This is a genomic window from Massilia sp. IC2-476, from assembly GCF_020707295.1.
Taxonomy (GTDB): Bacteria; Pseudomonadota; Gammaproteobacteria; order Burkholderiales; family Burkholderiaceae_D; genus Telluria.
Genome location: NZ_JAJFER010000004.1, coordinates 1 through 113277, shown reverse-complemented (window position 1 = coordinate 113277; position 113277 = coordinate 1). Strand labels below are relative to the sequence as shown.

The window sequence follows — 113277 nt, the reverse complement described above, 5'->3', positions numbered from 1 at the left end:
GCGCGCAGGGCCTGCTCCAGCGCGCCTTCGTCCACCAGTTCGGCCCGGCTTGTATTCACGAACAGCGCATCCGGCTTCATGCGCGCAAAATCGTCCGCCTTCACGATGCCGCGCGTCTCTTCCGCCAGGCGCAGGTGCAGCGTGAGCACGTCCGCCTGCGCGAACAGCGCTTCGCGCGAGGCCGCCGCCTCGAAGCCATCGGCGATTGCAGCCTGGCGGCTGCCTTCGCTGCCCCATACCAGCACACGCATGCCGAAGGCCCGCGCATAGCCGGCCACCAGGCGCCCGATCTTGCCGTAGCCCCAGATCGCCAGCGTGCGTCCGCGCAGCGAACGGCCGAGGCCGTTGAGCACTGGATTAGACGAAGCGGTCTGCCACAAGCCATCCTTCAGGTTGTTCGCATACGGCACGATCTTGCGGCTGGCGGCCATGATCAGGGCCCAGGTCAGTTCCGAGGGCGCCACCGGCGAACCGATGCCTTCGGCGATGGCGATGCCGTGTTCGGTGGCCGCCTCGACATCGATGTGGCCGCTGACCTTGCCGGTCTGCGAAATCAGCTTCAGGTTGGGCAGGCGCGCGAGCAGGGCGGCGGGGAAGGCGGTGCGTTCGCGGATCAGCACCAGCGCGTCGAACGGCGCCAGCCGCGCAGCCAGCTGGCCCATCCCACGTGCGGAATGGGTAAACACCTTGACTTCGTGACCGTCGAGCAAACGGAAGCAGGAAAGGCCGCGTACGGCGTCCTGGTAATCGTCCAAAACAGCTATTCGCATAAGAGTTTCTACCAATAAACGTTGATCGCGTAGCGAAATAACAGGTTCCAAAAAGACGCCGAATAGCCTACTACATTACTCGGGCATTTTCTGCTACTTTTTTGTAGTAGCTGAGCACGAATCACGGTTTTCCGGGTGTACAATCGGCCAATTATTAAGGGTTTGACACGCTTCTATCGGACCCAGCAGCACCGTTCCAGGTCTCTCCTAAGAGACTGTCGACATGATCGCCGTAAACGCCGCGCCTCGCTGAGGCGACACGCCATTCTAAGGCACGGCCAGACGGACGGATCCTGCCGTGCCGGGACAGACAGTATTCTTAATTGGCATTGGAGGTATCTATGAACCAGCCCGTGATGGGCGGCGTCGCCGCACTGAACGTTCCAGCTCACGTCAAACACCAGAAGCTCATCAATTGGGTCGCGGAGATCGCCGCCCTGACGAAGCCTGACAGCATCTATTGGTGCGACGGTTCCGAAGAAGAGTACGACCGCCTGTGCGCGCAGATGGTCGAAGCCGGTACGATGAAGAAGCTGAACCCGGCAAAACGTCCGAATTCCTATCTGGCCTGGTCCGATCCGTCGGACGTCGCCCGTGTCGAAGACCGCACCTACATCTGCTCGGAAACCAAGGAGCAGGCCGGCCCCACCAACAACTGGATGGACCCGGCCGAAATGCGCCGCACCCTGAACGGCCTGTTCGACGGCTGCATGGCCGGCCGCGTCCTGTACGTGGTGCCGTTCTCGATGGGTCCGCTGGGCTCGCCGATCGCCCACATCGGCGTCGAGCTCTCCGACTCGCCCTACGTCGCCGTCAACATGCGCATCATGACGCGCATGGGCAAGGCCGTGTTCGACGTGCTCGGTACCGACGGCGACTTCGTACCCTGCGTGCACACCGTCGGCATGCCGCTGTCCTCGGGCCAGAAGGACGTGCCGTGGCCGTGCAACGCCACCAAGTACATCGTCCACTACCCGGAAACCCGCGAGATCTGGTCCTTCGGTTCGGGCTACGGCGGCAACGCGCTGCTGGGCAAGAAGTGCTTCGCGCTGCGCATCGCCTCCAACATGGGCTACCAGGAAGCGCAGCAGGGCGGCACTGGCTGGCTGGCCGAACACATGCTGATCCTGGGCGTCGAATCGCCCAAGGGTGACAAGAAATACGTGGCCGCCGCTTTCCCGTCGGCCTGCGGCAAGACCAACTTCGCGATGCTGATCCCGCCGAAGGCCTTCGACGGCTGGAAAGTGACCACCATCGGCGACGACATCGCCTGGATCAAGCCGGGCGCCGACGGCAAGCTGTACGCCATCAACCCGGAAGCCGGCTACTTCGGCGTGGCCCCGGGCACCAACGACAAGACCAACCCGAACTGCATGGCTTCGCTGCGCGAGAACGTCATCTTCACCAACGTGGCGCTGACCGACGATGGCGACGTGTGGTGGGAAGGCATGACCAAGCAGGCGCCTGATCACCTGATCGACTGGCAGGGCAAGGACTGGACCCCGGCATCGGGCACCAAGGCGGCCCACCCGAACGCGCGCTTCACCGTCGCCGCGACCCAGAACCCGGTGATCGACGCCGCCTGGGACGATCCCGCCGGCGTGCCGATCTCGGCCTTCATCTTCGGCGGCCGCCGTTCGACCACCGTGCCGCTGGTCACCGAAGCCAACAACTGGGTGGAAGGCGTGTACATGGCCGCCACCATGGGCTCGGAAACCACCGCCGCCGCCGCCGGCCAGATGGGCATCGTGCGCCGCGACCCGTTCGCGATGTTGCCCTTCATCGGCTACAACATGAGCGACTACTTCCAGCACTGGCTGAACCTGGGCAAGAAAGTGGAAGCCCAGGGCACCGCGCCGAAAATCTTCTGCGTCAACTGGTTCCGTACCGGCGAAGACGGCGGCTTCGTGTGGCCGGGCTACGGCGACAACATGCGCGTGCTGAAGTGGGTGCTGGACCGCGCCGACGGCAGCGCGCCGGCAGGCCAGCAGCACATGTTCGGCACCTCGCCGAACTACGGCGACCTGAACTGGGAAGGCGTGGACTTTACCGAGCAGCAGTTCACCCAGATCACCTCGATCGACAAGGATGCCTGGAACGAGGAACTGAAGCTGCACAGCGAACTGTTCGACAAGCTAGCCTACCGCCTGCCGCAAGAGCTGGTGGACACCAAGCAGAAGCTCGAGCAGCGCCTGGGCGCGTAAGGAAGACGATGGCGGCGCAGGCCGCCTCACAAAAGGAGGGACAGGTCATCGGCTTGTCCCTTTTTTGATTATTCGAACCATGCGGTGGAGCCGCCCACCTACGGTCGGCTAGTAGCCGATGCCGCGCGCCATGGCCGCCGCAAGGATCGGGATCAGCGCGAACACGTGGATCTCGAGCAGCAGGATGCGGCGCAGCCCGTTGATGTCTTCCAGCGGCGGCACGAAAGCGGCATCGGCCTTGAGCAGCTTCTGCCAGGCCGCGATGCGCAGAGTCGGGCGGATCGACAGGATGCCCACCACGCCGAAAGCGGCGATCTTGGCCCAGAACATCGGATTGTCCATATAAAAATCCGCGCCCTTGGCGCCGTGCCAGACGCGGCCGAAGCCGACGACCAGGATGGCAATCGCCAGCAGGCCATAGGCGGCATCGAAGCGGCCCAGCAGCCGCACCGTGTGCGGCGACATCGCCGCGGGACGCATCAGCGCCAGTTCGGCGGCCAGCACGGCCGCGATGCCGAACACGATCAGGTGGTGGACGCTGGCGACGAAGAAATCGATCATGGCTGCGCAATGGACGAGTTGCGGGTCTCCAATGTGTCGCGTCCGCGCCGCGCTGTCAAGACAACGCTCACTGCCAGTTCATCAGGCAGGGCGGCACCAGGAGCAGCAGGGACAGCACCAGGTAGATCAGCTGCAGCAGGATCATCCATTTGGCCCAGGTCAGCCAGGGAATGCGCGCCAGCGCCAGCACGCCCACCGTGATGCCGGACGTCGGGATCATCGGCGTCGACAGCTCGCCCAGCTGGAAGGCGAGGATGGCGGTCTGGCGCGACACGCCCACCAGGTCGGCCAGCGGCGCCATGATCGGCATCGTCAGCGCGGCCTGGCCGCTGCCCGAGTGGATGAAGAAGTTGATCACCGACTGGATCAGGTACATCTTCTGGGCCGCGAACACCGGATGGCTGGACTGCACCAGCGGCATCAGTTCGTGCAGCATGGTGTCGATGATGTGGGCGTCGCGTGCGATCACCATGGTGGCGCGCGCGATTGCGATCACCAGCGCCGTCGGCGCCAGGTCTTTGACGCCCTGCATGAAGGAAGCCACCCAGTCGTCGGCGCCCAGGCGCCCGACCAGGCCGACCACGATCGCCATCGCCAGGAACAGGGCCGCGATCTCGTCGATGAACCAGCCGTACTGCACCACGCCCACCACCATCGCGCCCAGCGTCAGCGCGAAGATCGCCAGCACCGCCCCGTGGCGGCCCGTCATGCGCTCGTGCTCGTGGGCGGACAGGTCCGGCAGTTCCTGGCGCCTGGTCTGGTCCAGCACATAGGTCGGGCTGAGCGCCGGATTGCGCTTGACCCGCGCCGCGTACCACATCAGGAACAGCACCGTCACCAGGGTGGCCGAGGCCCACACTACCAGGCGGTAACCCATCCCCGAGAACACCGGCACGCCCGCGATGCCCTGGGCGATGCCGACATTGAAGGGATTCAGGAAGGCCGCGCCGAAACCGACCTGCGAGCCGAGGAAAGGGATCGAGACGCCGGTCACGGTGTCGTAGCCCAGCGCCAGCGCCAGCGGCACGAAGATCAGGATGAAGGGAATCACCTCCTCGTTCATGCCGAAGGTGGCGCCGCCCAGCGAGAACAGGGTGACGAACACGGGGATCAGGAGCGTGCGCACCAGCTGCGAGCGCGTATGGGCGCGCGCGATCGAGCGGATCGCGGTATCGATCGCCTCGGTCCGCTGCAGCACCGCGAAAGCGCCGCCGACGAACAGCACGAAGCCGATGATCTGGGCCGATTCCACGAAGCCGCGAATCGGCGCTTTCAGCAGCGCCACCAGGCCCTGTGGATTGCTGTCGACGTAGTGGAAGGAAGCCGGATCGACCAGCTGGCGGCCGTCGACCAGGTGGGTGTCGTACTTCCCGCCGGGGACGAACCAGGTCGCCAGCGCGATCAGCGCCAGGATGGCGAACAGCAGCACGAAGGTGTTGGGCATTCGAAGGCGCATGCTCATTGATTCCTCATTGACTCAGGAGAGAACCGGAACGAAAGGGCGTGGCGCCCGCGATTTTGCAGACCTGCATGCCGCGCATCAGGTGCCGGTGGGCGGTACTCGCGAACAGCAGCCCGTCCTGGCCGGCGCGCAGGGTAGCAGTGGCGCCGCTGACCGGATTGACGATGTCGGCCACCGCCTCGCCCGCCGCTACCCGGTCCCCCAGCGCTTTCAGGAACACAAGCACGCCCGATTGCGGCGCGTGCAGCGGCTCGACGCCGGCCAGTGGGGTGGGATCGCACTGCGGCGCCGGCAGCTCGCACAAGGGAATGTCGAGCAGGCCTTCGCGCGCCAGGAACTGCAGCAGCGCCTGGGCGTCCTGTTCGGCCAGGTCGTAGCGCACGTCCATCTCGCCACGCAGTTCGACCGTCACCGCGGCGCAGGCGGGCGGGATCGGGGTATCGGGACCGAAGTGCTCGGCCAGCTCCCACCACAGGCGGCTGCAGGCTTCGTCAAAGGGCGCGCCGCCCGAATCATTCGAGAGCAGCAGGGCGCGCGCGCCGAGCAAGGCAGCCAGCTGCGCGGCCTGGTCCGCCAGCGGCGTGCCGGCATACACGTGCAGCAGACCCTGGTTGTCGCAGTGCAGGTCGAGCACGATGTCGGCGTCGATCGCCATCGACAGGAGGGTTTTCTTGAGCGTCTCGGTGTGGTCTTGCGGCTCCCAGCGCGCCACCGCGGTGCGTGCGCCGGCGCGGACCAGGGCGACGTTGGCGGCGGCATCCGCACCCAGGCGGCCGGCCAGCCTCTCCTTCAGTTCTTCCGCGACGTGGCAAAAGGCGCGGTTGAAGTTGACGCCGGTGCCGAGGTCGTAGCGCCCGAAGGGCGTGCCCTGCACCAGCTGCGACAGGCCGACCGGATTGGCGGCCGGTACCAGCACGATCTCTCCCTGCACGCGTCCTTCGGCCTCGAGCCGGTCAAGCTGGCGGCGCACGAACTGCGCGACCAGCATCGCCGGCACTTCGTCCGCATGCAGGGAAGCCTGGATATACGCCTTCCTGCCGCTGCCGGGCCTGCCGTAATGGCAGGACGTGAGCTGGTAACTGGCCAGGCCGGGCTCGCTGGCGATCGGGTGAGTCTGTATATGCATGCGCAAGTCTCCATCCGCCGTCATGCGGGCTGCATGAGGGGTCGGCGGGTATGTCGGTTTTTTTACACAGCGCGAATCGGTGAAAGAATATTTTCAGATTCCTGTTGAGTTTGCCATAGAACCTGCATTACATTTGGAAAATATTTCGAAATTTGCATGTCATAAAGAAAAGCATCCACCTCTCATAAAACGCTTTGATGAGCCCTTCGACGCCGCGCAACGCCTCTCCCGACATCGGTTTCGCCGAGTCTTCGCTCGGCCAGTCGCTGCTGCGCATGCTGGCCGAGGGCTCGGCCTCCAACCGCGCGATCGCCGACTACCTGCTGCGCAACCAGGTGCGCGTGACCGCCCTCGGGATCGAGGAGCTGGCCGATGCCTGCGAGGTGTCGACGGCGACCATCAGCCGCTTCGCGCGCGACCTCGGCTTCAGGAACTACGCGGCCATGAAGAGCGCGGTGGCCGAGACCCTGCAGTCGGTGCTGCAGCCGGTCGAGAAGCTGCGCAGCACCATCGCGCGCCGCAGCGCTTCGCCGGCGCTCGAGAGCCTGGGCTATGCCGAGGCCAGCATCACCGCCACCAGCCGCGCCCTGTCCGGCACGGAGCTCGACCGCATCGGCACCATGCTCACCCGCGCGCGCACCGTCTACGTGCTCGGCTTCGGCCTGTCCACCTTCCTGGCCGGTACGCTGGCGATGCACCTGCAGCCCTTTTGCCGCCACGTGGTCGAGGTCGCGGCGGCCGGCGGCACCGAGGTCGCGGCCAGCCAGCTGGCGACCATCACCGACAAGGACGTGCTGGTGGTGATCTCGCTGCCGCGCTATACGCTGGCGGCGGTCTCGCTCACCCGCTTCGCGCGCGACAGCGGCGCCACCGTGGTCTCGATCACCGATTCTCCCGCTTCGCCGCTGGCCGAACTGGGGCACCAGGTGCTGTACGCGCACGGCACCCATCCGGTGCTGCCCAGCAGCGCGAGCGCGGCGCTGGCCATCATCGAAGCGCTGGCCGTGTCCCTGATGACCTCCAACAAGGCCAACGTCGCCAAGGCGGCGCGCCACACAGAGGCGATTGCCGCCTACCTGTATGGCGAACACCAGATCCGATCCAGCAGCACGCAGAAAAAAGAGGGCGCATCCAGGCGCCGCAACGTGAAGCAATCCTGAATCATCTTCGAGAGGAGCATTGCATGAGGAAGCACATGTCGATTGGTTTGCGGCCGACCATCCTGGCCTCGAGTATCGTGGCGGCGCTGGGACTGATGGCGCAGCAGGCCTGGGCCCAGGCCACGCCGCAGCCTGAGGCGCCCAAGGTCCACCGTGTGGAAATCACGGGCTCGTCGATCAAGCGTCTCGATACCGAAGCGGCACTGCCGGTGGAGGTGATCTCGCGCGAGACCATCGACAAGATGGGCGTGACCACCGCCGCCGAGCTGGTGAAGAACATCAGCGCCAACACGGCGCCCCTCACGGATGGCCCCAGCATCTCGGACTCGACCTCGGGCCAGCGCGGCTTCAACGGCGCCAACATGCGCGGCATCGGCGTGTCGTCCACCCTGATCCTGCTGAACGGCCGGCGCCTGGCCAACTTCGCGTCTCCCGGCGACAACGCCGGCGTCGACCTGAACAACATCCCGGCCGGCGCCATCCAGCGCGTCGAGGTGCTCAAGGACGGCGCCTCGGCGATCTACGGCACCGACGCGATCGGCGGCGTGATCAACTTCATCACGCGCAAGGACTACACCGGCATCGACCTGGCGGCGTCGGCTGCCGGCACCCAGCACGGCGGCGCCGGCAAGCGCACCGCCAGCATCAGCGGCGGCTACGGCGACCTGCAAACCGACCGCTTCAATGTCTGGGGCGTGCTCGACGTGCAGCAGCTCGACGCCCTGCGTTCCGGACAGCGCAGCTTCATCCACGACCGCCAGCTGGCCACCACGCTGCCGGCCCAGATGTCGAGCAATACCTTCCCGGCCAACGTCGACATCTCGGCTGCACAGCGCAGCGCCCTGATCGCCGCCGGCCTGCTGCCTGCGAACAGCCGGGTGAGCCGGGTCAACCCGAGCGCGCCCAACTGCAATCCTCCTGCCACCGTGTATGCGGCCCAGGGCCCGGGCGGCGTGGCCGGCTGCAGCTACGACTACATGGAAGACACCGAGATCTATCCGGATTCGCGCAAGCTCGGTTTCATCGGCCGCGCCACTTTCCAGCTTGATGCGAACAATCAGCTCTTCGTCGAACTGGTGCAGACCGAGGCCAAGACCAAGTACGTGCTGTCGCCGAACCCGGTCCGCATCCGCAACCTGCCGGTGAACATCCTGCCCGAGGCCTATCGCCGGGCGCTTACCGGCCCCGGCCTGCCCGATACCTTCAGCGGCATCCGCTACCGCATGAAGGAAGCGGGCAACCGCAGCAACGAGGTGACCAGCGAAGGCCAGCGCCTGGTGCTGGGCGCCACCGGCAACCTGGCCGGCTGGGATTACGACCTGGCCGTGGCGCGCGCCGAGAACCGCGCGGTGGACCGCTACTTCGACGGCTACGTCCTGTTCGACCAGTTCGATGCCGCCGTGCGGAGCGGCACCGTCAACCCGTTCGCGCCTTCGTCCCAGGCCGGCCTGGACCTGATCAACTCGATCAAGATCGACGACGAGGCGCGCAAGGCCAAGGGCGTGTCGACCTCGATCGACGGCAAGATGTCGCGCGCCCTGGCCACGCTGGGCGGTGGCGACCTGGCCATCGCCGTGGGCGGCGAATTCCGGCGCGAGCACCAGATGTTCACGCCGTCCGAGCTGCTCAAGTCGAACAACATCGCCGGCGACCGTGACAGCACCGTGCCGGCCGGCGAACTGCTCGAAGTCGAAACCGCCGACAACACGCGCAAGGTGGGTTCGGTGTTCACCGAGATCAGCGCGCCGTTCACCAAAGAGCTGGAGATGCAGTTCGCGCTGCGCTACGACCACTATAGCCAAGTCGGCTCCACCACCAATCCGAAGATCGGCCTGCGCTGGCAGCCGAATGCGGCCGTGCTGCTGCGTGCCTCGGCCGGCACGGGTTTCCGCGCGCCGTCGCTGTCGGACCTGAAGCGCCCCACCATCTTCGGCACCTCGGCCGGCATCCTGACCGACCCGCAGTGCGTGGCGCAGGAAGGCAGTATCGACCTGTGTACCGACCAGTGGAACGTCGAGCGCCGTTCGAACCCCGACCTCAAGCCGGAAAAGTCGCGCCAGTTCACGCTCGGCGCCGTGTTCGAGATGAACAAGCGCGCCAACTTCTCGGTCGACTACTGGAACATCGAGAAGAAGGACGTGATCAGCACCCTGGGCGAGCAGGTCATCATCGAGAACCCGGCCGCCTACAACGGCAGCTACATCGAGCGCGACGAGGACGGCTTCATCTCGAACATCCTCCTGATGAAGGAAAACCAGGGGCGCCTGAAGACCTCGGGCATCGACATCGCAGCCGACTGGCGCAGCGAACGTGGCGCGTGGGGCCGGTTCGGCGTGAACCTGTCCGGCACCCGCATCCTGAAGTACGACCGCCAGTTCGGCCCGTCCGAGCCCTTCCGCAGCAACCTGGGCGTGTTCCTGAACGACCAGGCGATCCAGAAGTGGCGCCACCGGATCAACTTCGAGTGGGACAACGGGCCGGTCACCCTGACGCTGGCGAACCAGTATTCGTCCAGCTACACGGACCAGAACACGACCTACGATCCGTTTACCGACACCCTGCTGGCGCCGAACCACGTGAAGGCCTATTCGCTGTGGGACCTGACCGGCAGCTGGGCCATCACGAAGCAGCTCAAGCTGCGCGCCGGCGTGCTGAACCTGCTCGACAAGGATCCACCGTTCTCGAACCAGGCCTGGTTCTTCCTGGCCGGGTACGACCCGAGCTACACGGACCCGCGCGGCCGCAACGCCTTCGTCAGCGTGAATTACTCGTTCCGCTAGGAGAAGGCATATGCTGAAGAGCCTGTGCCTGGCACTGGCGATGGCCGGCGCCGGCATCACCGGCGCCGCGGCCGCGGAGGTGCCGAAGGGGTCGCTGGTCATCATCGGCGGCGGCCTGCGCGCCGAGAACGCCGCGGTATGGGAGAAGATCGTGGCCCTGGCCGGCGGCAAGGGCGCACGCATCGCGGTATTCGCCACGGCCGCCGAGAACCCCACGCGCGAAGGCGGCATGGCGGTGGCCAACCTGAACCGCCACGGCGCCCAGGCCTTCCTGGTGCCGCTGGCGCCGCGCCTGGCGGGTAGCGACGTGCGCAAGGCGGCCGACGATCCGGCGATCGTGGACGCGGTGCGCGGCGCCGGTGGCGCCTTCTTCACGGGTGGCGACCAGGCCCGTATCACGGGCTCCCTGCGCCGGCCGGACGGCAGCAACAGCGCGGTGCTGGACGCCCTGTGGGCCATGTACCGGCGCGGCGGCGTGATCGCCGGCACCAGCGCCGGCGCCGCCATCATGAGCAGCACCATGTTCTACGACCCGCCGCTGGACGTGATCCCGATCCTCAAGCACGGCGTGGTGGACGGCAAGGACATCGCGCCGGGCCTCGGTTTCATCGGCGACGACGTGTTCATCGACCAGCATCTGCTGGTGCGCGGCCGCTTCGCACGCATGCTGCCGGCCATGCTGAGCAAAGGCTACAAGCTGGGGCTGGGAATCGACGAGAACACGGCCGCCGTGGTGAGTCCGAACCGCGAAGTGACGGTGATCGGTTACACCGGGGCGCTGGTGCTGGACCTGTTCGAAGCGACGACCAACAAGACCCAGCCGGTCTTCAACCTGTCGAACGCCCGCATCAGCTACGTAGATAATGGCGACCGCTTCCATCTGGTAAACCGGACCCACGTGCCGGGGCCGGTCAAGGAGCCGGTCGACCGCAACATGCGCGAGTACCGCGAGGCGCTGTTCTACACCGACATCCTGGGGAATACCTCAGTGGTCAACCTGCTCGAGAAGCTTGTCGACAGCAACCTGGAACGCGCCACCGGACTGGCCTTCGAAGGGCCGACCAGCCGCGCGCCGGAGCGCGGGTTCGAGTTCACCTTCTCCCGTGCACCGGACAGCAGGGAGTTTGTGACCAACCGCGAGGATGCGTGGTCGATCTACCGGATCAGGATGGATGTGCGGCCGGTGAAGATGCAGCAGCCGCTTTATACGGTGGAATGAAAAAGGCCGCCCCGGGAAGGGCGGCCTTTCTGTTTTTACGGACGGAAGAATCAGGCCTTCAGCAGGGGCTTGAGATACTTGCCCGTGACGCTCGCCTTGTTCTTCGCCACCTCTTCCGGCGTACCGCTCGCAACGATGGTACCGCCGCCCGCGCCGCCTTCCGGCCCCAGGTCGACGATCCAGTCCGCGGTCTTGATCACATCCAGGTTGTGCTCGATGATCGCCAGGGTGTTGCCCTGGTCGCGCAGGCGGTGGATCACCTTCAGCAGCAGGTCGATGTCGGCGAAGTGCAGGCCGGTGGTCGGTTCGTCCAGGATGTACAGGGTACGCCCGGTATCGCGCTTGGACAGTTCCAGCGACAGCTTCACGCGCTGCGCCTCGCCACCCGACAGCGTGGTCGCGCTCTGGCCCAGCTTGATGTAGCCGAGGCCGACATCCAGCAGGGTCTGGAGCTTGCGCGCGATGACCGGCACCGGCTTGAAGAACTCGTGCGCGTCCTCGACCGTCATCTCCAGTACTTCGGTGATGTTCTTGCCCTTGTACTGCACCTCGAGCGTCTCGCGGTTGTAGCGCTTGCCGTGGCAGACGTCGCAAGGCACGTACACGTCCGGCAGGAAGTGCATCTCGACCTTGATCACGCCGTCGCCCTGGCAGGCTTCGCAGCGTCCGCCCTTGACGTTGAACGAGAAGCGGCCCGCCGAGTAGCCGCGTTCCTTCGCGGTCGGCACGGTCGCGAACAGGTCGCGGATCGGGGTGAACACGCCGGTATAGGTCGCCGGGTTCGAACGCGGGGTGCGGCCGATCGGCGCCTGGTCGACCGAGATCACCTTGTCGAAGTGCTCCAGGCCGTGGATCGCATCGTGGTCGGCCGGCTCGGTCTGCGAACCGTACAGGTGGCGCGACAGGGCCGGGTACAGGGTGTCGTTGATCAGCGTCGACTTGCCGGAGCCCGAGACGCCGGTGACGCAGGTCAGCAGGCCCACCGGCAGCGTGAGCGACACGTTCTTCAGGTTGTTGCCGCGCGCGCCGGTGATTACCAGCTGGCGCGCAGGATCGGCCTTGGTGCGCTTTTTCGGCACCTGGATCTTGCGGCGGCCGTCCAGGTACTGGGCGGTCAGCGAATGCTCGCTCTGCATGATCTCCGGCAGCGAGCCGGCCGCGATCACCGCGCCGCCGTGCACGCCGGCGCCCGGACCCATGTCGACGATGTAGTCGGCGGTGCGGATCGCATCCTCGTCGTGCTCCACCACCAGCACGGAGTTACCGATGTCGCGCAAATGTTTGAGCGTCGCGATCAGGCGGTCGTTGTCGCGCTGGTGCAGGCCGATCGAGGGCTCATCCAGTACGTACATCACGCCGGTCAGGCCCGAACCGATCTGCGAGGCCAGGCGGATGCGCTGGGCTTCGCCGCCGGACAGGGTATCGGCGCTGCGGTCGAGCGACAGGTAGTCCAGGCCGACGTTGTTCAGGAACTTCAGGCGCGCCGTGATCTCCTTGATCACGCGCTCGGCGATGTCGCGCTTGGCGCCCGTCAGTTCCAGCGTCTCGAAGAAGGCCAGGGTGTCGCGCAGGGGCTTGTCCGAGACTTCATAGATGGCGCGCTGCTGGGCGCCTTGCCCGATCTTGACGAAGCGTGCTTCCGTGCGCAGGCGCGCGCCGTCGCACACCGGGCACTTTTTCTCGTTGATGAACTTGGCCAGTTCTTCCTTGACCGCCATCGAGTCGGTCTCGCGGTAGCGCCGCTGCAGGTTGTTCACCACGCCTTCGAAAGTGTGCTCGCGGATCACGGTGCGGCCACGCTCGTTGACGTAGCTGAATGGGATCGCGGTCTTGCCCGAACCGTGCAGCACGGCGTCCTGGGCCGACTTCGGCAGGGTCTCGAAGGGCTTGTCGAGGTCGAAGTCGTAGTAGGCCGCCAGGCTTTGCAGCATCTGGTAGTAGAACTGGTTGCGGCGGTCCCAGCCCTTCACGGCGCCGGAGGCCAGCGACAGGTGCGGGAAGGCGACGATGCGCTTCGGGTCGAAGAACTCGATGTGGCCCAGGCCATCGCATTCCTGGCAGGCGCCCATCGGGTTATTGAAGGAGAACAGGCGCGGCTCGAGCTCCTGCAGCGAGTAGCCGCAGACATTGCAGGCGAACTTGTTCGAGAAGACGGTTTCCTTTTCGGTGTCCATCTCGTAGGCCACGGCGCGGCCGTCGGCCAGGCGCAGCGCGGTCTCGAAGCTTTCGGCCAGGCGCTGCTTGATCTCCGGGTTCACCTTGACGCGGTCGATCACGACGTCGATCGTGTGCTTCTCGGTCTTCTTCAGCTTGGGCAGCTCGTCGATCTCGTGGATCTTGGCCGCATTTACGCCGCTGGCGACGCGGAAGCGCACGAAGCCCTGGGCCTGCATGGCCTGGAACAGGTCGGTGTGCTCGCCCTTGCGGTTGGCCACCACCGGCGCCAGGATCATCAGCTTGGTACCTTCCGGCATGGCGAGGACGGCGTCGACCATCTGCGACACGGTCTGCGCGGCCAGCGGCTCATGCGGGTGCTGCGGGCAGTAGGGCGTGCCGACGCGCGCGTACAGCAGGCGCAGGTAGTCGTGGATCTCGGTGACGGTGCCGACGGTCGAACGCGGGTTGTGCGACGTGGCTTTCTGCTCGATCGAGATCGCCGGCGACAGGCCTTCGATCAGGTCGACGTCCGGCTTTTCCATCAGCTGCAGGAACTGGCGCGCATAGGCCGACAGCGATTCGACGTAGCGGCGCTGGCCTTCGGCGTAGAGGGTATCGAAGGCGAGCGAGGACTTGCCCGAACCCGAGAGGCCCGTGATGACAATCAGCTTGTTGCGCGGAAGGTCGAGGTTGATGTTCTTCAGGTTGTGCGTGCGTGCGCCGCGGATTCGAATTTCTTCCATTAGTCTTTTTGCAGGCTTTCAGTAAAAGTTTGCAGGGCCGGCGCACGAAGGGACTGTCGCGGTGAGCGGGCCAATGGGGGAGAACCTAGTAGTGTAGCTGGTTTTTCGAAGTGCTGTACATGCATCCAGCACTTTTGTGCCGCAAGGACACGTTTCGATAGCAATCTAGAACCGTGTACATGGCAGGAACGCAGCGAGGTGTGCCGTATGTGGGCCGTTTCAGCCGCAGTTCAATGACAAAGCGTTCAGATACCCGGAATTTTTGAAGAACGGCGGGTCAAACCCAGGATTTTCCGGCTCCATCTGGCGCAAACGGACGCGTGCGCAGGAACGCAAAATGTGCTTTTTTTCTCTGCCTTTCGGCCCCATAATAGTTGGCTGCAGCATACGTTCCCTGACGTTGAGTATCTATGCAGAGTCAGGGCTCTACAAAACTCACTGGAGTATCAACATGGCATCAGTCAACAAGGTCATCATCGTCGGCAACCTGGGCCGCGACCCGGAAATCCGCTACATGCCGAGCGGCGACGCGATCGCGAACATCGCGGTGGCTACCTCGTACAAGTCGAAGGACCGCCAGACCGGCGAACAGAAAGAGCTGACCGAATGGCACCGCATTTCGTTCTTCGGCCGCCTGGCCGAGATCGTGGGCCAGTACCTCAAGAAGGGCTCCTCGGTCTACGTCGAAGGCCGCCTGCAGACCCGCAAGTACACCGACAAGGACGGCATCGAGCGCTACGCGACCGACATCATCGCCGAGAACATGCAGATGCTGGGCGGCCGCCAGGGCATGGGTGGTGGCGACAGCATGGGCGGCGGCATGGATGACGGCGGCTACGAGCCGCAGCAGCGCCCGGCCCCGCGCCAGGCTCCGCCTGCACCGGCAGCCCGTCCGCAGCCGCAGCGTCCGGCGCCGAACTTCTCGGACATGGATGACGACATCCCGTTCTGAGGTACTGAGTAGAAATAGGAAAACCCCATTACTCTTTGTAGTCATGGGGTTTTTTCTTTATGTGCCCTGTACTTGCTTAAACAGGCGAAGCGACTGCCTGCCACTATGGAAAGGAGGATCTAATGAGTTTCTTCTCACCCATTTTTAATTGGGCAAAGTCTTTGCTAGGAGGCAGTAAGGCATCGTCCGACACACCGGAGGCCTGGGAATCGCTCCCCTTCCGGTCGAACCCGGAAAGCACCCACCGTGTTCTCAACTACCTTGATGCGCTTGACAAGGGTGCTCCCACTGATGAAGCCTTCGAACAGACGCCACTGTATCCGGACCTCGGCTTTACCTCGCTCAGTTTTGCGGAGATTTTGTTTGCTCGATCAATTGCTCTGAACATCCCTCTCGAGCGCATTGTGCACTTTTTGTCCATTGGAATAGTTGAAGGTGGGGATGAGCGTTTGGCCATTCTTCTTCAACGGGTCAGTGCCTTGTCGACCTTCACCGAGGAAGAACGGGCAAAACTGCTTGAAAGTGGCTTGGTAGGGGACAGGCTAGAAATATTCCCGATTACCCAGCAGTTCAACCGTGTCGAGTTTGTCATCAAATTTTGCCGGACCTTTCCCCGTCTTAAAGAACAACGAGATCACGATGCCATAGAACTTGAATTCACTAAGATTCAAGAGGATCCCCAGTGGAAGAGGTAAGCATTCGATTGGCACGTAAACAGCATCCTCCTAGAGATGCTGAGCTTGTTGCCTCACTTGTTAAGCGCCTGAAGGAAGGACCAGGCGCATGGAATCGATGGCGCGCGAAGAATCCGGAGCAATATATCGATTTCAGAGGCGCCAACCTTAGGGAAACTCGTTTGGACCTGTCTCACTATAATCTGAGTAGGGCAAATTTCAGTGGCGCAGACATTGCTCGATTGAATTTTTGCAGGGCTTCGCTGGCTGCAGCTTATGCCTCCGAAGCGAATCTTGAAGGCGCAGATTTTTCGGCTGCAGATCTGTCTGGTTCATACTTCCATGATTGCCGTTGTTCATTGGCGAACTTCACTGGATGCGACCTGCGAGTAGCGAAGTTTTCCGACTGTTTCTTTATGCTTTCATCGTTCGATGACTCGAACATGAGGCGCGCGGATTTCGCGATGTCCCATTTCTCCGAAGTCAGCTTTAACCGCGCCATTCTGGCAGAGGTGAAGCTGAAAGACGCCATCTTCCGCAGATGCGAGTTTGCCGCAGCTGACCTGCGCAACGCCAATCTCATCGGTGCGAGTTTCGTCGATGTGCGCCTCTCTCACGCAAATCTCAGCGGCGCGCGCGTATATGGCACCTCCGCCTGGTCAGTTGACCTTACAGACGCAAATCAGTCAGGCATTGTCATTACTCCTGACGGCGAATCAGAAATCACGGTAGACAGCCTTCGTATCGCCCAATTTGTGTACGTGCTGCTAACCAACACGGAAGTGCGGGACATCATCGATACAATCGCCTCAAAGGTTGTTTTGATCATTGGACGATTTTCGTCAGAACGCAAACCTGTTCTAGATGCATTGAGGGTCACTCTTCGCAGTCACAATTTCACGCCTATCATTTTTGACTTTACGCGTCCAAATTCCAGAAGCTTCATCGAGACCGTCGCGACACTGGCAGCCATGTCGAAGTTCGTTATTGCCGACTTGACCGATGCGAAAGTGGTACTGCAGGAGTTGCAAATGATCCTCTCAACATTGCCGTCTGTCCCCGTACAGCCGCTCATCGCCGCCGGAACAACACCAAGCGCTACACTGATCGACTTTATTACCTACTCATCGTTTCTTAATATTTATGTCTACGACACTACGCAAACGCTTCTTGATGACATTTACGCTGCCGTCATTGCTCCAGCAGAGCAACGTATTGCTGAGATCGTAGCTCAAAGAGAGCGCGCTGAAAAACTTCTCAAATCGCTGACTATTGAGCGCTCACCGCCCGCAAAGGGGTAGTCAGATGCTCAGGACGAAGGATGCGGAACAAGCGTGCGTGCCGATGCTGTCCAAGCGCCTACACTGCCTGCCGAGCAGTTCCCGTCGACCTCAACCTACGAGAGGACAGCCATGCCACGCATCCAGACCTCCGGCCCCCACGCTACCGAGCTGTACTACTACGAACAGGGCTAGGGTAAGCCCGTCGTGCTGATCCACGGCTGGCCGCTGAGCCACCGTATGTGGGAATCGCAGATCACCGCCCTGGCCGAAGCCGGCTACCGCGCCATCGCCTACGACCGCCCTTCCTGCTCAAGACCGACGACAACCCGGAAGGTGTCGACCAGTCCGTGTTCGACGGCATGATCGAGGCCGTGCGCAAGGACCGCATCGCCTTCCGACGCGACTTCTTCTACAACTTCTACAACCTGACAAGGGCCGCAAGGATGGCCAGGAGCTGGTCGCCTTCAGTGAGTGGATCGCCTGGGAAGCTTCGCCACTGGCGACTCAGGAGTGCATCAAGCCGTTTGGCGGCACGGACTTCAGCGCCGACCTGGCCAGGCTCGACATCGCGACCTTGGTCGCGCACGGCGATGCGGATAAGATCGTGCCGATCGAGGTCTCAGGCCAGCGTTCGCAGGTGATGATCGCCGGCAGCCGCCTGAAAGTCGTGAAGGGCGCGCCGCATGGCTTCGCGGCCATCCACCCCGAGCAGCTGAACCGGCTGATGCTGGACTTCCTGGCGTCCTGAACCGGGAGCTCAGCGCTTCGCCGACGGATCGGCAACCAGTAGCAGGCGCTCCACCTGCGTCGCATTGCCGGCCCGGTCGGTCACCCTGATCTTGAGCGAGGCGTAACCCGGTCGGCAGAAGGTATGGCGCACGCTGACGTCGCCCTGGCCGCGCCGCTCGCGCAGGCTGGGCACTGGTTGCGGACAGCCGTCGCCGACGCTTGCCGAGGCCAGGTGCGACTCGGCGACAGCGCTGTCGACGAACGGGACCGTGAAGTCGACCGTGGCGCCCAGCGCGACCACGCCGTCGGCGGCCCCGCCGGAGATCGGGCCCAGCACCGGCGCGGGCGTTCCTTCCCGCCCCGGGCGCAGCATGACCAGCCCGGCGTTGGAGTCGGCCAGGATGGTGCCGCCGTCGTTGATCGCCCGCGCGGCGTACAGCACCAGACCGGCGGGCGCCCGATAGAGCCGGGTGTTCAGGTCGATCGGGCTGGCGACGCCGTTCCAGTAGGTGGCGCGCCGGCTGCCGCTGTCGCCGTCGTTGGGCGTAGGGTCGATGAGACCGACCATTTCGCGCCGGTTGTTCAGGGCCAGTACTTCGCCGTGCGGCGCGCCGCCCATGGGCAGGGAGCGCACGCCGGCGCGCCACGACCAGATGAAGGGCCGCTGCAGGCTCGGGGCGCTGTCGAGGATTGTCATGTTGCTGCCCGCGACCTCGCCCGCGTCGTTGAGCGCGGTGAAGTTGACGAAGCCGGTGGTCGGGCCGACCGGCACCATGCCGTATCTGCGGCTCCACAGGAAGCCGAACTTGTTGCCGCCCTTGTAGTAGTGGCCGAGCACCTGGCCGCTGGCATTGACCTGCGTGGCGGTCGAGAAGTCGCCGCCGAAGGTGCCCAGGTCGATCGCCGTGCCGTCCGGGTTCCAGACGATGGCGTGGTTGTCGTGCCAGGTGACCTCGGCTTCGCCGACCGCCATGCCGCTGTCGTTGATGGCGACCGCGCGCGCGGTCCGGGCCGTCTGCGGCGCCAGGTGGTCAAGGCTGCCATCGGGATTCCAGCGCGCGGCAAGCGGGTAGATCCCCACCGCCGAGCGGATCCTGCCTACGATCTGGTTGCGGTTGTTGATGGCAAGCGCGGCGCCGCTGGCGGGACCGGACACGGCGTTGTTGCGCGGCAGGACGCGTAGCCCGCGCGCGGATGTCCAGGCGAACGCCCGGTAGTCGCCAGTCGCGGTCTGGAGTTCGCCCACGACGACCCCGTGGTCGTTCAGGGCGTTGACGTAGCTGTACGATCCGCCCGCCAGCCCTACCGCGTGGATGCGCCTGCCATCGAAAAACCCGTGCTGCCGGTCGTCGAGCAGTACGCTGGTGAACGCGGCCTGGCCGCGCCCGTTCAGGACCGCCGAGCCGGCGTCGCGGCCGAGATTGATGACGCTGTATTCGAGTGGACGCGCATAATGCGCCGCCTCTGCCGGCGCGCCCGGGGCGGGAGCGGCGCCGGCGTGGAAGGCGATGGCGGCAGGCACGAACAGGCTGGCCCACCGCAGGCGGGCCTTGATGCTGGGAATGGATGTCATGGGAGCCTTGGTCAGGAGGTTGGAAAGCGCCAGACCTCACTGTAGGCGCGGCTCCCGACGCCGGCATGGGCTCAGCTCAAACCGACAGCGGAACCAAAGTCCCGATCAACATTGATGCATCCCCGGCTGCACGGCGGCAATACTGCCCGCAAGAATCGCTTTGCACATCGAGCAGGACGATGCCGCCGGCAGCGCTACTGACCCGGGATACCCTTGTCGGACTCTTCGGGAATGACATACACATCGCCCGCCGTGGCCCCGGCCTCATGCTTGCGCGCCCGCAGGTCGCGGTACACGGCCGCGCGCATGATCGTCATCGACACCACGGGCGCCGTCATCAGGATGAACACGGCGATGATGATCTCGTGGATGACCGGGCGCGACTGCGCCGCCGTGAAGTAGACCATCGAGGCCAGCAGCAGGCAGCCGGCGCCGAGCGTCACCGTGAGCGCGGGGCCATGGATGCGCTGGTAGAAGGTCGGCAGGCGCAGCAGCCCGAGGGCGCCGACCAGGACGATGCTGGCGCCCAGCACCAGCAGCACGGCCACCGGCAGCGCCGCCCAGGCGGGGATGTGCTCGATGCCGCTCATTCGATGATCTCCCCGCGCATCAGGAACTTCGCCATCGCCACGGTTGACACGAAGCCGACCAGCGCGATCAGGATCGCCACCTCGAAATACACCTGGGTGCCGAAGCGCACGCCCAGCACCAGGGCCAGCAGCATGCCGGACATCCACAGCGTGTCCAGGGCCAGCACACGGTCGTGCGCCGACGGGCCCACCAGCAGCCGCAGCGCGCACAGCCCCATCGCCACCAGCACGCACACCAGGGCGTAGCCGATCGCCAGTTCAAGCAGGGTTTGCATCATTCGTCTCCGATTCAAAGATCTCGATCAGCGGGCGCTCGTAGCGCCCCTTGATGGTGTCGATCCACCACTGCTGGTCGTGCAGGTCGAACACGTGCAGCGACAGTTCGTATGTCTCCGGCAGGATCTCGACCCACACCGTCCCCGGCGTCATGTTGATCAGGCAGGACAGCATCGCCAGGCCGTAGGGGTCGCGGATCGTGAGCGGCACGCGGATGAACTGGGCATTCACGGTCCGGTAGTCGCGCAGCAGGATGATGCGCGACACGTTGAAGCACGAGCGCACGATCTCGACGAAGGCCATGCCCATCAGGCGCAGGAAGGTGAGCGGCGCGCGCAGGCGCGGGTAGCCGAAGGGCTGCAGCCGGCGCGTCAACAGCGGCACGGCGATGCCGAGCAGGGCGCCGAACAGCAGGTTGGCCGGGTCCAGGGTCTGGTTCAGCAGCAGCCACAGCGCGCACAGCGACAGCGACACGATGGGATAGGGCAGCCAGGGCGTCATGGCCTGCCTCCCGCCGGCCCCGGCACCGGCGCCGTGCCGAGCACGCGCTCGATGTACAAGACGGGCTGGTGCAGGTCGGCGCTGGCGCGCGCCAGATACGCGACCACCGGCTGCGCCTGCACCGTCAGCAGCACCGAGACCAGCAGCAGCGCCGCCACCGGCAGCGCCTCTGCGGCATGCAGGCGCGGCGGGCCGATCGTCTCGGCGGCCCAGAAGGTACGCACGCCGAAGCGCATCAGCGACACGATGGCGACCAGGCCGGAAGCGATCACCAGCGCCATCAAGGCCCAGCCGCGGGCACCGATCGGAGGCAGTCCGGGCCCCGGGTTGACCAGCGCATGGAACATCCCGAACTTGGCGACAAAGCCCGACAGCGGCGGCAGGCCGGCGATCATCAGGGCGCAGGTGGCAAAGGCGAGCGACAGGAAGGCCATCGCGGCCGGCACCCCGCGCCCTTTCGGCTCAGCGGGCATGTCTTCGACCGCATAGGCTTCCATGGTCAGCGCCAGCATCGCCGCGCCGGGCGTGCGGATGCGGTCGACCAGCTCGATCAGGAGCACGAAGGCGGCGATCGCGATGGTCGAGGCGAGGAAGTAGTACAGGCCGGCGGCGACCAGCGGCTGCTGGCCATAGCCGATCACGGCCAGCAGCGTGCCCGAGGAGACGATGGCGGCATAGCCGGCCATGCGTCCGACGCCGTCGGTGGCCAGCATGCCCGCCGCGCCGAACACGATGGTCGCCATGCCGCCCCACAGCAGGGCGTCGTAGCCGAAGCGCGCGGCCTCGCCGGCACTGTCCGAGAACACCAACAGCCAGATGCGCAGCACCACGTAGGCGCCGACCTTGGTCATCAGGACCAGCATCGCCGCCACCGGCGGCGAGGCGGCGTCGTAGGTGGTCGGCAGCCAGAAGCCGAGCGGCCACATCGCCCCCTTGGCCAGGAAGGCCAGTGCCAGCACCGCCACCCCGGCCTCCAGCAGGCCCAGGGCCTCCGGCGCCAGGTGCGGGATGCGCCCGGCCAGGTCGGCCATGTTGAGGGTGCCGGTGGTGGCGTAGATCAGCGCCACCCCGATCAGGAACAGCAGGGCCGCGAGCAGGTTCACCGCGATGTACTGCATGCTGGCGCGCAGGCGCGCCACGTTGTAGCCGTGCAGGACCAGGCCGTAGGAGGCCGCCAGCATCACTTCGAAGAACACGAACAGGTTGAACAGGTCGTGGGTCAGGAAGGCGCCGTTGATCCCCATGAGCAGGAACTGGAACAGCGAATGGAAATGCACGCCGATGCGGCTCCAGCGCGGCTGGGCGTAGTGCAGGGCGGCCAGGGCCAGCAGCGCCGTGAGCACCAGCATCAGGCTTGATAAGCGGTCGGCCACCAGCGAGATGCCGAAGGGCGCGGCCCAGTTGGCGGCGAAATAGGGCTGGACGCCGCCGGGCCAGCGATTGTCGGTGAGCAGCACCAGCGCCAGCGCGTTGGCCAGCAGGCCGAGCACGGACAGGTAGCCGGCCGCGAACTTCAGCCGGTGCCGCCCTTCCGTCAGCGGCACCAGCAGCGCCCCGCACAGCAGCGGCAGCAGCACCGGGACGATCACCAGGTGGCCGGTCCAGTCGAGCGTCATGCCTCGGGTTCCTCCCCGTCCACGTGGTCGGTGCCGCTCAGGCCGCGCGCGCCGATCATCACCACCAGGTACAGGGCGGTGGTGGCGAAGCCGATCACGATGGCGGTCAGCACCAGCGCCTGCGGCACCGGGTCGGCGAGAAGCACCGGGTCGGGCACGGTGCCGGGCGGCGTCAGCGGCGGCTGGTCGATGCTCAGGCGTCCCATCGCGAAGATGAAGAGGTTGACGGCATACGACATCAGCATCAGCCCGGTCAGCACCTGGAAGCTGCGCGGGCGCAGCACCAGCCAGATGCCGGAGCCGAACACGATGCCGATGGCGAGCGACAGCACGGTTTCCATTACTGGATCTCCTTGGGCGGGGGCATGGCGGCCAGTGCGGCGGCGCGGGTAGCGGTGGGCGGCGTGCGCCGGCTGCGCAGCGACTGGTGCGCCAGCGCCACCAGGATCAGCATGGTGGTGCCGACCACCACCAGGAACACGCCGAGGTCGAACACGAAGGCCGAGGGCAGGTGCAGCTCGCCCAGCAGCGGCAGCGTGACGTGGGCCGTGTGGCTGGTCAGGAAGGGGTAGCCGAGCAGCCAGGCGCCGATGCCGGTGGCGCAGGCGATGGCCAGGCCCCAGCCGATCCAGCGGTGCGGGCGCAGGCGCAGGTGCGACTCGACCCAGTCGGTGCCGGCCACCATGTACTGCACGATCAGGGCGGTGGCGAAGATCAGGCCGGCCACGAAGCCGCCGCCCGGCAGGTTGTGCCCGCGCATGAAGAAATAGACGGCGATGACGCCCATCACCGGCAGCAGGAAGCGCAGGTAGACCGCCTGCACCATCAGGTAGCCGTTGCGCGCCTGCTGCCCCGGCTTCTGGCCCACCGCCGGGTCGACGTCGCTGGCCTGCTGGACCGGGATCGCGACGCTCTCCGGCGCCGGGCGGAAGCGCCGCAGCAGTGCGTAGACCGTGAGCGCCACCGCCGACAGCACGGTGATTTCGCCCATGGTGTCGAAGCCGCGGAAGTCGACCAGCAGCACGTTGACGACGTTCGCGCCGCCGCCCTCGGGCAGGGCGCGCTGCACGAAGAAGTCGCGCAGGCCGGCACTCGCGCCTTCCTGCGGCGAGGTGAGGACGGCGTAGCTGGCCGCGGCCAGCCCGAGGCCGCCGGCGACGGCGACCAAGGCGTCGCGCGAGCGGCGCAGCCAGGCGCTCGGCGGGATGCGCGGTCCCAGGTTTTTCGGCGGGAAGCGCGGCGGCAGCCAGCGCAGGCCGAGCAGGATCAGCACCGTGGTCACCGTCTCGACCATCAGCTGGGTCAGCGCCAGGTCCGGCGCCGACAGCCACAGGAAGGTGGCGCTGGTGGCCAGGCCGGTGCCGCCGACCAGCGCCAGCGCCGCCAGCCGGTGGTACTTGGCTTTCCAGGCCGCGGCCACGGCGCAGCCTGCGCCGATCAGCCACAGCAGCGCGAACAGGGGATTGGCATTGGCCAGCTGCGGCGCGGCGAAGTCGCGCACCGGCTGCGCCAGCAGCAGCGGCACGGCCACCATCGCCGCCACCAGCACCAGCAGCTGCGGCTGCAGGCGCCGGGTGCCGGTCCAGCGCAGCAGCCAGGCCGCGCCCTGCGCCAGGCCGAGCATGATGTTCTCGTACAGCTGCGCGCCCTTCAGGCGGTGCAGCACCGGCACCCGGTCGCGCTGGGCCAGCTCGAACCAGTTGCGCAGGACCAGGTAGGCGATCACGCCGCCCGCCAGCGCGATCACGCTCATCAGGAGCGGCAGGTTCACGCCGTGCCAGATCGCCAGGCTGTACTCGGGCATGGTGGGGCCGAGCACCGCATGCGCGGCCACCGCCAGCACGTCGCCCACCACGCGCTCGGGCAGCACGCCCACCGCGATGCACAGCAGGACCAGGCACTCGATCGGCACCCGCATCCAGCGCGGCGGCTCGTGCGGGTCTTCCGGCAGGTCGTGCGCCAGCGGCCCGAAGAAGACGCTGATGAAGCGCAGCGAGTAGATCACGCTGAACAGGCCCATCAGCCCAGCCGCCACCGACATCCACCAGTTCTCCGTGCCGCCCACGATCATGGTCTCGGCGAAGAACATCTCCTTGGACAGGAAGCCGTTCATCAGGGGCACGCCGGCCATCGCGGCGCTGGCCACGATCGCCAGGGCCGCCGTATGCGGCATGGCGCGCTTCAGGCCACGCAGCTGGCGCATGTCGCGCGTGCCGCTTTCGTGGTCGACGATGCCGACCGCCATGAACAGCGAGGCCTTGAAGACCGCGTGGTTCATGGTGTGGAAGATCGCCGCCACCACCGACAGCGGCGTGCCGATGCTCAGCAGGACCACGATCAGGCCGAGGTGACTGATGGTGGAATAGGCCAGCAGGCCTTTCATGTCGACCTGGAAGATGGCAAAGAAGGAGCCGAGCAGCAGGGTCGCCACGCCGGCGCTGCCGAGGATCCAGGTCCACTCCTCGGTGCCGGCCAGGGCCGGCCACAGGCGGATCAGGAGGAACACGCCGGCCTTGACCATGGTGGCCGAATGCAGGAAGGCGGAGACCGGGGTCGGGGCCGCCATCGCGTGCGGCAGCCAGAAGTGGAAGGGGAACTGCGCGCTCTTGGTCAGCGCCCCGAGCAGCACCAGCACCAGGGCCGGCAGGTACCAGTCGTGGGCGCGGATGCGGTTGCCGGCGGCCAGCACGGCTTCCAGCTCGTAGCTGCCCGCGATGTGGCCGAGCAGAAGCACTCCCGCCAGCAGGCACAGGCCGCCGATGGTGGTCACGGTAAAGGCCATGCGCGCGCCGCGGCGGGCATCGTTGCGCTCCTGCCAGTAGCCAATTAGGAGGAAGGAGGTGACGCTGGTTAGCTCCCAGAACACCACCAGCTGGATCAGGTTCCCCGACAGGACCACGCCCAGCATCGCGCCCATGAACGCCATCATGTAGGCGTAGAAACGGGCCACCGGGTCACGGCGCGACATGTAATAGCGCGCGTACAGCAGCACCAGCACACCGATGCCGAGCACCATGACGGTAAAGACCCAGGCCAGGCCATCCATGCGCAGGCTGATGTCGAGGCCGTAGGCGGGCAGCCAGCCGTAGCGTTCCTCCGGCACTGTGCCGTCCGCGATCGGGTCGAACTGGCCGATGGCCAGCGCCAGCGCTGCCAGGGTGGCGATGCCGGCGACGGCCGCCGGGCGGTCGCGCGAGCCGACGGGCATGCAGGCTGCGATGAAGGACGCGGCGAACGGAAGCAGGAGCAGTAGCAGCAGCATGGTGCTCAGCTCCGCGCCGGTGAATCAGCCATCGCCACCGCCTTCGTCGCGCGCCGGCAGGGTATCGCAGCGGACTCCCGGGCTGGTCGCCGGCAGCAGGCATCTGGGCGGCAGGGCGCGGCCGGTGCTGTCGTTCACGCAGATCTCCATGTGGCAACGAAGTGGCAAATAGGTCCACTTTAGCGTTTTTACATGGAATGCGGCAACGCGTTTCTTCTGAGTCAACGTACCCGTGCGTGCGCGCCGCCTGTGTTCCTCAGTGCGTCACGACAGGACCGGTTCAGGCCGTGACCGCCACGGCTGGTTCGGCTTCAGCGGCAGATGAATACGCCGCACGGACTTCCTGCGAACGGTCCTGGGTGGGCCCGGCCTGGTGCTTCGACCGTGCCCTGGCCTCAGCCTGCTGCTCGAGCTTCTTCTCGTAGGCGGCGCGTTCCTCGTCGCTGACCTTCTTGTCCGAGTTCGTGTCCGCTTCGGCAATGTAGTCGGCCGATTCGGTCTCGCTCGACGCCGAAGTGCTGCCACCTGCGGGTGCAGCACCCCGTGCGACGCCGGCAGGAGCCGCTGTCGTGCTTTCCGTGGCGCCGTCCGATTCTTCGGTGCCCACCGATTCCTCGGCTGGCGTCGTGGTCTCGTCCACGGCGTGCCGCACGCGCGCTGCGTCCGCTTGCGCCTGTAGCTGGTCGCCGACACGCGCGGTGGCGCTCGAGAGGGTGCTCTGCGTCTCGACGCTGGCCTCCGTTGCGGCGCTGTCAGTGGCGGAAACGGATGTGGCGGCCGGCCCGACCGCAGCTGGAGCTTCTTCGGACCGGGTCTTTCCTGCTTGTGTTACAGAGGTCTGCGCCAGGGCGGCGCTGCCGATACTCGTAAGCATATCAATCCTTGCGTGAATGTCGTCACGTTGTTTACGGCGTCATGGCCGCGGGGCGCAGGGCGGGAAATGTAAAGCGAGGTAAAGTTCAGGCCGTGCGCGCCCCCGCAGGACGAGTTGTTACCATTCCGTCATGCACATCCTCTGGAGCTATCTGCGCCCGCACTGGCGCCTGGCCTTTCTCGCCCTGCTGCTAGCCGGCGCGGCGCAGGTGCTGAACCTGGTCGACCCGATCATCTTCGGCAGGATCATCGACGACTATGCCCTGCATCCCGGGAACAGGAGCGACGACGAACTGGTCTCGGGCGTGCTGCGCCTGCTCGGCCTTGCCGTGCTGGTGGCGCTGCTGGCGCGCCTGGCCAAGGCGCTGCAGGAATACGTGACGCGCCTGACCGTGCAGAAGCTCGGCGTGGCCATCTTCAACGACGGCCTGCGCCACGTGCTGCGGCTGAAGTACCAGGAATTCGAAGACCTGCGCAGCGGCGAGACCCTGTCGCTGCTGCAGAAAGTGCGCGCCGACAGCGAGCGCTTCATCAATACCTTCATCAACACGGTCTTCACCTCGATCGTCGGCGTGAGCTTCCTGGTCTGGTATGCGGTGACCAAGCACTGGCTGCTGGTGCCGGTCTTCCTGGTCGGGGTGCTGGTGCTGGGCGGGCTCACCGGCCTGCTCTCGCGCGAGATCAAGACCCAGCAGCGCTCGATCGTGCGCGAGACCAACCGCAACTCCGGCTTCATCACGGAGTCGCTGCGCAACATCGAGCTGATCAAGAGCCTGGGCCTGACCTTCACCGAGATCCGGCGTCTGCGTGCCCAGACCGACAGCATTTTCGCGCTCGAGATGGAAAAGGTGAAGCGCATCCGGCTGCTCTCCTTCCTGCAGGGCAGCACACTCAGCCTGCTGAAGCTGGCGATCCTGTTCGCGCTGCTGTGGCTGATCTTCCGCGACGTGCTCTCCACCGGTGAACTGATCGCGATGCAGTTCATCTCGGTGGCGATCTTCGCGCCGCTGCAGGAGCTCGGGAACATCATCCTGGCCCACCGCGAAGTCGAGGCCTCGCTGCTGAACTTCCGCGCCCTGATGGACAAGCCGATCGAGCGCCGCCCGCAGGACTTCGTCGAGATCGGGCCGCTCGAGCAGATCCGTTTCGCCGACGTCGGCTTTCGCCACAAGGGCGCGCAGGAAGATTCATTGGTGGACATCTCCTTCGGCGCGGCGCTTGGCCAGACGGTCGCTTTCGTGGGGCCGTCGGGCTCCGGCAAGTCGACCCTGGTCAAGCTGCTGGTCGGGTTGTATACGCCGGCGCGCGGCAAGGTGTACTACAACGAGACCTCGACCGAAGACCTGCGCTACAACGAGGCGCGCCGCCAGATCGGCTTCGTGACCCAGGAGACCCACCTGTTCGCGGGCACCATCCGCGACAACCTGCTGTTCGTGAAACCCGACGCCAGCGACGCCCAGATCATGGCGGCGATGGAACAGGCCTCGTGCCTGAACCTCCTGGCGAAGTCACCGGAAGGGCTGGACACCGTGATCGGCGAGCGCGGCATGAAGCTGTCGGGCGGTGAAAAGCAGCGCCTGTCGATCGCGCGCGCCCTGGTGCGCGAGCCGCGCCTCCTGATCTTCGACGAGGCAACGTCGGCGCTCGATTCGCTCACCGAAGAGCAGATTACCAACACCGTGCGCAGCATCTCGGCGCGCGCCAGCCAGATCACGATCCTGATCGCGCACCGGCTGTCCACCGTCATGCACGCGGACACCATCTACGTGCTGGAGAAGGGACGCATCGTGGAAACCGGTTCGCACGATGCGCTGGTGGCGTTGAAGGGGCTGTACTACGCGATGTGGCGTCAGCAGATCGGCGAGCGGCCAGTGCCGCCCGGCGCGCCTCATGCGTCGGAAGGATAGCGCAGCCCGATCTGGGACCGGATCTGGTCCAGCAGGGTCATGAGCGTGAGCGTGTCCGCATGCGTCATCAGGGGATGCTCGATCAGCCCTTCGCGCAGGCAGCGTCCCGCTTCGATCGCCTCATGGGTATAACCATTGCCGAGATAGGGCGTCGGGATGGTGCGCGAGGAGCCGTCCTGCAGATCGACCGTGATGCGCTCGGCCAGGTGGAACATGCGGTGCATGCGGATGCTGCCGCCGGTGCCGGAGACGACCAGCTCCGAAGCCGAGCGGGCGCGCATCGAGCAGCTGCAGACCGACAGCGTGCCGTTCGCATGCTTCATGGTGAAGGCGGTGCTCGCATCGACACCGGTCTCGCTCATGATGGCCTGGGCCTGCACGGTTTCCACCTTGCCCAGCAGGGCGCAGGCGATCGACAGCGGGTAGATGCCGAGGTCGAGCAGGGCGCCGCCGCCCAGCTCGCGTTTGTTGATGCGGTGCTCGGGGTCGAGCGTGGCCGAGAAGCCGAAGTCGGCGTGCACCTGCGTCACGGTGCCGATCTCGCCGGAAGCCATGATGCGCTTCACTTCGGCCAGGGCCGGCATGAAGCGGGTCCACATCGCTTCCATCAGGAACAAGCCCTTGGCGCGCGCCAGCGCCACCACCTCGGCCGCTTCGCGGCGGTTCATGGTGAAGGGCTTTTCGCACAGGACTGCCTTGCCGCCCTGAAGGGCCAGCAGGGAATTCGCGGCATGCATCGGGTGCGGCGTGCCGATGTAGATGATGTCGACGCCCTCTGCCGCGGCCAGCTCCTCGTAGGAACCGTAGGCCTGCTCGGTGCCGAGTTCGCGTGCGAAGGTCTGCGCGCTGTCCAGCGTACGCGAGCCGACCGCCGCCAGCACCGCGCCCGGCGCGTGCTTCAGCCCGAGCGCGAAGGCGCGCGCGATGCCGCCGGTGCCGAGGATGCCCCACCTTACTGTTTCACCCATCAGATATCCTCCTTCAGCTTGAGGTAGTCCTTCAGCACGTCCACCACCAGCTGGTGGTCGCTTGGCCCCGGCAGGCCGGAGACGGTAATGGTGCCGACCTGGCCGGTCCCCTTCACCACGACCGGGAAGGAACCGCCATGTGCAGCATACTCTTTTACGTCGAAGGTGGGCATCGCGTCGATGTCGCCGCCCCTTTGCACCACCTCGGTGTGGACGTAGAAGGAACTGTGGCCGGTGCGGTTGACGAGATTGCTCTTGCGGCGGATCCAGTCCGCATGGTCGGGCGGCGCGCCGCTCATGCTGTGCGCGAACAGCACCTGGCGGTTGCGCGCGATCTCGACGCTGACCACCTGTTTGTTGGCGCGCGCCTGCTCGACCAGGCGCAAGCCGATGTCCAGTGCCGTGTCGTTGCTGAAGCTGTCGAATTGCAGCAGCTGTTCCTGGCGGCGCAGGATGTCCAGCGCATTGCCCTGTTCACTCATTTGTTTGGTCCTTGGTGGGAGTTCGGACTGCGCAGCCGCCACGCTGCCGGCCGCGAACAGGGCCAGCAGCAGGACAAGGCGCTTCATGCCGGCACCGCCTTCGCCTGCGCATCCGGCGCCGGCGTGCTGCCGTCATCAATGTGGAAGGGTGCGAACCAGGTGGCGAGAAAAGACGGAATGGTAGCGACCATCACGAACACGAAATAGCTGACGTAGCCCAGCATCTCCTGCAGGTGGCCGCTGATCACGCCCGTCACCATGCCGCTCAGGGCCATCAGGCCGGTGCCGAAGGCGTAGTGGGTGGTGGTGTACTTGCCTGGCGCGAGTTGCTGCATCAGATAGATCATGAAGCCGACCGCGCCGAAACCGAAGAAGAACTTCTCGATCACGACGCCCAGCGTGATGGCGAGCAGGCTGCTGGGCAGGTAGATGCTCATCAGGAGGAAGGTCACGTTCGGGATGTTCACCGCGCAGCACAGCACGAACAGGGTCGACTTCAGGCCGCGTTTGGCCACGTACCAGCCGCCCAGCAGGGAGCCGAGCAGCACGGCCGCCAGGCCGTAGGTGCCGTAAATAAGGCCCAGCATTTCATTCGATAGTCCCAGGCCGCCTTTCGAGGCCGGGTCGACCATGAAGAAGGGGCCGATCTTCTCGAGGAAGCCGATACTGAGGCGGAACAGGAAGGCGAAGGCGATCATGCGCCAGATGTCGCGCTTCTGGAACAGGGTGACGAAGGCATCCAGCAGGATGCGGCCGGCATCCCGCACGCTGGAGGGCGTGTCGGCTGCGCGCGCCCCTTGCGGCATGAAGCGCAGGTGCCACAGCGCCATCAGCAGGGTCAGGCCGCCCACCAGGAAGAAGATGATGCGCCAGGCGTCGATCCAGTCCGGCCCGAACAGCTTCGGGTCGTGCCCGAACACGCTGGTGTGCAGGTAGCCGCTCAGGTACACCATGCCGCCCGCGGCGACGATCGGGCCGATGTTCCAGGACAGGCTCTGGATGCCGCAATAGAGCGACTGGGCGCGGCTGTCGAGCGAGGTGACGTAGACACCGTCGCTGGCGATGTCCTGGGTGGCGCCGATGAAGGACAGGGCGAAGAAGACCACCATCAGGAAACCCATGTAGCCGGGCAGTCCCAGGGACAGGCCGACGCCGGCGAAGCCCAGCCCGATCAGGATTTGCGCGCACAGCACGAAGAACTTCTTGGTGCGGTACATCTCCACGAAGGGCGCGAACGGCGGCTTGATCGTGTAGGCCAGGATCAGCAGGCTCGAATACTGCGCCGCGCGGCCGTTGTCCATGCCCAGGTTCTTGAACATGATGGCGGTGACGCTGGTGAGCATCACGTAGCCGAGCGCCATCGTGAAGTAGCCGGTGGGTACCCACAGCAGCGGCGATGCCGCGGGCTTAGCGGGCTGCATGGTCGGCCTCCGCGTGGACAGGCGTCGGCGCCGCACCGGAACGGATGCGCCGGCGCGACGGCGCGACCGGATGGCGCGCCAGGTGATCCGCGAGGATGCCGGCGGCGCCCGTCAGGGCCGGGTAGGGCGCGGTGATGACCCAAGTCGGGATCTGCGCGGTGAAGGCGCTGAAGCGGCCCTTCTTCTCGAAGCGGCTGCGGAAGGGCGAGTCGAGGAAATAGCTGCCCAGGCGCGGCACCACGCCGCCGCCGATGTAGATGCCGCCCTGCGCTCCCAGGGTCACCGCCAGGTTGGCGGCCACGGTGCCGAGCATGCCGCAGAAGCAGTCGAGCGCCTCCCGGCTCAGGGCATCGCCGCCGGCCAGGGCGCGCGTCACGATCTCGGCCGGCGACAGCGCGGCGTCCGCCTCGGCGCCGCGGCTGGCGGCGAGCGCCTCGCGGATCAGGGCGATGCCGGGACCGGAGACGAAGCGCTCGGCCGACACGTGGTCGTAACGCTGCCAGCAGTAGCGCAGCACCTCGACTTCGCGCTCGTCCATGGGCGAAAAGGCGACGTGGCCGCCTTCGCTGTGCAGCGGCACCCAGCGGCCGTCCGTGGGGAGCAATCCGGATACGCCCAGGCCGGTGCCGGCGCCCACCAGGCCGATGGCGCTGCCCGCACGGGCGGCGCCGCCGCCCACCGTCATCAGGTCGGCCGGGCCGAGCGCGGGCAGGGCCATCGCCAGCGCCGTGAAGTCGTTCACCACCAGCAGGGTAGCCAGTTTCAGCTCGGCGCGTGCGGCCTCGATCGAGAAGGCCCAGTGGTGGTTGGTCATGCGGATGGCGTCGCCGTCGACCGGATTGGCGATCGCGATCACCGCGTGGGCCACGGGCGCCCCGCAGTGCGCCAGGTAAGCGTGGACGGCGTCCTCGAAGCGCGGGTAGTCGGCGCAGGCCAGGGTCAGCATGGCCTCGATCCTGCCGGGGCCCGTTTCGAGCGCAAAGCGGGCGTTGGTGCCGCCGATGTCGGCCACCAGGCGTCGCCCATCAATATATTCGTACATGTCTCCTCCTATTTTTATGTGCTGCCGGCGCTGGTGTTCCAGCCTATCGGCGCCGTGCGGCCAGGAACTCGCGGTACCACAGCGCGCTGTCCTTCAAGGTGCGCTGCTGGGTGGCATAGTCGACGTGCACGATGCCGAAACGCTTGCTGTAGCCGGAGTTCCACTCGAAATTATCCAACAGGCTCCACAGGAAGTAGCCCTTGACGTCGACACCCTGCTGCATGGCCTCGCGCAGGGCGTTCAGGTGGCTGCGCACGAAGGCGATGCGTTCCTGGTCGTGCACCTGGCCGCCGACCACCTCGTCCGGGTGCGCCATGCCGTTCTCGGTGATGTAGATCGGGGGCAGGTCGTACTCGGCCTTGAGCTTGAGCAGCAGCTCGGGCAGGCCCTGCGGGTAGATCTCCCAGCCCATGTCGGTGAAGCCGAGCGCGCCCGGCATCGGCTTGGGCGGATTGTCGGTGCTGCACCAGGCGCGGAAGTAGTAGTTACAGCCGAGGAAGTCGATCGGCTGGCGGATGATGTCGAAGTCGCCCTCCTGCACCGTCGGCGCATTGGCGCCGTAGCCGCGCAGTGCCAGTTCCGGGTAGCAGCCCTTGAAGATCGGGTCCATGAACCACTGGGTCGAGCGCGCATATTCGAAGGCGGCGGCGTCGCGGTCGGCCTGCGAATCGGTGGCCGGGTCGGCGGTCCACTGGTTCAGGACGATGCCCAGCCTGGCGCTGGGCTGCAGGGAGCGCATGGCGCGCATCGCCAGGCCGTGCGACAGCAGCAGGTGGTGCGAGACCTGGACCGACTGCTTCAGGTCGCGCACGCCCGGTGCGAACTGGGCGTTGCCGTAGCCGAGGTTGGCCGTGCACCAGGGTTCGTTGTGGGTGGCGATGGTGTCAATGCGCTTGCCGAAGCGGCGCGTCACTTCGTGTGCGTAGTCGGCAAAGCGGTGCGCAGTGTCGCGATTGAGCCAGCCGCCGTCGTCCTGCAGGCCCTGCGGCAGGTCCCAGTGGTAGAGGGTCAGGTGGGCCTTGATGTCCTGTTCGGCCAGCGCGTCGAGCAGGCGGTCGTAGAAATCGAAGCCCTGTTCGTTCCAGGCGCCCTTGCCGTCCGGCTGCACGCGCGACCAGGCCATCGAGAAGCGGTAGGCGTCCACGCCCAGGCCGGCCATCAGGGCCACGTCTTCGCGGTAGCGGTGGTAGTGGTCGCAGGCGACCGTGCCGTCGCTGCCGTCCTTGATGTTGGCCTGGTCCTGGCAGAAGGTGTCCCAGATCGACGGGCCCTTGCCGTCTGCGCTGGAGGCACCCTCGATCTGGAAAGCGCTGGTGGCGACGCCCCAGGTGAAATCGGCAGGGAAATCGTTGACGTTGTCGAATTCGGATTCGAATGAGGATCGCTTGTTCATGAGACGTGTCGTTTGTTCAGAAAAATGGCAGGCTCGCTTGCAGGACTGTGGTCGTAGCGTGCAAGGAAGTTGAGAAACCGGTTTCAACATTGATGAAAACGATTTCATGCTATGGCTGTGTAGGGACAGCTGTCAAACAAAATGTCGATAAAGTTAACGAACGCCTGTTCTGAAGTCGCTGTGAAAGGATATATGAAAGACTTTCATGGCATGTTAAGCTCAGCATGACAACCACCCCACCCCGAATGCACTCATGAGAATCGCCGAGAGCAGTACCACCACCCTGAACCACGTTGCCCAGGCGGCTGGTGTGTCTCCCGCCACGGTCTCGCGTTTCCTGAACGGGACCGCCAAGGTGTCCGACGACAAGCGCCGGACCATCGAACGCGTCATCGAGGAGCTCAACTACAAGCCGAACCGGCTGGCGCAGAGTCTCAAGATGGGCAGTACGCGCACCATCGGCGTGCTGACCCAGTCGCTGGAAAGCGGCTACTTCAACCGCGCCATGGTCGGCATCGAGGATGCGGTCAAGGCCTCCGGCTACGCGCTCCTGATCATGAGCGGTCACTGGCATGCCGACGAGGAGGCCGAGCGGGTCGAACTCTTGATCGCGCGCCGCGTCGACGGCGTGGCCATCCTCACCGGGAACATGAGCGACAGCCAGATCCTCGATTTCTCGCGGCGCGTGCCGATCGTCGCCTTCGGCCGCAAGGTGGCGGGCGAGCGGGTGCTGAGCTTCGGGCTGGACAACTACCGCGGCGCCTGCGAAGCGGTCGAGTTCCTGGTCGAGCAGGGGCACCGCCGGATCGCGATGATCACCGGCCCGGCCGACCACGAGGATGCACGCGCGCGCCTGGCCGGCTATTGCGACACGCTGGCGAAGCACAAGATCGAGGTCGAGCGCGGGCTGATCGTACCGGGCGACTTCCAGGAATCCGGCGGCCTGCTGGCGGTGAACCAGCTACTGGCCTCGAACCAGCGCTTTACCGCGATCTTCGCGGGCAATGACCTGACCGCCTACGGTGCACGGCTGGCGCTATACCGCCGCAGCATCCGGGTGCCGGACGATATCTCGATCGTCGGCTTCGACGATCTGCACAGCTCGATGTATACGACGCCGCCCCTCACCACGGTGCGCCAGCCCCTCTACGAAGTCGGCAACAACATCGGCCGCATGATGCTGGGCATGCTCGGCCACGAACAGCCTCTGTCGGACATGCCGGCGCTGAGCCTGATCGTGCGCGAATCCGTGCGGCGCATCTGAGCCGGCGTGGGGCGGAAGGCGTTCCGCACCGCCGCCTATAAAAATCGCTTGCAATTAAATAGCGCGCTATGTATTATCACTTTCATGGCAACGCTGATCGGGAAATATCCAGGTGCTGCCACAGCAGTATCATGTAGCACCATATAAGTAGCGCGCTATTTAATCGAGCAAAACATAACAGGGTCTCGGCCCGTCAACCAGCAAAGGAGCATCACCATGGCAATCGAAAAAGTCCTCTACCGTGCAAGCGCCAAGGCCACCGGCGGCCGCGACGGCCGCGCCGTCTCGTCCGACAATGCGCTGGACGTCAAGCTGTCGACTCCGAAGGAGCTGGGCGGCGCGGGCGGCGAGGGCACCAATCCCGAGCAGCTGTTCGCGGCCGGCTATTCGGCGTGCTTCCTCGGCGCGATGAAATTCGTGGCTGCCCGCGACAAGCTGAAGATCTCGCCGGATGTGTCGGTGCAGGGCAGTGTCGGCATCGGCCCGATCCCGACCGGTTTCGGCATCGAAGTCACCCTGCAGATCAGCCTGCCGGGCGTGCCGGAAGAAGAAGCGCGCACCCTGGTCGAGCGCGCCCACATCGTGTGCCCGTACTCGAACGCGACGCGCGGCAATATCGACGTGACCCTGCAGCTCGTCTGACGCCGTCCCGATTTCGTGCAGAAAAGCCAGCCTTGCCGGACCAATCCAGGTCCGGCAAGGCTGGCTTTCTGTTTTTCTGACAACGATTTTGTTTATGACTGCTTATAAGTAGCATTTGAAAACCGGGCTCAGCCATTTAACAATTCACCGGCTGAATAACGGAAATAGATAATCAAAATGAAGAAGCAGCGCCTATCTGTTATTCATTAGATCCATTTGCACCAATGATTATTGGATTACGTTGTTTGGCCCTATAAAGTTATCTATCCATCACCTTTTTCGACGCGTTCGGCGTTGACTGTATCGATCACCGCTCAGAAGCATTTGCTTACATTTAGCGGCGTTCTAGCCGTTTCATACTCACTTTTGCAGGCTTTTGTGATGGTTCGTTAATGAAGTTGTCATCCTTTCGTCGACACAAAACAACGTCCTAAAATTTTTTTCCGCACGGCAAACAAAAAATTTTCCTTGGGTATAGAATTGCCTCCCATCAGCTTCCTGACGTAAATAATTCCGCCGATCAGGATTGGCTGCAGTTCTGAAAAATCCCCCGAAAAATTTAACAATCCAAGCCGATGCATACCCCTGTTTCTGTTTCCACTCCGCGCTCCTTTTCTCTCGCGCAAACCCAGCAATACGCACTGCCTGTCCTGTTCGTCCTGTTCGGCCTGATCATGGGGTCGTGGGCCGGCCGCATCCCGGCGCTGGCCGAGCGCGTCCAGGTGTCCCACTCGGCGCTGTCGATGGTCCTGCTGTGCGGCGGCCTGGGCGCTGTCCTGTCCTACCCGATCTCGTCCTTCCTGATGGGCCGTTTCGGCGCACGCAAGTCGCTCCTGCTCTCGGGCATGGCCCTGCTGGCCGTGCTGGTGTCGATCGGCATGGCGCCGACCGTGCCGCGCCTGATGCTGTCGGTCTTGATGCTGGGCATTACCGCTTCCACCTTCGACGTCGCCATCAACTCGGCCGCCACCAAGCGTGAAAAGATGACCGGCAAGTCGGAACTGTCGATGCTGCACGGCCTCGGCTGCGCCGGCGGCCTGGCGGGCGCCACCCTGGGCAGCCTGATGGCCAGCCTGAAGATCGCCCCGGCCACCCACTTCCTGATGCTGGCCGGTCCGCTGGCCCTGGTGCTGTGGGCTGCGTTCAGCATGATGGACGCCGACGACAGCGTCGAGAAGGTCGAGAAGAAGTCGTTCTCGCTGCCGCGCGGTCCGCTGGCGCTGCTGGGCCTGCTGGGCTTCCTGGGCTCGATGTCGGAAGGCAGCATCGCCGACTGGAGCGGCGTGTTCCTGAAAGAGCACTTCGGCGCGTCGGACGGCCTGGCGCCCCTGGCCCTGTCCGCGTTCTCGGTGATGATGCTGCTGTCGCGCATGGTCGGCGACAAGATGAAAGTGCGCTTCGGCGCCCAGCGCCTGGTCACCATCGGCTCGCTGGTGTCGGCGTGCGGCCTGTTCTTCGCCGTGATGGCCCCGAACGCCTACGTCGCCCTGGTGGGCTTCGCCATCGCCGGCCTCGGTCTGTCGCTGCTGTTCCCCTTCGTGTTCAGCGCAGCCGGCGCCCAAGGCCCGATGGCCCTGGCAGCCGTGGCCAGCATGGCTTACAGCGGTAGCCTGATGGGCCCGCCGGTGATCGGCGCCGTCGCCCACTTCGTCGGCATGAAGGCCGCCATCACCTACGTCGGCGTCCTGTCGCTGGGCATCGCCTTCGTTGCAAGCCGTACCAAGCTGCTGAAGTAATTGTTTTCGCCGGCCCCGGCCGGCACCCGATCCTCGCACGGCGCAAGCCGGGCTTCCAACGCAGACCGCGCCACGCGCCGTCTGCGTTTTTTTTCGCCCGGCCATGAGCGCGTTTGCGCCAGCCCAAACCGGCGGCTAGCCTGGCCGAACTTCGCCGGCGGCGATCCCTCCAATCAGTCAACGATACTGACAATGGAGATGCCATGCCGGGTACTGTCGATGCGGCCGCGGTCACGCAATTCCACGATGGCGAGCTCGCCCGCCCTGACTGGCCGGGCCTGCACGGCGCGGTCGAGCCCTCCGGGGCCTGGGCGGCCATTGGCGCCAACCACCGCTTCAACTGTCTGCTGTGGAAAGAAGAAGACCGCGCACGCCGGGTCGACGTGCCCGCCGCCGCGATCGCCACCAGCAAGCGCCTGATCGACCGCTACAACCAGCAGCGCAACGATGCCGTCGAAGCCGTCGACGAAGCCCTGCTGGCCGGCCTGGACGGCGTCGAGCCCGGCGCCGAGGCACGCCTGTCGAGCGAAACGCCCGGCGCCATGATCGACCGGCTGTCGATCCTGTCGCTCAAGATCCACCACATGCGCCTGCAGACCGAACGGGGCGACGCGGGACAGGCCCACGTGCAGGCATGCAGTGCCCGGCTGCAACGCCTGATCACCCAGCGCCACGACCTCGCCGCCTGCCTCGACGCCCTGCTGCGCGATGCCGCCACCGGTCAGGCCTACTTCAAGGTCTACCGCCAGTTCAAGATGTACAACGATCCCGCGCTCAATCCCTACCTGTACGGGCAGGCCGGCAGCGCAGCGCAGCTGGGAGGCTGAATGGAAACGCCGCGCATCGACGTCCTCGTGCCCACCTGCGGCCGGCCGGCGGCACTGGCTGTGACCCTCACCGCGATCGCCGCCCAGGATTATCCCGAGCTGCGCATCGTCGTGTCCGACCAGACCGTCGGGGCGAGCGCCCTGGGAGCACCCGAGGTGGTAGCGGTGCTGCGCTACCTGCGGGCGCGCGGCCGGCAGGTCGAGACCTGGCGCCACCTGCCCCGGCGCGGCATGGCGGAGCAGCGCGCCTTCCTGCTGTCGCAGGCGCATGCGCCCTACTGCCTGTTCGTCGACGACGACGTCATCCTCGAGCCGGATCTCGTCAGCCGCCTTCACGGCCTCCTGGTGCGCCAGGGCTGCGGCTTTGCCGGCAGCGCGGTCCACGGCCTGAGCTACCTGGGACAGGAGCGGCCGGCGCAGGAGCAGGTCAGTTTCTGGGAAGACCGGGTGGAGCCGGAAACCGTTCTGCCGGGTGGGAACGCATGGGCACGCCACCACCTGCATAGCGCCGCCAACCTGTTCCATCTGCAGCGGCGTCTGGGCGTACCGCCCGATCGGCCGCGCGCTTACCGGGTAGCCTGGGTGGGCGGCTGCGTGCTGTTCGATACCGCCAGGCTGCGCGCCGCCGGCGGTTTCGACTTCTGGCCGGCCTTGCCGCCCGAGCACTGCGGCGAAGACGTGCTCGCCCAGTTGCGCGTGATGGCGCGCTTCGGTGGCTGCGGCATGCTGCCGTCCGGCGCCTACCACATGGAACTGCCCACCACGCTCAGGGAGCGCGAGGTCGATGCACCCCGGGTCCTGCCGGTCGATGGCGGCAGTGCGTCGTGCGGCGCGGCGGCGCAGGCATCGTACCCCGACCGGTCGCACACTGGGCAAATCCCTGTGCGGACCGCAGCGACGGAGGTGAGGCCATGAGCGCGCCCCGCCCGCTCGTGCAGGGGGTAAGGAAAATCGCCGTGCTGCGGCCGAACGCCGTGGGCGATTTCGTCTTCGCCGTTCCTGCCCTGCATGCGCTCAGGCACGCCTATCCCGAAGCCGAGCTGGTCTACCTCGGCAAGGCCTGGCATGCCGACTTCCTCGCAGGGCGGCCCGGACCGGTGGACCGGGTGGTGGTCATGCCGCCGGTTCCAGGCGTGGGTACGCCGCCGGACGGTCCGGCCGACGAGGGCGCCGTCGAGCGGTTTACCGCGCGCATGCGGGATGAAGGTTTCGACATATTGGCCCAGATGTATGGCGGCGGGAGCCACTCGAATCCTTTCGCCAGGCGCCTCGGCGCGCGCCTGACAATCGGCGCGCGCGCAGACGGTGCCGCACCGCTGGATCGCTGGGTGCCCCATGTCGAACCGGCGAACCGGCGGCTGGCGCTGCTGGAAATCGCCGCACTGGTTGGCGGCACGCTGCCCTGGCTTCCATGCGAACTGGAGCTTACGCCGGCCGACCGTACAGCCGCGGCGCAGCTGCTGCCGCCGGATAGCGGCCGGCCACTGGTACTGCTCCAGCCAGGCTCGTCCGATCCGCGGCGCTGCTGGGCGCCGGAGCGCTTCGCCACCGTCGGTGATGCGCTCGCTGCCGAGGGCATGCTGGTCGCCGTCAACGGAACGGATGGGGAAGCCGCACTGGTGCGGCAAGTGGCGGCATGCATGCGTCATCCCTGCGTCGAGCTTACGGGCAGGCTTGGCCTCGGTGGCCTGTGCGGCCTCATCGAACGTGCGGCCCTGGTGGTATCCAACGACACCGGGCCGCTGCACCTGGCGCTGGCGATCGGCACCCGGGCAGTCGGCATCTTCTGGCATACCAATTTGGTCGACGGCGCGCCTTTGCGGCCCGGGCTGTTGCGAGCGGCCGTGTCGGCGCAGGTACGCTGCAGGACCTGCGGCCTCGATAACCGCGCGGTGCGCTGTCAGCATCAGCCCAGCTTCGTGGACGAGATTTGTGTCGACGAAGTGCTTCGGCATGCGCGGACGCATCTACGCACCTGAAGCCCAGGTGGGGCCGACTGAATCTTTCGAGGCGGCGTGCGCGCGCATGCGTGGTGCGCCTGGAAACCACCTCGGATATCGGGCAGACTGGTTGTGAGCCGATCCGGTCCCCTTGACCGGATCATGTTGTGCCGACCGCGCGTCGGAGAAAATGCATCCTGATCGAGCCGCATCCGCAGTTTGAACACGCTGCTTGTTCCGGCGTATTTGCGGTCAAGGGCGCCGACATGATTGCTCCCGCCTCTTTGCGATCAAGGTCGCCGACATGATTGTTCCGGCTTCTTTGCGATCAAGGTCGCCAACATGATTGTTCGGCTTTGTTCCGATCAAGGTCGCCGACACTGGACACGGCCCTAAGCAATACGGCCGCGTCTTCATCGCGCGCCGGCTACTGGGCTCGGTCTCCGGGAGCAAGGCGTGTGCGCACGCGAGGACGACAGCGGCACGCTCGACCGCAGGGTCCCGGATGCGGAGATGGCGCGGCCGTCGATCGGCGCGCGATGCCGCCCTTGCCAACACCACCACGCTGTTCTCTTCAAGATCAATGCAGGCGGCACTGGATACTGGGTTCGTCGCAATCAATGCCGCTGGCACCGGATACCGGGCCCTTACCAATAAGGCCACATCCCGGTCGCGCGCTGTCCGCTCGGCTCGGTCCCGGTCAGCAGGGCGCGGGCGTGCTCGAGGACGACAGCGGCGCGTTCGGCGGCGGGGTCCCAGATGCAGCGGTGGCGCAGCCGGTCGGTCGGGGCCCAGCGGGCGATGTCGGCCTTGCTGAACACCACCACGCTGTTCAGCCCCAGGCCGGCGGCGATGTGCGAGACCCCGGTGTCATTGCAGATCAGCAGCCGCGACCTGCTCATCAGCGCGGCCATCGCGCCGATCGAGATGGGGGCCGCCGCTTCGATCGCCGGCGTGCGCATGCGCTCGGCCACGGCGCGCGCCAGCGGGGCTTCGTCGGCGGAACCGGTGAGCACGGTGTCGAAGCCGAATTCATGCCTGAGCTGGTCCGCCACCTCGGCGAAGCAGGCCGGTGGCCAGCATTTGTCGCGCTTGCGCGCGCCCGGGTGGATGCAGATGTAGTTGCCGGGCTCGAGGTCGGGGGCGACCTGGCTGGCTTCGAGTTCCTCGATGTCTTCGCGCCGCAGGGGGAATTCGAGTTTGCTGCCTGCCATCGGGGCGCCCAGCCGGTCCAGCAGGTGCAAGAGCCGTTCGGGTTCGGCGCCCGCCTCCGGGTAAGGCACCAGCAGGGTCCGCTCGCTCTGGCTCGCTTCGCCGTGGGTGAATCCGGCCATGGAGCGGGCGCCGAAGCCGCCGACGATATGGTTGGTCACGTCGCCGCTGCCGTGCAGCTGCAGCGCGAGGTCGAAGCCGCGTTCGCAGATGGAGGCATAGAAGGCGGTGAGTTCCTCGTGGCGCACGGGCTGTTCCGGCAGCAGCGGATGCCCGGGGAAGGACAGGAATTCATCGACGTAGGCATCGAAGCGCTGCGCGAACTGCGCCGCCCACGGCAATCCGGTCAGCACGATGCGCGCGTCCGGCAGGGCCGCGCGCAGGGCGCGCAGGGCCGGCACCGCACACAGCATGTCCCCCAGCTGGAGGGCGCGGAACACGATGACCTTGCGGATCTCGTGACGGTTCAGGAAGGAACGCCGGTTCATGTGCTCTCCAGGAAGTGAAGCAAGGGTTCGAACAGGGAGTTGCGGTGACCGCGCCGGCCGGCTCAGGCCTGGGACAGGCGGTCGAGGACATTGCGGGTGATGCGTTCGACCCTGCGGTCGCGTGCGTCGCCGAGCACCTGCGCCCAGTCGGTGGTCCCGGCGGAAAACACGGTGCCGCCGCGCCGGAAGGTGCCCATCGCGGCCACGTGGATGCCTTCTGCCGCGCCGTGGCGCTCGCGCGGGGGAAGTTCCTGCCAACGCCGGTCGAGCGGGCAGGCGGCCAGCAGCTGGTAGCCGTCGGGCGTGCCTGCCTCGTCGCGCCAGGCCGACAGGGTGGCGATGCCGTCCGGTCCGAGGTGGTCGACCGGCACGCCGTCGCATTCGTATCCCGGCAGCGGCGGCCAGGTGTCGGCGCCGAGCGCATCGCCGCGCGCCAGGCCGGTACCGGCGAAGATCCAGTGCCCGGACTGCTGGACGATGAAGCCGCGGGTCTCGCGCGGCCCGTCCCACCAGCCGCCGCCATGGCGGTAGCTGGCGCCACTGAGGGAGTCTTCCGGCCGTCCGGCGCCGCTGGCGGGCCACCAGTGGTCCCAGGCGCCGTGTTTGCTGCCCTGGTGGCACACCATGGCAGTGGCGTCGTCGACCAGGTGGATGCGCCACCAGCACAGGTTGGCGCCGAACAGGGCCAGGTTGCCGCCGCCGGCCACGAAGTCTTCCACCGCGTCGCGCGTGTCCTCGCTCCAGTATTCGTCGTGGCCGACACTGACCAGGAGGCGGTAGTCCTGCAGCAGCGCCGGCTGCGCGTGGATGTCGAGGTCGGTGCAGAAGTCGGCGCCGTAGCCGCAGCGCGCCAGCCAGCGGATGAAGCGCGCGTCCCAGTGGGCGAAGGTCTGGCGCGGCGAGCGCCAGTCGTAGTGATCGGGCGCACCCCAGGTGGCGCCGCCGATGCCGCCGCCGGGCCGGCGCAGCGAGACGCGGGCGCCGGGAGGCTGCTGCGAGCGGGGCGGGTTGGTGTAGAAGCAGCCGCCGCCGGAACAGTTATAGGCATGCCAGGTGGCGACCGGCAGCTTGTACAGGATCGGCCGGCTGGCCCGGGCGCGCACCACGAACAGTGCGGCGGCGTAGTCGGCGGACAGGCGCAGTTCGCCGCCGCCGGGCAGCTCGAGGTGGGCCAGGTAGACGCCCGAGGGCCAGTCCTCGCCGGTCTGAACCGGGTAAGCGGGCCATTGCCAGTCTTCGTCGGGCTGGCCGTCGGGCAGGTACTCGGCGCCCAGCCAGGCGCTGCGCGATACAGGCACGAGGCCATCCGCCCAGCGGTAGACGGCGATGCGGAAGCGCGGTGCGTCCCCCGAGACGTGCAGGCTCAGGGTGTCCCCTGCCTGCACGCTCGGGCGGCCGGGGTAGGCCCGGATCATACGGGCAGCTCCGGCTCGCTGCGCTTGGTGACGAGGAAGGGCGGCATCACCAGCGCGTGCAGCGGCATCTGGCGGAACGCGGCCACCGCCTCGAAGGGCGTCTCGACGATGGGTTCGTCCTTGCCGTTGAACGAGGTGTTGAGCAGCACCGGCACCCCGGTGCGCACCTCGAAGCCGGCCAGCAGCGCGCGCAGCAGCGGGTCGTCGGCGGGACCGACGGTCTGCAGGCGCGCGGTGCCGTCCACGTGGGTGATGGCCGGCAGCATCGGCGCGACTTCCGGCCGCACCGGCGCGGCGAACTGCATGAAGGGCGAAGCGCCGGCCAGGTCGAAATAGGCGGCGGCGCGTTCTTCGGGCACCACCGGCGCGAGCGGGCGGAACCATTCGCGCTGCTTGACGCGCGCATTGATCCAGTCGCGGATACGGTCGCGGCGCGGATCGGCCAGGATGCTGCGGTGGCCCAGCGCGCGCGGGCCGAATTCGCTGCGCCCCTGGTACAGGCCGATCACCCGGCCCGAGCACAGCAGGTCGAGCATGCGCGCGCACAGGGCGTCGCGTCCGCGCGGGCGCTCGATCACGAGGTCGGTGGCGCCATTCAGGGCCGCTTCGATGTCGGCCAGCTGGGGCGGCGGGCCGAGGTAGTCGGCGCTCCAGCGAAAGTCGCAGGGGCGGCCCGCCAGTTCGGTGAGGCCGTAGATGGCGCAGCCCAGCGCGGTGCCGGCATCGCTCGGCGCCGGCGGCAGGAACACGCGCCGGAACGGGGTCTCGCGCAGCAGCCGTTCGTTGGCCGAGCAGTTGAGGGCGGTGCCGCCGGCGAAGCACAGGTGCTCGGCCCCGGTCTGGCGGTACAGCCAGTGCGCCAGCGCCAGCAGCGCGTCTTCGAAGGCGCGCTGGCCGGCCGCGGCCAGGTTGGCGCAATCGGTGAAGCGGGCTTCCGCGCTGCCGAAGCGGAAGCGGCTGCGCTCGCGCAGCAGCGAGCGCCAGGCCGACGGGATGCCGACCGCCATGCCCTCGACCTCGAGCGCGGGCAGGCCGAGCGCCGCCGGGTCGTCGTAGGGAGCCAGGCCCATCACCTTGCCCTCGTTGCCTTCGCCAGGGAAGATGGCCTGGGTCAGCAGGTAGTAGAACATGCCGAGGCCGACGAGGCGGCCGTCGTCGCGGTCCCAGACCTGCTTGCCGATGCAGCGGATCTCGCTGCGGGTGGCGGTGTAGAAGGACGACACCTCGCGCCAGTCGCCGGGCGTGCCGGCGGCCCCGGGCCAGGCCTCGGTGAAGTCGGACACCGGGCTGCCCTGGCCGTCGATCACCATCACCGCGGCGTTATCGAAAGGGGAAGGGTGGAACACGCTGTACAGGTGGGCCAGGTGGTGCGAGATGCGCGCGCGCCGGTGGCCCTGGGACAGCGTCAGCGCGGCGGCCAGTTCTTCTTCGTACAGGGGCAGGCTGCGGATCTCTTCGTCGGACGAAAAGCATTCGACCACGATGTCGACCGGGCGCTCGAGCCCGGGCAGGCGCGGAGCATAGTGTTCGCGCAGGTCGCCGGGTTTGCCCCAGTGGTGCTTGCGGCGCGTGATGCGTTCTTTCTGGATGGCCCAGGCCAGGTGCGAGCCCTGCATGAGGCAGATGCTGGCGTCCTGGGTCCGGTTAATGCCGAGCACAACTGGGGTGTCGTCCATCGTCTTCTCCTGGTGTCCGGTGCGATTCTGAACAGCCAATCTTTGAGCCTGATGAGCGCTGTTTAGTTCACTCCGTTTTTGAAAAGAAGAAGGCCGCCGCGGCCGGCCGAAGCGGGGCGCCGGTAGCGCGCCGGGAAAGGCGGTATGATCGGCACCTTGTCCCGCTTGCCGATTGCCGACCATGCTCCAGACTCCTACCGGCTTCACGCCGCTGTTCGCGCCCCGTCCCGATCCCTCGCCCCTGAGCTTCCTGTTCCACGGCGGACGCCTGCTGGTGCGCGAGCACGACCTGGCCCTGCCCGACGCCGCCACGCTCGACCGCCTGGAAGTCGACCGCGCGCGCCTGCAGCCGCTCGGCCTGTACGGCGAGCGCTATTGCGAGACCGGCTGGTTCGACAGCGAACCGGCGCTGCCGCCGGGCTATGCCCTGCGCGGCCTGCGCTCGCTGTTCGCCGACATGGACGAGGCGCTGGTGGGGCTGGCGGCGCGTGCGGCCCAGGTGGCGGAATGGGCGCGCACCCACCGCTTTTGCGGCGCCTGCGGCAGCGGCACCGTGCTGGCGGCGGGCGAGCGCTGTTATAAGTGCGTCGAGTGCGGGCACATGGCCTATCCGCGCATCTCGCCGGCGATGATGGTCCTGATCCGCAAGGGCGACAGCGTGCTGCTGGCGATGCACCTGGCCTCGCCGACCAAGCGCTTCGTGCCGCTGGCCGGTTTCCTGGAGGCGGGGGAGTCGGTGGAAGAGGCGATCCACCGCGAGGTGTATGAAGAAGTGGGGCTGCGGGTCCAGAACCTGCGCTACTTCGCCAGCCAGTCCTGGCCTTTCCCGCATTCGCTGATGCTGGCGTTTACCGCCGACTACCTGGACGGCGAGATCCGCATCGACACGACCGAGCTCTCGGAGGCGCGCTGGTTCGGGCCGGATGACGAATGGCCCGAACGGGTGCCGCACACTTCAGTGTCGAGCGTGCTGGTGGACGCGCACCGCCCACCAGGCCGTTAAGATTTCAGGGCTGGACCGGCACGCTCTCCGCGCCGGTACGCACGGCCGGCTGCGGCTGCGGCTTGGCCCCGGTGCTGCGCAGCTGGACCGCGCGCTGCAGCAGGTCGAACCAGAAGGGCGCGCCGAACAGGGTGGTGCCGGCGGTGATCAGCCAGCCCGCCACCTGCAGCGCAAAGGCCGAATCCAAGCGCGGCGGGAAGCTGCTCCAGCCGATCGGCATGGCCCACAGCTGGCGCAGCGCTTCGGCGTCGAGCGCGGTCGGCGCGGCCTTGATCTGCGCGGCCAGCGTCGGGTTCTGCCACAGGGTCTGGAACAGGTGCACGCTGTCGATGTTGAGCAGGATGGTGAGCAGCAGGGCCAGCAGGAAGGAAATCAGCAGCTGGCGCCGCTTATAGACACCGGAGAGGCGCTCCATCGCGCTGTTGAACCAGCCGGCGATGCCTTCCTGGAAGCGCGCCAGGTCGCCGCTCGACTGGCGGTACAGCGCCAGCAGCACGCGCTTGACCTGTTCGTCGGGCAGGGCTTCGATCGCGGCCTGCAGCGGGATCGCGGGATTGCTGCGCAGCGAATCGAGCAGGGCGATCGCGAAGTGCGCCGGTTCGATGTAGGATGGGCGCACTGAAAGCGGACGCCGTCCGGTCGTGCTGCCGTGCGGGTTGACGAGCGGATGGTCGTACAGGCTCTGCGCCAGCGCTTCGCAGCGCGGGTCGTCGAGCATGCGCTTGATGGCGGCGAGCAGCATGTTGGCGCGCAGGCTGAAGGCCGCGGCCAGCGCTTCCTGCAGGGTGCTGACGACCAGCGCCAGGGTGCCGTAGCAAAAGGTCAGACCGATGGCGACTTCGAGGACGGTGCTGCCGAACATGGCGATCTCCCAGGTCAAAAAACCACCTTCCACGCTACCGGCGCTTGGCGTGGGCACATTAACTTTGCTCAATAAACCGGCAGCGCCCGATGCCTTCTGCGCATTTTCTATATACTTGCGGCAATCGATTTTTTAAGGTTCACCATGTCCGACAAAGAAGCTTTCACCGAACACGACTGGCGTCGCCTGTTGACGAGCCTGGGCGAAGATCCCAACCGTCCGGGCCTGCAGGAAACGCCGCACCGCGTGGCGAAGGCCTGGAAACACTGGACCTCGGGCTATGACCAGGATCCCGTCGAAGTGCTCAAGGCCTTCGAGGACGGCGCCGAGGAGTACAACGAACTGATCGTGGTGCGCGGCATCCCGGTCTACAGCCACTGCGAGCATCACCTGGCGCCCTTCTTCGGCAAGGCCACCGTCGGTTACCTGCCGAACGGGAAGATCGTCGGCCTGTCGAAGCTGACCCGCCTGGTCGACATCTTCTCCAAGCGCCTGCAGGTGCAGGAGCGCATGACGATCCAGATCGCCAACGCGCTGATGGAAGTGCTGGAACCGAAGGCGGTCGGCGTGGTCGTCAAGTGCCGCCACATGTGCATGGAAAGCCGCGGCATCCGCGCCATCGGCGAGGAAACGATCACATCGGCCCTGCTGGGCGAATTGCAGCCGAACTTGGCGCTGCGTACTGAATTCCTGGCGCTGGCCAGAGATTAAACAGGTCACATCGATCCTAATGCTGGCCAGTCAAGACATAACGTTCAATCGTAGGGTGGGCGGGTTTCCCGCCCACGCGGTCGAATCGCGGTGCTGCAGCCCGTGCAACTGCTCGTGTCTGAACTATCACCGCGTGGGCGGCAAAGCCGCCCACCCTACAATCCTGTCGCTGGCTCGGGATTAAACAGCTCTCACCGGCCCGGTCGTCAGCAGATGGCCGGGCTTGCCTTGGAACCTGTTCCGGATCGCTACCCTCCAAGTGATTTTACGAGGGGCGCGCCATGGATCGTCCGGCCTTTCCCAGCGATATTTCTCGCGAACAGTTCGAGCCCGTACGCGGCATGCTGGAAGCGGCGCGCCGCAAGACCCGCCCCCGCAAGCACGACCTGTACGACGTCTTCTGCGCCGTCCTGTACTTCCTCCACACCGGCGCCACCTGGCGCAGCATGCCGCCCGGCTTTCCGCCCTGGCGTACGGTGCACGAATACTTCACCCAGTGGACCATGCTGCGCGATGGCGACCGCACCCTGCTGGAAAGCGTATTGGAGAAATCCGGACGCGACGTGGAGCTGACCCAATTGCACCGCCTGCTCAATCGTCATTGAGCTGCCACAGTCGTGCGTTACATTGTGACCACATTGTCACATTCTGTTGCATTTATCGAAATGTGCGCCCGACGTGCTCGGCTAAGCTAAGAAAAAATTATCAATATTTTATCTTGGGCCGGCAATGATCGAGCACCTCAACCTCCTGCTGTTCTCCTTTCTTAACGCCCAGGTCGGCCTCACTGGCTGGCAATTGCTGAGCGCAATTTTCGCCGCCGAGTGGCTGATCTTCGTGATGCCGCTGTCGCTCGTCATGCTGTGGATGGGTGGCACCGGGCCGGCCCGCGAGGTGGCCCTGCGCGCCCTGTTCGCCGCCGTCTGCGCCCTCACGCTGAATGGCTTGATCGGCCATTTCTGGTACAGCCCGCGCCCCTTCGTGCTCGACGTCGGCCATACCTTCCTGCTGCATGACCCGGACAGCTCGTTCCCGAGCGACCATGCCACCAGCATCTTCTCGGTGGCCCTGGTGCTGGCCTTCAGCCGGGTGCAGGAAGCGCGCCGCATCGGCTGGGTGCTGTTGCCGCTGGCGCTGGTGGTGGCCTGGTCGCGCGTCTACCTCGGTGTGCACTGGCCGAAGGACATGGCTGGCGCGCTGGTGGTATCGGCGGCGATGGCATGGCTGGTCAGCACGCCAGGCCTGCGCGCGGCCTGTGCCAAGGTGTTGCCGTTGATGGAAAGTGTGTACCGCCGGGTGCTGGCGGTACCGATCGGACGCGGCTGGCTGCGTCCATGACAAGTCGGTAGGGCAGCGCGGCCGGCAATGTACCGGTCGCCACCTGCGTCGGCGCGAGGGGATCCAAGGCACGCAGGACGCGTGGGCGGGTTTCCGCGCCGGCCGCGCTCTCCTGCCGTTTTCCTGCGACTCCTTATTCCGCGGCAGCCGATCCCGCCGCCTCGAACACCAGCTTGTCGTGCTCGTCGATGTGGAAGCTGCCCAGCGCCTGGCCGGTGACGGCGTTCGCTTCCGGGGCTTCCAGTTCGGTGCAGGCCTGGGCGTCGACCTGCCAGACATCCTCGCCCGCGCGCAACGTGTACACGTTGGGGCCGCTGGCGAACAGTTCGACTTCCAGGCCCGACAGCGATACCTCACCCAGCTCCATCTGGCGCATGCAGTCAGGCATGCGGGTAGCGGTCAGGCGCATGCCCGCATTCTTGCTCCAGAAATATTCCTGCACCACGCGCAGGGTGAGCGAATGGTCCTTGCCCTCGATCTGGTAGCTGGCCGTGTCGTTGACGCAGCCGGCCAGCAGCAGCGGCGCCAGCAGGGCCGCAAAGGTGGGGACGGGCAGGGAGAAGGGCTTGCGCATGGGGGGTCCGTGGTCAAATGATGCGTGAAGGCATTGTCTGACGGAGTATAGAAGCGCCACCCGACAGGCGCAACCGCGCTGCGGAACGTGCGCGCCTCAGAAATCGACGCCCAGGGTCAGCGAGCTGACGATGTGCGGCCGATCCTCCGCCTGTCCGCGGAACTCGGCCGAGCGGCGGATCGCGCGCAGCTGGGCGAACCAGGGACCGTGCGCGCGGCTGCGGGTGCCGGGGAAGTCCAGCCGCAGCCCGGCGCTCAGCTCGCCCACCCAGCGGTGCGGCGCCACGCCCGGATCGTCGCGCCAGGGCCGGCCTTGGAGGAACAGGTTGTAGGCCATGAAACGCCCCTCCGCGCCCAGCACCAGGGTGCACTGCACCCAGTGCAGCCTGCAGGCCGTGTCCAGTGGTCCGACCCGGTTGACGATGCCGGGCGGGGCCGGCGCCACCAGGGGCAGGTGCTTGCCGATCGTGACGCTCAGGCCCAGGGCCGCATAGCTCATGAGGTTGCCGGCCGCCAGGCGCCAATGCCCGGCCGTGTGCAGGCGCAGGTCGCCCGCCAGCGCGCCGGACAGCATTGGCCAGGCCGCGCGCCGCTCCGCCGACACCAGCAGCGCAAGGGTATTGCCGACCTGGTGATCCCAGCCCTGTGGCGTGGGGCGGTCGAACAGGTGGTGGAACATCTTCTGGGCCGGCTCGGCCAGCGACAGCCTGCCGGTCACGCCGGCCTGGGCCGTCAGGGTGGTGAGCGATGCTTCGTCGGGCGCCAGGAACAGCCACTGGCGCTCGGCATACAGCAGCCCGGCCCAGGGGCGGTCGAAGGGTTGATGCGTGCGCAGCGTGATGTCGGCCGGGGTGTACATCAGCTGGCCGATGCTGTGCTGGGTGAACAGGAAGCGCGCGTCGCTGCAGCCGAGCAGGCGGCAGGCACCATTGGTCCAGCGCCGCACCTCCTCGCCGCGCGTGTCCTCACGGCTGCGTGCGGAGAACTGGACGGCATTGGTGTAATAGCGGTCGGTCTTGAACCAGGTGTCGTTTTCCCACGTGGCGAAGTTGGCCGTCTGGGCCTGGCAGCGCATGGCGGGGAGGAGGAGCAGGAGTCCAAGGAGTGTCAGGAGGCTGCCGATGGCGCGCATGGCCGTCCTTTCTTGTTCAAAATATCCTCCAGTCTTGTACCTGCGTTAAAGCGCTCTTTGATCTGCAGCAGGACAGCATGCTTTCCCGATTTGCGCGAAGATAGGTCCATGAAACAGCACCGCACTGAAACAGAGTTCGAACTGCTGTCGCCCGAGGGCGGCAAGCCGGTCAAGATGTGGACGCAGGGCGTCCCGGTCGAGCTTGAGGCGAAGGAGCAGCTGCAAAAGCTGGCGCAACTGCCTTTCGTGTTCCACCACGTCGCCGTGATGCCCGATGTCCACGTCGGCAAGGGCTCGACCATCGGCAGCGTGATCCCGACCCTGGGCGCCGTGATCCCGGCCGCGGTCGGCGTCGACATCGGCTGCGGCATGATGGCGGCCAAGACCACGCTGCGCGCATCCGACCTGCCCGACAACCTGTCCGGCCTGCGCAGCGCCATCGAGCAGGCGGTGCCGCACGGCATGTCGCCCAAGATCCGCAACAACAAGGGCAGCCGCGATGTCGGCTCCTGGAACAACCCGCCGCCGCCCGTCGATGCCGGCTGGGCCAAGCTCAAGGACGAGTTCGATGCCATCTGCCGCAAGTACCCGAAGCTGCGCGGCTCCAACCACTACAAGCACCTGGGAACGCTAGGCAGCGGCAACCACTTCGTCGAGGTCTGCCTGGATGAGGAAGGCGCGGTCTGGGTGATGCTGCATTCCGGCTCGCGCGGCGTCGGCAATGCCATCGGCACCCACTTCATCGAGCTGGCGCGCCAGGACATGCGGCGTCACCAGGTCAACCTGCCGGACCAGGACCTGGCCTACCTGAAGGAAGGCACCCAGCACTACGACGATTACGTGGAAGCGGTGGGCTGGGCGCAAAAGTTCGCGCGCATCAACCGCGAGGTGATGATGCACAACGTGATCCGCGCGATGCGCGAAGTGATCCCCAAACCCTTCGAGACGCACGTAGAGGCAGTCAATTGCCACCACAACTATGTGCAGAAGGAGAAGCACTTCGGCAAGGACGTATTCGTCACGCGCAAGGGCGCGGTGTCGGCCCGCGAAGGCGAGCTCGGCATCATCCCGGGATCGATGGGCGCGAAGAGTTTTATCGTGCGCGGCAAGGGCAACCCGGAAAGTTTCAACAGCTGCAGTCACGGCGCCGGCCGCATCATGAGCCGCACCGAGGCCAAGCGCCGTTTCACCAGGGCGGACATGGAGCGCGCCACGCAAGGTGTGGAATCGCGCAAGGACGAAGGCGTGATCGACGAGATCCCGATGGCCTACAAGGACATCGACGCCGTCATGCGTGCGCAGCGCGACCTGGTGGAGGTGGTGCACACCCTCAAGCAGGTGGTGTGCGTAAAGGGTTGAGGATGTGCAGCAGTTCGGCCGGGCTGCCGAACTCGCGCTCCGGGCCGCTGCGCCGCAGCGCCTCGATCGGGGCATAGCCCCAGCTCACCGCGCCGAAGGCCACGCCGGCCTTGCGCGCAGCCTCGGCGTCCATCGCCTGGTCGCCCACGTACAGGGCGTGGCCGGGCGGGACCGAGGCCCGTTTCACCACCTTGCGGATGCGTCCGGCCTTGCCGAAGATCGACATCCCGCATTCGTAGTGCCCGAACAGGCTGCTGAGCTGCGGGCCCAGCACCAGCCGCACGTTCTGCTCCGAGTTGGATGACACGATGGCCAGCCGCACCCCCTCGCGGTCGAGCTCGCGCAGCGCCTCGCCCACGCCTTCGAACAGCGGGATGTGCGCCGCGTTCTCGCGCATCAGGCCGATGAAGCTGCGCGAGGCCAGCGGCAGCTTCCAGGCCGGCATGCCGACATGGCGCATGATGGCGCGGGTGTCGTGGTGGCGCAGGTGCTGGGCCTCGTCCGCGCCGACACGCCGGAAGCCGTGCTCGTCCGCGATCTGGTTGAACACGCTGATGAAGAAGGGGAAGGAGTCGGCCAGCGTGCCGTCGAAGTCGAAGATGGCGAGGCGGTAGGACATGGGCAGGAGCGTGCGCTTGGATAGGGCCGGTCATTATAAGACCAGCCCTGGCCCTAACCGTTCAGATCGTGCCGCCGTTGGCGCGCAGCACCTGGCCGTTGATCCAGCCCGATTCCTCGCTCACCAGGAAGGACACGATGCGCGCGATGTCGCCCGGCTCGCCCAGGCGCTCGAGCGGCGGCATCTTGGCGAAGCCGTCGATCTGTTCCTGGGTCTTCCCTGAAAAGAACAGCTCGGTCGCCACCGGCCCAGGCGCCACCGTGTTCACGCGGATGCGGCGCCCGCGCAGCTCCTTGGCGAACACGCCCGTCATCGCTTCCACCGCCGCCTTGCTGGCGCTGTAGATGGCATAGCCGGGCAGTTTCATGGCCAGCACCGTGGTCGAGAAGTTGACGATGCGCCCGCCGTCGTTCAGGCGTTGCGCCGCTTCGCGCAGGGTGTTGAAGGTGCCCTGCACGTTGATGGCGAAGGTCTGGGCGAACAGCTCGTCCGAGGTCTCGGCCAGCGGCATGGTCTTCAGCACGCCGGCATTGTTGACGAGCACGTCGACCTTGCCCAGCTCGCGTTCGGCCGTATCGAACATCGCGCGCACTTCGTCGGCATTGGCGACGTCGGCCTTGACCGCGATGGCCGAGTGGCCGGTGGCGTGCAGGGTCGCCACCACGCGCCGGGCCTCGGCTTCGTTGCTGGCGTAGTTGACGACCACCTGGTAGCCGTCTTCTGCCAGGCGCTGGGCAAGGGCGGCGCCGATGCCGCGCGAGGCGCCGGTGACGATCGCAACCGGCCGTTGGTCCTGGTTCATGCTTCCTCCTGTGGGGTGAATGGATGGCTGCATGATGAACCATTATCTGAAAAAGATAATTAGCTGCTGGGCGGCAAGATTATTCATCTTTGTTTAACAATGTTTGTCGCGAATGACAGTGTTTCACCATCCTCCGGCACCAGCAGGCGTTCGCTCACCCCTTCCTGTACCGCTGCAGCGAACAGTTCCCAGCGCGTGACGGGGCAGTGGCTCAGCGCTTCCAGGTGGTTCGCCACCACCGCTCCGCGCGTTGCTTGCAGCAGGCGGATCAGGTCACGAACCCCCATGATGATCTCGTGCCCGAGGTCGAAGCGTGCGCCACCTGCCGGGGCCACGCACACCTCGGGCTGGTGGCGTGCCAGCGCATCGAGTACCTGGCTGGTCAGAATGGTGTCGCCGGTCAGGTAGAGCGTGGGCTCGCCCGGCATCTCGATGACGTAGCCGACGCCATGCTCCATCAGCAGTCCCACCACGCCGCGTCCATGGCGGCAGGGCACCGTCGTCACGCGCCCGTCCAGGAAGGGCTGGGCCACGTGGTCGTCGCGGCTCAAAGGCTGCACGTTCAGGCCGCGCCGGCGCAGGTAGTCCGCATCGTGCGGCGTGCAGATCACCGGGATGTCGCGCTCGCGCAGCCAGCGCGTGGCGGCGCGGTCGAGGTGGTCGAAGTGACCCTTCTGGCAGTGCGTGATCAGGCAGTGCGTGACCGTCTCCAGTAGCGCGTCCGCTCCGACAGGCAGCCCGACCACAGGGTTGTGTTCACAGCCGCCGCCCAGACGCAGTGGCGGCAGGGCCCCCTCGGGCGCCAGCATCGGATCGACCAGGATGCGGTAGGGACCGAGTTCGACGATGACAGTGGCGTTGCGCAGCTGGGTGATTTTCATGGAGATCCCTTGAACAATGATGCGCTATTGTCAACGGCGGCGCGGACTGATTAAATGGCGGGAAATGACAACAACAATCCATTTCTTGCCATGAAACCGCTATCCCTTCGTATCGGCCTGCTGCTCTACCCGGGCTGCATGCCGGCAGGCCTGCTTGCCTTCGCGGACCTGCTGCACGCGGCGAATATCCTCGCCGGCCGCGCCCAGTTCGAGACGCTGTTCGTGGGCGTCGACGCAGGCCATGTGGACTGCGCCCATGGCCTGCGCCTGGAAGCGCAGGCGCCGCTTGCCGCCGCCGGCCTGGACGCGCTACTGGTGCCCGGCTTCTGGGCGGAGTCCGCAGCCCGGGTCGATGCCGCGCTGGCCGACAACCCGGGCCTGGTCGAGGCCATCGCGCGCCTCGGCAAGGCGGTCATGGTCTGGAGTTACTGTACCGGCGTGGTGCTCGCGGCCGCCGCGCGCCGCCTGGACAGGCAGCCCGCGACTGTGACCTGGTGGCTGGGCGACGCCGTGCGCGAACGCTTTCCGCGCGTTGACTGGCAAATCGAACGCGCCAGCGTGTTCAATGCCCGCAGCGCGAGCGCCTCCGGCGTGAACGGCTACCTGCCGATCGCCCAGGCTTTTATCGAGGAGCGCCTGAGCATCGATGCCTACCGCGACCTGACCCGCCTGATGGTGCTGCCGCGCCCCGGACGGACGCACCAGGCGTTTCAGGGCGTGAGCATGATCGGGCAGCAGGGAAGGCTGATGCAGCGCCTGTACCAGGTGGCGGAACGGATGCCGGCGACCGAGGCGACGCTGGCACGACTCGCGGCGGAACTCGGCACCACTGAACGCACGCTGGCGCGCAAGGTGGGCCTGGCGGCCGCGATGCCGGCGGCGAGCTGGGTGCGGCGCATCAAGCTGAACCAGGTCAGCGAGCGCCTGATCCACACGGCGGCGCCGGCCAGCTCCATCAGCGCCGACCTGGGCTTCGCCAGCGATGCCGGCATGCGCCGCATGTTCAAGGAACTCACCGGGATGACGACGGCGCAGTACCGCCAGCGCTTCGGCATGAACTGAGCAGCCGCCACTGAATGCTCAGCACAGACCCGCGGTCCCCATCACGCAGGTGGTGGCCACGCGGCGCCGCTCGACGTAGTCGGGGCGGGTGACGTTCGCCGCAGTCCGGTCGGGGCAGGGGCCGCCGCCGTTGCAGGCGACCGCTTCCAGTTGCACCATGCGCTTCTCCAACCGGTTGCCGGCGCTGTCCTCGCCTTCGTTGAAGCTATTCGAAGTGCAGGTCACGGTGACCCGGAAGCCGCTGTCGGCGACGAAGTCGTTCAGCGTGGTCTCGCCATTGCAGGCGCCGTTGCGCAGCTGGAAGAAGCCCCACTCGATGCCGCCGCGCGCCGCCAGGCCGGCGCGTGCGCCGAGCAGGGCGCTGTTGACGGTGTTCTGCTGGGTGCCCGACAGGCGCAGCAGGGCGACGCACACGAGGGCCACCACGATCAGCAGCACCACCGCGGCAATGTAGGCAAAGCCGGATTGACGGATGCGCATCATGGCACGTTGCTCACGTGGGCGCCCAGCGTCAGCGGCACCGATTCGCCGCCGTCGGCCAGGGTCAGCTGCAGCTGCACGAAGCCGCTCTGCTGGGTCGCGCCCTGGTTGGGCGAATAGATGAATTCGCAGCTGGCTACGTTCGAGGCCAGCAGCGGAGAATCCGCCGGCACGGCGCAGCTCTGGACCGCGGCGATGGGGCGGGTGACCCGGTGCAGCGTGCCCTGGCCGCGGCCGCCCACCAGTCCCGCGCCGGTGCACACATAGCTCACCGCCTGCTCGCCGCCCGGCACCACGACGAAGCGCCCGTCCTCGTAGCCGAAGGGGATGCGGGTTGCCGTCACCCTCAGGCGGTGCACGCCTCTCCAGGTGTCGGCGCCGGTGTGGTCGAGGACCTCGGTGATGGTGGAGACGTTGGTCCTGCCGTACACGTCGCCCGGATTCTGGTTGCCGATCACGACCAGGTCGTTCGGCGCCGGGCGCGTGGTGAACGGCGTCATCACGTCGAACTCGGTCACGGCGCTGTCGTAGTCGAGCGAGGCCTCGCCGCCGGTTTTGGTGACGTCCGGTCCGGCGCGGAAGCGACCGCCGTCGATGGTCGGCACCAGCTCCAGGCATTGGGCATTGGCCAGCCGCAGCGAGTTCGGCACCGCGGCGCGCACTTCGGTAACGATGCGGCGCAGCGCCGTATTGGCCTGGTCGGTCAGCGCGGCGCGCTTGCCCACCGCCAGGTAACCCAGGATCGTCGGGCGCAGCTGCATCGCGAAGATCCCGCCGATGACGCCCACCAGTACGATCACGATGATCAGCTCCACCAGGGTGAAGCCGCGTTGCCGCCTCATGTCCATGGCCTGGTCCTCCATCCGGTCAGCGTCAGCTGCTGCGTCCCGTTGGTGACGGTGACGGTTACGCGCAAGGCGTCGCCGGCGGCCACGCCGGTCAGGGCCACTTCGTTCACGCGCACGCTCACGCTGTAGCGCTCCAGGCCGGCGATGGCGACACCCTCGACGTCGCGGATGCCGGTGCTGGCGTAGCCGGGACTGGCGTCGTCGATGTTGTCGAAGTCGCGCAGGTCGTTGAACTGGGCCCGGGTCGGCGTCGCTACCTCATCGGGGACGTTGTCGTAGGGTTTGAGCAGGACTTCTTCCATCATGCTCTCGCCGATGGCCAGCATCTGCTGCGTGATCACCGGATCGACGCTGGCCCGGTTGGCGCGCGTGAAGGCTGCCACCAGGCCGCCCAGCGCGGCGCTGACGATGACGATCGCAATGATCAGCTCGACCAGGGTGACCCCGGCCATGCGCCTACTGAACATAGCCGGTGCTCCCCTCGAACACGATCGTACGGCGCGCATTGCCGTTCAGGCTGACCACGACATTGCCGCGCACCGGGTTGCGGCCCGCCGTGTCGCTGGTGATCAGGCCGTTCGGCTGGAAGAACAGGGTGTGGGTCGATGCCGCCACGCCGCCGGCGTCCGTGGCGTAGCTGTCGCCGAGCGCGATGGGGCAGGCGCCCTCGTTCGGCTCGCGCGCCTGCGTCAAGGTGATCGCGGTCGCCGCCACGTCCACGCACACCAGGCGGCGGCGCGCGACCGCGGTCTTCTGCGCGGTGCGCAGGGCGCTCACGACCTCGTCGCCGAAGGCGGCAGCGGCAAAGCTGTTCTCGCCCATGAGTTTCGGCACCCCGATCGCGGCGACCACGCCGATCAGCACCATCACCATCACCAGCTCGACCATCGTGAAGCCGCGCGCCGCCTTCAATTGAACACCTCGCGCACGTGGATGATGCGGCGGTTCTCCGGCGTGTAGACGCCGAAGGTGGCGCGCCCGGACGGATCGCGCGCCATGGTGGTGCCGCAGCCGGTGACGACGGGGCGCAGCCAGGGGATGCCGGCGCCCGGGGCCGTATTCAGGCCGGTGCCGATGGTGGTGCCGATGCAGCTGTTGTCCATCATCGAGTTGCCGAGGTTGACCGCGATCTCGACCGGCCCCGGGCCGCCCGCCGTGACGCGCAGATCGAAAGCGGTCGCGCCGTTCGCCAGCTTGAGCTTGCCGGGATGGCCGGGCTCGATGGGATAGGCTGGCAAGATCGTCATGCCCGACACGGTGGGCTTGAGGGCAATGGTGGACTGCGGGATGAGCGTGTACACGTCATCGCTGTTGAGCAGCCAGCTCTTGCCGGTCCAGTACTCGGCGGTCAGGGGAATCGTCAGGCTCGTCTTCAGGCCGCCGAAGCGGCTGCCGATGCGCAGGCGGCCGGTGCGGATCAGGGGGGTCGCGGCTTCGGCCGACGCGGGGACGGAGGAAGATACGTCGGCCCCGTCGGTCTTGCCGTTGCTGGCGCGCAGGCGGATCCGGGTGGGGGCGCTCGGCCAGGCGCTGAAGGTGTATGCCGGCTTGTGCGGGGCGACGCCGTTCTCGAACTTGTCCGCTGCGATCTTCGCATTGGCCAGCCCGCCCGGAGCGGTCGCGAAGGCATTGCCGTCCTTGTCGTTCGCCGTGAGGGTGACTTCTTCGCTCAGCTTCAGCGCCGTCGCATAGTTGGACGTCACCACGCCGGCCTTGTTCATGGCGCTGACCCGCAAGGGGAAGGGCTCGCCCGAATAATAGAAGCTGCGGGCATCGGCCAGCTCGACCTGGAAATAGGCCGGAATGAAGGGGCCTGCCTTGCCGCTGCATTGTCCGACTTCCGCCGTGCTGCTGGCGACGTTCAGCCCGGAGCCGAGGAAATTCGACAGGCTGGCCTTCAGGTCGATGTTGCCGACGTCGGACCACGCCGCGCTGAAGGAGGCGACCCCCTTGGCGAAGGCGGGCGAGGCGGACGCCAGGGTGCCCAGGCTGCCGCCCTGCAGGTGGCAGTCGACGCCGAGCGCCACGACATGATTCTGCGCCCCCGCACCGAGCAGGCCGGCGGTGTCGAAGTTCTGCGTGGTCGCGCCGGCGACGTTGCGCGCCGTGAGCTTCAGGGCAAAGTCGGCGCCGGCGCGGATGATCCCGCCGGCCGGCTCGATCAGGAAGGAGGCGGGGGCGGTGACGAGCGAGCCTGTGCCGTTGACCGTGCCTTTCTCGGTGGTCAGGGTGGCGTTCAGCTGGACTTCTCCGGCATCCAGGTACTTGATTGCCAGCTCCGCGCTGCCGTTAGCCCCGAAGGCCGTGCTGACCGCCTTCGGATCCGCAGTGACGCCGGAGGCCTCGCAGGACAGGGACTTGTCGCCGAGGGCCAGCGCCAGCGTGCCGGTCTTCGGCTTGCTGTAGTTGCAGCGGTACTGCACGTCGTGGGTGGTGTTCTGGAGCGCGGCAACGCACGCGGTCTTCTCGTCGTTCGGCTTGACCGCCTCGATCAGCGCCTTGATGCCGCTCGTGCCCGCCGCATGCGCGGGAACCGTCAGCTTCAGCTTGGTGCCGCCGCTGAAGTTCATGCTGCAGCTGTTCGTATTGTTGTTGGGGCGGTAGCAGGCGGTGGGCAGGGTGGTGTTGCCGACAACAAGGTCCACCGAGCCGGCGACGAAACGGGTGGCGTTGACGACCACCGAGCCGGTATTGGCGCCGATGGTGAAACCGTCGCCGAACAGCGAACCCGTTACAGTGCCGGCGTAATGCGGCGCGGTACAGGTCTCGTTGGCGCAGGCGGTAATCGTGACCTTTTCCGGCACGCAGGTGTCGCCTGCGCCGTCGTGGGTGATCAGGAAGTGGTGCGGCCCCTTGGGCGCAGGGCCCTCGCAGCGCGGCCCGTTCGCGGTGTTCACCGCGTAGCCGCTGTTGTTGGTCACGCAGTCGCACTTGCCCACGGCCGTGCCGTTCTTGCAGTAGATGATGCCGGTGACCCGCCCCTGCGATTCCAGCGTCGCCCAGTTGACCCGCGCGTTGCCGGTGATGATGGCGTTGGAACTCTGCAGCACCAGGTCGCCGGTATCGACGTTGCCCGTGACGCTATTGCCCGAACCGATGCTCATGCTCTTGGTGGCGGTCACCGGGCCCGTCACCTTGATGCCCGAGGCCTGCATGTCGAGGACGGCGGTGTTGATGCTGCCGGTGACGGTGCTGCCCGTCCCCATGGTCAGCGAGGTCGTGGCTGTAATGTCGCCGGTCACCTTGCTGTTCGAGGCCAGCATGTCGAACACCGGCGCGATGACGTGGCCCGTCACCGAGCCGCCGGAGGCCAGCGTGAACTTGCTGGTCGCCTTGACGTCGCCGGTGATCGTCACCGATGAGTCGGTGGTCACGACCGTACCGCTGACGTTGCCGGTAATGCGCGAGGAAGAGCTGATGTTGACCACACCCTTGGACGTCACATTGCCCGCGATGGTGACGCGGTCGGTGCCCAGCTGGACGGCGCCGGCGGAGATGTTGCCGGTGATGGTCTGGGCCAGGGCGCCCATGGAGAAGGTGCCGCCCACCTCGATGTCGCCGCCGGACACCTTCAGGTTGGCCGGATTGACGCCCTTGATGTCCAGGTTGCCCGTCACGATGAGTTTGGCGTTATTGCCCATCGTGAGACCCTGGTTATAGGTGACGGTGACGTTGTTCGTGACCTTCAGGGTGTAGTTGTTGCCGATGATGACCGAATCGTTCCATTCCAGGTAGGCCGGGTACGGACAGGTGTAGACCTTTTCCTTCTCCGCCAGGGTGCAGGTGTAGACATCCTTGCCGGAGAACTCGTAGACCGTTGCCTGCGCCAGACCGGGCCCCAGCAGCCCCACCAGCATGGCCAGCACCGGCAGCCAGCGCCCCAATGCGCGGCGGCGGCGCATAGCGCCGCCGGCGAAGAAGAGGGCGAACAAGGGCGGAAAGGACACGGCTCTGCCTGCGTCAAAGCATCGATGTCCGAAGTGTGCATCAGATAGAGGATTGCAACAACGAATTTTTCGCTAAAGCAACACTTATATTACAACGCTGCAACACTCTCAGGCGGCGATCGCCGTTTCTCCCGTGCCGGCCACCGCCAGGTGGCGGTTCACCGCCGACAGCACCGCGCGGAACGAGGCGGTCAGGATGTTGCTGTCGATGCCCACGCCGAACATGGTCTGGCCACTGCCCACGCGCAGCTCGACGTAGCAGGCGGCGCGCGCATCGGCGCCGCGGCCGATCGCATGCTCGTGGTAGTCCATCACGCGCACGTCCAGGCCGAGCGCATTCACGAATGCGTCGATCGGGCCGTTGCCCTTGCCCTCGAGGGCCTGCTGCACCTGGTGGCGCGCCAGGTTCAGGGAAATCTGCACGCCGTGCGCGCTGTCTTCCGTCATGCGGTGCGCGACGTAGTTGTACGGGCTGTCCTGCTCCAGGTATTCGCGCGAGAACAGGGCGTGGATGTCGGCGGCGGCGATTTCGCGGCCGGTGGCGTCGGCCATCTGCTGCACCGCGCGCGAGAACTCGATCTGCAGGCGGCGCGGCAGCTCCAGGCCATACTCCTGCGCCAGCAGGTAGGCCATGCCGCCCTTGCCGGACTGGCTGTTGACGCGGATGACGGCGTCGTAGCTGCGGCCCAGGTCGGCCGGGTCGATCGGCAGGTAGGGCACTTCCCAGATCGCGTCGGGCTTTTGCACCGCGAAGCCCTTCTTGATGGCGTCCTGGTGCGAGCCGGAGAAGGCGGTGAACACCAGGTCGCCCGCGTACGGATGGCGCGGGTGCACCGGCAGCTGGTTGCATTCCTCCACCAGCTGGCGCACCGCGTCGATGTCCGAGAAATCGAGGCCCGGGTCGATGCCCTGGGTGTAGAGGTTCATCGCCAGGGTCACCAGGTCGACGTTGCCGGTGCGTTCGCCATTGCCGAACAGGCAGCCTTCGACGCGGTCGGCGCCCGCCATCACGGCCAGCTCGGCCGCGGCCACCGCGGTGCCGCGGTCGTTGTGCGGGTGCACGCTGATGACGAGCGCATCACGGCGCTCGAGGTGGCGGCACATCCACTCGATCTGGTCGGCGTAGACATTGGGGGTGCTGGCTTCCACGGTGGAAGGCAGGTTGACGATCATCTTGTTGTCGACGGTCGGCTGCCACACGCTGCTGACCGCATCCACGATCTGCTTCGAGAAATCGAGCTCGGTGGTGGAGAAGGATTCCGGCGAATATTCCAGGCCCCACTGGGTCTGCGGGTGCTGCGCCACCAGTTCCTTGATCAACTGGGTGCCCTTGACCGCGATCTGCACGATCTCTTCGCGCTCCATGCCGAACACCACGCGGCGGAACACCGGCGCCACCGAGTTGTAGACGTGGACGATGGCTTTCTTTGCCCCGGCCGCGGACTCCACCGTGCGGCGGATCAGCTCGTCGCGCGCCTGGGTCAGCACGATGATGGTCACGTCGTCCGGGATGCGTCCTTCGTCAACCAGCATGCGCACGAAGTCGAAGTCGGTCTGCGAGGCCGACGGGAAGCCCACCTCGATTTCCTTGATGCCGATCTTGACCAGCATCTCGAAGAAGCGCAGCTTCTTCTCCGGGCTCATCGGCTCGATCAGGGCTTGGTTACCGTCGCGCAGGTCGGTGCTCATCCAGATCGGCGGGCGGGTGATGCTGCGGCTTGGCCACTGGCGATCGGCGAGCGGGACGGCGGGGAAGGGACGGTATTTGGCGGCGGGGTTCTTCAGCATGATCGTTGGCTCCTGGTTGCATTGAAACGTGACACGAAGGCCCCGAACGGGGGCGCTAGTGCGGCGAGGGTTGCCGGACGGGCCGCGGGAACGCTAGGCCCGGCAACCGATCGCTAGCTTTAGCAGCAGGCGGACAAACGCGCGCGAACCGGACGGCAGGGTAATGCCGGAGGACTTGCTGGATGGTGCTTGGGTGGGAAACTGGAACATCGTGTCACTTCCTGGGCTGCGAGACTGCTTGTGGGAGCCGGCTTGTGGCCGGGTGTACGGCGAGGGTTACGCGCGTAGTAGCAGACCCAGCGCTAGCGCGCCGGTGGCAGGTAGGGAAATCGACAGATGCAGGTGGAAAGACATGCGATCCACTCTAAAAGAAGTGCGGACGGCATGTCAAGCGAAAATTTGTGCGTTGCGCAATGGATGTTCGTAGGGTGGGCGGCTGTGCCGCCCACGCAGTAGGCCCGGTCCGACCGCGTGGGCAGGAAACCTGCCCACCCTACTGCTTCTCGAGCAGCTTCGGCAGCTCCTTGATGAAGGCGTCGCGCACGCGCAACCCGGCGCGTCCGTTCTCGCGCTTGTCGTCCTGCACCAGGCGCGCGAATACCACGGTGCGCGTGCCGTTGGTGGCCCAGCCGACCAGCCAGCCGTGCGGCAGCGCACCCGGTTCCGAGCCGCTGCCGGTCTTGGCGTACAGCTCCCAGCCGTTGCGCAGCATGGGGTAGCGCATGATGGACGCCGTCATCTCGACAGCCTTGCGCGACACCGGCAGCGTACGGTTCACCAGCTTGCGCAGGAATACGGCCTGCTCGTCGGGCGAGATCTTCAGCGAACTGCTCAGCCAGGCCTCGGTCAATCCATCGTGCTTGCCGGGGTTGCCGGACGCATCGCGGTTGCCGTAGTCGAAGCGGTCCAGGTAGGACTGGAAACGCCCGGCGCCAAGGCGGGTCGTCACCTGCTGCGAATACCAGACCACCGACTGTTTCATCCAGGCCGCCGGGTCGGTCGCCGTGCGCCATTCCGGCAGCCAGTCCACGTAACCCTCGCGAAAAGGCAGCAGCGGCGTCTTCTCGTCGACCAGGATGCCGCTGTCGTAGCCCATCAGGCTGATCGCCACCTTGAAGGTGGAGGCGGGCGTGACGCGCTGCTCGCACTGGCCGTCGCGCACCAGCGTCTTGCCGCTGTCGGCATCGACCAGCAGGGTGCAGCGGATCGCGCCCTGGGCGGCTGCGGGAAGCGCGGCGCCGGCCACCAGCGCCAGCATGATCAGGGGTTTCAGGTGCATCGGGCCTCCATCAAAACGTGCAGTATAGCAACCGGCTCAAGGAGCCAAAACCGGCCCCTTTCTGCAGCGCATCGCCAACACTGGTATACTGGAGGCCTGTCGTCGAAGCAGCGCTTCCGACTTTCCCCCGGCCCCGTAGATGCAGAACGCGCTACGCCGCCGCCCAAGCCTCCACACCCGCCTTCCAATGCTGCGGGTTGCGCGCTTCCCTCTCTCCACCTGGTCTCGGTCGGGCCAGCATCAACATCAGCACAACGCCGCCAGGCTTCGCCAGCGGTGCGACCGACGTTTCATTAACGAATTAGGAGAAATGAGCATGGCCAAAGAAGAACTGATCGAAATGAATGGACTGGTTGCGGAAATCCTGCCGGAGCTGCGTTTTCGCGTGAACCTCGACAACGGTCACCAGTTGATTGCCTACACCTCGGGCCGCATGAAGAAGAACCACATCCGCATCCTGGCGGGCGACCGCGTCACCCTGGAAATGTCGCCGTACGACCTGAACAAGGGCCGCATCACCTTCCGCCACATCGAGAACCGCGGTCCCACCGGCCCGCGTCCGGCCCCGCGCCGCCGCTAAGCCTCAGGGCGTGCGCGCCTCCAGCCTGTGCAAGGCAGGCGCGCGCTTCTCCGCGGGGAAGCGCGCATACTAGCCGTTCTGGCTAGGGAGGCAACTGATGGAAATCGTCTTGCGTTTCCTGGCCGATGGGCTCACCGGCGCATCGGCTTTTGGCATCCTGATCTACACCCTGTTGGCGACGCATGTGACCATCGTCGCCGTCACTGTCTACCTGCACCGTCACCAGGCGCACCGCGCGCTCTCGCTGCACCCTGTGGTGGCCCACTTCTTCCGATTCTGGCTGTGGCTGACCACCGGCATGGTGACGCGCGAATGGGTCGCCATCCACCGCAAGCACCACGCCCACTGCGAACGCCCGGGCGACCCGCACAGTCCGCGCCAGGCAGGCCTGTCCACCGTGCTGCTGCGCGGCGCCGAGCTCTACCGCACCGCCAGCCGAGACCATGAAGCGATCTCCCGCTATGCCGCCGGCTGCCCGGACGACTGGATCGAGCGCCGCCTGTACAGCCGCTTCACCTGGCAGGGCGTGGGCCTGCTCCTGATCGTCGACGTCGCCTTGTTCGGCATCATCGGGCTGACGGTCTGGGGCGTGCAGATGCTGTGGATCCCGGTGCTGGCGGCGGGCGTCATCAATGGCGCCGGGCACGCGATCGGCTACCGCAACTTCGACTGCCAGGAAGCCGCGACCAACATCGTGCCGCTGGGCCTCCTGATCGGCGGCGAAGAGCTGCACAACAACCACCACACCTTCGCCACCTCAGCCAAGCTGTCCGTCAAATGGTATGAGTTCGATATCGGCTGGATGTACATCCGGCTCATGCAGTGGCTGGGGCTGGCCCGGGCGCGCCCGCTGCCGGCCGCGCCAGGCATCCGCTATCGCCACGCCCAGGTCGACGCGGCCACCCTGCGCGCCGTGCTGGGCAACCGCGCCCGGGTGATGGCGGCGCTGAATGCGCGCCTGAAACCCGTTTGGCGGAGAGAGCTGCGCAGCATCGCGCTGGCCAAAGGCTTCGATCGCAGGACGGCGCTGCGCCTGCTCAGCCGCGATCCGGGTTATCTCGATGGCGAGGAGCAGGGCCGGCTGGGCGGGCTGCTGGCGTCCAGCGACTACCTGCGCCGGGTGCAGGGCCTGCGCGAGCAGCTGGCGCAGCTGTGGCAGCGCTCGCTGGCCAGCGAGGAGCAGCTGATGGAGGCGCTTAGCGCCTGGTGCGCCCGTGCGGCGGAGGACAAGTGCGGGCGGATTCGTGCGTTTGCCGTGGAATTACGCGGATACGCGTAGCGTGGGCGGCTATGCCGCCCACGCGGTGATCACCACATGCTGATACGTCGTGCCGGTGCTGGCGCCTGTTGACCGCGTGGGTGTTCGTAATTCCAGGCATTGCCCGAAATTACCCCGCCCACCCTACAGTGCTGTTCATAACTGTGATCGGCTTTACAATGTTGTTAGTCTAAAAACAGGTGAGCGACGATCCATGGCCCATATCCATCCTGCCGGCTGGCGCGAGATGTCCGTCACCGGCGCCGCCGCACGTGAAATCGAGACCCTGGCGCTGCTCGAGAAGCGACTTTCGGACACGCCCTACGAGATCTACCACGGGGTCCACTGGACCAACGTCGAGCACGGCTTCTCGGCCTACGGCGACATCGACTTCATCATCGTGGCGCCCAACGGCCGCCTGCTGCTGATCGAGCAGATCGCCGGCTTCCTGAACGAGAGCAGGGATGGCCTGGTCAAGAACTACCAGGGCAAGCCGCGCAAGATCCGCCACCAGATCCTGCACACCATCGAAGGCTTCGCCAAGCGCTACCAGGGCGAGCTGTCGATCGACTACCTGCTGTACTGCCCCGACTACATCGTCAAGGACCCGCAGCAGGCCGGCATCGACCCCAGCCACATCATCGACGCCACCACCAAGGGCCGCCTGGGCGCGAAGATCCGCGAGATCCTGCCGCTGACGCCGCGCACCGAGGAGTTCGACCGCGTCACGCGCTACCTCGGCGACACCCTCAGCCTGCGCCCCGACCCGAGCTCGATGATCGGCTGCGCCACCCAGATGGTGACGCGCCTGTCCGGCGGCCTGGCCACCTGGGCGCGCCGGCTCGAATTCACCCCTTACCGCCTGCGCGTGATGGGCACCGCCGGCAGCGGCAAGACCCAGCTGGCGCTGGCCGAATACACGGCCGCCATCGACGCCGGCCTGCGCCCGCTCTACGTCTGCTTCAACCGTCCGCTGGCCGACCACATCGAGCGCCTGGTGCCCGCCGGCGGGCGCGTAGCGAACTTCCACGAGCTGTGCGACGCCTGGCTGCGCGCCCAGGGCAAGACGCCCGACTATGGCTCGCCGAACGTCTGGTCCGACATCGAGAGCGCGCTGGCCTCGGCCGACCTGCCCGAGACCTGGCAGTACGACGTCGTCATCATCGACGAGGGCCAGGATTTCTCGACCACCTGGCGCGACATCGTGCTGCGCATGTTGAAGGAAGGCGGGCGCGCCATCTGGCTGGAAGACCCGGACCAGAACCTGTACGGCAAGGAGTCGGTGCCGCTGCCCGGCTGGGTGGTGCTGCACTCGAACACCAACTACCGCAGCCCGCGCGAGGTGGTGCAGATGCTGGGCTCGATCGGCGCCGTCAGCCAGCCGGTGGAGGCGGGCAGCCCGTTCAAGGGCGCCGACATCGAAGAACTGACCTACCCGGAAGGCGACGTGGAGGCCATGCTGTCGCAGACCCGTCGCGCCGTGACCCTGTGCCTGGCCGCCGGCTTCGGGCGCCAGGACATCGCGATCTGCTCTTTCCGCGGGCGGGAAAAATCGGCCATCCTCAAGCTGGATAAGCTGAGCGACGCCCACACGCTGCGCTCCTTCACCGGCGCCTACGACCTGTTCGGGAATCCGGTGTTCCGCGAGGGCGGTCTGCTGGCCGAATCGGTGTACCGCTTCAAGGGCCAGTCGGCGCCGGCGCTGATCTTCACCGAGATCGACTTCGAGGAGATGGACGAGCTCACGCTGCGCAAGCTGTTCGTGGGCATGACGCGCGCACGCCTGAAGCTGGTGCTGGTGATGAGCGAGCGCGCCTCGGTGCAATTCCTCGACCGCATGAGCGGGGGCGGCGACATCAAGCTGTGAGCTGCGCCCCGGCGCGTTTATCGCGGAAGAACGCCCAGGCCGCTTCCGCCACCTCCAGGTCGGCGTTCTGCAGGCCGGTCAGCCAGTTGATGAAGCGCGGGTAGCGCTTCAGGCGGCTCGGTTCGGCGTGCCCGGCGCCGTCGATCCGGACCAGGCCGACCTGCATCCCGTCGGAAGAGCTTCCCCACATGAAGCGGGTGACGCTGGTCCGCCCGCGCGGGTCGCTGGCCTGCAGCTGCGTGACCTCGGGCGTATCCGGCAGGCCCGCCAGTTCGCGCCAGGCGTGCACGGAGTCCTCGATGCCGCGCACCGGCTCGATGAACCAGGGTGCGTACCAGTGCTTGCCGCCGTGGTAGGGGATCAAGGGGTCGGCCGTGCAGCCGAACACCAGCGCCGGCAGCGGCATGCTGGGGGCCGGGCTGCGGCCAGGCAGCGGCATCCCCGCCAGCACCACCGAGAACGCCGCCAGCCGCTGCGGGATCTCGACGGCTGCGCGGTAAGCCATCCAGCCGCCGCGCGACACGCCGATCAGGTAGACGCGGCCCGGGTCGACATCGTGATGGGCGATCGCATGGTCGATCAACGCTGCGATGAAGCCGACGTCGTCCTTGCGGGCCACGCGCGCGCTTGAGGCAAAGCAGTCGCTCCAGCCGCCCTTGCCGGCATCCGGCGCGATCACCACCAGGCTGTCGCGCGCTGCGATCTCGAGAAAAACGGACAGCGGCGATGGGGGATAGGCCTGTCCCAGCACCTGCTGCGCCGACGCACCGGCGCCGTGCAGCACCAGCACCAAGGGCCGTCCAGCGGGGCTTGTTCCTGCCGGCGTCGCGACCAGGTAGCGGCGCGCGCCTTCCGGACGTGCGAGCGTGGCCGCCGTTGGCACGAGGGCGGGCCCTGTGCCGCCGCTCGGGATTGCATCGTCGGGCATCGACGGTCCTTTGCTGGATGAAGGTGGCAGCATTGAACCACACCACTTTCCCCAGCGGACGAAAACCAGCACGAACATGCAGGATGCATCGCCAGGCTTGATTCATGCGCAGGACATGGGAATCCACGCCGCCGCCTCCAGCGTCCCGTGTTAGCATTTTGTGAATCGGATCCTGGAGAACCCAATGAAACAAGCGCCCACTGGCAAGCCCGCGCGCCCGCGCCTGAAGGTACTCGCCGCATCGGCACTGATGCTGCTGGTGGTAGCCTGCGGGGACCATCCGCCCAAGGAAGACGAGGACGACGACCCGGCGCCGCAACCGCAGCAGGCCATCAGCGTTGTCGCCGGCAGCGCCACGGACGCGGGCAGCACCAACGGCAGCGGCACGGCGGCGCGCTTCGACACCCCTACCGGCATCGCCATCGATGCCGCCGGCAACCTGTACGTGGCCGACACCGGCAACGATTCAATCCGCAAGATCACGCCGGCAGGCGCGGTCACCACGCTGGCCGGCGCCGCGGGCTCGAGCCAGTACATCGACGGCGCCGGCGACCGCGCGCGCTTCACCCAACCGTTGGCGCTGGCGATCAGCGCCAACGGCACTCTGTACGTGACTGACGACATGCGCATCCGCAGCGTGGCCAGCGGCACCGGCCAGGTGGCCACGTTTGCGACCATCCCCGTGGGCAGCAATGTCGCCGCGACCAGCATGCCGGCGATCACTCCAAAAGGCATCGCGGTCGACGCGCGCGATCACGTGCTGGTGACGAACGGCCTCAGCACGCGCCGCATCGCGGCGGGCTTTACGTCCATGCTGGAAGGCCCGGAAGTGGCCCAGGACCTGATGGGCACGCGCAACCCGGAAGCGCGCGGCATAGCGGCGGATGCCAGCAACAACGTCTACGTGTTCGACCTGCAGCGCCGAATCAGCCGCACCAACAATGCGCAGATCGGCGCCGTCAATGTCCTTAACCCGCTGGCCGGTTCGGCGAACGGGCGCGGCGGGGTCAACGGCACGGGAACCGCGGCCAGTTTCGAAGAGGTGGTGGCCATGACGGTGGACCCGCAGGGCAATGTCTATGCGGCCGACGCCGTCAACAACCTGGTGCGCAGGATCACCCCGGCGGGCGTCGTCACCACGGTGGCCGGCACCGCGCGCGCCGGCACGCTGCAGCCCGGGAACCTGCCGGGCAGCCTGGCGGCCATCCGCGGCATCACGACCGACGGCAAGGGCAACCTGTACGCCACCTCAGGCAACGCCGTCATCAAGATCAGGCTGCCGCAATAGCCAGGCACGGCAGGGCGGCGCCAGGGCGCTGGTCAGTGGCCGATGGCCGCGGTGGCCACGCCCTGCGCCACGCTGTTCTTGCTGGTCGTGGTGGTCAATGCGAACAGCGGCTTGCGCGGTGACTTATCAGTACTCCACTCGTAGGCGATGGTGCTCTTGACGCCGTCCGGCCCCTTGTCCGAGGTATTGCGCTTGCGTTCGGCGCGGAAGGGCGCGGGCGCCTTGCCCACGGTCTTCTCGAACATCGCCTGGGCTGTCGCGGCCGGCACTGTTTTGGCGTACAGCGCACACACGTTCTTGTCCGAATGGACGACCATGATGAACTGGCCGTGCTGGCTCGGCACCGACCAGGCGGCGCCCTTGGCGCCCTGCAGGAACATCGCCGCCGCTTCCGGCGGCAGCTGCGGGAAGGCCTTCAGCTGGTTGCGCAGGCCGTCGAAGTCGTGCAGGTACTTCAGGCAGTGCGAGGAATAGATGTTCATGAAGGCCGCGGCCTGCTGTTCGGGCGCGGCGATAGCGATGGTGGAAACCAAAATCCCTCCGAGTGTGGTGGCGGCTCGTTGAAGAAGACGCATGAGGTCGTGCTCCGGCTGGTAACTGGTGAGTCTTACTATAGCAACTCAGCTCTGGAATCCGGGCTTGCCTCAGGCAAACGTACGCGGGAGGGAGCCGGGCGCTACGTGACCGGTGGGATGTCGGCGAGATCGACATAGACCGGCAGGCCCAGCTCCTTCGCCGTCCGCACATCCATGTCGGCGCCGCGCGACTCGCCGGCGATGCGGTAGACCGCATGGCACTGGCGCAGCATGCGCTGGGCCACTTCGTACAGGAAGGACTGCGGAATCGCGCCCGGCGCAGTAGCGTCGGTGGCATGCGCCAGCGGCAGCGCGGCCCATTCGCCGATCAGTGGGAAGTGCCCCTTGTCGTACACCGCCAGCGCGGCCTGCTCGAGCGCCTTCAGGTTGCGTTCGATGAGCACCGGGTCACCGCCGGTACCGCTGCGGTAGGGGCCGGCGATCAGGATGGTCTTGGCCTGCATGGTGTGTTCCTTTCGTTTATTGGCTCACGACGCTGACACCGGCGCTGGCCAGTGCCGCGCCGAGTTCGGGCGAGGGCGCACCGTCGACGACCAGGCTCGCGGCCATGCCGAGGTTCCCGATCTTGTAGGTCGACGCCACGCCCAGTTTTTCGTTTGAAGCGAGGACCACGGTTTCCGCGGCCTGGGCCGACAGGGCGCGCTTGATGTAGGCCTCCTCGTAATCTCCGGTGCTGAAACCAGCTTCGGCGTGCACGCCGGTGACGCCCATGAAGTACAGGTCGGCCCGCACGTGGCTGAGCGCCTCGAGCGCGGCGGCGCCGACGGCGACCATCGAATGCCGGAACAGGCGCCCGCCGATCAGGACGACCTCGATTCTCTCGTGCTCGGCCAGGGCGACGGCGATGGTCGGGCTGTGGGTGACCACCGTGAGCGGCATGTCGCGCGGCAGGGAGCGGGCCAGTTCCGCGCAGGTGGTGCCGCCGTCGAGGATGACGATCTGGCCGGGCGCGATCAGGCGCGCCGCCGCAGCGGCCACCTGGACTTTCGACGGGATCGCAATCCGCTGGCGCTCGGCCAGGCCGGCCTCGGCGGGGGAGGCCAGCAGGGCGCCGCCGTGCACGCGCTGCAGCAAGCCCTCGGCCGCCATTTCCCGCAGGTCGCGGCGGATCGTGTCTTCCGACACCGCGTAATGGGTGGCGAGCGCCTTGGCCTCAACCTGACCCTGGCGCTTCAGCAGGGCGAGGATCTCGCTTTTTCGATGACTGGTCAGCATTGCACGAAAATTCTTGAAGTTGCACGAAATTGCATGTTAGGCTGACGACATCGAAACGTCAAGGAATCCCATGTCCGCTCCTGTCGAACTCATCGATGTCGCCGTCCTCTCGGACCAGTGGTATGTGCTCAAGAAGTACACCTTCGACTACCTGCGCGCGGATGGCAGCAGCCAGCGCCAGGTGCGCGAGGTCTACGACCGTGGCAATGGCGCAGCGATCCTGCTGTACAACCGTGCGCGGCGCAGCGTCGTGCTGACCAGGCAGTTCCGGCTGCCGGCTTACCTGAACGGGCTGGCGGACGGGATGCTGATCGAGGCGGCCGCCGGGCTGCTGGACGACATGGCGCCGGCCGAGCGTATCCGGATGGAGGCCGAGGAAGAGACCGGCTACCGTATCGAGCGGGTGGAGAAGGTGTTCGAGGCTTACATGAGCCCCGGATCGGTAACGGAGAAGCTGCACTTTTTCGTGGCGGAATACGAGGACAGCCAGCGCGTCAGCGATGGAGGTGGTGTCGTGGTGGAGGGGGAGGATATCCAGGTGCTGGAGCTGCCGTTTGACGAGGCGGTTGAGATGATCGGACGAGGAGAGATCGTGGATGGCAAGACGATCATGCTGCTCCAGCACGCGGCCTTGCGTCTTTTTGGCACACAAGACAGGGCCTAGGAAAGAATATCTTTCCCACTATCAATGCGGTTTGGTAGCATCCCGGGATGAATGCAATCCCTGCCCATGGCCTGACGCCACCCCGCATCCGCCGCCGCCAAACGATAGCGCTGGTGCTGCTCGTTGTTACCGGCGTCATCAACTACCTCGACCGTGCCACTCTCGCGGTCGCCAATGAATTCATCCGGGCCGACCTCGGGCTTTCACTCGGCCAGATGGGGATCCTGCTGTCGGCATTCTCGTGGAGCTACGCCCTGTGCCAACTCCCAGTCGGTGTATTGGTCGACAAGATCGGGCCGCGCTGGCTGCTCGGCGCCGGCCTGGTCCTGTGGTCGCTGGCCCAGGCTGCGGGCGGACTCGTGTCCAGTTTCGGCTGGTTCGTGCTTGCACGGATCGTGCTCGGTATCGGCGAAGCGCCGCAGTTTCCGGCAGCGGCGCGGGTGGTCAGTAACTGGTTCCCGCTGCGCGCACGCGGAACGCCGACCGGTATCTTCAATTCAGCTTCTCCACTGGGCTTCGCGCTGGCGCCTCTCTGCCTCTCGCCCCTGATCGCCGCGACCAGCTGGCATTGGGCCTTCTTCGTAACGGGCGCACTGGGCATTGTCGCGGCCGTGGTCTGGGTCATCCTCTATCGGGATCCGGTGCGCGAGGAACTGTCCGACGCCGAACGCGCTTACCTCAACGAAGGCCAAGTCGTCGAGGCCGCGCCAAAGGCAGGTTTTGAATCGTGGCGGGCCCTGTTCCGGCATCGCGCCACGTGGGGCATGCTGCTCGGCTTCTTCGGTTCGGTCTACCTGAACTGGGTCTTCCTCACCTGGCTGCCCGGTTACCTGCGCACCGAGCGCCACATGGATGTGGCCTACGTCGGCGTAGCAGCCTCGATTCCTTTCGTCTGCGGATTCGCCGGCGCCCTGGTGGCGGGGTGGGCGTCCGACCGTATTACGCGGCGTGCCAGCTCCGCCGTGGCTGGACGCCGAACCGCGGTGGTGTTGGCCATGCTGGGCATGGTGGCGTTCACGATTCCCGCTGCGCTAGTCGAGAGCAATACCGCGGCCATCGCCTGCATCTCGATCGTCATTTTTCTGGCCAACGCGGCATCGGCCTGTTCATGGTCGCTCGCTACTGCGGTGGCGCCGCGCAGCCGCGTCGCCTCGCTTGGCGCGATCCAGAACTTCGGTGGCTTCATTGGTGGAGCGCTGGCTCCGATCTTCACCGGATACATTGCGCAGAGCTGGTCCTTCGTTCCAGCCTTACTGACCGGCGCAGGCATTGCTTTCCTTAGTGCGATGTTGTACCAGTTCCTGGTAGTTCAGCCGATCCCTGAGCGGGAGTAAGCGTCAACGCCCAGTTATATTTCCCCACAACCATGCAATGATCTGCGACGTCATCGCCTTATAAAATTTTTCAAGCGTGAGCAAAATTATCGGAACGCAGACTTTCGACAATAATAATCCGCAACCCAACAAATGATCTAGCTTTCCAAAACTGCAAAACTTGGCAAGTAGCGATACATGTTAACAAAGTGACGTGCATCGCCTTCAGGGATTGTTCCTAGCTCAAGAGCGGATCCGTCGGGAAGAGGAAGTTGGCTTTCAAGGCGTTTAAACTCGCGCACTGTCAGTTTGGGGACCACAATTCTTACTGGCTGCCCACCGGGACGTATGAAATCCAATCTATCAAAGTGGCACTCATCGGCCAAGCCTTGATCCGCTTTAGTGTGGAAAATTCCAACTAGAGTGGTCATCTTTGCGCCGTCTTCATATTCTATTGCGCACACTGGCCGAAATATAAAGGGATCATCATTTTGTGTGCCGTTCCGAGAAGCAAGTTCATTATTTATCTCTTGGTATAGCATTTCTCTGCTAAGAGAACCGAACGGCCAGCCGATAAGTTGATCAGATTTTGTTTCATCCGGTACTCGATCACGCCCGAACGTATTAACAAATCTATTTATTGCCGATATACTCCCGTCACGGTCAGCCTCTGCAGCCTGCGGCGCGCGCGAGCATTGGACGGAAACTGCCAGGACAGTCCCAGACTTTGCGCGACTCGAAACTAGTCGCATATCCAGTAGCATGTCTGTCGATAAAGGATCATCGTAATCCAGCCATATGAACTGGTTAACTGACCAATCAAGCTCTGGTAACGCGTCCTTAGATTGTTGATATCTCACTGGGATTCGGAACGGTTTATTTTCCTCGATGCGCTGCTCTGCAGTGGTCTGCTGTTCAATCGATATCATGTTCTTTACACCTAGAGCTCGGTGCATAAGAATAAAATCGGAAAACCAAATTGACCCAAAACCTACGTAAACATAATCTTCTACTCGGCCGAATGGCGCTAATTGGCGAAATACATCACACAACATCCGGCGCTCCGCATGTTTAGCAGGGCGAAGTGAGTAATCAATTTTCTTAAAGCTAGCACTCATTCGCCACCCATCCGTTCGTAAAGCAAGTCGAATGCTTTCTCGCCAACCGATTTAGCAGTCCCTAGGCTAAGCTCACTCATCAAGAAGTCAACTTTGTCTACAGGACGCGAATACTGGATTTTGATTGTCCTCACCTTCTTCGCTATCGTCCCTCGCGGGGGGGCAACGAACGCTGACTGCGCTGGAAGATCTTCTGCTTTGACCAACGCAGCACTACTGACGAACTGATACATTGGACTATCGTCTCGGGTGTGCTCGTCGATGTCAGCATCAAGTTCGTTTAAGAAATTAATTACTGGTCGCATCATTTCCATCATCCGCGTGGCGGTCTGCCTCCAAACGGGGCTATCCTGGTCGACATCAGTTTTCGTCGTATTCCAAGGTACCTGAGCAGAGTCGTCCGAATCGAACGTTACGATTCCGCGGAATCGTGCATATTGATTGTGGAAGCTTGGGATCGCCATGCCACCGTTCGCCATTTCTTCTACGACCCCCCATCCAGTTACATCCCTTCGATCCGCCTCAAGAATCACTCGGCCGTTACAAATGACATACCATCCGGCTTCTTTTGGGGAACTGTTACCTAACCCAACGATGATCTTAATCTTGGTAACTGCATCATTTGGCCACGTAAAAGTTGATTCTTGTACGCCTGGCCTGAAATTCGAGCCTTGTACAAGCAAAAATATATTTGTTGTAGTTAAGGGGGTGCCATTTACGGTAATTCTTAATCCCCCGGAGATGAACTGACGGTGTTTCGATTTGATCAGCGTGATGATTGTGTTCTTAAATCTATCTGTAGCAAATCTTGTCGAGACTTCAGGTCTTAAAGAAGTTACGATGATTTCCGTACCTGGGCGGTCCTGGGATACAGCGCGATCTGGGACAAAGTCCCCCCAAGGAAAACTCCAGCCGGGTTGGGTTTCCCACTGGTGGACATCAACGTCAACGCACCAAGAATCATTTTTCGTCGCAGAACGAACATTAAAATGATGGCCGAACTTGAATAGGGCTCGCTTCATACCGACACCGAACTGCCCGATCGAATGGGGAGTGCGATGTGTTCCGGTGGGGCGGCCAAACTTGAAAGCGTAAGACGCAGCCGTTTGGCTATCAAAGCCGCCACAGTTGTCAGTGATCTTGAAATACTCTGAATTTAATAGTATTGAAACTTCGCAGCCATCAAACGGTAGTGGACCCTCCTTCGCCATCCCCTTGGCAGCGTCGACAGTGTTGTCCACGAGGTCGAGGACCGCCTGTTCTAGTGCGATATCTCGAGTCAGCATGTCGACGAAGAACGTTTTCGTAGGTTCTGCATCGATGACCAGATCGGGAGTAGGTTGAGTCATGTTCGCTCCAAAGAATTAGCGGACAACGATAGCACGGGGGCAGTAGGAAATAAACTCATTTCGCAAATGATAGCCCGTGGATAGAAAGCGATAGAATGGAGATTGAGTAATCTCTCCAATACTATCGCTGCAACGCTGGATGTAACTTTTCAGGCTGGAGAATTTAATGATCGCTAAATGTTCAAGGCGAATTTGATGTGCCGATATTGCACTTAGATCTGCTATCCAGTGATTGTCTGATAAGTTAAAAGGTCGCTGGTCGTGATAGCTTGCGCTGGCACAAGTTGATAGTGTTTTTCGGACACTACTAGGATCTCATCTTCATTAATTGTAAGCTCGAACATCGCTATGCGATCACGCGTCATGAACTGAGCGGAAACTGCTCTGCAGATTAAATTTGGGAATTTCTCAGCACAACACGCGATGTCTTGACCGGTCTGCACTGCCCCATGTTTATCGTTTCCGCCTTTTGCCTGGACCGGGATGACATATTGCCGTCCATTTCGGTCAATGCCGACATATATTTCGTCGATCTCAATCTGCCCGACTTTTTTCACTGTCGTGCGCAGATGATTTTGCAATGAATAAGCTGTTACACCCATAAAAATATCAATGAGCCGGTTGTAACGTACTTTCGCAAGTAGTGCTTGTTCATCGTTTAGAGCATATGCGCCGATGATCTCCGGAGTTGAGTCAGGTATTTTAATAGTGATCAACTCTTCTCTCGGGATGATCCTGTTTAACTTTACCTGTGCGAACCGATAGCGTGCGCGTCCCGCGCCTTTGATGACCCATTCCATGCCCGGCGCGGCAGTAGCACGGATAATCTCCGGTAATTCACTGCGATATCGGAATGAGTAAGGCAGGTCTCCCAAATTGTCCGGAAGATCTATTCCTAGCTCTAACGCGATATCCTTGAATTCGCTGCGATCAAACTCAAACTCAGTGATTCCATTCTTATAATGGCGTTCAAACACTACTTGAATGATGGCCGTATAACGATTTGGTTTTCTTTTCCGGCCTTCACTCATGCAGGTTCTCCCAGCTCATCGATATTGGCATCTGTTTTACGCAGCCGCTGCGCAATGGTGTTATGCGGAACATTGAAATAACGTGCGGCTGCACCCATATCAAAATCGAGCAGAGTAGGATTTCCTGGCGAAATGGCTTGATTAGGTTTTTCCGCAGTCCTTCCAAGAGCTTTCATGATTTCTTCTGCTACTACTCGCCCGAGTATCGGTGGTACGCTATTTCCAATTTGACGGAAACCGTGCCATTTAGTCGTGTGAAACCGGAACCAGTCTGGATAAGAGTGTAATCGCGCTGCTTCGCGCACTGTGATAACGCGCGGGTAGACAGGATGAATTGGCCTTGCCGAAGTAAAGGCACCTCGTGCACTGTCAGTGCCGGCACGAAGAGTGTTACAAAGCCCATCGGGAGGCAATTTTCTAAAGCGGCTTACCTCCTCTGTCTTTCCGTGCGCAGTAGCACGGAAGCGGTCCTGAGACAATTTTGTATGTTCTGTGCGCAAACTAGAGGTAAGCAGAGTAGTGTCATAAATCCTTGGATAACTAAAGTCTTTTGGATCTGACTCTAACCCGCGCAAACGACGTGCATATTCGGCGGTGGTAGACCATTCAGTTTGAACACAATCTTTCGTTAGAAGGGTTTTGAAACGGTTCGCGTCGGGCAGGTCCCCGATGGCCTCCCAAACGGTAGTCGTCGGGTGATTTTCAGGTGGGTATGAAGGCATTGCAAGACCGCGTTTCGTTCCAATTAAGAAAAGACGCTTTCTATCCTGTGGCACTCCGAAGCTTGCAGCATTCAAGACTTTATATGGTTGCAAAACATCATACCCTGCGTCTTGCAAGGCACTAATAAGTTCATTTAGGAACTGTGCGTGCTTTCCTAACGTTAAACCCTTCACGTTTTCGAAGACGCAATATTTGGGTTGTAATTCCTTTACTAGGCGTACGTAATGGAACACAAGCTGATTTCGGGGGTCATCAAGTGCACGCTTCCCAATCAATGAAAATCCTTGACAAGGTGCGCCGCCAAAAACAACATCGATATTTGTGTTGCCCAGTTGCGCTACTTCTCGTATTTCTGCTCCAGTTAATTCAGTAACACTTTTGCAAATGGTTTTTGTGTGTGGAAAATTATACTCATGAGTTGCACAGTGGATAGGGTCTATTTCTACAGCCGCAGCAATATCAAATCCTGCTTGCTCGAATCCAAGAGAGAGGCCACCTGCGCCCGCAAAAAGATCAATCCCGATCGGTCGCTGATTGGTTTTATCTAAGAAATTCATTTAATTCTTCAGTTAGTTTTTCAAGATTCTTTAATTCACACTGCCACACGGTGTGTACCTTCCAACCTGCGCTCTCGAGTAAGCTATTATTTTTGGCGTCACGTTCACGATTACGTGCTACTTTTGCTTCCCAGAAATCCGTTTTGTCTTTTGGTAAACGCGCGTACTTACAACCTTCATGACCGTGCCAGAAGCAACCATTCACAAACACGACTTTCTTGCGGCCGGCAAACACGAGATCAGGCGTTCCTGGTAGTGCTTTGACATGAAGTCGGTACCGAAAACCCATTGAGAAGACCAGCCGCCTTACGGCCATCTCAACGCTAGTATTCTTTGACTTGACGCGCCCCATCAGCCAACTGCGGCGCGCAGGCGTAAGCTTGTCCATTTGTCAATAACGTAGGGCTGGTGTTGGCTTAGGTTGTCGGCATAACCTAGGTATTCTATCGTGCGGAGGTCGCTTTCAGCTAGGAAAAGATACTGTATATAACAACAGTGGCGTTACGTGTTGCCAGGATGCATACCGATTACGGTTGAGATCGATTAAGTCGCACACGCATGAGCAGAACTTAGTGTGAGGGCGATGCTCTACCTTACAAGAATGGGGGGATCATGAGAACATCGGAGCGACGACAAGACTTGCGCACAGCGGAGATAGTGGAAGAGGGACTCCGTATGCAACGGGCGTTCAGCGGTTACGCCGCCTTTGAATTTCTGACTAAGCGGCATGTGTGTGAAGTGGTAGCGTTGAGGATTTTGAGTAAGCTGCCTCACATTCGACGCGAGCGTTGACTCTAACTTGCTAGTCTTCCGTTAGTTTGCCCAGGGATGTGGCAGCATCACTTCAACCATTGCGCAAGTTCAGAGAAAGCTGTCCTACCACCTTTAAGGATGCACCTAATCGCCGCTGGTCTTTAATAATTGTCGCCGGAAGTTTAGACAACCGGCTTAATCATCGAGACATCGTTTCGATAGATCGCGCTTTCAAACGACTTAAGTAGATCGGTTGTGGACTTCGAACCATTACTTAGGGCACCATATTTACCCCAAAAAGTCTCCTCGTCCAAATAGCATTCGAACGCTGCTAACTCGACAGGCAATGGTGCAAGATATAGCCCTACGCCATGCTTAGCTTTGACGAGTCTTCTTAGGTTTATGAGTGGATCTGCCTGTATTTCATGTATTGCACGTAAATACCCAGTTGGAAGGCTGCATTCGTGTGCGGATGGAGAATTAAGTTCGAGTGCGAAATGCTTGAGCAGCGAGTCGCTGCCAAGTGAAAAATATAGCAGTCGGTTTATGAAAGAATCACGGACTAAGTTGAGCTTGAGCGTTACGTCATCAAGGCGTTCTGCGATAGATGAATTAAGCTGAACATTAATTTGGGACGTGCCAAGCCGTTTAAGCGAGCGTGCAATAAAGCGCTTTGCAGAGACAGAAAGACGCTTTCCACTCAAGTCACTCTCTAAATATGAGAGCTCGCAATCAATCAAGTGATCCAGAAACGAATCCCTTTTCATATGTAGGGCAACAAGCTGAGATTCGACTTCATGAAGAAGTGGTGTGAAAACCTTTAGAGTAATCTTTCTTCTCATAGTAGGCTCTCCTGAGGTAGGAGTCTCTACATTAATGTATATATGTCAACCTTTAAAGAAAAATCGATAGAGATTATTCTTTGACCGTTGCCATCGTGGAGGTGCCGAAGAGCAATTAGTGACGCAGGACGCTGTCTCGAGGTTTAACTCTTCGCAGAACCGGAAAGTAAAACGGCCTCACGAAGAGGCCATTTCCCGAAACGTAGAACTAACGATTAGACGTCGATGTTCCCCGCCTGCAGCGCATTAGTCTCGATGAAGTTACGACGTGGTTCCACCTCATCACCCATCAGCGTCGTGAAGATCTGGTCCGCCGCAATCGCGTCTTCGATCTGCACCTTCAGCAGGCGGCGCACGGTCGGGTCCATCGTGGTTTCCCACAGCTGTTCCGGGTTCATCTCGCCCAGACCCTTGTAGCGCTGCTTGCTCACGCCGCGTTCCGCTTCTTCACGCAGCCAGATCATGGCTTCGTGGAAGCCGCGCACCGCGAATTCCTTCATCTTGTCGCCTTCGCCGCGGCGGATGATGGCGCCTTCGCCGATCAGGCCCTGGAAGGTGGCTGCCGCGTTGGCCAGCACGGCGTAGTCGTTGCTCAGCACGAAGTCGGCGTCGATCGAGGTGACGTTCACGTTACCGTGATGCATGCGCTCGATACGCAGCGCGTGCTTTTCGCTCAATTCGTCCGAACGCACGATCACCTTGACGGCACGGTCGTTGATCGCCGCTTCCATCGCCTTGGCCGAGGCTTCCGCGTTCTCCAGCGTGCTCATGTCCAGCGTAACGCCGCTCATGATCGCGGTCAGGGCCGCACGGTCGATCACGCGGGTCAGGCGCATCATGATGGCGTTGGCCAGGTTGTACTGGCGCACCAGTTCGCTCAGGCCTTCGCCGGTGATCGGCTCGGCGCCATCGCGCGGAATTAGCGAAGCCGCGTTCAGCGCGAAGGTCATCATGTAGCTGGCTTCTTCGACGTCGTCCTTCAGGTAGCGCTCGTCGCGGCCGGCCTTCACCTTGTACAGCGGCGGCTGGGCGATGTAGATGTGGCCGCGCTCCACCAGCTGCGGCATCTGGCGGTAGAACAGCGTCAGCAGCAGGGTGCGGATGTGGGCGCCGTCGACGTCCGCGTCGGTCATGATGATGATGCGGTGATAGCGCAGCTTGTCGACATTGAATTCATCCGGGCCGATCGAGGTGCCGAGGGTCGCGATCAGGGTGGTGATCTGCTCCGACGACAGCATCTTCTCGAAGCGCGCCTTTTCCACGTTCAGCACCTTGCCGCGCAGCGGCAGGATGGCCTGGAACTTGCGGTCGCGGCCCTGCTTGGCGGAGCCGCCTGCCGAGTCACCCTCGACGATGTACAGCTCGGCCAGCGCCGGGTCGCGTTCCTGGCAGTCGGCCAGCTTCGAGGACAGGCCCAGGCCGTCCATCACGCCCTTGCGGCGGGTCAGGTCGCGCGCCTTGCGTGCGGCCTCGCGGGCACGCGCGGCTTCCACGATCTTGCCGCAGATGATCTTGGCGTCGTTCGGCTTCTCCATCAGGAAGTCGGTCAGGGTCTTGGCCACGATCTCTTCGACCGGGCCGCGCACTTCCGACGACACGAGTTTATCCTTGGTCTGCGACGAGAACTTCGGCTCCGGCACCTTCACCGACAGCACGCAGGTCAGGCCCTCGCGCATGTCGTCGCCCGAGATCTCGACCTTGGCCTTCTTGGCGAAGTCGTTCTCGTCGATGTACTTGTTGATCACGCGCGTCATCGCCGCGCGCAGGCCGGTCAGGTGGGTGCCGCCGTCGCGCTGCGGGATGTTGTTGGTGAAGCACAGCACCTGCTCGTTGTAGGCGTCGTTCCACTGCATCGACACGTCCACCGAAATGTTGGTGCCCTGCTCGGAAACGCGCTCGCCGGTGGCCTGGAACACGGTCGGGTGCAGGACGGTCTTGGCCTTGTTGATGTACTCGACGAAGCCGCGGGTGCCGCCTTCGAAGGCGAACACTTCTTCCTTGCCGGTGCGCTGGTCGGAGAGCTTGATGTTGACGCCGTTGTTCAGGAACGAGAGTTCGCGGATACGCTTGCTCAGGATCTCGTAGTGGTACTCGACGGTGGTGAAGATTTCCTCGTCGGCCCAGAAGTGCACTTCGGTGCCGCGCTTGTCGGTGTCGCCCAGGACTTTCATCGGCGAGACTTCGACGCCGTCGCGCACTTCGATCAGGCGGTCCATCGGGACGCCGCGCGAGAATTCCAGCTGGTGGACCTTGCCGTTCTGGCGCACGGTCACGCGCAGCAGTTTCGACAGCGCGTTCACGCACGAGACGCCGACGCCGTGCAGGCCGCCGGAGACTTTATAAGCGTTCTGGTTGAACTTGCCGCCGGCGTGCAGTTCGGTCAGGGCGATCTCGGTCGCCGAGCGCTTCGGCTCGTGCTTGTCGTCCATCTTGATGCCGGTCGGGATGCCGCGGCCGTTGTCGGTGATCGAGATCGAGTTGTCGCTGTGGATGGTGACGTGGATCTCGGAGCAGAAGCCGGCCAGGGCTTCGTCGATCGAGTTGTCGAGCACCTCGAACACCAGGTGGTGCAGGCCGGTGCCGTCCGAGGTGTCGCCAATGTACATGCCCGGGCGCTTGCGCACCGCTTCCAGGCCTTCCAGGATCTGGATCGAAGACGCGCCGTATTCGTCCGCCTTCGGGGCGGGAGTCATTTCTGGTTGGGTATTCTCGGACATGGACTGCTTTCTATATAACGGGTGATTCAAGGCTGCTTTGGCGTTCACCTGCAGCGCTTGAGTCGTCATCCCGGCGCAGGCCGGGATCCAAGTTTGTGTGAACATCGACGAACTTGGATTCCCGCCTGCGCGGGAATGACGGGTTGAGGCTGACTCTTAATGTAGATGGTGCCGGCTGCTCAACTATTCAAACAAGGATCAAATCCGCATCGGCATGACGACATACTTGAAGTCGCCATTGTCAGGAATCGAAATCAGCGCCGACGAGTTCGAATCGCCCAGCGCGATGTTCACCTGGTCGCACTTGAGGTTGTTCAGCACGTCGAGCAGGTAGGTCACGTTGAAGCCGATGTCGATGGTGTCGCCGCCGTAGTCGATCTCGAGTTCTTCCACTGCCTCTTCCTGGTCGGCATTGGTCGAGCTGATCTTCATGACGCCCGGCTCGATGATGCAGCGCACGCCCTTGAACTTGTCGCTGGTCATGATCGCGGCGCGCTGCAGCGAACGCAGCAGCTCGTCGCGGCCGATCGTGAACTCGTTCTTGTAACCCTTCGGGATCACGCGGGTGTAGTCAGGGAACTTGCCCTCGACCAGCTTCGAGACCAGCTCGATGTCCGCGAAGGTCAGCTTGACCTGCGAGGCGGCGATGTCCAGGCGCACTTCCTCATCGCTTTCTTCCAGCAGGCGCTGCAGTTCGATGATGGTCTTGCGCGGGATGATCACTTCCTGGCGCTCGAAGGACTGCTCGGAGGCCACCTGGCAGAAGGCCAGGCGGTGGCCGTCGGTCGCCACGGCGATGATGTTCTGGCCGTCCAGCACCAGCAGCAGGCCGTTCAGGTAGTAGCGGATGTCCTGCTGGGCCATGGCGAAGTGCACCATGTTGAACAGGTGCTTCAGCGTCTTCTGCGGCAGGGTGACGGTGGCGTTGTAGCTGTCGGCCACCGACACGGTCGGGAATTCTTCCGCGGCCAGGGTCTGCAGGGCAAAGCGCGACTTGCCGCTCTGGACGGCCAGGCGCTTGTTCTGCAGGGTCATGGTGACGTCGCCCGATTCCGGCAGCGCACGCAGGATGTCCAGCAGCTTGCGCGCCGCCACCGTGGTGCCGGTCACGTCGTCGCCCGAACCGATGTTCGCGTGCGTCGTGATCTGGACTTCGGTGTCGGTCGAGAGGAACGAGACGCTTTCGCCGTCCTTGCGAATGAGGATATTGGCCAGAATCGGCATAGTGTGCCGACGCTCGACAATACCGCTCACGATCTGCAGTGGCCGGAGAAGCGTGTCTCGGGTGGTTTTGACCAGTTGCATAGGTATCCTCAGTTAAGTATTAATTTATTTATTGCTATCGCTCTATTTTGCCAATTGCCGGGAATTAACACAAACCCTCCCGAATATTGGGCCGTTGACCGTTTTTCGTAGGGTGGGCGGCTTTGCCGCCCACGCGGTCAACATCACCGGCTCTGTCGCAACGTATCGCCCTGCAGCGATCACCGCGTGGGCGGAAATCCGCCCACCCTACGTATTAACCTTTCAGCGTCTGCTCCAGCACGTGCAGCTCGTGGTTGCATTCGGCATTCTTCTGGCGGTCCTGGGCGATCTTGCGCACCGCGTGCAGCACGGTGGTGTGGTCGCGGCCGCCGAACAGCTCGCCGATTTCCGGCAGGCTCTTCTGGGTCAGCTCCTTGGCCAGGTACATCGCGATCTGGCGCGGCCGCGCGATGTTCGCCGGGCGGCGCTTGGAATACATGTCCGCCACCTTGATGTTGAAGAAGTCCGCGACCGTCTTCTGGATGTTCTCCACCGAGATCTGGCGGTTCTGCACCGACAGCAGGTCCTTCAGGGCTTCCTTCACCACGTCGATGGTGATGTCCTTGCCGTGGAAGCGCGAGTAGGCCAGGATCTTGCGCAGCGCACCTTCCAGCTCGCGCACGTTCGAGCGCAGGTGCTTGGCCACGAAGAAGGCCACGTCGTCCGACAGACCCACGCCTTCGGACTGCGCCTTCTTCAGCAGGATCGCCACGCGCATTTCCAGCTCCGGCGGCTCGATCGCCACCGTCAGGCCGGAGTCGAAGCGCGAGATCAGGCGGTCGTCCATGCCGGTGATCTCCTTCGGATAGGTATCCGAAGTGATGATGATCTGCTTCTTGGCCGCGATCAGCGCCTCGAAGGCATAGAAGAACTCTTCCTGCGTGCGACTCTTCCCACCGAAGAACTGAATATCGTCGATGAGCAGCATGTCGAGCGAGTGGTAATAGTGCTTGAAGTCGTCGAAGCCCTTGCGCTGGTAGGCGGTGACGACGTCGCGCACGTACTGCTCGGCGTGGATGTAGCGGATGCGCGCATTCGGGTTGTCGGCCATGACCTGGTTGCCGATCGCGTGGATCAGGTGGGTCTTACCGAGGCCGACGCCGCCATAGAAGAACAGCGGGTTGTACGACACGCCCGGGTTGTTGGCGACCTGGATCGCGGCGGCGCGCGCCAGCTGGTTGGCCTTACCGGTGACGAAGCTGTCGAAGGTCAGGTCGGTGTTGATGCGGCTCTGCTCGCGCTTGGGCGAGTTGGCGATGTTCACATTGCCCTGGCTCGGGGCCGGGTCGGCAGGGCGGGGCGCATTCAGGTTGGGCGCCGCGTTGCCGTCGGCGCCGGACGAGGCGGGACCCGCCGGCTTCTTGGCCGGGCTGTTCTTCGGGTCGAGCACGAACTGCACCTCCACCGGGGCTTCCCAGTACTGGCAGGCGAGCTCGGTGATGCGTGTGGCGAACTGCGTCTTGACCCAGTCGAGCTTGAAGCGGTTCGGCGCCGCAATGCGCAGCTTGCCGTCCTCGTAGTCGAGGACGACGAGCGATTTGATCCACGCACTATATTGCTGCGGCGTCAGCTCGAGTTCCAGCTGCGCGGAACAGGTCTGCCAAAAGTTTTCCATACTTCGCTAGTTGATACGTAACACGCTATTTTACCTGTCTCGGCCGAAGTTATCCACAGGTTGGGCCCACTATTTTCAACCGAAAACGCAGAACGCGAACTCGTCGGGATACAACAGCTTCCTTGACAGCTGGACTGGAAATCATGTCTAATTCAGGGTTCCCCGTCCGTGCGCCATATCAAGCTGACAATGTCGGCAGGTCGCGTCCCGGGCGAAACGAGTATCTGCTGTGGCGTGACGCTGGCTTAACATCTGCGAACTGTCATTGGCGACGAATCCTGACACGACGTCAGACCCGATTTTGCACTTACTTTTGCTTTAAGCGAGACCACCATGAAACGTACTTACCAACCTTCCGTCGTCCGTCGCAAGCGCACGCACGGCTTCCGCGCACGTATGGCTACCCGTGGTGGCCGTCAAGTCCTGAACGCTCGCCGCGCCAAGGGCCGCAAGCGTCTGGCTGTCTAAGTTTCTTAGACCAGCAGATCGACGCGGTCGGCCATGACAGGCGAAGGTTCGCACGACTTCGCGCGCGTTCGGCGTATCGTTAAAACGGATGAGTTTTCATCCGTTTTTCGTTTGCGGCCGGCGCAAAAATCCGCGCATTTCGTGCTCTACACCCGACCATCGACCTTGCCGCACGCGCGGCTGGGCGTCGTCGCGGCCAAGCGCTTCGCGCCGCGCGCCGTCACCCGCAACACGATCAAGCGCGTCACGCGCGAACTGTTCCGCACCAGCCAGTTGCTGCCGGTCGACTGCATCGTGCGCCTGTCGCGCCCGGTGAACGCCAAGGACGGGCCGGCCACCACGCGCGCCCTCAAGAAAGAGCTGCGCGCCGAGCTCACCCGCCTGTTCGCCTCGCAGCGTCCGCGCAAGGCCCCGCCTTCACCATGAAGACGCTGCTGGTCTGGTTCCTTCGCAGCTACCAGCTGCTGCTGTCCCCGCTGCTCGGGCAGAAATGCCGTTTCTACCCGACCTGCTCCAATTATGCGATCGAAGCGCTGCGCGTCCATGGCGCCGCACGCGGTTCGCTGCTGGCCGCGCGCCGCGTGTGCCGCTGCCACCCGTGGAATCCGGGCGGCGTCGACTTCGTCCCGCCTGCGGACCAGCACAAGCAACCCCCACCAGCCGCTCGCGGTTGTAACCACTCCTGACTAGACTCCAATGGAACTCAATAAACGTACCGTCCTGTGGATCGTGTTCGCCATTTCCCTGATTGTTCTCTGGAACAACTGGATGGTGGCCAACGGTAAGCAGTCGCTGTTCTCGCCGGCGCCGCCAGCCGCCCAGGTGGCGCAGCAGCAGCCCAAGCCGAACGACGTGCCGGCAGCTGCCCAGCCGGGCGCCGCCGCCGTGCCGGGCACGCCTGGCGCCGCCGCACCTGCCGCAGCTGCCCCAACAAGCCAGCGCGTCACCGTCACCACCGACCTGGTGAAGGTCGACATCGACACCCTCGGCGGCGTCATCAAGCGCCTCGAACTGCTGAAGTTCCCGGACCACTTCGACAAGACCAAGAACCAGGTGCTGTTCACCGTCGGCAGCCCGAACACCTATCTGGGCCAGACCGGCCTGATCGGCTCGACCCCGGCCGGCGTGCTGCCGAACCACCAGACCCCGTTCACCGTCCGCGGCGGAGCGCCCACCCGCGACGCCAACGGCAACGTGCAGCTGGTGCTGGACGCGGAGCAGGGCGGCGTGCGCCTGACCAAGACCTTCACCTTCCGCAAGAACGACTACACCATCGGCGTGCGCCATGACGTGACCAACGTCTCGCAAGCCCCGGTACAGCCGTCGCTCTACCTGCAGCTGCAGCACGATGGCAACAAGCCGGCCAACGACTCGTGGTTCATGTCGAGCTACACCGGCCCGACCCTGTACACCGCGGAAGACAAGTATCAGAAGCTGACCTTCGAAGACATCGAGAAGGGCAAGGCGGAGCACTCGGCCAAGGCCAACAATGGCTGGGTCGCTATCTCGCAGCACTTCTTCGTCTCGGCCTTCATCCCGGCCGACAAGGCGCAGCGCGACATCTACACCAAGAAAATCGCCACCAACCTGTATGCGATCGGCACTGTGCTGCCGCTGGGCACCGTGGCGCCTGGCGCGACCGTCTCGAGCGACGCCCGCCTGTACTCGGGCCCGCAGGACGAGAAGACCCTGGAAACCATCACCCCGGGCCTGGAGCTGGTGAAGGACTACGGCGTGCTGACCATCATCGCCAAGCCGATCTTCTGGGTGATGGACCACCTGCACTCGCTGCTGGGTAACTGGGGCTGGACCATCGTCGCCCTGACCATCCTGATCAAGCTGGCCTTCTTCCCGCTGTCGGCGGCCGGCTACCGCAGCATGGCCAAGATGCGCGTGGTGACGCCGAAGATGCAGGCGATCCGCGAGCGCTACAAGAACGACCCGCAGAAGATGCAGCAGGCCACCATGGAGCTGTACAAGACCGAGAAGATCAACCCGCTGGGCGGCTGCCTGCCGATCCTGGTGCAGATGCCGGTGTTCTTCGCGCTGTACTGGGTGCTGCAGTCCTCGGTCGAGATGCGCGGCGCGCCGTGGATCGGCTGGATCACCGACCTGACCCAGCCTGACCCGTTCTACATCCTGCCGATCATCTACGCGGTCTCGATGTACATCACCACCAAGCTGAACCCGCAACCGACCGATCCGGTGCAGGCGAAGATGATGCTGTTTATGCCGCTGGCGTTCTCGGTCATCTTCTTCTTCTTCCCGTCGGGCCTGGTGCTGTACTGGGTGGTCAACAACATCCTGTCGATCGCGCAGCAGTGGGTGATCACCAAGAAGTTCGAGACGGCGGCTCCGGCGAAGTAAGCTGCTCTGCGTTTGTCTTTGGAAGCCCGCGCGATGCGCGGGCTTTTTTCTTTCGTGGCTGTCCGACGAAATTGGATCCCGGCCTTCGCCGGGATGACGTGCTGAGGGCGCAGACTGACGGCGCCTCCTTCAACCACTAGCCTAAAAACCGTCGTTCCGGCGAAGGCCGGAACCCAATTTTGCAAGCACACCAAGCCGCCACCTTGCACCACATCCCTTACAATCCCCCCATGAAACTCGACACCTCCCCCATCGCCGCCATCGCCACCGCCCCCGGCCGCGGCGGCATCGGCGTCGTGCGCGCTTCGGGCAAGGCGCTCGGCGCGCTGATCGATGCCCTGTTCCCCGGCACGAAGCTGGCCCCGCGCCACGCCACCTACATTCCCTTCAAGGCCGCCAACGGCGACGTGATCGACCAGGGCCTGGCCATGTACTTCCCCGGCCCGCACTCCTACACCGGCGAGGACGTGCTGGAGCTGCACGGCCACGGCGGCCCGGTCGTGCTGCAGATGCTGCTCTCTCGCGTGCTCGAAGCTGGCGGCCCGCTCGGCCTGCGCCTGGCCGAACCGGGCGAATTCACCCGCCGCGCCTTCCTGAACGACAAGCTCGACCTGGCCCAGGCCGAGGCGGTGGCCGACCTGATCGACGCGTCCACCGAGGCTGCCGCGAAGTCGGCCTCGCAGTCGCTGTCGGGCGCTTTCTCGCAGGTCGTGCACACGCTGGTCGACCAGACCATCAATTTGCGCATGCTGGTCGAAGCCACGCTCGACTTCCCGGAAGAAGAGATCGACTTCCTCGAGAAATCGAACGCGCGCGGCCAGCTGGCCGGCATCATCGACGCACTGGAAAACGTGTTTCGTCAGGCAGCGCAAGGCGCGCTGCTGCGCGAAGGCCTGAACGTGGTGCTGGTCGGCCAGCCGAACGTGGGCAAGTCCTCGCTCCTGAACGCGCTGGCCGGGGCGGACGTGGCGATCGTCACGCCGATCGCCGGCACCACGCGCGACAAGGTGACCGAGACCATCCAGATCGAAGGCATCCCGCTCAACATCATCGACACCGCCGGCATTCGTACCGACGAGGGGATCGACGTGGTGGAGCGCATCGGCATCGAGCGCACCTGGGGCGAAGTCGGCAAGGCGGATGTGATCCTGCACCTGATGGACGCCAACCTTGGACCGAGCGCGGAAGATGAAAAGATCGTGGCGGCCTTCCCGCAAGGCGTGCCGGTGCTGCGCATCTGGAACAAGATCGACCTGTCGGGCCACAAGCCCTCGATGGACGTGTCGCCCGATGCCACCCACCTGTACCTGTCGGCGAACGAGAAGCTCGGCATCGACCTGCTGCGCGCCGAACTGCTGCGCATCGCGGGCTGGCAGCAGACCGGCGAATCGCTTTACCTGGCGCGCGAACGCCACCTGATCGCGCTGCGCGCCGCACGCGAACACCTTGAGCTGGCGCGCCGGCATGCGATGCAGGACGACCAGTCGCTCGACCTGTTCGCCGAGGAGCTGCGCCTGGCGCAGGACCAGCTCTCGAGCATCACCGGGCAGTTCACGCCGGATGATTTGCTGGGGGTGATCTTCAGCCGCTTCTGTATCGGTAAATAAGTCCGGTACGCGTATCGTCACGCTCCAGCCTGTAGGGTGGGCGGCTATGCCGCCCACGCGCTTATAGTTAACAGCAAGATCACTTGCTCGACAACAGAACCTTTACCTATCACCGGTGGGCGGAGAATCCGCCCACCCTACCTGGAGGACAAGATGACGCACACCCGCAGTTGTAACCGGCGCCGGATGATGCAGGGAGGGCTGTTGCTGGCCGCTTGCGGCCTGCTGTCTTCCTGTGCCAGCCTGATCGGCCCGCGCAAGGTCGAGATCCCGCTGCACAAGCTGCAGGCCGGCCTCGAGCGCCGCTTTCCGGTGAATCACCGCCTGATGCAGATCTTCGACATCCGCCTGTCGCGGCCGATGCTGGCGCTCCAGCCGGAACTGGACCGGGTGGCATTGGCGCTCGACGCCTCGGTCGCGCCGCCCTTCGCGCGCGACACCTGGAGCGGCAGCGTGGCCTTCTCCGGCCGCCTGTACGTCGATCCGGGCCGCCCGGCCGTCATGATGGCCGAACCGCGGGTCGACCGCATCGCCATCGGGGCCAATCCCGAAACCGAGCGTCAGCTCGCGCGCGTGGCCAGTACGCTCATCGACACGGTGGTGCGCGACACCCCGGTTTACAGTTTCGACCCCGACGACCTGCGTTATGCCGGCGTCCAGTACATTCCGACCCGGATCGAAACCACACGTTCTGGTTTGCTGGTGACGCTGGAACCCGCAAAATAATAATCTAGTAGTATTCCCACTACGCACCCGTTTGCGTGCGTGCAGAAGCTTGGCAATCCGCTATGATTTTTGCGCGTCCTGGCGGATGCGGTGGAAGTCCTTGCAGGAATTGTTGTTCGCAGGACGAATAAGCAGTTCAGGATTGCAGAGCCAGTCCATTCGGCGCACACTGAAGCGGATTGAATTGCAGTGAACTGCCGTGGCGCGAACCCGCCGCGGTCCGCGCTTGAGGTTTCTCATGGGCACGATGTTCCGCTGAAGTAATCTTGGTTGGACTTCAGTCTGTCGTGTAGGGGGTGGATCTTGGAAACGACACAGGAAAGTTTTCCGGACAACGGACTAGCCACCGAGCCGGTGCTTGCCGCCGTAGGAACGGTGTCTCCTGTCATGCCATCGCGTGCGAGCCTGCCCGCGAAAGGATCGTGCTGGTACTGCGAGAAGCCGCTCGACAGCGTGCGCCGTTTCTGCGGCAAGACCTGCGCCGATTCGTTCGACGAAGAAGCGGAATTTACGCGCTAGGCCGGCGCCCGGCACTTCACTGGGCGTCGAGCACACCGAGCGCCCGTTCGTAATCGAACGCGGCCACCGCCTTCTCCAGTTCCGCCATGCGCGCCGCACCCAGCCGGGTGCGCAGTGCGCTGCGGTTCTCCGCGATGACATCCTGGGCGCCGCTGTCGCCGACGTCGAGCAGCGCGCGCAGGCGCCGCAGGTCGCGCTCGGCCAGCATCGCCTGCGCGCCGGCCGCGTCGCCTGTGGACTGCGCCGCCATCAGGCTGTCCACCTGCGCCATCACGCGCGCCAGTTCCGCTTCCATCCGGTCGACCAGGTGAGCATTGGCGTGGGCGCCGCCGCGCAGCAGCTGCTCCACCTCCACCGCCGCTGCGCGCAAGCCGCGCGCTTCGATCATCGCCGCCGCACCCTTGAGGGTATGGACGACGCGGTGCGCCAGCGTGAGGTCGCCGCCGGCAAGGGCGGTGCGCAGGCGCGCCACGTAGCCGGTGTAGTCGGAACGGAAGCGCGCCAGGATGCGCAGGTACATCGCAGCGTCGCCCATCATCCGCTCGACGCCGGCGGCGATGTCGAGCGCCGGGGCGTCGGCGGCGGCCACGAGGTCCGCGCTCACCGCGTCGTGAACGACCAGTCGCGGGTGACGGGGGCGCCGTTCACCGTGCCGGCGAAGCTGACGTCGTAGGTGGTGGCGGCCTTGAGCGGCGCCAGCGGGACGATCGCGATGGCGGTGCGCTGGCTGGCGGTCGCCGACGAGTTCACCACCTGCACCTGCAGGTTGGCGCCGCCGCGCGGACGCACGATGAAGGTCTGCATCGTCATTGGAGCGTCGATGTTGGCGTGCACGCTGATCGGGTAGCCGACCTCATTAATGCCTTGCACCGGATCCGGATCTTCGCTGTCGCTCATGAAATTCGGCGTCACGCCGGTCTGGCCGCTGAAGGGCCAGATCACGACGCTGCCCGCGGCGATGCCGGGGCCGAAGCCGTTGCGGGTCGCGAAGTCGGCGGTGAAGTAGTGATAGCCGCCCGAGGAAAACGCCGCGCCGGTGCCGATCTCGCGGAACTTCGGCTCGAACATCACGAAGCGGTGATAGATCGCGGTGATCAGTTCCTCCGCCATGTAGAAGCCGTTGCCGTTGGTGGTGCCCGAGATCACCTCGCCATAGGCATAACCGTTGGCCGGAATGGTGTAGCCGGCCGCGTTCAGGCGGTCCTTCAGGGTCGTGCCGGTGAAGCCCGGCCTGCCGGCCTGCTGGTCGTGGCTCATGATGTTATTGGTGCGCAGGTACTCGGAGTGGCCCAGCGCTGCATTGTTGATCATCGCGTTTTCGGCGACCGTCGGCACGCCGAGCTGGGTGCGGCGGTAGTTGATCCAGTTGCGGCCATCGATGGCGACGTTGCCGACCGAGACAGGCGCGCTCGCGCCCGGCACCGCGCTCGGGGTAGCCGGGGCGCTAGCGGGCGGGGTGTTGCCCGATGGGACGGCGGTCATGCCGCTCGAACTGTCGCCGCCACCGCCACCGCAGGCGGCCAGGGTCGATGCGGCCACCAATGCGGCGATGAGGGAACGCCAGTGCGGCATATAGCTCATTTAGCAACTCCTGTCAACACTTTAAATGAAGCGACATTCTAGAGCAAAACACCGGTCCATGCCCGCGACGGTGTTGTGCGACGCCAGCTTATTTAGGTGCCTGTAGAATATGGCATCACCCTTATTGTCGAGTCGTCAATTGTCGCCATCCAAGCCCACCAGCCGCGAACGCCTTGCGCGTGCCAAGTTCGCCCTGCCCAGTCTCGTGACGCTGCTGTCGATTGCCTGCGGCTTCGGCAGCATCGTGATCTCGGTGGACAATGCGCACGTCGGCGCCCCCGCCGACTACCGCCTGGCGGCGATCCTGCTGGTGCTGGCCGGCGTCTTCGACGCCCTCGACGGCTTCGTGGCGCGCGTGACCAAGACCCAGTCCAGCTTCGGCGTGCAGCTCGATTCGATTGCCGACGTGATGAATTTCGGCTGCGCCCCCGGCCTGCTGCTGTATTGCTATGGCTTTGCGCAGATGAGCGCCGCGCATCCGACCCTGGTGCGCATGGGCGGCCTGGCCTGCTTCGTGTTCGTCGCCTGCGGCGCCTTGCGCCTGGCGCGCTTCAACGTGATGGTCGGCCGCACCGACCCGCGCTACTTCGTCGGCATGCCGATCACCGCGGGTGCGGCCTGCGTGGCCTCGGTGGTGGTGGCCTGGCCCGATCCGGCCACCACCATGGCCCAGTGCTTCGCCATCGTCGCGCTGATGCTGGCGGTGGGCACGCTGATGGTGTCGACGGTGCGCTTCCCCAGCTCGAAGCACCCGCGCGGCAAGGTGATGCTGGCGCTGCTGGCCGTGTGCGCGGTGCTGCTGGCGATCCTGCAGACGCGCTTCTTCGTGCTGTTCTTCCTGGTCTACGTGTGCGCGACCCTGCTGCTCAACATCGCCTGGCGCACGGGCTGGCGCGGCATCGCGCCGCCGCAGGTGTACGAGGACTGAGTTGACAGGGTCCTATCTGGGCCGGGGCTGGCGCTCGCTGTGGGAGTTCCGGCCGGACCCCGAGGCGCCGCTCGGCGCCCGCCTGCTGGTCGCGTCCGGGGTGGCGGTGGCGCTCGCCCTGGGGCTGATGAGCTTTGTCGAGGTGTTCGGCACGGTCGAGTGGCCGAACTGGTGGTGGGCCTCCATGCTGCCCAACATCGGCATCTGCCTGTGCATCGTGCATACCCTGTTCGGCGTGCTGCGCCTGGGCGCGCGCTGGCTGCCGGCGCCGCTCGTCAGGCGCATGTCCGGCGTACGCGACATCCGCGCCGGCATGGCGCTCAGCGCCCTGGCACTGGGCGGCATCATCCTCGGCCTGGCCGTCGGCTTTACCATCGTGCCGATCCTGGTCGGCTTCGACATGCGGCGCATGTTCATTTCGCTGCCCGCGCCCCTGACCAAGTTCGCGGTCTTCCTGCTGTTCGTCATGGCGCTCAACTGGGCGTGGTGGCGTTCGCGCCTGCGCCGGCAGCAGCTGCAGGCGGAAGCGCTCGATGCGCGCCTGCGCCTGCTGCAGGGGCAGATCGAGCCGCACCTGCTGTTCAACACCCTGGCCAACATTCAGAGCCTGATGGATTACGACCCGCCGCGGGCCAAGCGCATGCTCGAGACCTTCTCCGGCTACCTGCGCGCCGGTCTGTCGCAGCTGCGCCAGACCAACAGCACGCTGCAGGCCGAGCTCGAGATGGTGCACAGCTACCTGTCCCTGCTCAAGATCCGCATGGAGGAGCGGCTGTCCTTCCACATCGATGCCGATGACGAAGCACGCGCGGCGCGCATGCCGACACTGATGCTGCAGCCGCTGGTGGAGAACGCCATCCACCACGGCCTCGAACCGAAGCTCGAAGGCGGCAGCGTGCGCGTCAGCGCCAGGGTGGATGCCGGCCGCCTCATCGTACGTATCGCCGACGACGGCGTCGGCCTGGACGCGCCGCGGCGGCGCCTGCGTCCCGGGGCGGGGATGGCGCTGGCCAACCTGCGCTCGCGCCTGCACACGCAGTTCGGCGCCGACGCCAGCCTGACCCTGCAAGCGGCGGGCGACGGCGCCGAGGTGCTGCTCGAGCTTCCCTTTATCGCCGGCGCATTGCCGCAGCGGATCGCGGCATGACGCGCGCCCTGATCGCGGACGACGAACCGCACCTCGCGCTCTACCTGCGCGACCAGCTGCTGGCGCTGTGGCCTGGCCTGGAAATCGTCCATCTCGCCCGCAACGGCGTCGAGGCCGCGGCCCGGATCGCCGAGCTGGAGCCGGACCTGGCCTTCCTCGACATCCAGATGCCGGGCCTGTCCGGCCTCGAGGTGGCGCAGGGCATCGAGGGCAGCACCCGCGTCGTCTTCGTCACCGCCTTCGACGAATTTGCCTTGCAGGCATTCGAGCATGCGGCGCTCGACTACATCCTCAAGCCGGTCGACACGGCGCGGCTGGCCCGCACCGTGGCGCGCCTGCGCGCCGCTCCCGCCACCCTGCCGGCAGGGCCGGCGCTGGCGCAGGCCTTGCAGCAGCTGACCGCCGCGCCCGCGCGCCCCAGGCTGCGCTACATCCTTGCCGGCCAGGGCGAGCGCACGCGCCACCTGGACGTGGCCGACATCCGCTTCTTCCAGGCCGACGACAAGTACACGGTCGTCGCCAGCGTCCACGGCGAATACCTGATCCGGACCACGATCACCGACCTGGCCGCGCAGCTCGATCCGGAACAGTTCTGGCAGGTGCACCGCTCCACCGTGATCAACCTGGCCTGGCTCGATGGCACGCGCCGCGACGACGCCAGCCGCCTGTTCCTGCGCATGCGCGGCCACGATGCCGAGCTGCCGGTCAGCCGCGCCTTCGTGCACCTGTTCAGGGCCATGTAGCCCGTCCGTCCGGCTTGCCATTCGTCGCGCGCGCTGTCGATCCGTCGCAAAGCGGGTGCGCGGGCCCTGGGTTCGCGGCGATGCTGGCGTTTTCCACCACGGAGACGCCATGTTCAAGCCTGCACTGACCCTGTCCGCCCTTTGCCTGAGCGCCGCCGCCATTGCGGCTCCTCCTGCCCCCGTCATCGACACCATCGGGGGACGTCAGGTCGAATCCCTGACGATCCGCCATCCGACCTCGAAGGACGTGGTGGTGTTCGAGGGCGGCTCGCGCAACACGATCGAGAAATGGGGCCGGGTGCCCGAGCAGCTCGCACCCGAGGCCACAGTGTTCGCCTACAACCGCCCGGGATACGGCAACAGCGGCGAGGCCACGACGCCGCGCGACGGCCGCACCATCGTCGAGGAGCTGCGCGCCGTCCTGCGCCACAAGGGCCTCAAGCCGCCTTACGTGCTGGTCGGGCATTCGCTGGGCGGCCTGTACATGCAGCTGTTCGCCCGCGCCTACCCAAGCGAGGTGAAGGGTTTGGTGCTGGTGGACGCGCTGTATCCCGGCATGGTCAAGAAGACGGACGATTTTCCCTTCATGACGCGCCTGGCCGGCAGGCTGGCCTTTTCCGGCACGGTCTGGCGCGAGATCGAAAAGATCGACGAGACCGGCGAGATGGTGCTGGCGCTGGGCGGTATCGACGACAAGCCGATCGTGCGCCTGGTGAACCAGCCGGTCTCCAGCACCGCGATCGCGGTCGATTTCGGCGCGTTCCGGATGGATGAACAGACACGCAGGCAGGTGCGCGCGCTCTATCCGAAGGCAAGGAAGGTAGTGGTCGACTCCAGCCACCAGATGGCGCTCACCTCGCCGGAGGTCGTGACGGCGGCGGTACGGCAGGTGCTGGCGGCGACGGACAGCCTGGCCACCGCTGCGCGCTAAGCAAGCCAGGCTGGCTTACGCGAACTTGTCGAGCATCGCCGCCAGGTGGGCGGCGCGTGCCTGGGCCTCGGGCAGGTCGGCGGCATTGCCGGTCTGGGTCTGGACAGCGCCGGCCAGCAGTTGCACGAAGGAGCGGTCGAGCGCCTTGCGCGCTGCCGCCATCTGCTGGGCCACGGCGTCGACATCCGACGGTTCGGCCGCCAGCGCCACCAGCTTCTGCACCCCGCGCAGCTGGCCTTCGATGCGCGCCAGCCGGTTCAGCAGGTCCTTCTTCTGCTGGGCGGTAAGGGCGCTGCCCTCGACGATCTTGAGCGGGGTATCGGCCATGACCGATCGCCTTATGCCACTTCGTGCCCGCGCGCCGCGCGCAGGATGCGGAACCAGTCGCCGCGTTCGAGCTGGAACTGCGTTCCCGCCACCGCTTCGCGGATCGCCTCGAAGCGCCCGGTGCCGGTGAGCGGGATCGGGCGGCTCGGCAGCTGCATGATCCAGGCGAACAGCACGCTGGCGAATGGCTTTTCCATGCGCTCGGCGATTTCCTGGATGACGGTGCGCACGTCCAGCGCGCGCGCATCGTTCGAGGTGAACAGGCGCCCGCCGCCCAGCGGCGACCAGACCATCGGGGCGATGCGCAGGTCCTGCATGCCGTCGAAGGTCTCGTCGAACATCGGCGTGGCGACCATCGGCGAGAATTCGACCTGGTTGGTGGCGAGCGGCACGCGGCGGTTCAGGCATTCGAACTGGTGGCGCGTGAAGTTCGACACGCCCACATGGCGCACCTTGCCGTCCTGCTGCAGGCGGGTGAAGGCTTGCGCGATCTCGTCGAAGTCCATCAGCGGGTCGGGACGGTGGATCAGCAGCAGGTCGAGGTGATCGGTGCCCAGCTGGCGCAGCGATTCCTCGGCCGATGCAATGATGTGGCCAGCGCCGGTGTCGTAGTGCTGGATGCCGTGCTGCGGGCGCTTTGGCGAGACCAGCTTGATGCCGCACTTGCTCACCAGTTCGATGCGGTCGCGGAGCGAAGGCTGGGCACGCAGGGCTTCGCCGAACACGCCCTCGACGCCGTAGTTGCCGTAGATGTCGGCGTGGTCGAAAGAGGTGACCCCGAGTTCGATGCACTGCTCGATGAAGGCCACCCGCTGCGCCACCGACATGCCCCAATCGTTCATGCGCCACATGCCGGCCACGATGCGCGAGAGTTCGAGGCCGCCGTCGCGGGTGGCGATGCGGGGGCAGTGCAGGTCGGAAGGGAGCGGGAAGGTCATCGGGCGCTTTCTTGTGGACGGAATGGCACGATTATAGCGGTGCAAGCGAGGGCTATCTGGGTGCACACAAAATTGGGTTCCGGCCTTCGCCGGAACGACGGTCTTTGGGCTAATCACTAAGGGTTGAGCCGTCGTTCCGGCGAAGGCCGGAACCTAAGTTCGGAACAAGCCACCAACGCATCCTTGCGCCGGAAAACAAAAAGCCCGCCCGGCTTTGCGCACGGACGGGCTCTCATGAACTATTAGCCGATCACTGCATCCACAGGCGCATCGAATCCCATGCGCGGCCGAAGATGCTCGCTTCCGGCACCTCGGCCAGCGTCACCAGCGGCAGCGCGATCAGCGGCTTGCCGTCGACCATCATCTTCACGGTGCCGACCTGCGCGTTGCGCGCCAGCGGGGCGACCAGCGGGTCCTTGCGTTCGAGGACCGGCTTGAGCTTGCCGGCCACGCCCTTCGGCACGGTCACCAGCACGTCGCGGTTGAAGCCGAGCTTCACTTCCGACTCCGAGCCCTTCCACACCGGCACGGTCGCCACCGCCTGGCCCTTCGAGTACAGGCGCACGGTGTCGAAGTTCTGGAAGCCCCAGTTCAGCAGCTTCTGGCTTTCCTGGGTGCGCACCGCGTCCGAGGCGGTGCCCAGCACCACCGAGATCAGGCGGCGCTGGCCGGCGTTGCCGTTCGGGCGGCGCGCCGAGGCGATCATGCTGTAGCCCGAGGAGTCGGTGTGGCCGGTCTTCATGCCGTCCACGGTCGGGTCCAGCCACAGCAGGCGGTTGCGGTTCTGCTGGGTGATCTTGTTGTAGGTGTACTGCTTGATCGAGTCGATCTTGTAGAACTCCGGGAAGTCCTTGATCACGTTCGCCGCCAGCACCGACAGGTCGCGCGCGGTCGAGTAGTTGTTCGCATCCGGCAGGCCGTGCGGGTTGGCCCAGCGGGTGCCCTTCAGGCCCATGCGCTCCGCTTCGCGGTTCATCAGGGTCACGAAGGTGCCTTCGTCGCCCGCCACCGCTTCTGCCAGCGCCACCGCCGCATCGTTACCCGACTGGATCATCAGGCCGTGCAGCAGGTCGTTGACCGACACCGGCGTGGCCGGGTCGATGAACATCTTGGAGCTGCTGCCGTCGACCTTCCAGGCGCGGGTCGAGACATTCACCATCGTGTCCAGCGTCAGGCGCTTGTCGTGGATCGCGCGGAAAGTCACGTAGGCCGTCATCACCTTGGTGAGCGAGGCCGGTTCGATGCGGGCGTTCGGGTCCTGGGCTGCGATGACCTGGCCACTCGTTGCATCGAGCAGCAGCCACGACTTGGCTGCGATGGACGGTGCCGGCACGGTCTGTGCGCTGGCCGAGGCCATCAGCAGGCTGGCGGCCACGGCCGCTAACAGTTTTTTCATGGGAGTGTTCGTCTGTAAAAAAAAAGCTAATGCAGAAGCGCGCAAGGCAATACCTCAAGATATTGCCTTAGGAGAAGAGCCTAATTATTGCACAGCGTTGGCGTCAAATGTCACGCCGCCACATTTCTACGACAAGATTTTTAATGTGGCCGAGCTTGCGGTGGAAGAAGTGGTCGGCGCCCGGGATCACCGTCACCGGGATGTCGAGCGGGCGCGCCCAGTCGAAGACTTCCTGCAGCGTGATCGTATCGTCAAGTTCGCCGTGGATCAGGATGGTGTCTGCCGGTACCGGCGGCATCGGCCACTTGCCAGCCGCGGTGCCGACCAGCACCAGGCGCTCGGCCGGGCGGCCTTCCGCAATGAGGCGCTGCTGGAACTGGGCCTGCACGAAGGTGCCGAAGGAGAACCCCGACAGCGCGACCGGCAGGCCCGGGTACTGTTCGGTCATGTGCTTGTACATGATGTCCATGTCGTCCACTTCGCCGCGGCCGTCGTCGTGCACACCTTCCGACTCGCCCACGCCGCGGAAGTTAAAGCGCGCAGTGGCATAGCCCAGGTTGACGAAGGTGCGCGCCAGCGTCTGCGCCACCTTGTTTTCCATGGTGCCGCCGTACAGCGGGTGCGGGTGCGCGACCAGGGCGATGCCGCGCGGTGGGTCTTCCGGCAGGTCGAGGATGCACTGCATCTTGCCGGCGTGGCCGTCGAGGGTAAACTTGTGCGAATACTTGTTCATTGCTTGGTGCGTTATCAGATTTTCAGGCGTTCCACGACCTTGCCGCCGATCAGGTGGGTGTCGATGATGTCGTCGATGTCGGCGTTGTCCACGTAGGTGTACCAGGTGCCTTCCGGGTAGACCACGAGCACCGGGCCTTCTTCGCAGCGGTCCAGGCAGCCGGACTGGTTGATGCGCACCTTGCCTTCGCCGTTCAGGCCGAGTTCCTTGATGCGCTTCTTGGCGTGCTTCTGGGCCTTCTCGGCGCCGCACTTGCCGCAGCTCTGGCGCGCGTCCTTGCCTTCGCGCTCGTTCATGCAGAAGAAAACGTGGTGCTGGTAATAGGGTTTGGCGTCGTCGTTCATGTCGGTCTCGTCATAGGGAGGGCGGGCGCAAGGCGCAATGATACGGCATCAAGCCTGGTCCGGCGCGCCGGGACGCGGCTCCTGGCGGTTCAGCTGGTGCGAAGGCAGCAGCAGGAACCAGAGCGCGAAGAAAGGCCACATCAGGGACAGGAACTGGGCCGCCCCGTTAAAGTTCAGGAACTTCCCCTGCACCCAGCCCTGCAGGGTGGAGACGAAGTAGGGGTTCACCGGCACCGTGTTGACCACGATGAGGCTCAGCACCAGGGTCACCACGGCCAGGCGCCGCTGCGCCACCTGGGGCGCGAACACCAGCCCGGCCAGCATGAGCATGCCGATGATGAAGCCGCCCTCGGCGCCCGGCGTCACCCACACGAAGGCGTTATCGGGCCGGAACAGCAGCGAGCTGGCCAGGGTCTTGACCAGCAGCGCGATCGCCAGGAAACCCACCATCAGCAGGAAACGCGGGGCGCTGCGGCGCACCAGGCACATCAGGGTCAGCACGGCGCCGGTCATGCCGCAGGCCGTGATGATGGTTTCGGACAGCCAGTACTGCTCCACCGTCATCACCGCATCCGGGCGCAGCATGGCGACCAGGTCGATCTCGGTATCGAACAGGCGCGACAGCCAGCCGGAGATGATCGGCAGCACCTGGCCGTGCCCGAACAGGTAGCTTTGCGGGTAGATCTGCGCCAGCGGCCACAGGGCCACCAGCACCAGGCCCTGGCTGGCATAGGGCGCGAACCAGCGCCGGCGCAGCTGGAACAGGCGGCTGCGGTCGAGCAGGCCGGGCGCCCACCAAGCGCCCAGGATGGCGCCCACCAGGCAGCCGCCGGCATTCGTCATCAGGTCGAGGTTGGAGGGCACGCGGCTGGGCAGGAAGTTCTGCACCGTTTCCATCGCGATCGTCACCAGCACGCCGCCAATTGCGGCCACCAGCACCGCCCAGATGCCGCGGATGCGCGGGTAGATGGACAGCACCAGCAGCACGCCCAGCGGCACGTAGCCAAACACGTTGACGCCGACGTCGAAGCCGGTCCAGTAGCGCTGCTTGACCAGGTTCAGGAAGGTGAACAGCGGCAGGCCGCTGTCGCGCCAGCCGGTGAACGGGTACCAGCTGGCGTAGACGATCAGGAGCAGGTAAGCCAGTAGCGCCGCCCGTGCGATCGGCGAGCCGCGTCCTTCACGCGGGCGTTCGCGCTGATCGACGACGGCGGTCGGCTTGGTCATCGCTTGCGGGTGTCGACCGTCGCCAGCCAGGCCAGGATGTCGGCGGCGATGGCGTCGGTGCTGGCGGCGAGGGCGCGCGCGCCGCCCGGCGCATCGGCGCTCGGGGCCGGGGTGGTGCGGGTGAAGGTGCGCTGGTCGAGCAGGCGGTGGTCGCTGAACAGCGAGGCGCGCAGGGTGACCTGGCCTTCGCTCTGGGCCACGCCGGTAAACGCATGGACGAAGTCGTCCACCTCGACGCGCAGCAGCGGCACGCCGGTGGAGGCGTCGGTGGCGGTCAGCACCTTCATGCCCGACTGCGCCAGGCGCGTCTTGACGCGCTGGGTCAGCATCTGCAGCGGGTTGCCGGCCCAGCGGCTGTGGGCATAGGTGCGGGCCTGCAGCGCGTCGGCGTAGTTCAGGCGGTAGAACATGCGCTCGTTCTCGAGGGCTTCCGGCCCGGTGGCGTCCATCACGACGATGGCGGCCATCGTGGCCGGCGCGCCGGCCTGCTGGGTCATGGTCGCCGGACCGAAATCGTAGGTCGTGCTTTCCTGGGCCTTCTTGCTGGCGCAGCCGGCCAGCACGAGGGCCAGGGCGAGGGCGGTAAGAGGTTTAGCCAATAAGCGGATCGGGTAGACGGTCACGGTGGTCCTCATTTGGTCGGGGGCACGAAGCCGGGTTCGCCCGGGCCCGGCTGGGCGCTCGGGGCGCCGAACAGGATGCTCTGCGGGCGGTCGGACAGCGAAGTCGCGGTGCGCTTCACCGCGCGCAGGGCGCCGCGCGCCTCGTCGGTCATCTCGACGACGTGCGGCAGGGTTTCGAGTTCGAGTTCGCTGGTGGCCGACTGCAGCGAGCCGACCGCGCCGTTCAGGCGCTCGAGCGGGCCGTCCGGGGCCTGCAGGCGGGTCGCCAGCTGGTTGTAGTTGTTGGCGGTGGCGGTGATGCTGCCGGCCGCGGCGTCGAAGGAGGTCAGGCTGCGTTCCAGCTTGGCGGTCAGCGCCGGCATGCGGTCGATGGTCGGCTCCAGCTTTTGCGGGATGGCGGCATAGGCGTCGGCGGCCTTGCCGATGCTGTCGAACGCGCCGACGATGGTCTTCTGGTTCTCCGGCCCCAGCATCTGGTCCAGGCTCGCGGTGATCTTCTCGGCGCGCTCGAGGATGGCGAGACCCCGCTTTTCCAGCTGGTCGAGCAGGCCCGGACGCAGCGGGATGCGCGCCGGACGGTCTTCGCTGGCGGCCAGGCGCGGCGAGCCGGTGCGGTCGTCGTCGAGCTGGATGAAGGCGATCCCGGTCACGCCCTGGTAGCCGAGCGAGGCAAAGGTGGTGGTGGTGATCGGCGAATCCTGCTCGACCGACAGGCGGATCAGGATCTGCCCCGTCACACGCGGGTCGAACACGATCTCGTCGACGCGGCCCACTTCCAGGCCGCGGTAGCGCACCGTGGCCTGCGGGTTCAGGCCGGGGATCGACTGCGTGGTGACGATCTCGTAGGGCAGCAGCTCGGTGCGGTCGCGGTTGAACCACAGACCGGCCAATACGGCGGCGATCACCAGGGCGATCGTAAAGACGCCTGTCATCAGGGCATACGACCTGTTTTCCATATTCAGTCCTCCGAATCGTTCTGGGCGTGGCGCTCTTCGAGCACTTCCAGCGCCCGCTGGCCGCGCGGGCCCAGGAAAAAGTGTTTGATGAACGGATGCTGGACCCGCAGCACGTCACAGGCCGGCCCGACCGCGAGCACGTGCTTTTCCGCCAGCACGGCGATGCGCGACGAGAGGGCGAACAGCGTGTCGAGGTCGTGGGTGACCATCACCACGGTCAGCTTCAGTTCACTGTGCAGGGTCTGGATCAGCGCCACGAAGGAGTCCGACAGGTCGGGGTCGAGGCCCGCCGTGGGTTCGTCCAGGAACAATAACTGCGGTTCGAGCGCCAGGGCGCGCGCCAGGGCCACGCGCTTGATCATCCCGCCCGACAGGTCGGACGGCATCTTGTTGGCGTGCTCGGGGCCCAGGCCCACCATGTCCATCTTGAGCAGCACGGCGTCGCGGATCACGTCCTCGGGCAGCGCGCGCAGCTCGCGCATGGGGAAGGCGATGTTGTCGAACACGGTCAGGGCCGAGTACAGCGCGCCCTGCTGGAACAGCATGCCCCAGTGGTTGCGCATGCGCTGCAGCTGCTGGGCGTCGGCCTCGGTGATGTCCTGGCCGAACACCTTCACGCAGCCCTGGCTCGGCCGCTCCAGGCCCAGCATCTGGCGCAGCAGCACGGTCTTGCCGGTGCCGGAGCCGCCCACGATGGTGAGGATCTCGCCGGCGTAGATGTCGAGGTTCAGGTCCTGGTGCACCACCGTGCGGCCGAAACGCGTCCACAGGTTGCGGATCTCGACCACCGGTGGCCCCACATCCTCGTCGGGGCGCTTGTTCAGTTGCTGCGGCTGGCGTGGTTTGGTATCGGCCATCAGAACCCCACGTCGTTGAAGATGATGGCGAACACGGCGTCGGCCAGGATCACCACGGTGATCGCGGTGACGACGGCGGTGGTGGTGCCGCGGCCCAGGCTTTCCGTGTTCGGCTGGATGCGCAGGCCGAAGTGGCAGGACACCAGTGCGATCAGCATGCCGAAGGCGCAGCCCTTGAGCAGGCCGATGGTGTAGTTCACCACCGGCACCGCGTCCGGCAGCTTCTGGATGAAATAACGGAACGACAGGCCCAGCTCGATCTTGGCCGAGACCATGCCGCCGATCAGGGCCATGGCGTCGGTCCACACCACCAGCAGCGGCATCGAGATCGCCAGCGCGATCACCTTCGGCATGATCAGGCGCTGGCCGTGCGAAATGCCCATTACCAGCATGGCGTCGAGTTCCTCGGTCACCCGCATCACGCCCAGCTGCGCCGTGATGGACGAACCGGAGCGGCCCGCCACCAGGATCGCCGCCAGCAGCGGGCCGAGCTCGCGGATCACCGCCATGCCCAGGATGTTAACAATATAGATGTCGCCGCCGAACATGCGCAGCTGCTGCGACGACAGGAAGGAGAGCACGATCCCGATCAGGAAGCCGACCATGGCCGTGATGCCGAGCGCCTGGAAACCGGAGTGGTAGATATTGGCCGAGATCTCGCGCCAGGGACCGGCCATCGGACGCCGGATGAAGCGGCCGATGTCGATGATCAGCTGGCCGATCAGGCCCACGAAGGCCCGCAGGTGCTCGAAGAAGGTGAGCACGCCGCCGCCCAGCACGATCAGCCAGTTCAGCGGGCTGACGCGCTGGCGCGGCAGCTTGATTGCGCTGGCCTTCTCGATGCGGCCGAACAGCTCTTCGTGGTTGGGGTCGAGTTTGAGCTGCGCGGGACGCTGCTTGCCCCAGGCGTTCCAGAACATCTGGGCGCCCACGTGGTCGAGGCGCTCGATGCCGGACAGGTCCCATGCGAGGGTGTGCTTGTGCTTCAGGCCGCGCAGCGTGCGGTTGATCGCCTTGAGCACGCCTTTGTGCGACAGGGTGTGCACCTGCCATACGCCGCTCGCCATGACAGACTGGCCCGCGCTGTCGGCGGACCCGGGATGCTGGATGGTTAATATTGGCGCATTTTCAATCTGCATTGCGCCAGTGTAAAAGAGAATCGTTATCGCTGCTACACGGTATCTAACATAGCTAGGTCGTAGGGTGGGCGGCTTGTGATTCGGACCACTGGCCCGAATCACCCCACGCGGTCAAATCACAGTGCTGCAGCCCGTGCGACTATTTACAGCGCAACTATCGCCGCGTGGGCGGGAGACCCGCCCACCCTACAGCCTTTACCGTATCAGGCGGCCAGGTGCCGCACCTGCCGTTCGGGCGCGGCCGCCAGCGGTTTCGGTGCGTGGACCGTATCCACCTTGCCCGCGTAGTCCGAGGCCAGCAGCGCCGCCGCGTCCGCGTGCGCCATACCGCGCAGCTGCAGCCATTCCTGCACCAGTTTGGCCAGCTTCTCGAGCGCGATGCGGTGGGTAGCATCGGTCCTGGTATAGATCCAGTCGGAGAAGGCCATGAAGTTGTCGAACGGGGTGTCGCCCAGCAGCACCCGGCTGGTGTTGGCGAAACGTCCGGAATTGGCCACCAGGTCCCAGTAGCGGGCGAAGCGCACCAGGCGCTGCATGGTCGGGAAGTCGACCTGCTTCGTGGCCAGCACGGTGTAGGGCGGGTAGGGATCGTAGACCATGCCGAAGGGCTCGGTATGGCGGATGATCGGCGTGCCGCGCAGGCGCTTGAGGATGCCGAACTGGATCTCCTGGGCGCCAAGTTTGACCAACTGGTCAAATCCGCGCGCGAAGCTGGCCACGTCCTCGCCCGGCAGGCCGGCGATCAGGTCCACGTGCAGGTGGGTGGTCGAGTGTTCGGTCAGCCAGCGGATGTTGTCGGCCGCCTTGGCATTGTCCTGGCGCCGGCTCACCAGGGCCTGCACCTCCGGGTTGAAGCTCTGGATGCCGATCTCGAACTGCAGCGCGCCCGGCGGGAATTTGGCGATGGTTTCCTTCAGGGCTTCCGGCAGGTGGTCGGGGACCAGCTCGAAGTGGGCGTAGACCGGGTCCTCCGGATTGGCTGCCAGCTTGTCGAGGAAGAACTGCATGATGCGCAGGCTGGTCTTGACGTTCAGGTTGAAGGTGCGGTCGACGAACTTGAACAGGCGCGCGCCGCGTGCATACAGCGATTCCATCTCGGCGAGAAAAGCGTCGAGCGGGAAGGGCCAGGCGGTCTTGTCGAGCGAGGAGAGGCAGAATTCGCACTTGAACGGGCAGCCGCGCGAGGCTTCCACATATAAGGTGCGGTAGGCGATGTCTTCGTCGCTATATAAAGAATAGGGCAGGGCGATCTCCGCCATCGACGGCTGCACCCCGGCGTGCACCTTCATCAGGGGCTTGGGTCCGTTCAGGATCTCGCCGCACAGCTTCGGGAAGGTGACGTCGCCCCAGCCGGTGACCACGTAGTCGGCCAGGCGCACGATCTCCTGTTCGGCCGTCTCGTGCGAGACCTCCGGGCCGCCCAGCACGATCGTGACCTGGGGCGCGACGCGCTTGAGCATCGCCACCAGCCGGGTCGTCTCTTCCACGTTCCAGATATAGACCCCCAGGCCGACGATGCGCGGCCCGTGCGCCAGGATGCGTTCGACCAGGTCGCTCGTCTTGGCGCCGATGACGAATTCCTGGATCCGGGTCTGCGCCTGCAGGGGCCCCATGTTCGCCAGCAGATAGCGCAGGCCGAGCGAGGCGTGCGTGTAGCGGGCGTTGAGGGTGGAAAGCAGGATGGTCATGGCGGGCGCCTGGTGCGGAAAAGCCGCCATTTTAAGCGCTGACGTCGCAGAAAGCGCTGGCATCATGCCAAGCGGGGGGATGGAGGCGGAGGCAGGGTGTGGCTAAAGTGCGAATCGTACTTACAAACGCAACAATTTATTCGCTCTGCATATCGTGCGCGTATTGTTCAGCGTTACAGTGACGCGCTGTTCCAAATTTACAATCTTCGCGCCCACCCGCAGAAAGGCCGTTCATGCAAGGTCGCACCAGCGCATTCCAGCATCCCTACAAGCTTCTGTTCGCAACGACGATCGCACTGGCGCTGGCCGCATGCGGCCGCAGCGAGGAGGAAGTCCAGTCGGCGACCATGTCGTCGACCGCCGGCCACATCGTGTCCTCGGCACGCATCAAGGTCGACGTCGCCCGCACCAGCCACGGCATCCCGCACGTGCGCGCCACCGATTTCCGCAGCCTTGCCTACGGCCTGGCCTATGCCTACGCCCAGGACAACGTCTGCATGTTCGCCGACTCGGTGCTGACCGTGCGCGGCGAGCGCTCGCGCTACTTCGGCGCCGAGGCGCGCCCGCGCCAGCGCACCGGTGACGAGTATGGCGGCGGCAGCGGCTTCATGGACCTGAAGAACGGCGACAGCGACTTCTTCTTCAAGGGCTACCTCGACATCGGCCAGCTGCGCGCCGGTTATGCGTCCGGCGCGTCCGAGCCGCGCCAGCTGCTCGAAGGGTTTGTGGAGGGCTACAACCGCTACCTCAAGGACTACGCCGGCAAGCTGCCGGCGGCCTGCGCCGGCGCCAAGTGGGTCAAGCCGATCGACTTCGACGACATGGCGCTGGTGGTGGCCGAAAAGGCGCTGCACGCCTCCGGCCAGGTCTTCGCCGCCGACTTCGTCGCGGGCGGCCGCGTGCCGGGTGCACCGGTACAGCTGGCCAAGCTGGCGCCGCGCAAGCTCGACACCAGCACCCTGGTGGCGCAGCTCGACAAGCTGCGCGAGCAGGGCATCGGCAGCAATGCGCTGGCAGTCGGCAAGGACCATTCCAGCAATGGCCGCGGCCTGCTGCTGGGGAACCCGCACTTCCCGTGGACCACCTCGGACCGCTTCTACCAGGCGCACCTGACGGTCCCGGGCCGCTATGACGCCATGGGCGTGATCATCGGCGGCGTGCCGGCGGTCGTCATCGGCTTTAACAAGGACGTGGCCTGGAGCCATACGGTCACCACCGCCTATCACTTCAACACCTTCCGCCTGGCGCTGGACGCTACCGACCCGACCGGCACCACCTACCTGTACGACGGCCAGCGCCGCAAGATGACGTCCAAGACCGTCACCGTCGAGGCCCTGCAGGCGGACGGCTCGCTGGCCCGGACCAGCAAGACCTTCTACTTCAGCCACCAGGGCGCGATCATCGTGCGTCCGGAGGCAGGCATGACCTGGTCGTCGCAGGCAGCCTTCGTGCTGGCCGACCCGAACCGCCACAACACCCGCATGATCGAGCAGTGGCTGGGCATCGGCAAGTCGGGCAGCGTGCGCGAGCTGAAGGCGTCGCTCGACAAGGTGGTGGGCCTGCCCTGGGTGAACACGGTCGCGGCTGACCGCGACGGCAATACCCTGTATGCGGATGCCAGCGTGGTGCCGCATATGTATACCGACAAGTTCATCAACGGCTGCCTGCTGCTGCAGGAAGCGCTCATGTTTGACGGTTCGAGCAGCAGCTGCGGCGCAGGCCAGGACCGCGGCGCACCAAACGGCATCTTCTCGCCGGCGAACGCGCCGTGGATGATGCGCACCGATTACGTCGGCAACTCGAACGACAGCTACTGGCTCACCAATCCGAAGTCGCTGCTGAACGGCCCGGCCCCCTACGGCTACTCGCCGCTGTATGGCAGCGCCGGTATCGAGCAGAGCCTGCGCACCCGCGTCGGCTTCCGCCAGCTGGAAGAACTGCTGGCGCAGAAGCGCCGGATCGGCCTGACCGACATGCAGGCGCTGGCCTTCTCGAACCGCGTGCACGCCGCGGAACTGGTACTGCCGGAACTGCTGCCGGCCTGCGCCGGCTCCGCCGACGCGCAGGTGCGCCAGGCATGCACCACCCTGCAGGCCTGGGACCGCCGCGCCGACGTCGACAGCCGTGGCGCGGTCCTGTTCCGCGAATTCTGGAGCATCGCCTCCCGGATCCCGAACAAGTGGACCACGCCCTTCGACCCGGCCGACCCGGTGCACACCCCGAACGGCGTCGCCGCCGACGCCAAGCCGGCCATGCTGGCGGCGCTGAAGACCGCAGCCGGCAAGCTGCAGTCGCTCGGCATCCCGCTCGACGGCCGCCTCGGCGACTACCAGGTCGAGCCGCGCAACGGCGTGCGCATCCCCCTGCATGGCGGGATCGGCGACGAGGACGGCAGCTACAGTTCGCTGACCATGGCGACCGGCCTGACGCCAGGCGGCTACATGGGCGTGTACTGGGGCCAGAGCTACATCCAGACCGTCAGCTTCGAGCCGCAGGGTCCGGTCGCGCATGCGCTGCTGACCTATGGCCAGTCGGTCGATCCGAAGTCGCCGTGGTATGCGGACCAAACGAAGATGTACTCCCGCAAGGAGTGGGCGGTGCTGCCGTTCACCCAGGAGAAGATCAAGTCGGATCGCAACTACAAGAGCACCACCCTGCGCGAATAAGGGATAAGGGGAAGTGAGGGAGAGACGGGGCAGCCGCAAGCTGCCCCGTCTGCATTTCGGCAGGCGATGCCCTCGTCACCACGATCAGATTAGTCAGGGTGCATGGTCTTATACGGTTGTTTAGGGTTAAAGTAGTTCACTTTTTAAAACGACCGTTCGCTAGCCCCGGGCTGCAGAAAGCGCATCATGCAAGTTCGTCCTTCCGATCTTTCCCGCCGGCTGCGCATGCCGGCGCTCTTTGCAGTGCTTGCACTGGCGCTGGGTGCTTGCAGCAGCAGCCACGATGACGATCCGGCGCAGCCGCCGCCACCGCCGCAGACCGCCTCCCGCATCCAGGTCGAGGTCTCGCGCACCACTTACGGTGTGCCACACGTGCGCGCCGATGACTTCCGCAGCCTGGCCTATGGCCTGGCCCACGCCTACGCCCAGGACAACCTGTGCATGTTCGCCGACTCGGTGGTCACCGTGCGCGGCGAGCGTGCGCTGTTCTTCGGCCCCGACGCCAAACCGCGCCAGCGCACCGGCGACGAGTACGGCGGCGGCAGTAATTACATGGACGTGAGCAACGAAGAGAGCGACTTCTTCTTCAAGGGCTACCTCGACATCGAGCAGCTGCGCGCCAACTACGCTGCCGGTCCTGCCGAACCGCGTCAGCTGCTGGAAGGCTTCGTCGAGGGCTACAACCGCTACCTGAAGGACAACGCCGGCAAGCTGCCCGCCGCCTGCGCGGACGCCAAATGGGTGCGTCCGATCACGGTCGACGACATGTACATGATCGTGGCCGAAAAGGCGCTGCACGCATCGGGACAGGCCTTTGCCAGGGACTTCGTCAACGCCGGCCGCGTGCCGGGCGCCGCGGTGAGCCTGGCCAAGGCCGCGCCGCGCCGCGTCGACGGACGGGCCCTGCTGGCCCAGGTCGACAAGGCGAAACGCACGGGCCTCGGCAGCAATGCGCTGGCGGTCGGCAAGGACTTGTCGAGCAGCGGGCGTGGCCTCCTGTTCGGCAATCCGCATTACCCCTGGACCACCACCGACCGCTTCTACCAGGCGCACCTGACCGTCCCGGGCCGCTACGACGCGATGGGCGTGATCATCGGCGGCTTGCCGGCGATCGTGATCGGCTTTAACAAGGACGTGGCCTGGAGCCACACCGTCACCACCGCCAACCACTTCACCACCTTCCGGCTGGCGCTCGACCCGACCGATCCGACCGGCACCACCTATATATACGATGGCGAGCGCCGCAAGATGACGTCGAAGACGGTCACGGTCGAGTCCCTGCAGCCGGACGGAACGACGGCGCGGCGCAGCAAGACCTTCTATTTCAGTCACCAGGGCGCCGTCATCGTGCGCGCCGCCGCCGGCCTGACCTGGACCGCCAGCGCCGCCCACGTGCTGGCCGATCCGAACCGCTACAACACCCGCATGATCGAGCAGTGGCTTGGCATCGGCACGGCGAACAGCGTGCGCGCGCTGAAGGACTCGCTCGACAAGGTGGTCGGCCTGCCGTGGGTGAACACGGTGGCGGCCGACCGCGACGGCAACACGCTGTATGCCGACGCCAGCGTGGTGCCGCACATGAATGCCGACAAATTCGTCAACGGCTGCCTGCTGCTGCAGGCGGCGCTGCTGTTCGACGGTTCGCGCAGCAGCTGCGGCTGGGGGCAGGACCAGGGCGCACCCGCCGGCATCTATGCCCCGGCCACGGCGCCGTGGATGATGCGCACCGACTACGTCGGCAATTCGAACGACAGCTACTGGCTGACCAATCCAAAGCAGCTGCTGGTCGGCCCGGCGCCGCTCGGTTTCTCGCCGCTGTATGGACGCGTCAATGCCGAGCAGTCGCTGCGCACCCGGATCGGCTTCCGCCAGTTCGACGAACTGGTGGCCCAGAAGGGCAAGCTGGCGCTCGCCGACCTGCAGGCGCTGGCCTTCTCCAACCGCGTCCATGCGGCCGAACTGGTGCTGCCTGAGCTGCTACCGGCCTGCGCCGCGCTGAGCAACGAACTGTCGAACCGCGCCTGCACCACGCTGCAGAACTGGGACCGCCGCGCCAACGTCGACAGCCGGGGCGAAGTGCTGTTCCGCGAGTTCTGGAGCATCGCAGCCGCCATCCCGAACAAGTGGGCGGTGCCCTTCAATCCGGCCGATCCGGTGAACACACCGCGGGGTGTGGCGCCGGCTGCGATGCCGGCCATGCTGGCGGCCCTGCGCACCGCCGCCGAGAAGCTGCAATCGCTCGGCATTCCGCTCGACGGCCGCCTGGGCGACTACCAGGTCGAGCCGCGCAACGGCGTGCGCATTCCTATCCACGGAGGCAACGGCAACCAGGAAGGCACTTATAGTGCGATCACCATGCGCACCGGACTGACCGCAAGCGGTTACGTGGGCGTGCATCACGGGCAGAGCTATATCCAGACCGTTACTTTCGACGACCAGGGGCCGGTAGCCCAGGGGATGCTGACATATAGCCAGTCGACCGATCCCAAGTCGCCATGGTATGCGGACCAGACCCAGGTCTATTCGCGCAAAGAGTGGCCGGTACTGCCGTTCACGCAGGAACGCATCAAGGCCGACATGAACTACCTGACCATGACGCTGCGGGAGTGAGGATGGGGCAGGCTTAAGCCTGCCTGAAAAACTCTCCAAATATCACGATAGGGGCTTGCGGCAGCCCCTTCCGCTTTGCTATAGTTCTTGTCTTCCGACGCTGCTTTGCCCGATAAAACGAGCGACAGCGAAAGAAATGAGGGACTTGACGATCATCGCGAAACACTGCATAATCTCGTTCCTCTGCTGCTGACGAACACAACGCTTCGCAGCGATAGCAGAAGACAGAACACGAAGTTCTTTAACAATCAACAGTCGATAAGTGTGGGCGTTTGATGAAGGTGCCGGCTGACTTGTTCAGCTGCATACTTAAATTATCAAATGTTCACAAAAGTATTAAGCGTTGTCTCAGCAATGAGATGACGGTCAGTATCTTGAGTGAGCGACTCCTGAGAAATCAGGATGGCAGCAATGCCAACAAACAGAGATTGAACTGAAGAGTTTGATCCTGGCTCAGATTGAACGCTGGCGGCATGCTTTACACATGCAAGTCGAACGGCAGCGCGGGGCAACCTGGCGGCGAGTGGCGAACGGGTGAGTAATATATCGGAACGTACCCAGAAGTGGGGGATAACGTAGCGAAAGTTACGCTAATACCGCATACGATCTACGGATGAAAGTGGGGGACCTTCGGGCCTCATGCTTGTGGAGCGGCCGATATCTGATTAGCTAGTTGGTAGGGTAAAGGCCTACCAAGGCGACGATCAGTAGCTGGTCTGAGAGGACGACCAGCCACACTGGGACTGAGACACGGCCCAGACTCCTACGGGAGGCAGCAGTGGGGAATTTTGGACAATGGGCGCAAGCCTGATCCAGCAATGCCGCGTGAGTGAAGAAGGCCTTCGGGTTGTAAAGCTCTTTTGTCAGGGAAGAAACGGCTCAGGCTAATATCTTGGGCTAATGACGGTACCTGAAGAATAAGCACCGGCTAACTACGTGCCAGCAGCCGCGGTAATACGTAGGGTGCAAGCGTTAATCGGAATTACTGGGCGTAAAGCGTGCGCAGGCGGTTTTGTAAGTCTGTCGTGAAAGCCCCGGGCTCAACCTGGGAATTGCGATGGAGACTGCAAGGCTTGAATCTGGCAGAGGGGGGTAGAATTCCACGTGTAGCAGTGAAATGCGTAGAGATGTGGAGGAACACCGATGGCGAAGGCAGCCCCCTGGGTCAAGATTGACGCTCATGCACGAAAGCGTGGGGAGCAAACAGGATTAGATACCCTGGTAGTCCACGCCCTAAACGATGTCTACTAGTTGTCGGGTTTTAATTAACTTGGTAACGCAGCTAACGCGTGAAGTAGACCGCCTGGGGAGTACGGTCGCAAGATTAAAACTCAAAGGAATTGACGGGGACCCGCACAAGCGGTGGATGATGTGGATTAATTCGATGCAACGCGAAAAACCTTACCTACCCTTGACATGGAAGGAATCC

At 64.8% G+C, this 113277-nt stretch carries 100 protein-coding genes, 1 rRNA gene and 1 pseudogene (1 of these 102 only partly in view); 42 read left to right on the top strand and 60 right to left on the bottom strand.

From position 1 onward, the window contains the following. On the bottom strand, positions 1–770 hold the 5' portion of the coding sequence (locus LK539_RS12460; protein ID WP_227801244.1) for a D-2-hydroxyacid dehydrogenase family protein. Its footprint begins 223 nt before the window's first position; the window shows 770 of its 993 coding nt (coding positions 1–770); the start codon lies at positions 768–770; its stop codon lies off the left edge, out of view. 341 nt (positions 771–1111) lie between these two features. On the opposite strand from LK539_RS12460, the gene LK539_RS12455 reads away from it, so the two are divergent. Continuing rightward, a complete protein-coding gene (locus tag LK539_RS12455; RefSeq protein WP_227801243.1) occupies positions 1112–2974 on the top strand; it encodes a phosphoenolpyruvate carboxykinase (GTP) in 1863 nt (620 codons plus the stop codon). A 108-nt stretch (positions 2975–3082) separates the two neighbouring features. Here LK539_RS12455 and LK539_RS12450 read toward each other — a convergent pair whose 3' ends face one another. The 3 genes from LK539_RS12450 to LK539_RS12440 all read right to left on the bottom strand — a co-directional run bounded on the left by LK539_RS12450 (position 3083) and on the right by LK539_RS12440 (position 6123). Continuing rightward, a complete protein-coding gene (locus LK539_RS12450) occupies positions 3083–3535 on the bottom strand; it encodes a DUF2214 family protein (RefSeq protein ID WP_227801242.1) in 453 nt (150 codons plus the stop codon). 67 nt (positions 3536–3602) lie between these two features. After that, entirely contained in the window at positions 3603–4991 is a 1389-nt protein-coding gene (locus tag LK539_RS12445) for a YfcC family protein (RefSeq protein ID WP_227801241.1), read from the bottom strand. A gap of 13 nt (positions 4992–5004) precedes the next feature. Beyond that, positions 5005–6123, bottom strand: coding sequence for a succinylglutamate desuccinylase/aspartoacylase family protein (locus LK539_RS12440; RefSeq protein WP_227801240.1), 1119 nt, complete (start codon positions 6121–6123; stop codon positions 5005–5007). A 197-nt stretch (positions 6124–6320) separates the two neighbouring features. Between LK539_RS12440 and LK539_RS12435 the strand changes: the two genes are divergently transcribed. Genes LK539_RS12435 through LK539_RS12425 form a run of 3 tightly spaced genes read left to right on the top strand, consistent with a single transcriptional unit; the run spans position 6321 to position 11282 of the window. Then, on the top strand, positions 6321–7283 hold the full coding sequence (locus LK539_RS12435; protein WP_227801239.1) for a MurR/RpiR family transcriptional regulator: 963 nt from the start codon (positions 6321–6323) through the stop codon (positions 7281–7283). Between the two features lie 23 nt (positions 7284–7306). Next, positions 7307–10063 carry a TonB-dependent receptor gene (locus LK539_RS12430; protein WP_227801238.1) on the top strand — a complete coding sequence of 919 codons (2757 nt, stop codon included), beginning with the start codon at positions 7307–7309 and terminating at the stop codon, positions 10061–10063. Between the two features lie 10 nt (positions 10064–10073). Next, positions 10074–11282, top strand: a complete 1209-nt coding sequence (locus tag LK539_RS12425; RefSeq protein WP_227801237.1) for a cyanophycinase — start codon at positions 10074–10076, stop codon at positions 11280–11282. Between the two features lie 50 nt (positions 11283–11332). On the opposite strand, the gene uvrA is transcribed toward LK539_RS12425, so the two are convergent. Then, the gene (uvrA, locus tag LK539_RS12420; protein ID WP_227801236.1) at positions 11333–14182 is read right to left on the bottom strand and encodes an excinuclease ABC subunit UvrA; all 2850 of its coding nucleotides are present in this window, start codon (positions 14180–14182) and stop codon (positions 11333–11335) included. A 451-nt stretch (positions 14183–14633) separates the two neighbouring features. On the opposite strand from uvrA, the gene ssb reads away from it, so the two are divergent. The 5 genes from ssb to LK539_RS12395 all read left to right on the top strand — a co-directional run bounded on the left by ssb (position 14634) and on the right by LK539_RS12395 (position 17839). Beyond that, complete coding sequence (gene ssb, locus LK539_RS12415; RefSeq protein WP_209589756.1) at positions 14634–15134, top strand: single-stranded DNA-binding protein; 501 nt, start codon at positions 14634–14636, stop codon at positions 15132–15134. Positions 15135–15256: 122 nt separating this feature from the next. Beyond that, positions 15257–15829 carry a hypothetical protein gene (locus tag LK539_RS12410; protein WP_227801235.1) on the top strand — a complete coding sequence of 191 codons (573 nt, stop codon included), beginning with the start codon at positions 15257–15259 and terminating at the stop codon, positions 15827–15829. Continuing rightward, positions 15817–17109 carry a pentapeptide repeat-containing protein gene (locus tag LK539_RS12405; protein ID WP_227801234.1) on the top strand — a complete coding sequence of 431 codons (1293 nt, stop codon included), beginning with the start codon at positions 15817–15819 and terminating at the stop codon, positions 17107–17109. The genes LK539_RS12410 and LK539_RS12405 overlap by 13 nt, the downstream gene beginning before the upstream one ends. A gap of 219 nt (positions 17110–17328) precedes the next feature. Then, positions 17329–17454, top strand: a complete 126-nt coding sequence (locus LK539_RS12400) for a hypothetical protein (RefSeq protein ID WP_229520698.1) — start codon at positions 17329–17331, stop codon at positions 17452–17454. Between the two features lie 241 nt (positions 17455–17695). After that, complete coding sequence (locus LK539_RS12395; RefSeq protein WP_227801232.1) at positions 17696–17839, top strand: hypothetical protein; 144 nt, start codon at positions 17696–17698, stop codon at positions 17837–17839. Between the two features lie 9 nt (positions 17840–17848). On the opposite strand, the gene LK539_RS12390 is transcribed toward LK539_RS12395, so the two are convergent. From LK539_RS12390 to LK539_RS12355, 8 genes are all read right to left on the bottom strand, one after another. Next, on the bottom strand, positions 17849–19393 hold the full coding sequence (locus LK539_RS12390) for a hypothetical protein (RefSeq protein WP_227801231.1): 1545 nt from the start codon (positions 19391–19393) through the stop codon (positions 17849–17851). A gap of 194 nt (positions 19394–19587) precedes the next feature. Next, positions 19588–19983, bottom strand: coding sequence for a monovalent cation/H(+) antiporter subunit G (gene mnhG, locus LK539_RS12385; protein WP_227801230.1), 396 nt, complete (start codon positions 19981–19983; stop codon positions 19588–19590). Further along, positions 19980–20258, bottom strand: a complete 279-nt coding sequence (locus tag LK539_RS12380; protein ID WP_227801628.1) for a K+/H+ antiporter subunit F — start codon at positions 20256–20258, stop codon at positions 19980–19982. Before LK539_RS12380 ends, mnhG begins: the two co-directional genes overlap by 4 nt. Beyond that, positions 20242–20760, bottom strand: a complete 519-nt coding sequence (locus LK539_RS12375) for a Na+/H+ antiporter subunit E (RefSeq protein WP_227801229.1) — start codon at positions 20758–20760, stop codon at positions 20242–20244. The genes LK539_RS12380 and LK539_RS12375 overlap by 17 nt, the downstream gene beginning before the upstream one ends. Beyond that, the gene (locus tag LK539_RS12370; protein WP_227801228.1) at positions 20757–22376 is read right to left on the bottom strand and encodes a monovalent cation/H+ antiporter subunit D; all 1620 of its coding nucleotides are present in this window, start codon (positions 22374–22376) and stop codon (positions 20757–20759) included. The genes LK539_RS12375 and LK539_RS12370 overlap by 4 nt, the downstream gene beginning before the upstream one ends. Further along, positions 22373–22717, bottom strand: a complete 345-nt coding sequence (locus LK539_RS12365; protein WP_227801227.1) for a Na+/H+ antiporter subunit C — start codon at positions 22715–22717, stop codon at positions 22373–22375. Before LK539_RS12365 ends, LK539_RS12370 begins: the two co-directional genes overlap by 4 nt. Then, positions 22717–25638 carry a monovalent cation/H+ antiporter subunit A gene (locus tag LK539_RS12360; RefSeq protein WP_227801226.1) on the bottom strand — a complete coding sequence of 974 codons (2922 nt, stop codon included), beginning with the start codon at positions 25636–25638 and terminating at the stop codon, positions 22717–22719. The genes LK539_RS12365 and LK539_RS12360 overlap by 1 nt, the downstream gene beginning before the upstream one ends. A 280-nt stretch (positions 25639–25918) precedes the next feature. Beyond that, the gene (locus LK539_RS12355) at positions 25919–26512 is read right to left on the bottom strand and encodes a hypothetical protein (protein ID WP_227801225.1); all 594 of its coding nucleotides are present in this window, start codon (positions 26510–26512) and stop codon (positions 25919–25921) included. A 130-nt stretch (positions 26513–26642) separates the two neighbouring features. Between LK539_RS12355 and LK539_RS12350 the strand changes: the two genes are divergently transcribed. Beyond that, positions 26643–28418: an ABC transporter ATP-binding protein gene (locus tag LK539_RS12350; protein WP_227801224.1), complete on the top strand. Its 1776-nt coding sequence runs from the start codon at positions 26643–26645 to the stop codon at positions 28416–28418. Here the strand turns inward: LK539_RS12350 and LK539_RS12345 are convergent. The 5 genes from LK539_RS12345 to LK539_RS12325 are packed head-to-tail and all read right to left on the bottom strand — an operon-like array spanning position 28400 to position 33724. Beyond that, entirely contained in the window at positions 28400–29386 is a 987-nt protein-coding gene (locus LK539_RS12345; RefSeq protein ID WP_227801223.1) for a Gfo/Idh/MocA family protein, read from the bottom strand. The two genes, LK539_RS12350 and LK539_RS12345, sit on opposite strands and share 19 nt — an antisense overlap. Next, positions 29386–29955 (bottom strand): heme-degrading domain-containing protein, encoded by a 570-nt coding sequence (locus LK539_RS12340; protein WP_227801222.1) that lies wholly within the window; start codon positions 29953–29955, stop codon positions 29386–29388. Before LK539_RS12340 ends, LK539_RS12345 begins: the two co-directional genes overlap by 1 nt. Then, entirely contained in the window at positions 29952–31289 is a 1338-nt protein-coding gene (locus tag LK539_RS12335) for an MFS transporter (protein WP_227801221.1), read from the bottom strand. The genes LK539_RS12340 and LK539_RS12335 overlap by 4 nt, the downstream gene beginning before the upstream one ends. Continuing rightward, on the bottom strand, positions 31276–32331 hold the full coding sequence (locus LK539_RS12330) for a glucokinase (protein WP_227801220.1): 1056 nt from the start codon (positions 32329–32331) through the stop codon (positions 31276–31278). The genes LK539_RS12335 and LK539_RS12330 overlap by 14 nt, the downstream gene beginning before the upstream one ends. A 43-nt stretch (positions 32332–32374) precedes the next feature. Next, entirely contained in the window at positions 32375–33724 is a 1350-nt protein-coding gene (locus LK539_RS12325) for a GH1 family beta-glucosidase (protein ID WP_227801219.1), read from the bottom strand. Between the two features lie 253 nt (positions 33725–33977). Here LK539_RS12325 and LK539_RS12320 point away from each other — a divergent pair, with 253 nt between their 5' ends. The 6 genes from LK539_RS12320 to LK539_RS12295 all read left to right on the top strand — a co-directional run bounded on the left by LK539_RS12320 (position 33978) and on the right by LK539_RS12295 (position 40172). Beyond that, positions 33978–34988, top strand: coding sequence for a LacI family DNA-binding transcriptional regulator (locus LK539_RS12320; protein ID WP_227801218.1), 1011 nt, complete (start codon positions 33978–33980; stop codon positions 34986–34988). Positions 34989–35204: 216 nt separating this feature from the next. Next, on the top strand, positions 35205–35630 hold the full coding sequence (locus tag LK539_RS12315) for an organic hydroperoxide resistance protein (protein WP_227801217.1): 426 nt from the start codon (positions 35205–35207) through the stop codon (positions 35628–35630). Between the two features lie 575 nt (positions 35631–36205). Next, positions 36206–37366: an MFS transporter gene (locus LK539_RS12310; protein WP_227801216.1), complete on the top strand. Its 1161-nt coding sequence runs from the start codon at positions 36206–36208 to the stop codon at positions 37364–37366. Positions 37367–37569: 203 nt separating this feature from the next. Next, on the top strand, positions 37570–38193 hold the full coding sequence (locus tag LK539_RS12305; protein WP_227801215.1) for a DUF4254 domain-containing protein: 624 nt from the start codon (positions 37570–37572) through the stop codon (positions 38191–38193). Then, positions 38194–39108 (top strand): glycosyltransferase family 2 protein, encoded by a 915-nt coding sequence (locus LK539_RS12300; RefSeq protein ID WP_227801214.1) that lies wholly within the window; start codon positions 38194–38196, stop codon positions 39106–39108. It abuts the gene before it with no gap. Continuing rightward, positions 39105–40172 carry a glycosyltransferase family 9 protein gene (locus LK539_RS12295; RefSeq protein ID WP_227801213.1) on the top strand — a complete coding sequence of 356 codons (1068 nt, stop codon included), beginning with the start codon at positions 39105–39107 and terminating at the stop codon, positions 40170–40172. The genes LK539_RS12300 and LK539_RS12295 overlap by 4 nt, the downstream gene beginning before the upstream one ends. A 608-nt stretch (positions 40173–40780) precedes the next feature. On the opposite strand, the gene LK539_RS12290 is transcribed toward LK539_RS12295, so the two are convergent. The 3 genes from LK539_RS12290 to LK539_RS12280 form a co-directional block, all read right to left on the bottom strand. Next, positions 40781–41833 (bottom strand): glycosyltransferase family 9 protein, encoded by a 1053-nt coding sequence (locus tag LK539_RS12290; RefSeq protein WP_227801212.1) that lies wholly within the window; start codon positions 41831–41833, stop codon positions 40781–40783. 62 nt (positions 41834–41895) lie between these two features. Then, entirely contained in the window at positions 41896–43248 is a 1353-nt protein-coding gene (locus tag LK539_RS12285; protein WP_227801211.1) for a N,N-dimethylformamidase beta subunit family domain-containing protein, read from the bottom strand. Then, positions 43245–44924 (bottom strand): carbamoyltransferase C-terminal domain-containing protein, encoded by a 1680-nt coding sequence (locus tag LK539_RS12280; RefSeq protein ID WP_227801210.1) that lies wholly within the window; start codon positions 44922–44924, stop codon positions 43245–43247. Before LK539_RS12280 ends, LK539_RS12285 begins: the two co-directional genes overlap by 4 nt. Before the next feature lie 181 nt (positions 44925–45105). On the opposite strand from LK539_RS12280, the gene nudC reads away from it, so the two are divergent. Next, positions 45106–45927 carry an NAD(+) diphosphatase gene (nudC, locus tag LK539_RS12275; RefSeq protein WP_227801209.1) on the top strand — a complete coding sequence of 274 codons (822 nt, stop codon included), beginning with the start codon at positions 45106–45108 and terminating at the stop codon, positions 45925–45927. Positions 45928–45931: 4 nt separating this feature from the next. Here the strand turns inward: nudC and LK539_RS12270 are convergent, their stop codons facing one another. Continuing rightward, positions 45932–46789 carry a hypothetical protein gene (locus LK539_RS12270; protein WP_227801208.1) on the bottom strand — a complete coding sequence of 286 codons (858 nt, stop codon included), beginning with the start codon at positions 46787–46789 and terminating at the stop codon, positions 45932–45934. Between the two features lie 144 nt (positions 46790–46933). Here LK539_RS12270 and folE point away from each other — a divergent pair, with 144 nt between their 5' ends. The 3 genes and pseudogenes from folE (at position 46934) to LK539_RS12255 (ending at position 48838) form a co-directional block, all read left to right on the top strand. Next, on the top strand, positions 46934–47500 hold the full coding sequence (gene folE / locus LK539_RS12265) for a GTP cyclohydrolase I FolE (protein ID WP_227801207.1): 567 nt from the start codon (positions 46934–46936) through the stop codon (positions 47498–47500). Between the two features lie 281 nt (positions 47501–47781). Beyond that, positions 47782–48057 (top strand): annotated as a pseudogene (locus LK539_RS12260) (transposase); the annotation flags it as partial. Between the two features lie 172 nt (positions 48058–48229). Then, a complete protein-coding gene (locus tag LK539_RS12255) occupies positions 48230–48838 on the top strand; it encodes an undecaprenyl-diphosphatase (protein ID WP_227801206.1) in 609 nt (202 codons plus the stop codon). Positions 48839–48971: 133 nt separating this feature from the next. Here the strand turns inward: LK539_RS12255 and LK539_RS12250 are convergent, their stop codons facing one another. Beyond that, positions 48972–49412, bottom strand: coding sequence for a hypothetical protein (locus tag LK539_RS12250; protein WP_227801205.1), 441 nt, complete (start codon positions 49410–49412; stop codon positions 48972–48974). Positions 49413–49508: 96 nt separating this feature from the next. After that, on the bottom strand, positions 49509–50543 hold the full coding sequence (locus LK539_RS12245) for a lipid A deacylase LpxR family protein (RefSeq protein WP_227801204.1): 1035 nt from the start codon (positions 50541–50543) through the stop codon (positions 49509–49511). A gap of 108 nt (positions 50544–50651) precedes the next feature. On the opposite strand from LK539_RS12245, the gene LK539_RS12240 reads away from it, so the two are divergent. Beyond that, positions 50652–51902, top strand: a complete 1251-nt coding sequence (locus LK539_RS12240; RefSeq protein ID WP_227801203.1) for an RtcB family protein — start codon at positions 50652–50654, stop codon at positions 51900–51902. On the opposite strand, the gene LK539_RS12235 is transcribed toward LK539_RS12240, so the two are convergent. From LK539_RS12235 to LK539_RS12225, 3 genes are all read right to left on the bottom strand, one after another. Beyond that, positions 51874–52521, bottom strand: coding sequence for an HAD hydrolase-like protein (locus tag LK539_RS12235; protein WP_227801202.1), 648 nt, complete (start codon positions 52519–52521; stop codon positions 51874–51876). The two genes, LK539_RS12240 and LK539_RS12235, sit on opposite strands and share 29 nt — an antisense overlap. Positions 52522–52582: 61 nt before the next feature. Then, entirely contained in the window at positions 52583–53323 is a 741-nt protein-coding gene (locus LK539_RS12230; RefSeq protein ID WP_227801201.1) for an SDR family oxidoreductase, read from the bottom strand. A gap of 83 nt (positions 53324–53406) precedes the next feature. Beyond that, positions 53407–54204 carry an MBL fold metallo-hydrolase gene (locus tag LK539_RS12225; protein WP_227801200.1) on the bottom strand — a complete coding sequence of 266 codons (798 nt, stop codon included), beginning with the start codon at positions 54202–54204 and terminating at the stop codon, positions 53407–53409. A gap of 90 nt (positions 54205–54294) precedes the next feature. Between LK539_RS12225 and LK539_RS12220 the strand changes: the two genes are divergently transcribed. Next, positions 54295–55266: a GlxA family transcriptional regulator gene (locus LK539_RS12220; RefSeq protein WP_227801199.1), complete on the top strand. Its 972-nt coding sequence runs from the start codon at positions 54295–54297 to the stop codon at positions 55264–55266. An 18-nt stretch (positions 55267–55284) separates the two neighbouring features. Here LK539_RS12220 and LK539_RS12215 read toward each other — a convergent pair whose 3' ends face one another. The 7 genes from LK539_RS12215 to blaOXA form a co-directional block, all read right to left on the bottom strand. Then, a complete protein-coding gene (locus LK539_RS12215; protein ID WP_227801198.1) occupies positions 55285–55749 on the bottom strand; it encodes an MSHA biogenesis protein MshP in 465 nt (154 codons plus the stop codon). Beyond that, positions 55746–56588 (bottom strand): prepilin-type N-terminal cleavage/methylation domain-containing protein, encoded by an 843-nt coding sequence (locus LK539_RS12210; RefSeq protein ID WP_227801197.1) that lies wholly within the window; start codon positions 56586–56588, stop codon positions 55746–55748. The genes LK539_RS12215 and LK539_RS12210 overlap by 4 nt, the downstream gene beginning before the upstream one ends. After that, entirely contained in the window at positions 56585–57061 is a 477-nt protein-coding gene (locus tag LK539_RS12205; RefSeq protein ID WP_227801196.1) for a prepilin-type N-terminal cleavage/methylation domain-containing protein, read from the bottom strand. Before LK539_RS12205 ends, LK539_RS12210 begins: the two co-directional genes overlap by 4 nt. Continuing rightward, entirely contained in the window at positions 57051–57506 is a 456-nt protein-coding gene (locus LK539_RS12200; RefSeq protein WP_227801195.1) for a Tfp pilus assembly protein FimT/FimU, read from the bottom strand. Before LK539_RS12200 ends, LK539_RS12205 begins: the two co-directional genes overlap by 11 nt. Continuing rightward, positions 57503–60541, bottom strand: a complete 3039-nt coding sequence (locus LK539_RS12195) for a polymer-forming cytoskeletal protein (RefSeq protein ID WP_227801194.1) — start codon at positions 60539–60541, stop codon at positions 57503–57505. The genes LK539_RS12200 and LK539_RS12195 overlap by 4 nt, the downstream gene beginning before the upstream one ends. Before the next feature lie 108 nt (positions 60542–60649). Beyond that, a complete protein-coding gene (gene leuA, locus LK539_RS12190) occupies positions 60650–62332 on the bottom strand; it encodes a 2-isopropylmalate synthase (protein WP_227801627.1) in 1683 nt (560 codons plus the stop codon). 490 nt (positions 62333–62822) lie between these two features. After that, positions 62823–63608 carry a class D beta-lactamase gene (blaOXA, locus tag LK539_RS12185; protein WP_227801193.1) on the bottom strand — a complete coding sequence of 262 codons (786 nt, stop codon included), beginning with the start codon at positions 63606–63608 and terminating at the stop codon, positions 62823–62825. A 316-nt stretch (positions 63609–63924) separates the two neighbouring features. On the opposite strand from blaOXA, the gene infA reads away from it, so the two are divergent. The 3 genes from infA to LK539_RS12170 all read left to right on the top strand — a co-directional run bounded on the left by infA (position 63925) and on the right by LK539_RS12170 (position 67313). After that, positions 63925–64188, top strand: a complete 264-nt coding sequence (infA, locus tag LK539_RS12180; protein WP_227801192.1) for a translation initiation factor IF-1 — start codon at positions 63925–63927, stop codon at positions 64186–64188. A 97-nt stretch (positions 64189–64285) separates the two neighbouring features. Continuing rightward, positions 64286–65467 carry a fatty acid desaturase gene (locus LK539_RS12175; protein WP_227801191.1) on the top strand — a complete coding sequence of 394 codons (1182 nt, stop codon included), beginning with the start codon at positions 64286–64288 and terminating at the stop codon, positions 65465–65467. A 193-nt stretch (positions 65468–65660) separates the two neighbouring features. Further along, entirely contained in the window at positions 65661–67313 is a 1653-nt protein-coding gene (locus LK539_RS12170; protein ID WP_227801190.1) for an ATP-binding domain-containing protein, read from the top strand. Here the strand turns inward: LK539_RS12170 and LK539_RS12165 are convergent. Further along, positions 67303–68241, bottom strand: coding sequence for a PHB depolymerase family esterase (locus LK539_RS12165; RefSeq protein ID WP_227801189.1), 939 nt, complete (start codon positions 68239–68241; stop codon positions 67303–67305). The genes LK539_RS12170 and LK539_RS12165 overlap by 11 nt on opposite strands. Positions 68242–68425: 184 nt before the next feature. On the opposite strand from LK539_RS12165, the gene LK539_RS12160 reads away from it, so the two are divergent. Further along, positions 68426–69529 carry a hypothetical protein gene (locus LK539_RS12160; RefSeq protein ID WP_227801188.1) on the top strand — a complete coding sequence of 368 codons (1104 nt, stop codon included), beginning with the start codon at positions 68426–68428 and terminating at the stop codon, positions 69527–69529. Positions 69530–69561: 32 nt separating this feature from the next. Here the strand turns inward: LK539_RS12160 and LK539_RS12155 are convergent, their stop codons facing one another. The 3 genes from LK539_RS12155 to LK539_RS12145 form a co-directional block, all read right to left on the bottom strand. Beyond that, on the bottom strand, positions 69562–70062 hold the full coding sequence (locus tag LK539_RS12155) for a hypothetical protein (RefSeq protein ID WP_227801187.1): 501 nt from the start codon (positions 70060–70062) through the stop codon (positions 69562–69564). A 143-nt stretch (positions 70063–70205) separates the two neighbouring features. Beyond that, positions 70206–70568 carry a DUF4406 domain-containing protein gene (locus tag LK539_RS12150; protein ID WP_227801186.1) on the bottom strand — a complete coding sequence of 121 codons (363 nt, stop codon included), beginning with the start codon at positions 70566–70568 and terminating at the stop codon, positions 70206–70208. Between the two features lie 16 nt (positions 70569–70584). Further along, the gene (locus LK539_RS12145; protein ID WP_227801185.1) at positions 70585–71340 is read right to left on the bottom strand and encodes a DeoR/GlpR family DNA-binding transcription regulator; all 756 of its coding nucleotides are present in this window, start codon (positions 71338–71340) and stop codon (positions 70585–70587) included. Positions 71341–71410: 70 nt separating this feature from the next. Between LK539_RS12145 and nudK the strand changes: the two genes are divergently transcribed. Continuing rightward, positions 71411–72004 (top strand): GDP-mannose pyrophosphatase NudK, encoded by a 594-nt coding sequence (gene nudK / locus LK539_RS12140; RefSeq protein WP_227801184.1) that lies wholly within the window; start codon positions 71411–71413, stop codon positions 72002–72004. Between the two features lie 47 nt (positions 72005–72051). Then, complete coding sequence (locus tag LK539_RS12135; RefSeq protein WP_227801183.1) at positions 72052–73338, top strand: MFS transporter; 1287 nt, start codon at positions 72052–72054, stop codon at positions 73336–73338. A 137-nt stretch (positions 73339–73475) separates the two neighbouring features. Here LK539_RS12135 and LK539_RS12130 read toward each other — a convergent pair whose 3' ends face one another. The 9 genes from LK539_RS12130 to dnaA all read right to left on the bottom strand — a co-directional run bounded on the left by LK539_RS12130 (position 73476) and on the right by dnaA (position 85327). Next, positions 73476–74435: an O-methyltransferase gene (locus tag LK539_RS12130; RefSeq protein WP_227801182.1), complete on the bottom strand. Its 960-nt coding sequence runs from the start codon at positions 74433–74435 to the stop codon at positions 73476–73478. Beyond that, positions 74432–75784 carry an ATP-binding protein gene (locus tag LK539_RS12125; RefSeq protein WP_227801181.1) on the bottom strand — a complete coding sequence of 451 codons (1353 nt, stop codon included), beginning with the start codon at positions 75782–75784 and terminating at the stop codon, positions 74432–74434. The genes LK539_RS12130 and LK539_RS12125 overlap by 4 nt, the downstream gene beginning before the upstream one ends. Positions 75785–76005: 221 nt before the next feature. Beyond that, positions 76006–76815, bottom strand: a complete 810-nt coding sequence (locus tag LK539_RS12120; RefSeq protein ID WP_227801180.1) for a hypothetical protein — start codon at positions 76813–76815, stop codon at positions 76006–76008. Next, positions 76812–78095, bottom strand: a complete 1284-nt coding sequence (locus LK539_RS12115) for a DNA cytosine methyltransferase (protein WP_227801179.1) — start codon at positions 78093–78095, stop codon at positions 76812–76814. The genes LK539_RS12120 and LK539_RS12115 overlap by 4 nt, the downstream gene beginning before the upstream one ends. Further along, positions 78079–78483 (bottom strand): very short patch repair endonuclease, encoded by a 405-nt coding sequence (locus LK539_RS12110; protein WP_227801178.1) that lies wholly within the window; start codon positions 78481–78483, stop codon positions 78079–78081. Before LK539_RS12110 ends, LK539_RS12115 begins: the two co-directional genes overlap by 17 nt. Positions 78484–79030: 547 nt before the next feature. Next, positions 79031–79690 (bottom strand): hypothetical protein, encoded by a 660-nt coding sequence (locus LK539_RS12105; RefSeq protein WP_227801177.1) that lies wholly within the window; start codon positions 79688–79690, stop codon positions 79031–79033. Between the two features lie 215 nt (positions 79691–79905). Continuing rightward, positions 79906–82407, bottom strand: a complete 2502-nt coding sequence (gene gyrB / locus LK539_RS12100; RefSeq protein ID WP_373889540.1) for a DNA topoisomerase (ATP-hydrolyzing) subunit B — start codon at positions 82405–82407, stop codon at positions 79906–79908. 198 nt (positions 82408–82605) lie between these two features. Beyond that, entirely contained in the window at positions 82606–83712 is a 1107-nt protein-coding gene (gene dnaN / locus LK539_RS12095; protein ID WP_227801176.1) for a DNA polymerase III subunit beta, read from the bottom strand. 214 nt (positions 83713–83926) lie between these two features. After that, positions 83927–85327, bottom strand: a complete 1401-nt coding sequence (gene dnaA, locus LK539_RS12090; protein ID WP_227801175.1) for a chromosomal replication initiator protein DnaA — start codon at positions 85325–85327, stop codon at positions 83927–83929. 333 nt (positions 85328–85660) lie between these two features. Between dnaA and rpmH the strand changes: the two genes are divergently transcribed. From rpmH to LK539_RS24430, 7 genes are all read left to right on the top strand, one after another. After that, positions 85661–85795 carry a 50S ribosomal protein L34 gene (rpmH, locus tag LK539_RS12085; RefSeq protein ID WP_040378179.1) on the top strand — a complete coding sequence of 45 codons (135 nt, stop codon included), beginning with the start codon at positions 85661–85663 and terminating at the stop codon, positions 85793–85795. A gap of 33 nt (positions 85796–85828) precedes the next feature. Further along, positions 85829–86221 (top strand): ribonuclease P protein component, encoded by a 393-nt coding sequence (gene rnpA / locus LK539_RS12080; protein WP_227801174.1) that lies wholly within the window; start codon positions 85829–85831, stop codon positions 86219–86221. Next, positions 86218–86481: a membrane protein insertion efficiency factor YidD gene (gene yidD / locus LK539_RS12075; RefSeq protein ID WP_227801173.1), complete on the top strand. Its 264-nt coding sequence runs from the start codon at positions 86218–86220 to the stop codon at positions 86479–86481. Before rnpA ends, yidD begins: the two co-directional genes overlap by 4 nt. Positions 86482–86491: 10 nt before the next feature. Further along, positions 86492–88162, top strand: coding sequence for a membrane protein insertase YidC (gene yidC / locus LK539_RS12070; protein ID WP_227801172.1), 1671 nt, complete (start codon positions 86492–86494; stop codon positions 88160–88162). Positions 88163–88392: 230 nt separating this feature from the next. Further along, positions 88393–89769: a tRNA uridine-5-carboxymethylaminomethyl(34) synthesis GTPase MnmE gene (gene mnmE, locus LK539_RS12065; protein WP_227801171.1), complete on the top strand. Its 1377-nt coding sequence runs from the start codon at positions 88393–88395 to the stop codon at positions 89767–89769. A gap of 153 nt (positions 89770–89922) precedes the next feature. After that, complete coding sequence (locus tag LK539_RS12060) at positions 89923–90495, top strand: DUF1439 domain-containing protein (RefSeq protein WP_227801170.1); 573 nt, start codon at positions 89923–89925, stop codon at positions 90493–90495. A gap of 387 nt (positions 90496–90882) precedes the next feature. After that, entirely contained in the window at positions 90883–91014 is a 132-nt protein-coding gene (locus LK539_RS24430; RefSeq protein ID WP_267877677.1) for a hypothetical protein, read from the top strand. A 16-nt stretch (positions 91015–91030) separates the two neighbouring features. On the opposite strand, the gene LK539_RS12055 is transcribed toward LK539_RS24430, so the two are convergent. Together LK539_RS12055 and LK539_RS12050 are read right to left on the bottom strand one after the other, a co-directional pair. Beyond that, a complete protein-coding gene (locus LK539_RS12055) occupies positions 91031–91618 on the bottom strand; it encodes an Hpt domain-containing protein (protein WP_227801169.1) in 588 nt (195 codons plus the stop codon). Beyond that, entirely contained in the window at positions 91615–92595 is a 981-nt protein-coding gene (locus tag LK539_RS12050; RefSeq protein WP_227801168.1) for a CAP domain-containing protein, read from the bottom strand. The genes LK539_RS12055 and LK539_RS12050 overlap by 4 nt, the downstream gene beginning before the upstream one ends. A gap of 139 nt (positions 92596–92734) precedes the next feature. On the opposite strand from LK539_RS12050, the gene pssA reads away from it, so the two are divergent. The 4 genes from pssA (at position 92735) to LK539_RS12030 (ending at position 96344) form a co-directional block, all read left to right on the top strand. Continuing rightward, entirely contained in the window at positions 92735–93523 is a 789-nt protein-coding gene (gene pssA / locus LK539_RS12045) for a CDP-diacylglycerol--serine O-phosphatidyltransferase (RefSeq protein ID WP_227801167.1), read from the top strand. A 1-nt stretch (position 93524) separates the two neighbouring features. Beyond that, positions 93525–94670, top strand: coding sequence for a sensor histidine kinase (locus tag LK539_RS12040; RefSeq protein ID WP_227801166.1), 1146 nt, complete (start codon positions 93525–93527; stop codon positions 94668–94670). After that, a complete protein-coding gene (locus LK539_RS12035; RefSeq protein ID WP_227801165.1) occupies positions 94667–95413 on the top strand; it encodes a LytTR family DNA-binding domain-containing protein in 747 nt (248 codons plus the stop codon). Before LK539_RS12040 ends, LK539_RS12035 begins: the two co-directional genes overlap by 4 nt. Positions 95414–95522: 109 nt before the next feature. Continuing rightward, on the top strand, positions 95523–96344 hold the full coding sequence (locus tag LK539_RS12030) for an alpha/beta fold hydrolase (protein ID WP_227801164.1): 822 nt from the start codon (positions 95523–95525) through the stop codon (positions 96342–96344). Between the two features lie 15 nt (positions 96345–96359). On the opposite strand, the gene LK539_RS12025 is transcribed toward LK539_RS12030, so the two are convergent. The 11 genes from LK539_RS12025 to LK539_RS11975 all read right to left on the bottom strand — a co-directional run bounded on the left by LK539_RS12025 (position 96360) and on the right by LK539_RS11975 (position 106572). Beyond that, entirely contained in the window at positions 96360–96671 is a 312-nt protein-coding gene (locus tag LK539_RS12025) for a metal-sensitive transcriptional regulator (protein ID WP_227801163.1), read from the bottom strand. 11 nt (positions 96672–96682) lie between these two features. Beyond that, the gene (locus LK539_RS12020) at positions 96683–97609 is read right to left on the bottom strand and encodes an aldo/keto reductase family oxidoreductase (RefSeq protein WP_227801162.1); all 927 of its coding nucleotides are present in this window, start codon (positions 97607–97609) and stop codon (positions 96683–96685) included. Between the two features lie 250 nt (positions 97610–97859). Continuing rightward, positions 97860–99005 carry a D-alanyl-D-alanine carboxypeptidase family protein gene (locus LK539_RS12015; protein WP_227801161.1) on the bottom strand — a complete coding sequence of 382 codons (1146 nt, stop codon included), beginning with the start codon at positions 99003–99005 and terminating at the stop codon, positions 97860–97862. Positions 99006–99108: 103 nt separating this feature from the next. Next, a complete protein-coding gene (locus tag LK539_RS12010) occupies positions 99109–99738 on the bottom strand; it encodes an alpha/beta hydrolase (RefSeq protein ID WP_227801160.1) in 630 nt (209 codons plus the stop codon). A 14-nt stretch (positions 99739–99752) separates the two neighbouring features. Then, positions 99753–100082 carry a ferredoxin gene (locus tag LK539_RS12005; RefSeq protein WP_227801159.1) on the bottom strand — a complete coding sequence of 110 codons (330 nt, stop codon included), beginning with the start codon at positions 100080–100082 and terminating at the stop codon, positions 99753–99755. 48 nt (positions 100083–100130) lie between these two features. Next, entirely contained in the window at positions 100131–101309 is a 1179-nt protein-coding gene (locus LK539_RS12000) for a VanZ family protein (RefSeq protein WP_227801158.1), read from the bottom strand. Next, entirely contained in the window at positions 101306–101908 is a 603-nt protein-coding gene (locus LK539_RS11995) for an ABC-type transport auxiliary lipoprotein family protein (protein WP_307729103.1), read from the bottom strand. The genes LK539_RS12000 and LK539_RS11995 overlap by 4 nt, the downstream gene beginning before the upstream one ends. 32 nt (positions 101909–101940) lie before the next feature. Then, positions 101941–102888: an MlaD family protein gene (locus tag LK539_RS11990; RefSeq protein ID WP_227801156.1), complete on the bottom strand. Its 948-nt coding sequence runs from the start codon at positions 102886–102888 to the stop codon at positions 101941–101943. A 2-nt stretch (positions 102889–102890) separates the two neighbouring features. Next, positions 102891–103745: an ABC transporter ATP-binding protein gene (locus tag LK539_RS11985; protein ID WP_227801155.1), complete on the bottom strand. Its 855-nt coding sequence runs from the start codon at positions 103743–103745 to the stop codon at positions 102891–102893. After that, on the bottom strand, positions 103745–104884 hold the full coding sequence (locus LK539_RS11980; RefSeq protein WP_227801154.1) for an ABC transporter permease: 1140 nt from the start codon (positions 104882–104884) through the stop codon (positions 103745–103747). The genes LK539_RS11985 and LK539_RS11980 overlap by 1 nt, the downstream gene beginning before the upstream one ends. Before the next feature lie 203 nt (positions 104885–105087). Beyond that, positions 105088–106572 carry a B12-binding domain-containing radical SAM protein gene (locus tag LK539_RS11975; protein ID WP_227801153.1) on the bottom strand — a complete coding sequence of 495 codons (1485 nt, stop codon included), beginning with the start codon at positions 106570–106572 and terminating at the stop codon, positions 105088–105090. Positions 106573–106805: 233 nt separating this feature from the next. Here LK539_RS11975 and LK539_RS11970 point away from each other — a divergent pair, with 233 nt between their 5' ends. The 3 genes from LK539_RS11970 to LK539_RS11960 form a co-directional block, all read left to right on the top strand. Then, positions 106806–109238 carry a penicillin acylase family protein gene (locus tag LK539_RS11970; RefSeq protein WP_227801152.1) on the top strand — a complete coding sequence of 811 codons (2433 nt, stop codon included), beginning with the start codon at positions 106806–106808 and terminating at the stop codon, positions 109236–109238. Between the two features lie 186 nt (positions 109239–109424). Then, on the top strand, positions 109425–111848 hold the full coding sequence (locus tag LK539_RS11965; RefSeq protein ID WP_227801151.1) for a penicillin acylase family protein: 2424 nt from the start codon (positions 109425–109427) through the stop codon (positions 111846–111848). A 430-nt stretch (positions 111849–112278) separates the two neighbouring features. Continuing rightward, positions 112279–113277, top strand: a 16S ribosomal RNA gene (locus tag LK539_RS11960); the annotation flags it as partial.

What these genes read in the sequence shown, in the direction of transcription:
- LK539_RS12280 (WP_227801210.1), bottom strand. Translation starts at nt 44,924, where the DNA reads ATGGACGACACCCCAGTTGTGCTCGGCATTAACCGGACCCAGGACGCC.
- LK539_RS11970 (WP_227801152.1), top strand. Translation starts at nt 106,806, where the DNA reads ATGCAAGGTCGCACCAGCGCATTCCAGCATCCCTACAAGCTTCTGTTC.
- blaOXA (WP_227801193.1), bottom strand. Translation starts at nt 63,608, where the DNA reads ATGCACCTGAAACCCCTGATCATGCTGGCGCTGGTGGCCGGCGCCGCG.
- rnpA (WP_227801174.1), top strand. Translation starts at nt 85,829, where the DNA reads ATGACAGGCGAAGGTTCGCACGACTTCGCGCGCGTTCGGCGTATCGTT.
- LK539_RS12285 (WP_227801211.1), bottom strand. Translation starts at nt 43,248, where the DNA reads ATGATCCGGGCCTACCCCGGCCGCCCGAGCGTGCAGGCAGGGGACACC.
- LK539_RS12370 (WP_227801228.1), bottom strand. Translation starts at nt 22,376, where the DNA reads ATGACGCTCGACTGGACCGGCCACCTGGTGATCGTCCCGGTGCTGCTG.
- LK539_RS12015 (WP_227801161.1), bottom strand. Translation starts at nt 99,005, where the DNA reads ATGAAAAAACTGTTAGCGGCCGTGGCCGCCAGCCTGCTGATGGCCTCG.
- yidD (WP_227801173.1), top strand. Translation starts at nt 86,218, where the DNA reads ATGAAGACGCTGCTGGTCTGGTTCCTTCGCAGCTACCAGCTGCTGCTG.
- LK539_RS12010 (WP_227801160.1), bottom strand. Translation starts at nt 99,738, where the DNA reads ATGAACAAGTATTCGCACAAGTTTACCCTCGACGGCCACGCCGGCAAG.
- LK539_RS12290 (WP_227801212.1), bottom strand. Translation starts at nt 41,833, where the DNA reads ATGAACCGGCGTTCCTTCCTGAACCGTCACGAGATCCGCAAGGTCATC.
- uvrA (WP_227801236.1), bottom strand. Translation starts at nt 14,182, where the DNA reads ATGGAAGAAATTCGAATCCGCGGCGCACGCACGCACAACCTGAAGAAC.
- infA (WP_227801192.1), top strand. Translation starts at nt 63,925, where the DNA reads ATGGCCAAAGAAGAACTGATCGAAATGAATGGACTGGTTGCGGAAATC.
- LK539_RS12220 (WP_227801199.1), top strand. Translation starts at nt 54,295, where the DNA reads ATGAAACCGCTATCCCTTCGTATCGGCCTGCTGCTCTACCCGGGCTGC.
- folE (WP_227801207.1), top strand. Translation starts at nt 46,934, where the DNA reads ATGTCCGACAAAGAAGCTTTCACCGAACACGACTGGCGTCGCCTGTTG.
- LK539_RS12035 (WP_227801165.1), top strand. Translation starts at nt 94,667, where the DNA reads ATGACGCGCGCCCTGATCGCGGACGACGAACCGCACCTCGCGCTCTAC.
- LK539_RS12425 (WP_227801237.1), top strand. Translation starts at nt 10,074, where the DNA reads ATGCTGAAGAGCCTGTGCCTGGCACTGGCGATGGCCGGCGCCGGCATC.
- mnmE (WP_227801171.1), top strand. Translation starts at nt 88,393, where the DNA reads ATGAAACTCGACACCTCCCCCATCGCCGCCATCGCCACCGCCCCCGGC.
- LK539_RS12240 (WP_227801203.1), top strand. Translation starts at nt 50,652, where the DNA reads ATGAAACAGCACCGCACTGAAACAGAGTTCGAACTGCTGTCGCCCGAG.
- LK539_RS12060 (WP_227801170.1), top strand. Translation starts at nt 89,923, where the DNA reads ATGACGCACACCCGCAGTTGTAACCGGCGCCGGATGATGCAGGGAGGG.
- LK539_RS12315 (WP_227801217.1), top strand. Translation starts at nt 35,205, where the DNA reads ATGGCAATCGAAAAAGTCCTCTACCGTGCAAGCGCCAAGGCCACCGGC.
- LK539_RS12255 (WP_227801206.1), top strand. Translation starts at nt 48,230, where the DNA reads ATGATCGAGCACCTCAACCTCCTGCTGTTCTCCTTTCTTAACGCCCAG.
- LK539_RS12360 (WP_227801226.1), bottom strand. Translation starts at nt 25,638, where the DNA reads ATGCTGCTGCTACTGCTCCTGCTTCCGTTCGCCGCGTCCTTCATCGCA.
- LK539_RS12455 (WP_227801243.1), top strand. Translation starts at nt 1,112, where the DNA reads ATGAACCAGCCCGTGATGGGCGGCGTCGCCGCACTGAACGTTCCAGCT.
- LK539_RS12270 (WP_227801208.1), bottom strand. Translation starts at nt 46,789, where the DNA reads ATGTTCGGCAGCACCGTCCTCGAAGTCGCCATCGGTCTGACCTTTTGC.
- nudK (WP_227801184.1), top strand. Translation starts at nt 71,411, where the DNA reads ATGTCCGCTCCTGTCGAACTCATCGATGTCGCCGTCCTCTCGGACCAG.
- LK539_RS12030 (WP_227801164.1), top strand. Translation starts at nt 95,523, where the DNA reads ATGTTCAAGCCTGCACTGACCCTGTCCGCCCTTTGCCTGAGCGCCGCC.
- LK539_RS12170 (WP_227801190.1), top strand. Translation starts at nt 65,661, where the DNA reads ATGGCCCATATCCATCCTGCCGGCTGGCGCGAGATGTCCGTCACCGGC.
- yidC (WP_227801172.1), top strand. Translation starts at nt 86,492, where the DNA reads ATGGAACTCAATAAACGTACCGTCCTGTGGATCGTGTTCGCCATTTCC.
- LK539_RS12205 (WP_227801196.1), bottom strand. Translation starts at nt 57,061, where the DNA reads ATGTTCAGTAGGCGCATGGCCGGGGTCACCCTGGTCGAGCTGATCATT.
- LK539_RS12145 (WP_227801185.1), bottom strand. Translation starts at nt 71,340, where the DNA reads ATGCTGACCAGTCATCGAAAAAGCGAGATCCTCGCCCTGCTGAAGCGC.
- LK539_RS24430 (WP_267877677.1), top strand. Translation starts at nt 90,883, where the DNA reads ATGCCATCGCGTGCGAGCCTGCCCGCGAAAGGATCGTGCTGGTACTGC.
- LK539_RS12160 (WP_227801188.1), top strand. Translation starts at nt 68,426, where the DNA reads ATGAAACAAGCGCCCACTGGCAAGCCCGCGCGCCCGCGCCTGAAGGTA.
- LK539_RS12340 (WP_227801222.1), bottom strand. Translation starts at nt 29,955, where the DNA reads ATGAAGCGCCTTGTCCTGCTGCTGGCCCTGTTCGCGGCCGGCAGCGTG.
- LK539_RS12375 (WP_227801229.1), bottom strand. Translation starts at nt 20,760, where the DNA reads ATGACGCCCTGGCTGCCCTATCCCATCGTGTCGCTGTCGCTGTGCGCG.
- ssb (WP_209589756.1), top strand. Translation starts at nt 14,634, where the DNA reads ATGGCATCAGTCAACAAGGTCATCATCGTCGGCAACCTGGGCCGCGAC.
- LK539_RS12305 (WP_227801215.1), top strand. Translation starts at nt 37,570, where the DNA reads ATGCCGGGTACTGTCGATGCGGCCGCGGTCACGCAATTCCACGATGGC.
- LK539_RS12250 (WP_227801205.1), bottom strand. Translation starts at nt 49,412, where the DNA reads ATGCGCAAGCCCTTCTCCCTGCCCGTCCCCACCTTTGCGGCCCTGCTG.
- LK539_RS12320 (WP_227801218.1), top strand. Translation starts at nt 33,978, where the DNA reads ATGAGAATCGCCGAGAGCAGTACCACCACCCTGAACCACGTTGCCCAG.
- LK539_RS12150 (WP_227801186.1), bottom strand. Translation starts at nt 70,568, where the DNA reads ATGCAGGCCAAGACCATCCTGATCGCCGGCCCCTACCGCAGCGGTACC.
- LK539_RS12230 (WP_227801201.1), bottom strand. Translation starts at nt 53,323, where the DNA reads ATGAACCAGGACCAACGGCCGGTTGCGATCGTCACCGGCGCCTCGCGC.
- LK539_RS12020 (WP_227801162.1), bottom strand. Translation starts at nt 97,609, where the DNA reads ATGACCTTCCCGCTCCCTTCCGACCTGCACTGCCCCCGCATCGCCACC.
- LK539_RS12105 (WP_227801177.1), bottom strand. Translation starts at nt 79,690, where the DNA reads ATGAGAAGAAAGATTACTCTAAAGGTTTTCACACCACTTCTTCATGAA.
- LK539_RS12115 (WP_227801179.1), bottom strand. Translation starts at nt 78,095, where the DNA reads ATGAATTTCTTAGATAAAACCAATCAGCGACCGATCGGGATTGATCTT.
- LK539_RS12025 (WP_227801163.1), bottom strand. Translation starts at nt 96,671, where the DNA reads ATGGCCGATACCCCGCTCAAGATCGTCGAGGGCAGCGCCCTTACCGCC.
- rpmH (WP_040378179.1), top strand. Translation starts at nt 85,661, where the DNA reads ATGAAACGTACTTACCAACCTTCCGTCGTCCGTCGCAAGCGCACGCAC.
- LK539_RS12335 (WP_227801221.1), bottom strand. Translation starts at nt 31,289, where the DNA reads ATGCAGCCCGCTAAGCCCGCGGCATCGCCGCTGCTGTGGGTACCCACC.
- nudC (WP_227801209.1), top strand. Translation starts at nt 45,106, where the DNA reads ATGCTCCAGACTCCTACCGGCTTCACGCCGCTGTTCGCGCCCCGTCCC.
- LK539_RS12450 (WP_227801242.1), bottom strand. Translation starts at nt 3,535, where the DNA reads ATGATCGATTTCTTCGTCGCCAGCGTCCACCACCTGATCGTGTTCGGC.
- LK539_RS12165 (WP_227801189.1), bottom strand. Translation starts at nt 68,241, where the DNA reads ATGCCCGACGATGCAATCCCGAGCGGCGGCACAGGGCCCGCCCTCGTG.
- LK539_RS12135 (WP_227801183.1), top strand. Translation starts at nt 72,052, where the DNA reads ATGAATGCAATCCCTGCCCATGGCCTGACGCCACCCCGCATCCGCCGC.
- LK539_RS12390 (WP_227801231.1), bottom strand. Translation starts at nt 19,393, where the DNA reads ATGACATCCATTCCCAGCATCAAGGCCCGCCTGCGGTGGGCCAGCCTG.
- LK539_RS12125 (WP_227801181.1), bottom strand. Translation starts at nt 75,784, where the DNA reads ATGACTCAACCTACTCCCGATCTGGTCATCGATGCAGAACCTACGAAA.
- LK539_RS12005 (WP_227801159.1), bottom strand. Translation starts at nt 100,082, where the DNA reads ATGAACGACGACGCCAAACCCTATTACCAGCACCACGTTTTCTTCTGC.
- LK539_RS12325 (WP_227801219.1), bottom strand. Translation starts at nt 33,724, where the DNA reads ATGAACAAGCGATCCTCATTCGAATCCGAATTCGACAACGTCAACGAT.
- LK539_RS12295 (WP_227801213.1), top strand. Translation starts at nt 39,105, where the DNA reads ATGAGCGCGCCCCGCCCGCTCGTGCAGGGGGTAAGGAAAATCGCCGTG.
- LK539_RS12355 (WP_227801225.1), bottom strand. Translation starts at nt 26,512, where the DNA reads ATGCTTACGAGTATCGGCAGCGCCGCCCTGGCGCAGACCTCTGTAACA.
- LK539_RS12175 (WP_227801191.1), top strand. Translation starts at nt 64,286, where the DNA reads ATGGAAATCGTCTTGCGTTTCCTGGCCGATGGGCTCACCGGCGCATCG.
- dnaA (WP_227801175.1), bottom strand. Translation starts at nt 85,327, where the DNA reads ATGGAAAACTTTTGGCAGACCTGTTCCGCGCAGCTGGAACTCGAGCTG.
- LK539_RS12245 (WP_227801204.1), bottom strand. Translation starts at nt 50,543, where the DNA reads ATGCGCGCCATCGGCAGCCTCCTGACACTCCTTGGACTCCTGCTCCTC.
- LK539_RS12410 (WP_227801235.1), top strand. Translation starts at nt 15,257, where the DNA reads ATGAGTTTCTTCTCACCCATTTTTAATTGGGCAAAGTCTTTGCTAGGA.
- LK539_RS12310 (WP_227801216.1), top strand. Translation starts at nt 36,206, where the DNA reads ATGCATACCCCTGTTTCTGTTTCCACTCCGCGCTCCTTTTCTCTCGCG.
- LK539_RS12225 (WP_227801200.1), bottom strand. Translation starts at nt 54,204, where the DNA reads ATGAAAATCACCCAGCTGCGCAACGCCACTGTCATCGTCGAACTCGGT.
- LK539_RS11965 (WP_227801151.1), top strand. Translation starts at nt 109,425, where the DNA reads ATGCAAGTTCGTCCTTCCGATCTTTCCCGCCGGCTGCGCATGCCGGCG.
- LK539_RS12380 (WP_227801628.1), bottom strand. Translation starts at nt 20,258, where the DNA reads ATGCAAACCCTGCTTGAACTGGCGATCGGCTACGCCCTGGTGTGCGTG.
- LK539_RS12330 (WP_227801220.1), bottom strand. Translation starts at nt 32,331, where the DNA reads ATGTACGAATATATTGATGGGCGACGCCTGGTGGCCGACATCGGCGGC.
- LK539_RS12440 (WP_227801240.1), bottom strand. Translation starts at nt 6,123, where the DNA reads ATGCATATACAGACTCACCCGATCGCCAGCGAGCCCGGCCTGGCCAGT.
- LK539_RS12345 (WP_227801223.1), bottom strand. Translation starts at nt 29,386, where the DNA reads ATGGGTGAAACAGTAAGGTGGGGCATCCTCGGCACCGGCGGCATCGCG.
- LK539_RS12435 (WP_227801239.1), top strand. Translation starts at nt 6,321, where the DNA reads ATGAGCCCTTCGACGCCGCGCAACGCCTCTCCCGACATCGGTTTCGCC.
- LK539_RS12365 (WP_227801227.1), bottom strand. Translation starts at nt 22,717, where the DNA reads ATGGAAACCGTGCTGTCGCTCGCCATCGGCATCGTGTTCGGCTCCGGC.
- LK539_RS12050 (WP_227801168.1), bottom strand. Translation starts at nt 92,595, where the DNA reads ATGAGCTATATGCCGCACTGGCGTTCCCTCATCGCCGCATTGGTGGCC.
- LK539_RS11990 (WP_227801156.1), bottom strand. Translation starts at nt 102,888, where the DNA reads ATGGAAAACAGGTCGTATGCCCTGATGACAGGCGTCTTTACGATCGCC.
- dnaN (WP_227801176.1), bottom strand. Translation starts at nt 83,712, where the DNA reads ATGCAACTGGTCAAAACCACCCGAGACACGCTTCTCCGGCCACTGCAG.
- mnhG (WP_227801230.1), bottom strand. Translation starts at nt 19,983, where the DNA reads ATGAGCGGCATCGAGCACATCCCCGCCTGGGCGGCGCTGCCGGTGGCC.
- LK539_RS12430 (WP_227801238.1), top strand. Translation starts at nt 7,307, where the DNA reads ATGAGGAAGCACATGTCGATTGGTTTGCGGCCGACCATCCTGGCCTCG.
- LK539_RS12350 (WP_227801224.1), top strand. Translation starts at nt 26,643, where the DNA reads ATGCACATCCTCTGGAGCTATCTGCGCCCGCACTGGCGCCTGGCCTTT.
- LK539_RS12210 (WP_227801197.1), bottom strand. Translation starts at nt 56,588, where the DNA reads ATGAGGCGGCAACGCGGCTTCACCCTGGTGGAGCTGATCATCGTGATC.
- LK539_RS12130 (WP_227801182.1), bottom strand. Translation starts at nt 74,435, where the DNA reads ATGAGTGCTAGCTTTAAGAAAATTGATTACTCACTTCGCCCTGCTAAA.
- LK539_RS12445 (WP_227801241.1), bottom strand. Translation starts at nt 4,991, where the DNA reads ATGCGCCTTCGAATGCCCAACACCTTCGTGCTGCTGTTCGCCATCCTG.
- LK539_RS11975 (WP_227801153.1), bottom strand. Translation starts at nt 106,572, where the DNA reads ATGACCATCCTGCTTTCCACCCTCAACGCCCGCTACACGCACGCCTCG.
- LK539_RS11980 (WP_227801154.1), bottom strand. Translation starts at nt 104,884, where the DNA reads ATGCAGATTGAAAATGCGCCAATATTAACCATCCAGCATCCCGGGTCC.
- LK539_RS12235 (WP_227801202.1), bottom strand. Translation starts at nt 52,521, where the DNA reads ATGTCCTACCGCCTCGCCATCTTCGACTTCGACGGCACGCTGGCCGAC.
- gyrB (WP_373889540.1), bottom strand. Translation starts at nt 82,407, where the DNA reads ATGTCCGAGAATACCCAACCAGAAATGACTCCCGCCCCGAAGGCGGAC.
- LK539_RS12215 (WP_227801198.1), bottom strand. Translation starts at nt 55,749, where the DNA reads ATGATGCGCATCCGTCAATCCGGCTTTGCCTACATTGCCGCGGTGGTG.
- LK539_RS12400 (WP_229520698.1), top strand. Translation starts at nt 17,329, where the DNA reads ATGTGGGAATCGCAGATCACCGCCCTGGCCGAAGCCGGCTACCGCGCC.
- LK539_RS12120 (WP_227801180.1), bottom strand. Translation starts at nt 76,815, where the DNA reads ATGAGTGAAGGCCGGAAAAGAAAACCAAATCGTTATACGGCCATCATT.
- LK539_RS11985 (WP_227801155.1), bottom strand. Translation starts at nt 103,745, where the DNA reads ATGGCCGATACCAAACCACGCCAGCCGCAGCAACTGAACAAGCGCCCC.
- LK539_RS12110 (WP_227801178.1), bottom strand. Translation starts at nt 78,483, where the DNA reads ATGGACAAGCTTACGCCTGCGCGCCGCAGTTGGCTGATGGGGCGCGTC.
- LK539_RS12000 (WP_227801158.1), bottom strand. Translation starts at nt 101,309, where the DNA reads ATGACCAAGCCGACCGCCGTCGTCGATCAGCGCGAACGCCCGCGTGAA.
- LK539_RS12300 (WP_227801214.1), top strand. Translation starts at nt 38,194, where the DNA reads ATGGAAACGCCGCGCATCGACGTCCTCGTGCCCACCTGCGGCCGGCCG.